We start from the raw sequence: 112,795 nt of genomic DNA on the forward strand, positions 1-112,795 counted from the left end.
GCCGTGCGCGCTCAGCGCCGTGAGCAGGGCGTCCGGCCGCTGCGCCGTCGGCAGCGGGTCGACCAGCGCGAACTCGCAGCCGAGCGCGCGGGCCCCGCCGTCGGCCTCCTCGCTGTCGCCGACCATCAGGGTCTCGGTGGCCGGGACGCCGAGCGCCTGCACGGCCCGGCGGAAGATCTCCAGCTCCGGCTTGATCGCCCCGACCTCGAAGGACAGGACGAACTCGTCGACGTAGGCGTCCCAGCCGCGGGCGGTGAAGGCGGGCCGGATGTCGAAGGCGATGTTGCTCAGGACACCGACCTTGAGCCCCTGCTCGGACGCCGCCTTCAGCGCGGCCTCGGTGTCCGGGTACGGCGTCCACTGGCTGGGATCGATGAGCCGGTCGTACAGCGCGACGGCCTGCTCCGGGCGCGGGACGCCGGACTTCTTGAGGACCTCCAGGTACACCTTCCGGTGCAGCACGGGGTCGCGGTCGCGGTGGTGCCAGGCGTGCTGGTGGTCGGCGTCCAGCTCGACGACCTGGCCCACCGGCGCCGTCATCCGGCGCATCAGCTCGGCCTGGGCCTCGACGTCGAGCGGCGTGCCCACGTGGTCGGTCAGTTCGGTGAGCCAGGTTTCGTCCTGCTCGAGCCGGAAAAGCGTGCCGGAGTAGTCGAACAACACCGCCCTGATCGTCATGGGATTCAGCCTAACGGGAGCATCAGGCCGAATGCCCTGTGATGTGTTCGGGAACAACGCGGACGAGCACGCGCACGACGTCGGCCGGCTCGGGCGGGAAGTCCGCGCCGATGTACTTGCGGGCCAGCTCGTCGTTCAGCTCGCGGCCACCCTCGGCGGTGACCTCGGCCCGCCCGCGGATTTCGACGTAGTTCTCCGGATCGGCCAGGTCGAAGACGGAGAGCGAGACCCGGGGGTCGCGACGGATGTTGCGTTCCTTGCGCCGGCCCCGGACGGTCACGAAGACCACGGTGTCGCCGTCGCGGCGCGCCCAGACGACCGAGCTCTGCGGCGAGCCGTCGGCGTTGGTGGTGGCGACGACGGGGTAGTTCTTCCCGTCGAGCAGCGCCTTGGTCGCGTCGTTGAATGTCACACCCATGGTCTGGACCCTATTTGACGGTGCCCGCGATCTTCTCGACGCGCAGGCGGACGATCACCCGTTCGACGTCACTGCCCTCCGGGGGCGGGTCCTCGCCGAGGTACTTGTGGCTCGGCGTCTTGCTCGGGTCGCGGCAGACGGTGCTGGTCGGGATTCCCGGCGTCGGAGACCGACACGCTGACGCGAGGGCCGGGTCGCAGGTCACGGCCCTTCCCATGGTCGAGGGCCTGGCCGCCGGAAAGCAGCCCCCGCCCTCTCCGGGGGACCGGCCCCGCTTCCAGCGTATCGGGACCCTCCGACGAAAAGCGGGAAACGTCACAGGCGGGGCCTCGTTGTCCACATCTCGGCCCGGCTGTGGACAACCCGGTCGGCGAGGCTAGTCCGCCGTCAGCAGCAGGGCGGTGGCGAACGCCGCGATGCCTTCGCCGCGGCCGGTGAGGCCCAGGCCGTCCGATGTGGTGCCGGACACGCTCACCGGGCCGCCGACGGCCTCCGAGAGCACCTTCTGGGCTTCCTCGCGCCGCTTGCCCACGCGGGGGGCGTTGCCGACGATCTGGACCGTCGCGTTCGCGACCCGCCAGCCCTCGGCCTCGATCAGGCCGCGGACCTCGGTGAGCATGGCGGCGCCGTGCGCGCCGTCCATCCGGGGGTCGCCGGTGCCGAACACCGCGCCGAGATCGCCCAGGCCGGCCGCGGACAGGAGCGCGTCGCACAGGGCGTGCGCCGCGACGTCGCCGTCCGAGTGACCCGCGCAGCCGTCGACGCCCGGCCAGCTCAGCCCGGCGATCCAGCACTCGCGGCCCGCCTCGATCGGGTGGACGTCCACCCCGTTGCCGATCCTCACAGCGTCTCCTCCGTGCTCGGTGCCGCCGCGATCGCCTCGGCCAGGGAAAGTTCGAAGTCGGTGGTGACGCGCATCGCGTCCGGGTGCCCCGGCACGGTCGCCGCGCCCTCGTGGACGCCGGCCGACAGGTCGGCCGCGCGGAACGCTTCGAGGGTGAAGCCGACCGGGGTCTGGGCGGTGCGCAGCCGGGTCCGGTCCTCGGTGCCGACGATCAACTCGGCCGCGTCGGTCACCTTCACGGTGTCGGCCATCGGGAGCACCGGGACGACGATCGGGTGCGCGTCACCGACCGCGGTGATCACGTCGCGCACCGTTTGCGCAGGAATGAAGGCCCGCAGCGCGTCGTGGAGGAGTAGAACGGAGTCACGGGAAAGTTCGGGCTCGACGACGGCGAAGGCCTGCCGGAGCGAACCGGGGACGACCCGGCACGAGAGATCCTCGAGGACCTCTGCATAGACTTGCGCACACCGCTGGGGGGCCGCCACGAGAACCAGATCGATCTCCGGTACTGCCAGCAGCCCCCGCACGGTGTGCGTGAGTAGCGCTTCACCACGGACCGGCGTGAGAGCGAGCTCTCCGTCGGAGGCGTGGTGTGCGACGGTCACGATCACGACGACGTTCATCGGTTCGCGATCGTAGAGGCACCTGCTCGCCCGTCGAGCAGGAAGGCCTGGGGTGTCAGACCGCCGCGGTTTCCAGAACTTCGTCGAGGAGGACTTCAGCCTTGTCCTCGTCGGTGCCCTCCGCGAGCGCGAGCTCGCTGACCAGAATTTGCCGAGCCTTCGCCAGCATGCGCTTCTCGCCGGCCGAAAGGCCTCGGTCCTTCTCTCGTCGCCAGAGGTCGCGCACCACTTCGGCCACCTTGTTCACGTCGCCGGAGGCGAGCTTCTCGAGGTTGGCCTTGTACCGACGAGACCAGTTCGTGGGCTCTTCGGTGTGCGGAGCACGCAGTACGTCGAAAACCTTGTCCAGTCCTTCTTGCCCGACGACATCACGCACACCGACGATCTCGGCGTTGTCAGCGGGCACGCGAACCGTAAGATCCCCTTGCGCGACTTTGAGGACGAGGTACTTCTTCTCCTCGCCCTTGATCACGCGGGTCTCGATGGCTTCGATGAGTGCGGCACCGTGGTGCGGGTAGACGACGGTCTCTCCGACCTTGAAAACCATGTGTCCTCTGCCCCTTTCGCTGACCCCATCCTATCACGGTCCGCCAGTGCCCACCTAGCGGGCGGACTCGTCCTCGCAGGTCAGCGGCCTGGGCGGGGGTTGACAAACGTCGGACCCCCGTGCTCACGCAGGTTACGGCGAAGGGTCCGTGCGGCCATTGCGAATTCCTTTGTGGACGGTTGATCTTGAGCGCAACGCGGACCGGTTCCGCGCTGGAGATCGCCCCGGGCTAGTCTTCGCGGGGACGAGGCTCGTGAAAAGGGAAGGGACTGCGACGTGAGGCTGCAGAATCGTCGCGTGCTCGGCGCGGGCGTGCTGGCGCTCGGTGCCGCGCTCGCGCTCGCCGGGTGCGGGGCAGGCCAGATCACCCAGACCGACACGCAGCAGCCCGCCGTCAACGGCACGCACGCCCAGGTCAAGACCATCGTCCTGCGTGACGCCGCGGTCCAGTACCCGACGTCCGGCGCGGGCTACGCGAGCGGCGCGACCCCGGCGCTGACCCTGACGATCGTCAACCAGGGCACCCAGGACGACTCGCTCGTCTCGGTGACGACCGAGGACGGCGCGCAGGCGACCGTCGGCGGCTCGAAGGACATCGTCGCCGGGCACTCCCTGGTGATCGGCCCGGACGACGCGGTCGAGTCCACCAACCAGGCACAGCCCACCTCCTCGGGCGCGCCGACCTCTTCTTCGGAAGCGCCGACGGCGACCGGGACCAGCTCCACGGGCACCTCTTCCACATCTTCCACGTCCTCGTCGTCTTCGGCGGCTCCGGCCACCAGCGAGACCCCGACCGCGGCCCCCGCGACCGTCGGCAAGGGCACTGTGACGCTCGCCGCGTTGAAGCAGCCGCTCTGGCCCGGCCAGACCCTGAAGGTCACGTTCGTCTTCAAGAACGCCGGCCCGGTCACCGTCGAGCTGCCCGTGGCGGCGCCGGCGCACGACAAGGGGTAGGTCCCCGTTTTTGTCGGTGGGCGCCGATAGCCTCGCGGGGTGAAGAAAGGCGTCAACTACCGCTGCGCGAGCTGCGGGTACGAAGCAGCGAAGTGGCTCGGCCGGTGTCCGGAGTGCCAGGAGTGGGGCTCGTTCGCGGAACGCGGAGCCGCCGGCAAACCGGCGATCCAGCGTGTCGCGGCCGGTGCGCCGAGCGCGCCCGCGCGGCCGATCGGCGAAGTCGACGTCGAAACCGCCCGCGCGCGCCGCACCGGGGTGTCCGAGCTGGACCGCGTCCTCGGTGGCGGCCTGGTGCCGGGCGCGGTGGTGCTGCTCGCGGGTGAACCCGGTGTCGGCAAGTCGACCTTGCTGCTCGAGGTCGCCTACCAATGGGCGAAAACGGTCGACCGGTCCCTGTACGTCACAGGCGAAGAGTCCGCGGGCCAGGTCCGGTTGCGCGCGGAGCGGACCGGCAACGTCCACGACCGGATGTTCCTCGCCGCGGAAAGCGATCTCTCGGCCATCCTCGGGCACGTCGACGACGTGAAGCCGGGCGTGCTGATCGTCGACTCGGTGCAGACGATGGCGTCCCCGCTGGTGGACGGTTCACCCGGCGGAGTGACCCAGGTGAAGGCGGTGACGTCCGGGCTGGTCGCGCTGGCCAAGGAACGCGGGCTGCCGGTGGTGCTGGTGGGGCACGTCACGAAGGACGGCACGGTGGCCGGCCCGCGCGTGCTGGAGCACCTGGTGGACGTGGTGCTGCAGTTCGAGGGCGACAAGCACTCGACGCTGCGCATGGTCCGCGGCATCAAGAACCGGTTCGGCGCGGCCGACGAGATCGGCTGCTTCGAGCTGGTCGAAGAGGGCATCGTCGGGGTGCCGGACCCGTCGGGGCTGTTCATCAGCCAGACGGCGGAGCCGGTCCCGGGCACGGCGATCACGGTCGCGATGGAGGGCAAGAGGCCGCTGCTGGGCGAGGTCCAGGCGCTGGTGTCGTCGACATCGGCCCCCCAGCCGAGGCGCGCGGTCAGCGGCCTCGACTCGGCGCGGGTGGCGATGGTCCTGGCGGTGCTGGAGAAACGCGGCGGGTTGAAGCTCGGCGACAAGGACGTCTACGTGGCGACGGTCGGCGGCATGAAGATCACCGAACCGGGCATCGACCTGGCGCTGGTACTGGCTTTGACGTCGTCGTTCGGCGACGTGGCGTTGTCGCCCAGGTTGGTCTCGGTGGGCGAGGTCGGGCTGGCGGGTGAGATCCGCCGGGTCCCGAGTGTCGGTCGCCGGCTGGCCGAGGCGGCGCGGCTGGGGTTCACGCACGCGTTGGTGCCGCCGGATTCGGGCAAGCCGCCGGCGGGGATCCGGGTGCTGGAGGTGGCGAACGTCGCGGACGCGCTGAACGCGGCGAGCCACGCCCGCTGACGTCATCGGCCGGCGGATGGGCGGCGTGCTGATGCCGCTCGCTCGGGCGGCTGGCCGGGCTGTTGTTGCGGGCTCGGCGCGAGGTCGGGTCGTTGGTGCCGTGGGTGCCCGGTGGATGGCGGGTTTGGTGATGCCGCTGGCTCGGGGCTGGGTCGGCCGATGGTCGGCGCGCTGATGCCGTCGACCTGATGGGTGGCCGGGCGGTTGCTGTCGGCCCGGCGGGTGGTCGGGTCGTTGGTGCCGTGGGTGCCCGGCGGATGGCGGGTTTGGTGATGCCGCTGGCTGCGGCTGCTGTGGGCTGGGCGAGAGGTCGGCTGCGGTGCCGTGGGCGCCCGGCGGATAGCGGGTTTGGTGGTGCTCCGGCCACGGCCCCGGTCCGGGGATGGGCTGGCGGATGGTCGGCGCGTTGATGCCGTCGACCTGATGGGCGGCCGAGCGGATGCCGCTGGATCGGCGGCTGGCCGGGCTGCGGCTGCTGTGGGCTCGGCGGGTGGCTGGGCTGCGGCCGTCGGCCCGGCGGATGGCGGGTTCGCTGATGCCGTCGCCCCGAGGGCCCGCCTGCCCGGGGGTCGCCGCTCCTGAGAGGCCGATGGGGATGGGCTGAGCCGGGTCGGTCCCGGCTTGGTGTGATGGCCGGGCGCCCCCAGGACGCCCGGCCACCACGGGTCAGCGGTCGGTCTTCGTGATCGAGTACGTGTAGCTCTCCGCCATCGAGTTCCGCTCCTCCGGCGGGTGGGACGAGTGTGGCGGGAGATTCGGGGTCATGATCGCCGTCCCGTTCGGGGCCCTCGGCACGTTCGGCGTCGACGAGACCGGCGGGAGCACCTTCGAACTTGGGATGCCCGTTCCGCCGATCGACTCCTTGCGCGGCAGCGTGTAGCCGATGAGCTGGGCCGTCGCCTGGTCGGCGATCAGCGTGCCGCCGTCCTTCGCTGTGAAGCCGATGCCGATCCGGCCGTCCGGGGACGGCATGCCCGGGGTGGTCACGATGCCGTCGATGCCGGCCAGCGCCCGCCAGAGCGCCACCCGCACGTCCCCGCGGGCCAGGCCCAGCTCCAGCGTCTTGCGCACCATCTGGACGGCCGCCCCGGGGCTGTTCTCCTCGCCCCGGCGCACCGGGGTCCCCAAGCCGCGCTGGGCGTCGATCAGCTGGGCGCGCAGCACCTGGACGTCCGCGGGCAGGTTCGTGACGAACAGCGCCGTCGGTGCGTCCCAGGAACCCAGGAAGTCGGGTCCGCCGTACATCCCGGGGAAGATCCCGCCGGCGCCGGTCGTGTCGGTGATGTGCACCGGTACCGGTTCCATCCGCGGTGTGGGGACCTGCAGGCCGGTCGGGGTGTTCGTGAGCGTGGAGTGCAGGTGCCAGTCCCCGGCCGGGTCGGCGGGGATCCAGAGCTCGGTCTGCGTCCCCACGTAGGTCGTCGGGATCGAGCCTTTGTCGGCCTCCATCCACGACGATGACGTCGTGAGCCGGAACTCGCCGGGGCCGATCGGGAGGTCCACGCCGCGCAGGTCGTCGAGCCCGGGCAAGGTGGCGGCCGGCGCGATCGGGGCGGGGGCGGGGGCGCGGTTGGCGAACTGCGTGGCGACGACCAGGCCGCCGGTGAGCGTGGCGACGGCGGCCGCCACCGCGATCCACCGCCACGCGCCGCGGGACTTCGCCGGCTCGGGCGGTGCCTCGGGTTCGGCGCCGGCGGCCGTCAGGAGAGAGGTGCGGGCGAACGTCAGATCGACGTCGTCGCCCACGTCGTCGTGGAGGTGGGCCAGGGCCGCGTCCAGTTCGGCGTCGGACCAGATCTGCCGGATGTTGTCGTCGGTCATGGGCACTACGCCTCCTTCGCGGTGGGGGTGGCGGTGGTCGTCGGTGCCGCGGTTCTCAGCCAGCGGCGGATCCGGTGCAGCCGCGAGCGGACCGTGCCCGGCGGGATGCCCAGGGCTTCGGCGACTTCGCCCGGATCGAGCCCGGCCCACGAGACCAGCAGCAACGTGTCGCGGTCGGCCGGGCTGAGCTTCGCCAGCGCGCCGGCCAGCTGGGCCGCGCGGGTCTGGGCGTCGACCTGTTCGGCGACCCGGCCGTCGTGCCCGGCGTGGCTGAGCTCGCCGGTGCGCGCCAGCCGCGCGGCCGCCTGCAGGCCGCGCAGCTCGGACCGCACGTGGTGCCGCAACAGGTTGGTCGCGATGCCGTAGAGCCACGAGCGGGCCGTGCCGAGCTCCGGGCGGTAACTTTCGCGGCGCCGGAGCGCGACGAGGAACGTCTCGGCGACGAGGTCGTTGGCCGCGTCGGCGCCGGCCCGGCGGGCGAGGTAGCGCCGCAGCGGCCCGGCGTGGGCGTCGAAGAGCCGGGCGAACACCGGCGCCGGATCGACCCCGCCCAGGTCGGGACGGTCGTGCCCCCAGACGTCGGCACCTTCTTGGATCACCTGCATTCCCCCTGTTGCCCGCAGGCCCCGCCGGTGTTCACGGGCGAACCTACCTTCGTCGTGATCCGTTCAGGTGCGGTACGAGACAACCGGCGGCTCTTGTCGCGATCATCCCTTTGTTCGACGCTGGCCAACCGGCGTCAAAACTGGGGAAGGATCGTCATGCGCAGATTCCGTCTGGGGTTCGTCACGCTCATGGCCGTTTCCGGGCTCCTCACCGCGCCCGCGGTGGCCGGGGCCCAGAAGTACGTCGTGCCGGCGCCCGGGTTCGTCAACGCCATGGCCGCGCCCGCGCACGTCGACGGCGTCGAGCGGGCCGAGGCCGTGCTGAACGTCCAGTACCAGGTCCAGAACACCGGCTACTGGTGCGGCCCGGCCGCCACCCGGATCGCCATCTCGGCCCGGACGTCGAACGTGCCGAGCCAGGCCACGCTCGCCTCGCAGCTCGGCACCACCACCAACGGCACCGATTGGATCGGCCAGGTCACCGGCGTCCTCAACCAGGATCTCGGCACCTCCTGGTACGAGACCAAGGAGATGCCGAACGACCCGCCGACGCAGGCGCAACGCGACCTGCTGTGGCGCGACATCGTCCTGGACGTCAACAACGGGTACGCGATCGTCGCGAACATCGTCGCCCCGGCGAACAACCACCCGCCGGGCTACCCGAACTACACGATCTACCACTACTTCACGGTGATCGGCTACGACAGCTCCGACATGACGGTCAAGATCGCCGACCCGGCCAGCTTCGGCGGCAACCAGATCTACTGGCTGACCTTCAACCAGCTCGCGACGCTCATCCCGCCGAAGGGCTACGCGGCCTGAGCCGTCCACTGTGGACTGAAATGCTCACCAGATCGGGTGATCGCTGAAGCGTCGCAAGGTCTGCATCGACGGCCGGACGCAGAACATTCCCACCAGGAAACCGATGGTGGCGAAGGCGAGCGTCACGGCCGTCGTGAGCAGGTCCGTGGCTCGCGCCGTGCGGGCTTCGTGCCAGACGCGGAACACGATGGGGACGGCGCACGCGCCGAGGATGAGGATCAGCGTCAGGACGTAGGTGAAGACGAACGCGTTGCGCGCCGACTGGGCGCTCGCGATCACGAGGTAGTCGCCGCGCAGGCAGCGGCGGCACGTCAGCACCAGCACCGCCATCGCCAGCACCGCCAGCGGGGGCAGCACCGCGGCCGCCTTTCCCAGCAGTGAATCCGGGAAGGCGTGGCCGTGGACGATGCCCTGCAGGAACGTCGTGAGCCCGAACAGCAGCACCATGCCGGCGATCATCGAGCAGCCGACGACCACCGATCCCCAGCGCACGCGCTCGGCGAAGCGGGGCGGGAGCGGTACGTACTCGACCTGCCCGAACGTTCCTTGCACCGCATCACCTCCGAACGCCCTCAAGGCCACCTTACGGGCGTCTGACGCCCGCAAGGTGGCCTTGACGGCAGTTCGGACCGAAAGGGCTAACTGGCGGCCAGCAAGTTGGCGCACCGGATGAGCCCGATGTGCGAATACGCCTGCGGGTGGTTGCCCAGGGACCGTTCGGCGATCGGGTCGTACTGCTCCGGCAGCAGGCCCGTGGGGCCGGCCGCCGCGACGATCTGGTCGAACAGCTCCTGGGCCTCGGTGCGCCGCCCGGTGAGCAGGTACGCCTCGATCAGCCACGCCGCGCAGATGTGGAAACCGCCCTCCCCGCCGGGGAGGCCGTCGTCGCGGCGGTAACGGTACACAGTGGACCCACTGCGCAGCTCCGCCTCGATCGCGGTGACCGTCTGCTGGAAGCGCTCGTCGGCCGGGTCGATCAGGCCGGTGAGCCCGACGAACAGCGACGCCGCGTCCAGGTCCGTGCCGTCGTAGGCCGTGGTGAACGCCTGGACCTCGTCGTTCCAGCCGTGCTCCAGCACGTCGGCGGCGATCGCGTCACGCAGCGGGGGCCACGCGCCCGGCACGCCCCGGCCGTACTGCTCGCCGAGCTTGATCGCCCGGTCGATGGTCACCCAGCACATCACGCGCGAGTAGACCCGGTGGCGCGGCACGTGCCGCTCCTCCCAGATCCCGTGGTCCGGCTCGTTCCAGCGCCGCGTGACGGCTTCCGCCATCGCGCGCACCATCTGCCAGTCCTCGTCACGCAGGTTGCCGCGCGCCGCGGCGAGCGTGCCGACCAGCTCGACGACCGGGCCGAAGACGTCCAGCTGCACCTGGTGGTTCGCCAGGTTGCCGACGCGCACCGGCCGCGAACCCGCGTACCCGGGCAGGGATTCGATGACGGCTTCGGCGCCGATGACACTGCCTGAAAGCGTGTACAGCGGGTGGAGCCGCTCGGGGCCGGCCAGCGTCGCGAGCACGCCGTGCAGCCACTTGAGGTAGCCCTCGGCCTCCTCGATCGAGCCCAGGTGCACGAGCTCCCGGACGGTCATCGCCGCGTCGCGGATCCAGCAGTAGCGGTAGTCCCAGTTGCGGACGCCGCCGATCTCCTCCGGCAGCGACGACGTCGCCGCGGCCAGCACGCCACCGGTGTCGGTGTTGACCAGGCCGCGCAGGGTCAGCGCCGAGCGCAGCACCAGGTCGGTCTGGACCGTCGGCAGCTGCAGCTTCGACGTCCACTCGCTCCAGTAGCGGCCCGCGCGGTCGCGTCGCTCCACTTCGGACAGTTCGTGCGGGCCGAGGTCCGGCGTGCCGCAGCGCAGCTCCAGCACCACCGGCTGGGTCGGCGTCGGCTGCACCAGCGCGGTCGCCGAGTCGTGCAGGCCGTCCGAGGTGATCGTCCACTCGACGCCCGGCGAGTAGAGCACGAACGGCTCCGACGTGCCGAGCACCTTGACACCACCCTCGGTGATCTCCAGGTTCACCGGCACGCCGCCGAACTCGGGCCGCGGCGCGAAGGTCACGGCCGCGGCCGCCTCCCCGGAGATGACGCGGACCAGGTCCGTCCGGTGCGGTGCGCTTTCCGGCTCGAGGTAGTCGGTGACGAGCAGGCGCGACCAGCGCGTCTCGACCGTCATCGTGTTCGGCAGGTAGCGCTGGCCGAGCGGGAGGCCGTTGCGGTGCGGCTTGATGGAGAAGTGGCCCGCGCCCTCGCCGCCGAGCAGGTCGGCGAACACCGCGGGCGCGTCCGGGCCCGGGTGGCACAGCCAGGTCAGCTTCGCGTCCGGCGTGAGGAGCGCGACCGAGCGCTCGTTGGCCAGCATCGACAGCCGCTCGATCGGCGGGGCCGACTCGCCGTACAGCCAGTTGCGGCGCTCCTCCAGCAGGAAGCCGAGCACCAGCGCGACGTCGACGGTGTCCGGCACCCGGTAGCCCGCCAGCGTCTCGCCGTCGCCGACCTTGATGCCCAGGTCGGGGCCGGAGAGCCGGGCGAAGGCCTTCTCGTCGGTGACGTCGTCGCCGAGGAAGATCGCCGCCGTCGCGCCCACCTGGTGGCGCAGGATGTCGAGCGCGCGGCCCTTGTCCGTCTGGACGACCGCGAGCTCCACCACCTCCTTGCCGTCGGTGGTCGAGACGCCGTCCCACTTCGACGGTCCGCTGTGGACGGCCGCGAGCACGCGGCGGCCGGCCTCGTGCTCGGCGCGGCGCACGTGCACCGCGATGCTGGCCGGCTTGACCTCCAGCGACACGCCCGGGACGTCGAGGACGAGCTGTTCGAGCTCGGATTCGAGCCGTCGGTGCAGCTCACGCGCCTTTTCGTCGAGCGCGTGGATGAAGCCGATGTCGAACTCCGAGCCGTGGCTGCCGACGAGGTTCACCTCGGACGGCAGCCGCGACAGCGTGGCCAGATCGCGCAGGGCCCGGCCCGAGATGACCGCGGTGGTCGTCTCGTGCAGACCGGCGAGCGATCTGAGGGCGCCGACGGACTCCGGCAACGGCCGGGCCTCGTCCGGGTTGAGGGTGATGGGAGCCAGCGTGCCGTCGTAGTCGCAGGCGACCAGCAGTCGCGGAGTACGGGCGATCTGGACGATCGCGCGCCGTAGCTCGGCGGGCAAGGCCTCGGCAGTCAACACTCCTCCTCAGGAGCTCGTGCGTGGTCGTGTGGTCAATCCACCGCTTCGGCACCCAACGCCTGGAGAAACGAGCGCGCCCAACGGTCGACGTCATGAGTGAGAACCTGGCGACGCATGGCGCGCATCCGGCGACGGCCCTCAGCCGGGTCGAGCGTAATGGCAGCCACCAGAGCATCCTTCACCCCGTCCAGGTCGTGGGGGTTCACGAGGAATGCGCTAGAGAGCTCCGAGGCCGCGCCGGCGAACTCGCTGAGCACCAGCGCGCCGCCCAGGTCGTGCCGCGTGGCGACGTACTCCTTGCAGACGAGGTTCATGCCGTCACGCAGCGGCGTCACGACCATGACGTCCGCGGCCGAGAAGAAGGCGGCCAGCTCAGTGCGATCGACCGATTGGTGCAGGTAGTGCACGACCGGGTGACCGACGCGGGAGAACTCGCCGTTGATCCGCCCGACCATCTGCTCGATCTCGCCGCGCATCCGCTGGTAGTGCTCGACGCGTTCGCGGCTCGGGGTGGCCAGCTGCACGAACGTGACGTCGTCCGGCTGGAGGCGGCCTTCGTGCAGCAGCTCGTGCAGCGCCTGCAGCCGCAGGTCGATGCCCTTGGTGTAGTCGAGGCGGTCGACGCCGAGCAGCACGGTCTTCGGGTTGCCGAGGTCGCGCCGCAGCTGCGCGGCCCGCTCCTGGACGCCCTTCGTGCGGGACAGCTGGTCGAGCCCGGCGGCGTCGATGGAGATCGGGAAGGCGCCGACGCGGACGGTCCGGTCGCCGACCTGCATGGTGCCCGGGCGCGACCGGACGCCGACCGCGCCGCGCGTCGACTCGAGGCCGATCAGCTGGCGGCACAGCCAGAGGAAGTTCTGCGCCCCGCCGGGGCGGTGGAAGCCGACGAGGTCCGCGCCGGTGAGGCCGCGGATGATCGCGGCCCGCCACGGCATCTGCATGAACAGCTCGACAGGCGGGAACGGGATGTGCAGGAAGAAGCCGATCCGCAGGTCCGGTCTCAGCTCGCGCAGCATCGCCGGCACCAGCTGCAGCTGGTAGTCCTGGATCCACACGGTCGCGCCCGGCGCGGCGACCTCGGCGCTGGCCTGCGCGAACCGCTGGTTGACCTTCACATAGCTGTTCCACCACGCCCGGTCGAACACCGGGCGCTCGACGACGTCGTGGTAGAGCGGCCAGAGCGTCGCGTTGGAGAAGCCCTCGTAGTAGTCGCGGACCTCGTCGGCGCTCAGCGAGACGGGGTGCAGCACGAGACCGTCGTCGTCGAACTCGTCCACGTCGACGTCGGGCACCCCCGGCCAGCCGACCCACGCGCCCTTGCGCGAGCGCAGGAACGGTTCGAGCGCCGAGACCAGCCCACCCGGGCTGGCCGTCCAGCGGCGCTGGCCGTCGGTCGTGCGTTCGAGGTCCACCGGTAGCCGGTTCGCCACCACGACGAAATCGGCCTGGTTCGAGTTCTCCCTAGTCGGCGCATCAGTCACGTGCTCGCTCCTCGCGTCCTGGGTCGCGGCCCCAGAGTGAAACCCTATCGCGTGAGCGATGAACAGCCGGTGACCGTCGGGTTACTCCAAGCGCCGATCGGCCGGTTCGAGCGGACCGGCCATGCGTGGTCCGGCGAACCGGCGTTCGAGCCTGCCCAGTCCGGTGCGGACCGGCTGGGCGAGCCATTCGCCGAGTACCACGCCCGCGGCCAGGGCAAGCCCGATGGCGACCGCCGTCACGAGCGTCGAGATGTCGGCTCCCGGCTCGACCCCAATTTGGTATAGACCACGATAGGTGGACAGGCCCGGGAGCAGGGGAGTGATCCCGGACACGGCGACGACGAGCGGGGTGACGCCCAGTCGTCGCGCGAGCACGCCGCCGCAGAAACCGACCAGGGTCGCGGCGATCGCGGACGCGCTGACGCCGTCGAGCTCGGTCAGCATGAGGCCGCCGTAGACGGCCGCGCCGATCGCGCCGGCGGCCATCGCGACCAGCGTGGCGCGCATCTTGGAGTAGGACGCGAGCGCGAAGCAGGCGGAGGCGCCCGCGCCGCCGATGACGACCAGCGGCAGGTCCCGCGGCGTCGAGCCGCTGACCTCGGGCAAGGGCGTGAGCGGCAGTTTCAGCAGGACGGCGATCCGCAGGGCGAGCACGACGCCGGAGATCAAACCGGCCGACATCAGCACCACTTCCATGGTGCGCCCGGCGGCGGTGACGTTGTAGCCGGTGATGGCGTCCTGCACCGCCGAGACCGTCGACAGCCCGGACAGCAGCACCGTGACGGCGGCCGCGACGACGAGCGTCGGCCGGTCGGTGGTGAGCAGGCCGCTGCTCACGATGGCCATCGCGGACAGCGTCGCGACCAGCCCGCCGATCACCTGCTGGAAGAAGAACGGCAGCGAGTACCGGTTCACGAACCGGCCGATCCGGTCGATCACGCCGCTGATGACGAACGCGACGAGCGCGATGTCCGGACCGCCGCCGAGCAGGATCGTGATGAACGCGGCGACCCCGCCCCAGGCCAGTGTCGCGACCCAGCGCGGGTACGGGTGCGGCGCCTCGGTGATCCGCTCCAGCTCGGTCTGCGCCTGCTCGGCGCCGAGGTGCCCGCGGACGATCTTGCGGATGAGCTTCTCGGTCTCGGTCAGCCGCGTGTAGTCGAGGCTGCGGCTGCGCACGACCCGCAGCGCGGTCACCGGCGCGAGGTCGGTGCCGCGGTGGCAGGTCACGGTGATCGACGTGAAGATGACGTCGACCTCGCAGTGCGGCAGCCCGAGCGCGGCGGTGATGGCGATGATCGTCGCGCTGACGTCCGAGGCGCCGGCGCCGCTGGCCATCTGCACCTCGCCGAGGCGCAGGGAGAGGTCGAGCACGAAGTTGACGGTGGCGTCATCGGGCAGCTGCGGCCCCATCGCCTCCTCGGCGTCGACCGCCGGGAACTCCCCGGTGGGCGCTTCGAGAACGTGCCAAGGACGGCGTCGGAGCAGGTTCGGCCGGTGGGTGCGCGGTCTTTGCGCGGGCGGTTCCAGCAGGGGCCATCTGGTGGCCTTGCCCCCGTTGGTGCGCTCGCTGATCTTCATGATCCATCCACCTCCTCGCTCGTTCCCGAGGACCATCGACACCCGCGGCCCGACCGTTGCACGGATCATGGAGTGGCGTCCACCACGTTCTGATCATCTTGTCGTGACCAGGGGATTCGCGCAGTTCGAGGCGTGTCCGGCGCGCGGGTGGGCGGCGTCGCCGTCCCGATCTTCGAGACGAGCGCGGCCGGGTGGCCGGAGCCGGTCGCCGGGGCGGGCCCGGTAGACTGCGGGCGGCGCCTTCGGCGTCAGGCCGCTATAGCTCAGTTGGTAGAGCATCTGTCTTGTAAACAGAAGGTCAGGGGTTCGAGCCCCCTTGGCGGCTCCGAAGAACGATCGTCGACGCGCCATTCGGCCGAGGTAGTGGTGGCGGGCCGCGATTTGTGCGGGCCCGGACCGGCCGTGGCTCCGGCCGGTCCGAGCCCGTGGATCACGTCCTCAGCGAATCTGGTGCGAGGCGTTGTTCAAGTCGAGCGGGCCCAGCCCGCCGTCTCGCGCGTCGTCGGGTGCGAAGTCGATGTAGGTGCCTTTGTAGTTGCTGTTGAAGTAGAGCCTGACCACGTGGCTGGTCCTGTTGTACCCCGACAGCGCCCGGTTCTTGACGCACGCGTGCTGGCCGGTGCCCGGGCCCTTGAACTCGTAGCAGTCCGGCTGGGAACTCCCGTAGTTGGGAATCGACGTGGTGAAATCCGATACCGATCCTTGCAGGTCGTACTCGTAGTAGAGGCAGAACTCGCCCGCTTCGCACTTCCCGTTGCGCACCGGGGCCGCGCTCGCGGCGGGGGCTACCGCGGCGTGCACGGTGATCGCACTCCCGATCGCCAGCGCGGCCGTGCCGACGCGTCTTCCCAGGGGTCCCAACGTGTTCCTCCCGAATCGATGGTGGCACCCGGCGGTGCCGTGCTCCTGCGGATCGAGTGCTAACCGCAGTGCTGGTTGTAAAGGATCTTGTCGACCTGGATGCCCGCGTAGCCGGCGATGTCGACGCAACGATGGGACATGTCGACGCCTGCCGGGGTGTAGACCGGGCCCGCGTAGTAGGCGTAATTGCCGTAGTCGCAGCCGGTGCTGTTGCACGAGGGCCAGGCGGCACCGGACGGGCGAATCCGGGCATGGGTCTCGCGGACCTCGCCGTAGGCGTCCCCCGCGTGCCGGGAAATCAGGCAGTTCCTCTTCGCGGAGGCGGAGTAGTACACCTCCATGTGCAGGTCGATCTTGTCCGTGTGCTGGTTCCCGACCTTGTGCAGCCCCACCAGCGAGTACCCCGCGCCGCACTCACCGCCCAGGACTCCGGCCGTCGCGGCCGGCGCCGCCGCCGCGGTCATGCCCGCGGCGGCAACCGCCGAGGCCGCCAGCACACTGGCGATTCGCGCTTTCATACTCGAATTCCTCCCCTGGTCCGCCTCCGCGCCGTGCGGCGCGGAGGTGTTGCTCGTCCGAGCCCACACACCCGAGCGGCAGCGTCGGTTGTCGTTCATGCCCGGGTATCGCCCGTTCGGCGTAACGCGCACGGGGCCGACGGCGTGATCCGGGGCTTAAGGTCGCGTATGGCCACGACCCACATCCTCGAGACGCCCGAGGCGGACCTCGCCTACGACGTGCACGGGCCCGCTCCCGCCGAGAGTGAGCAGCCGCCGCTGGTGATGGTCGGGCAGCCCATGGCCGCCGAGGGGTTCGCGACCCTTGCCTCCTTCTTTCCCGAGCGGACCGTCGTCACCTATGACCCCCGGGGGATCGGGCGCAGTGTGCGGAAGGACGGGCGGGTCGCGCACGAGCCCGGGGTTCAGGCCCGGGACGTGCACGCCGTCATCGAGGCGGTCGGGGGCGGGGCCGTCGATCTCTTCGGGAGCAGCGGGGGTGCCGTGACCGCGCTCGCGCTTGTCGCCGCCTATCCGGATGACGTGCGAACCCTCGTCGCGCACGAGCCGCCGTTGCTTTCCGTGGTTCCCGATGCCGCTGCTGCCGAGCGGGCCCGGAACGCCGTGACCGAGGCCTATCTCGCCGGCGGTTCCGGGGCCGGGATGGCCGCCTTCATCGGTATGACGTCGTGGCCGGGCGAGTACACCGACGAGTACTTCGCGCAGCCGCCGGCGGACCCGGTGCGGTTCGGGATGAGCGCCGAGGACGACGGGCGGCGGGACGATCCGCTGTTGTCCGATCGGTCCTGGGCCGTCAGTGGCTACCGGCCCGATGCCGACGCGCTCGCCGCGGCGGCGACGCGGGTCGTGATCGCCGTCGGTGAGGAATCCTTGACCGTGTTCACCGGGCGGACGGCGGTGGCGACGGCGGAGCTGCTCGGGCAGCGGGCCACCGTTTTCCCGAGCCACCACGGCGGGTTCATGGGCGGCGAATTCGGCTACGCCGGACAGCCCGAAGCCTTCGCCGCGCGGCTGCGCGAGGTGCTCGGCCGAGAAGGCCGGGGGAATCCGGGAAAGCGACCTAATCCGCCGTTCGACTGATCGGAAGTGCTCGCCGTAGTTCTTATGGCGCCCCCGGGGGTGATCATGAATTCCCGGGGACATGATCGTCCGGCCGGCAGTGCCCCGAACGGCGCAAGGACGCGCCCCGTTCTTGTCGGAATGTGAGCGCTCACGCCAGGTGAACCAGGCATATCAGGCGTATTGCCGACTCGTGAATCCGCTCTTGACGACATCCGTTCGAGGCTTTCGACGGCGTGTCGGTTCGCGTACGCTGCGCAGCGTACGCGGGTTGACCTCGGGCAACGACGGCGGGTAACCTGCTTTCGGCACAAGTCGATCTACGAATGTGTCGCCTGGGGTGGTGGTCGATGCGGAATTCGAGTGTCCGGGTGCTGCTCCGGATGCGGAAAACTTACCTGCGATAAACAACGATGTGCGGTGCGGCGGCCGTGGGGGAGTGCCGATTCCGTGCTGGCTTTCGTGGGTGATCGCAACACATTTCCGGAAGCCCGGGAAACCGGGTGGACGGAATCGTCATCTGGGGGATGTTCGGCGTGTTGCTGCAATTCAAACTGCTGGGTCCGTTGTGCGTGCTGTCCGATGACCGGGACATCACGCCGAGCGCGCCCAAGCTCCGGGAAATCCTCGCGCTGCTGATCGTGCGGGCGAACCAGTTCGTGTCGACGACCGACCTCGTCGACGAGGTGTGGGGTGCCGACCCGCCCCGCAGCGCCCACGTGACCGTGCAGACCTACATCCACCGGCTGCGGAAGTCGTTGTTCCCCAAGGAATCCGGGCACGAACCCGCCGGGTTGCACACGGGGTGGCACGGCTACCGGCTCGAGATCGCCGCCGAGGCCGTCGACAAGATCCAGTTCGAGCACATGGCCCAGCAGGGCAGTGCCGCGCTGGAAAGCGGCGAGCCCGGGGAGGCCACCGAACTGCTGCGGCACGCGCTGCGGCTGTGGCGCGGTCCCGCGATGAGCGACGTCGAGACCGGCGAGCTGCTCAGCGCCTACGCCGTGCGGCTCGAAGAGAGCCGGCTGCGGGCGCTGGAGGGCCGGATCGAGGCGGACCTGCAGCTGGGCCGGCACCGCGGCCTGGTCAGCGAGCTCAAGGAACTGACCATGACCCAGCCCCTCCACGAGGGGTTCCACAGCCAGCTGATGCTCGCCCTGCAGCGCTGCCAGCGCCGTGACGAGGCCCTCGACGTCTACCGGCGCTTCCGCGGCCGGCTCGTCGAGGAGCTCGCCCTCGAACCGTCGCCCGACCTGCAGCGGCTGCACCGCTCGATGCTGACCGAGACCGCCGAATCCCGTCCGGCGCCGGAGGTCCCGGCCGAGCGGGTGCAGCTGGTCGCGCCCGCGCAGCTGCCCAACGACATCGCCGACTTCACCGGACGCGCCGAGCTGATCGGCTCGGCCGTGCGGTGGCTTTCGCCGGCCGAGCGGTCGGACGACGGGCTGCGGATCGTGTCCGTGATGGGCATGCCCGGCGTCGGCAAGTCGACGTTCGCGGTCCGCGTCGCGCACCGGCTGCGGCCGGCGTTCGGCGACGGGCAGTTCTACGCGAACCTCGGCGCCGCCGCCGGGGCGAAGGAGGTGCTCGGCCAGTTCCTGCGGTCGATCGGCTTCCCCGGCGAGCGGCTGCCCGACAGCGTCGAGGAGCGCGCGACCATGTTCCGGACCTGGAGCGTCGACCGGAACGTGCTGGTCGTGCTGGACGACGTCACCTCGGACGCCGACGTCCAGCCGCTGCTGCCGGCGGGGCCGCGGTGCGCCGCCGTGGCCACCGCGTGTTCCGGCCTGCAGGGCCTGGCCGGCACGCACACCATCGACCTCGAACCGCTGACCGGCGAGGAGAGCCTCGAGATGCTCGCCGTGATCGTCGGGCGGGACCGGATCGCCGCCGAACGCGACGAGGCGCGCAGCCTGGTCGCGTTGTGCGGCTACCTGCCCCTGGCGGTGCGGTGCATCGGCGCGCGGCTGCGGTCGGTGCCCGGGTGGCCGGTGCGGAACATGCGCCAGCACCTGGAAACCAGCAACCGGCCGCTGGACCTGTTGCAGTTCAACCAGCTCGACGTCCGGGCGCGGCTGGCCGGCAGCTACCGGTCGGTGCCGTCGCACGCGCAGACGGCGTTCCGGCTGCTGCCGACGCTCGGCGCGAGCTCGTTCACCGCGGCCGAGGTCGCGGTGCGGCTCGACTGCCCGGCGAAACGGGCCGAGGCGCTGCTGGCCCGGCTCGTCGGGCACGGGCTGCTGCGCATCCAGAAGGACGTGGTGGACGAAGGCCCGGTCCGGTTCGAATTCCACCCGATCGCGCGGTGCTACGCCGAGGAGCTGCTCGGCGGCGAGACCGACGCGACGCCGTACCTCTGGCCGATCTACATGCGCACGGTGCTCGGCTTCCGCAACCACGCCTGAGCGGAGGGCATCCGGTCCACCTCGGAAGTCGTTCCGAGGTGCTGTCGAGGCGGGTTCGAGCCGTGGTCGACAGGCTCGGCCACAGCCGAACGACCAGATGGAGGCCAGCATGTGTGGTATCGCCGGTTGGGTGGACTTCGGGCGTGACCTGTCCGGGGAACGCGCCACGATCGAAGCGATGAACGAGGCCCAGAAGCACCGCGGCACCAACGCCCGCGGGGTCTGGTGCTCCCGGAACGTTGCGATCGGGCACACCAGGACGTCGGTGATCGACCTGGCCGGCGGCGTTCAGCCGATGTTCGCGGAAGAGGACGGCCGTACCATCGCCGTGCTGACGTACTCCGGGGAGGTCTTCAACTTCAAGGAGCTGCGCAGCGAGCTCGAACGGCGGGGGCACCACTTCCGCACCCGCAGCGACACCGAGGTCGTGCTGCGGTCCTACCTCGAATGGGGCGCCGACTGCGGCAAGCACCTCGAAGGGATGTACGCCTTCGGGGTCTGGGACCTGCGCACCGAGACGATGCTGCTCGTCCGCGACCGGTTCGGCATCAAGCCCCTGTTCTACAGCCTGCAGCCCGAAGGCGTGATCTTCTCGTCCGAGCCGAAGGCGCTGCTGACGCACCCGCTGACCAAGGCGGTCGTCGACATCGACGGCCTGCGCGAGGTCTTCTCGACGGCGAAGCTGCCGGGCGAGGCCGTGTTCCGGGACCAGGACCAGCTGCGGCCCGGGCACACGCTCGCGATCGGCCGCAACGGCGTCGTCGACCGGACGTACTGGGAGCTCGAAGCCAAGCCGCACACCGACGACCTGGACAACACCATCTCGCACACCCGGCAGCTGCTGGAGGACATCGTCCTCGGCCAGCTGACCGCCGACGTCCCGCTGTGCACGCTGCTCTCCGGCGGCCTCGACTCCAGCGCCGTCACCGGGATCGCGGCCGGCTGGCTGAAGAAGAACGGCGAACGCGTCCGCAGCGTCACGACCACCTACGTCGGCTACAGCGAGAACTTCCGGCCGGACGACACCCGCGACACCGCGGACGGCCCGTTCGCCGACGAGCTCGCCCAGTACCACGGGGCCGAGCACATCCACCTCGTGCTCGACACCCGCGACCTGATGGACCCCGAGGTCCGGCTCGCCGCGCTCGTCGCGCAGGACATGCCGACCACGGCCGGCGACATGGACGCGTCGCACCTGCTGATGATGCGCGCGACCCGGGAACACTCGGTCGTCGCGCTGACCGGCGAGGTCGGCGACGAGGTGTTCGGCGGGTTCCGCTGGATGCACGACGAGGAGCTCGTGCGCTCGGGCACGTTCCCCTGGATCGCCAACGAGAAGCGGGTGCCGGGCTGCGTCAAGGGCCAGGGGCGTGGCCTGTTCAACGACGGCTTCCTGAAGAAGCTCGACATGGACAGCTACTACCGCGACAACTACGCCCAGGCGCTGCGCGAAACCCCGCACCAGGAGGGCGAAAGCGAGTTCGAGAGCATCATGCGGAACGTCCGCTACGTCAAGCTGATGCGCTGGCTGCCGATGCTGCTCGAACGCGGTGACCGGCTGGCCGCGGCGTGCGGGCTCGAGGCGCGGCTGCCGTTCCTGGACCACCGGCTCGTCGAGTACATGTACAACGCGCCGTGGGCGTTCCAGTCGTTCGACGGCCGCGAGAAGAGCATCCTGCGCGCCGCCGTCAAGGACCTGCTCCCGGAGTCGGTGTTCGAGCGGCGCAAGGCGCCCTACCCCGTCACGCAGGACCCGGCCTACACCGAGGCGCTGCACGGGCTGCTCGCCGAGACGCTGGCCGACCCCAACGCACCGATCCGGCCGCTGCTGGACCAGGCGTCCGTCGACGAGGTCTTCCGGCACCCCAAGGGGGTTTCGCAGGACTGGCCGAGCCGGATGAACGTCGAGATGGCGCTGCAGTTCAACACCTGGCTCACGCACTACGGCATCACCCTCGACATCTGACTCGCGATCCGCGGAAAGGAGCAAGTGCGATGACCCAGACCCAGCCCAAGCCCGTGCCGATGACCCGGCGGTGCCCGCTGGCCCCGCCCGACGAGTACGCGCAGCTGCGCGAGGAGACCCCGGTCAGCGAGGTGGCCCTGCCGGACGGGAACACCGGCTGGCTGGTCACCCGCTTCGACGACGTCACCAGCGTGCTGGTGCACCCCGACGTGAGCGCCCAGCGGAAGTTCCAGACCTCGGTCACGTCGGTCACCCTCAGCCCCGATGAGTACCTGGCGTCCGGGTTCGGCGTGTCGTTCATCGGGATGGACCCGCCGGACCACACGCACTACCGCAAGCTGATGACCGGGATGTTCACGGTCAAGCGGCTCAAGTCGCTGGTGCCGCGGATCGAGAAGATCGTCGACGACCAGCTGGACGTGCTGGTCGCCGGGGGCTCGCCCGCCGACCTCATCCCGGACTTCGCGACGCCGGTGCCGTCGCTGGTGATCTGCGAGCTGCTCGGGATGCCCTACGAGGACAGCAAGCTGTTCCAGGAGCGCACGCACGTCATCATGAGCCTCGAGCGGACCAAGGAAGGTCTGCTCGACGCCATGACCGGGATGTCCGACGACATGCGCGCGCTGGTCCACGAGAAGCGCGCGCACCCGGACGGCCGGCTGATGAGCAACCTCATCGAAGCCGTGCCCGACGACGGCGTCCCGCTCACCGACGACGAGCTGGTGGCCATCGGGAACCTGATGATGATCGCGGGCTACGAGACCACCGCGAACATGATCGGCCTCGGCGCGCTGACCCTGCTGCACTACCGCGAACAGTGGGAAACCCTGTGCCGGCAACCGGATCTGGCCGAGCGCGCGGTCGAGGAGATCCTGCGCTACCTCACGGTCGGGCCGTTCTGCCTGCCGCGCACGGCGAAGACGGACCTCGAGCTGGGTGGCCGGCACATTCGCGCCGGCGACCCGATCCTGCTCTCGACCGAGTCGGCGAACTGGGACCCGGCGCAGTTCGAGAACCCCGAGGCGTTCGACATCACCCGCAAGCCCAAGCGGCACGTCGGGTTCGCCTTCGGCGCGCACCAGTGCCTCGGGCAGGAGCTGGCCCGGATGGAGATGCGGATCGCGTTCGCCAAACTGGCGCAGCGGCTGCCGGGCCTGCGGCTGGCCGTGCCGCTGGAGGAGATCCCGATGCGCACCGACATGCAGATCTACGGCGCGCACGAGGTCCCCGTCGTCTGGTGATCCGCTGGTAGGTCCCGCGACGGAGCAGTCGCCTCCGGCCCTTGTCGCTCGCACCGGCCGCCGGCCGGTGCGAGCGGCTTTTTTTGTGTCCGGGCGGGGATTCGTGCAGTGGTCACGCGCCCGTCGCACTCTGCCGCGCCGACGTCACTGATTGTAGTTTCGGATGAGTCGGACAACCTCTTGATCGACTTAATCAAACAAGTAGTTGACAGTGTGAGTCGCCTCGTTGATTATGAGTGCAGACGAGAGTTCACTGTGGGAAAAGGAGTACGTCGTGGAGAAGCACCCGCTCAGGTGGTGGGCACTGGCGGTCGCGGTTCTGGCCGTCCTGGTGGACATGATCGACAACCAGATCGTGGCGGTGGCGCTGCCCACCATCCAGCGGGAGCTGGGCACGGGGGATTCCGCGCTGCAGTGGATTTCGGCCGGGTACGCGCTGGGGTTCGCGCTCACCCTGATCACCGGTGGCCGGCTGGGTGACCGGTACGGCACCAAGAAGCTGTTCCTCGCCGGCATGGTCGTGTTCACCGGCGCGTCGCTGGCCGCCGGGCTCGCCGGGCACGTCGAGGTGCTGATCGCCGCGCGCGTGATCCAGGGTGTCGGGTCCGGGCTGATGGTGCCGCAGGTCCTGTCGTTCATCCACGCGGAGTTCGACGAGAAGGAACGCCCCAAGGCGATGACCTACTACGCGGGCGCGTTCCCGATCGGCGGGCTCGCCGGGCCGCTGCTGGGCGGCGTGCTGACCCAGGCCGACCTGTTCGGCATCGGCTGGCGCGCGATCTTCCTGATCAACCTGCCCATCGGCGTGCTCGCGCTGATCGGCGCGCTGGTCACGATGCCGAGCCGGCCCGGGTTCTTCCGGCACCGCATGGACTTCAGCGGCCTGCTGCTGCTGACGGCGGGGCTGTTCGCGATCTTCTACCCGCTGGTGCAGGGCCGTGAGCTGGGCTGGCCGAAGTGGTCGATCTACCTGATGGTGGCCGCGATCCCGCTGCTCGCGATCTTCGCGCTGCACCAGCGGATCAAGGCCAAGCGCGGCGGCGAACCGCTGGTCCCGCCGGCCCTGCTGAAGTACCGCAGCCTGTCCGGCGGCCAGGCCGTCATGCTCTGCATCAACACCGCGGTCGGCGTCTTCTTCATCCTGACGCTGCACCTGCAGCTCGGGCTCGGGTTCTCGCCGCTGGAGGCCGCGCTGACGTTCGCGCCGTCGACGATCGGCATCGTCGTGGGCAACGTCCTGGGCATGCAGCTGGCCCCGAAGCTCGGGCGGGCGTTCACCGCCGGGGCGATCGTGGTGCTGCTGGCCAGCCTGGTCGCGATCGCGGTCCTGGTGCAGCAGCTGGGCCACGACCTGAACGTGTGGGCGCTGCTGGCCCCGGTCATCGGCTTCGGGCTCGGCATGGGCGCGGTGCTGAACTCGCTGTTCGGCGTCTCGATGTCGGAGATCCAGATGCAGCAGGCCGGCGCCGCTTCCGGTCTGGTGAACACGACCGTCCAGCTCGGCACCGCGACCGGGATCGCGCTGTTCGGCACGGTGTTCTTCTCGCGGCTGGGCAGCGGGTTCGAGTCCGCCACGGTCAGCGCGATCGCCGTCAGCGTCGGGGTCCTGGTGCTGGCTCTGCTGTTCACGACCCTGCTGCCGGGCAAGAAGCAGGGTGCCGGCCAGGCGGCCGCGGCCGCCGACGAGCACAAGGCCGGGGCATCGGCGCGATGACCGAGCCGGGCAACCACGAGACAGCGGTGCTCATCGTGGGCGGGGGCATCACCGGCCTGTCCACGGCGCTCTTCCTCGCAAGGCTCGGGGTTCGCCCGATCCTGGTCGAACGGCATCCCTCCACGGCCCTGCTGCCCCAGGCGCGCGCGTTCAACCCGCGCTCCATGGAGATCTACCGCGCCCTGGGGCTCGCGGAGGCCATCCGGGACCGGACGTCGATCCTCACCGACATGCCCGACATGATCGGCGCGGACACCCTGGCCGGGCAGGAGCACTTCCGGTTCGACGTGCTCGCCCAGGCCCGGCCGCCGGCGTCCCTCAGCCCGGCGGACTGGGAGATGATCGACCAGGACGAACTGGAACGGATCGTGCGCGCCCGCGCCGAAGAAAGCGGTGCGGACGTGCGGTTCGGTACCGAACTGATCGCGCTGACCGACAACGGCGACGGCGTCACGGCGGTCGTGCGCAACCTGGAAACCGGGGTCCACCACCGGCTCCACGCCGATTACGTCGTCGCCGCCGACGGCCACCGCGCGGGTCTGCGCGACCGGCTCGGCGTCGGCGCCGACGGGCCGGGAGTGCTCCTCGAGGTGGCGAACTTCGTGTTCGACGCCGACCTCGGGGCCGCGCTGCAGGGCCGCCGGTTCCTGCTCGCCTACCTGGACCGGCCGACGAAGGGCTCGACCCTGATCCCGCTGCGGGAGTTCGGGCGGTGGGCGCTCTCCGTGCCGTACCGGCCCGAACTGGGCGAGAGCGTCGCCGACTTCACGCGGCAGCACTGCGTGGCGCTGGCCCGGCAGGCGATCGGGCTCCCGGACGTCGACATCCGGCTCGTCCCGTCGATGCCGGGGTCCGACCGGATCGTCACGACCACCACGATCGGCGGCTGGGTCGCCCGGCGCTACCGGGCCGGGCGGGTGTTCTTCGCCGGTGACGCGGCGCACGTCGTGCCGCCGTCGGGCAGCTACGGCGCGAACACCGGCATCGCCGACGCGCACAACCTGGCGTGGAAACTCGCCGCCGTGCTCGACGACGGCGCCGGTGACGAGCTGCTCGACACCTACGAGGACGAACGGCGGCCGGTCGCCCGGCTGACGCTCGAAAGCGCGATGCAGCTGCTCCACGACCGCCACGAAGGGGCCGGGGACAACACGAAGACCGACGACCTGGCCATGATCTTCGGGTATCGGTACCGCTCGTCGGCGGTCCTCGCCGGGACGGCCGGCGCGGGCCGGCCCGTCGAGGACCCGCGCACGCCCAGCGGCGAGCCCGGGCTGCGGGCGCCGCACGTGCGGCTGGAACAGGGCGGCGCCGGACTGTCCACACTGGACCTGTTCACCGGGTCCTTCACGGTGCTGGCCGGGCCGGCCGGCGTCGGCTGGGTCGCGGCGGCCAAGGCGGCCGCGGCGGCGCTCGGCCTCGAGGTGGACGTCCACCGCGTGGGTTTCGAGTTCGACGACCCGGACGACCGGTGGGCCGCGGCCTACGGCGTCACCGCCAGTGGCGCGGTCCTCGTCCGGCCGGACGGGTTCGTCGCCTGGCGGGCCGGGGAGCTGCCCCGCCACCCCGAGCACGAGTTGCGGGCCGCGCTGGCCCGGGTGCTCGCGTTGCGCGAAGAAGGCAGCCGGCGCGCAGGCTGATCAGTTCGGAACGTGCCGTCCGGGCAGCGGGGGACCACCCCGCTGCCCGGACGGTTCGTCGGCTCAGGTCCGGTTCGGCAAGCACGTCTTGGGAGCACGAGTTGTGCGCAACGCGCGAAGGGGAACCCGCCGGGCCGTCGTACCCGGCCGGCCGGGACGAGGTGCGGTGGCTGCCGGTCACGGACGAGCGCTGCGGCGACGACGGGTTCGCGGGCCCCGCGATCGGGGCCCTGCACCGGGTCGGTGACCTGGTCCCGGTGCCGGAGACGATCGTCCTGACCGCGCCCGTCCGGCACTGGCGGGACCTGGTGCGGCAACGGCCCGCCGACCCGTTCGCGGAGTACGCGGGGCTGGTCGAAGAGCCGGTTTCGGTGCGGGCGTGGCAGATCCGGCCGCGGCGCTCGGATCTGCCGATCGGGCCGGTCTTCAACAACCTCGGCCCCGGCACGGTGGCCGAGGCGATGCTGGAGCTGCTCGCTCTCGCCGAAGACGGCGCTCGTGAGTTCCCGCGGCTGGCGTTCGCGCTGCAGCGGTTCACCGCGGCGGAGGCGAGCGCGCACGTCCGCGCGGCGCCCGACGGCGAGCGCGTCCGGGTGCAGGCGTTCCTGGGCCTCGCCGAGCAGCTGGCCGAGCCGCTGCACCCGGACCTGGTCGTGCTGGCGGGCCCGGAGCTCGCCGTCCGCGAGTACCGGGTGGCGGACAAGCCGACGGCCACGGTCGCCGCGGCCGGGGGCACCCGGACGTCGACGGTCCCCGAGCTGCGCCGGCGCGCGCCGGCGCTGCGCGTGAAGACGGTGCAGCGCCTGGGTTCGCTCACCATCGCGGCCGCGCGGCGGCTGGCCGTCCCGGTGGCCGCGGAGTTCGCCGTCACCGACGGCGAGGTGGCGTTGCTGCGGTGCCGTCCGGTGCCGGCGTGACCGGCGATCTGGGTGCGGTGTTGCGGGTGGGTTCGGCCGCGCGCCGGCTGGATGTGCCGGTGGCTGCGGAGTTCGCGGTGTCCAGGGCGAGGGGCGTTGCCGTCCGGTGCCGTCGTGAGCGGGGAGTTGGGTGCGGTGTTGCGGGTGGGCCGGTCAGAGGTGCGTGAATGGCTGCTGTGTCCGGTGAAGGTGTTGCGGCGTTGGGGTTCGGTAGCGGCCGCGCGGCGGCTGGCCGTCCCGGTGGCCGCGGAGTTCGCCGTCACCGACGGCGAGGCGGTGCTGCTGCGGTGCCGTCCGGTGCCGGCGTGACCGGGGAGCTCGACGCCGTGTTCCGGCCGGTGCGGGCGGGCCGGGCGGTCGAGGAGACGATCGAACGGCTGCGGCAGCTGGTGCGGCTCGGCGTCGTCGCCGCGGGCTCGCGGCTGCCGGCCGAACGGGAGCTGGCCGAACGGCTCGCTGTCAGCCGCGTGACCCTGCGGGAAGCGTTGCGGGCGCTCGCTTCCGAGGGGTACGTCGAATCCCGGCGGGGCCGCTACGGCGGCACGTTCGTCGTCGAACGGCTGCCCGCGCCGCAGCGGACCGGGCGGCTCGACGCGGCCGAGCTGGACGACGTCCTGCGCCTGCGGCACGTGGTGGAGACGGGCGCGGCCGAGCTGGCGGCGGGACGGCGGCTGAGTTCGGCGGACCGGCGGCACCTGGTCACGACGTTCGCCGCGGCCGACGTCGTGGCCGGCCCGGCCGATCACCGGCGCCGGGACGCGCGGCTGCACCTGGCGATCGCGGAGGTCACCGGGTCCGGCTCGCTGACGACCGTGGTCGCCGACGTCCGGATGCGGCTCGCCGGGTGGCTCGACGGGATCCCGCCGGACCCGGAGCGTTCGCAGGCCCAGCACGCGAAGATCCTCGACGCGATCCTGGCGGGTGACCCGCCCGCGGCCCGCGCGGCGATGGCGGCCCACGTCGAGGCGACGGCGGCCCGGCTGCGCGCGTCCCGGTCGTGAGTGTTTAGGGCGGTTAGAACCGCCCTAAACACTCACGACGGGTGGGTGAGACGGGTGCCGGGGCGGTGGTGGACACGCCCCGGCACCCGGGGTCCTAACCGGCGAGAGCCGCGGCCAGCAGCGGGAACTCGTCGTCCGTCGGAGCGGTGATGCGCAGGCCCGGGACGCGGCCCGCCTGGTCGTCGCCGAAGACGCGGACCACCACGCCCGCCCGGACCAGCTCGTCGTAGTCGCGTTGCGGGTCTTCGGAGGCGACGAACCGGTAGTGCACCGGCGCGCCCTTGACCACGCCCGGATAACGCCGGACCAGCAGGGCCTCCATCGCCGCCGCGTTGACGAGCAGCCGCTCGCGGGTGCGCTCGGCCCAGGCCGTCTCCCGCAACGCCGCGATCGCCACCACCGAGTCCACATAGGACAACGGCCAGTTGAGCCGCTGGGCGGCGACGGCCGCCCGCAGGTCCTCGTTGACCGTCCACATGGCACCGGTGCGGGCGCCGGCGATGCCGAAGAGCTTGTTCGGCGACGACAGGACGACCACATTGGACAGTCCGGACCACGCCATCGACCGCCGGGTGCCGCCGCCGAGGAAGTCGACGTACGCCTCGTCGACGATCAGCGTCGAGGCCGGGTTCTCACGGCACACCTCGGCCAGGTCCCCGGGCGGGATGTGCAGGCCCAGCGGGTTGTTCGGGTTCGACAGCACGACGTAGTCGTAGCGCGCCATGCCCTCGGCGACCCGCGCGAGCCGCGTCGCGACAGTGTCGATCCCGCCGTTCGCGGGCGGCAGGTGGTTGGTGAACCAGCGGATGCTGTCGGTGTAGTCCGGGGTGACCACGGCGATCCGGTCCGCCGGCAGCAACCGCGCCAGCACCCGGATGAACTCGGTGATCCCGCGGCCGGAGACCAGCAGTTCGGGGTCGACCGTGAGGTAGTTCGCGTAGGTGGCCCGGAACAGTGAGTCGGCTTCGTAGGGGTGGGCGCGCAGCCGCTGGACGTCCAGCTCCCGCAGCGCGACGCGGACCGCGGACGGCGGCCCGTACCGGTTCACGCAGGTGCCCAGGTCCAGGTACGTGTCGCCGGCCAGGCCCCGGAGATCTCCGCCCTGCCTGTGGATGGCGTCGTCGGAAAGACTCTTCATCACTTCCTGCCTTCTGGTGGCGGACGTCCGGTGCCGCCTCGTCAGGGTCCGCTGACCGTGCCAGGGAGCGGTCCAACCTGGCTCGAACCGGGCTGACGCGGACGGAATCCAGGTCGTCGCGAGTTGCGCACGAGTGCGCGTGGTGACCATCCGGGGGTTCGCAGAACCCCCGCCGAAACCAGGAAGGACCCACGATGACCGCTGCGTGGATTCGCAGACTCGCCCTCGTCTCCGGGGTGCTGACCGTCGTCGGGCTCAGCACCCCGGCCGCACTCGCCGACACTTCGCACGCGCGGGGGACCCAGTACTACGTCGACTGCGCCGGCGGCCACGACTCGGCGTCCGGGCTCGGCGCCGGGCAGGCGTGGAAGACGCTGGCCAAGGTGAACTCCGTCGTGTTCACGCCCGGCAGCCGGATCACGTTCAAGCGCGGGACGACGTGCGACGGCACGTTCGCGCCGAAGGGCTCGGGCACCGCCGGCCGGCCGATCACCACCGGCACCTACGGCTGGGGCGCCAAGCCGAAGATCGACGCGCACGGCGCGCTCGCCGCGGTGCTGCTGCACAACGTCGAAGGCTGGGAGGTGCGCGACCTCGACCTCAGCAACCAGGGCCCGCCGCCGGGCGAGACCGAGCTGCGCATCGGCGTCTACGTCCAGCTCGAGGACTTCGGCGTCGCGCACCACATCGTCGTCTCGGGCGTCGACGTCCACGACGTCAACGGCTGTGACTGCCGCAACCCGCACACCCCGACCGTCAGCGGTGCGATCGTCTTCAAGGCGGGCGGCACGACCAAGCCGAGCGGCTTCGACGACGTCGTCATCGAGGGCAACACGCTGCGGCACGTCGACCGGCAGGGCATCGCGACGTCGTCCGACTGGGAGAAGCGCGCGCAGTACCCCGACGGCCGCGGCACGACGTACGTCCCGATCACCCGGCTGCGCATCGCCCACAACTACGGCGAGGACATCGGCGGGGACGCGGTCGGCGTCTACAACGCGACGAACGCCGTGGTGGAGTACAACACCTTCCGCGGCTGGGCCGAGCGCGCGCCGTCCTACACCGCCGCGCTCAGCGCGTTCAACGCCGACGGCACGGTGTTCCGCTACAACGAGGTCTCCTACGGTCACGGCTCCGGCCCGCTGCCCTCGGCCGCGTACATGACCGAGCACGCGAACCTCGACACGGTGTTCGAGCACAACCTCAGCCGCGAGAACCAGGGCGGCATGCTGGTGGTCTGCGCCGACGCCGGCCGGCCGACGGACCGCACCACGGTCCGCTACAACATCAGCCAGAACGACTTCTCCAACGGCTACTACCCGGACTTCAACGGTGGCACCGACCCGGTCGGCGTCATCACGGTGATCTGCCTGGAGACCGGGCGCCTGCAGGTGTACGGCAACACGGTCTACGCGCCGAACGCCGAGCGCCTGCTGATGAACTACACCACCGACCCGCTGGAGTTCAGCGACAACATCTTCGTCGGGCGCGCGGGCGGGTCGCAGTTCAGTGACGCGTACGGGACCTACGACCACAACCTGTACCAGAACGTCACGACGGTCCCGGCCGGTGACGCGCACGCCGTCGTCGCCGACCCGAAGTTCACCGCGCCGGGCCTGGCGGCGGATCGCCAGGACGCCACCGGCTACCGGCTGCGCGCCGGTTCGCCCGCGTTGTCGGCCGGCGCCGCGAACCAGGGCGTGCGGGACTACTTCGGTTACCCGGTCCCGCCGGTGCGCCCGAACATCGGGGCGTACGCCGGACCCGCGGTCCGATGAGCCGGCGGGTCCTCGTCGTCGGGGCCGGGCTCGGCGGGCTCTGCCTGGCGCACGGGCTGCGGCAGGCCGGCGTCGACGTCGTGGTGCACGAACGCGACGAGACGCCGGCCCCGCGGCACCGGCTGCGGATCACGCCCGACGGCGAGCGGGCGTTCCGGGAGTGCCTGCCGCCGGCCGTGCGCGAGGGGTTCGTCGCGACGTCCATGCGTTACACGAAGGGCATGGCGGCCTACGACGAACACCTGGTGCAGCAGTGGGAACACCACGACGAGGACGACGGGAACCTCGACCGCGTCGACGCCGTCGACCACCGGACGCTGCGTGAGGTGCTGCGCACCGGCCTCGGCGACGTCGTCCGGTTCGGCTCGTCGTTCAGCCACCACGAGCTGACGGTCGAGGGCGGGGTTCGCGCGTACTTCCGCGACGGCACGTCCGACGCCGGTGACGTCCTGGTCGCCGCGGACGGGACGGACTCGGCGGTGCGCGCCGCGTGGCGTCCCGGCGACGAGCCCCGCGACCTCGGCGTCCGCGCGATCGTCTCGCGGATCCCGATGGCGAAGGCGATCAAGGGCGGGCTGCCGGAGTTCATGCACGACCGGTTCACCTCCGTCGTCAGCTCCGGCGGTGTCAGTTTCGGGTTGCTGCCCATGGTGTTCCGGCCGGGCACCGACGCCGAGGACTACTACACGGCGGTGTTCAACACGCACCGGTCGCACCTCGGGATCACCGACGACGTCCTGTTCGGGCTGTCCGGGGCCGCCCTGCGGGAGGTGCTGCTGAACCGGACCGCGGACTGGCACCCGGACCTGCACGGGGTGTTCGCGCACGCGGAGCCGGCGGAGACGCACGTGCTGGCCCTGCGGGCGACGGCGCCGGGCCCGGCGTGGGGCCAGGGCCCGGTGGTCCCGCTCGGCGACGCGGCGCACACGATGCCGCTGTCGGGCGGGGCCGGGGCGAACGTCGCGGCCCAGGACGCGGCGGCGTTGTGCCGCGTCCTGACGATGCCGGGCTCGCTGGCCGAAGGACTGGCGGGCTACCAGGCGGACGTCACCCGCCGCGGCGCCGCGGCGATCGCGGAGTCGGTCCGGATGGCCCAGGCCTCGATGCGCCTGGACTGGGAGTACTGAAGAAAGGTCCGTGAAGGCCTCCTTGAGGGACTCTATGTCCCTCAAGGGGGCCTTCACGGCTTTGCGGCGCGCGGGGATGGTGAGGCGTGCCGCGAGAACGGGTCGCGCACCGCACCGGGGGGTAGCGGTGCGGTGCGCGATCCTCTTTCACCGGGGAGGCTGGGGGTCAACCCCGGTTCGGCGCGACGGCCACCCGCCCGGCCTCGCGGCACAGGGGCTGGTAGGCGTCGCCGGTCGTGACGGCCAAGGCCGGCTGCGGCTCGGTGCGGGCCGCTCCCAGCAGCTCCGCCTCCAGGTGCAGCCGGCGGCCGATGTCGCGGAAGGTCGGCAGCATGCGGTAGTGGTGTTCCTCCGTGTGGTCGGCCGCGTGCTCGAACTCCAGGAGGTGCAGGTTCACCAGGTCGTCCAGCAGGGTTTCCGCCAGGCAGCCGTCGAGGTCGAGCACGGCCGACGCGGCCGCCAGGGACAGGCTCCCGGCGCCGGAGGTGCTCAGCGCGCGGAACGCCCAGCGCACCTCCGGCGTCGCGACGCGGTAGGTGAGCGACACGCTCGAGCGCAGGTCGAACGGGTCGTCCGCACCCGTGTCGGCCCAGTCCGCGGCCCGCCGCACCGGCCAGTGCGGGCGGTGCCGCAGCCGGGTCGCCGCCGCGTGCAGGGCCAGCGGCAGGCCGTCGCAGCGGGCGACCAGCGCGCGGGTGCCGTCCGGGTCCTGAGCGAGCCGCTCCGGGCCGATCAGGCCGCTCAACATCCGGACGCCGTCGGTGCCGCCCAGCGGGCTCAGGCTCACCACCGTCGTCACCGCGGGATCCGACAGCTGAATCCGGCTCGCGACGACGACCGCGCACTCGCGGCCCGCGGGCAGCAACGGCGCGAGCTGGTGGTCGTCCAGCACGTCGTCGAGCACCACCAGCACCCGCCGGTCGGCCGTCCAGGTGCGGAACTGGGTGCTGCGTTCCGCGACCGAGCCGGCGATCCGGTCGCCCGGGACGCCGATCGCGCGCAGGAACCCGGCCAGCACCGTGCCCGGGTCGACCGGCTGCCCGGCGGCGTCGGCCAGGCTCGCGTGGAACTGGCCGTCGGGGAACTTCTCCCGCACGTCGTGGCCCGCGTGCACGCACAGCGCCGTCTTGCCCGATCCCGGCGGGCCGTCGACGGTGACGACCGCCGGGCCCCGCCGCTCGGGTGCCGTGACGGCGGTGACGATCGTGTGCAGCTCGGTGTCCCGGCCGACCAGGCCCGGCCCGGCGGGTGGCAGCTGACGCGGCGGCTCCGGCCGCGCCACCTGCCGCCGGACCTGGGCCGGGACGGCGTCGAGGCTGCCGTTCGCGGCCAGCACCGCGCGGTGGACGCGCTGCAGCTCCGCGCCCGGGTCGAGGCCCAGCTCGTCGGCCAGGGCCGACCGGGTCCGTTGGTAGACACCCAGCGCCTCGGAGCGCCGGCCGGAGCGGTAGAGCGCCAGCATCAGCTTGGCCTGGAAACCTTCGTGCGTCGGCTGCTGCGCCGCCAGCCGGGTGAGCTCGCCCAGCACCTCCTGGTGCCGGCCGAGCTGCAGCGCGGCGTCGATGCGGTGCTCCAGGGCGTTCTTGCGCATCTCGTCGAGCCGCAGGACCTCGGCCTGCAGCACCGGGCCCGGGTTGAGGTCGACGAGCGCGGAGCCGCGCCAGAGCCGCAGCGCGCCGTCCAGGGTGTGGAACGCCGCCTCGGCGTCCCCGGAGTCGAGCTCGGTCCAGCCCTGCGTCGCCTGGCGCTCGAAGTGGCTCGAGTCCAGGGCGTCGCGGTCCACCGCGAGCATGTAACCGCCGGAGAGGGTGAGCAGCACGGGCTGCCCGTCGTCCCGGCGGACGCGCGCCGACGGCCGCTGCGCCGCGTCCAGCTCCAGCAGCTTCCGCAGCTGGTAGACGTAGGTCTGCAGGGTCGTCTTGACGCTGGTCGGCGGGTTCTCCTCCCAGAGTTCTTCGATGAGCTGTTCGGTCCGGACGATGTGGTTAGCGGACACGGCGAGCAGGCTGAACACGCGCTGGAGCTTCGGCGCGGACGGCGTGATCGGCACCCCGTCGCGTACGACCTCCAGCGGGCCGAGAACCTTGACGCACAACATCTGCATCCTCCAAGTATCGATGCGGCGTGGTCCGCTCCCCGTCGGATTACGCCGCTCCCCAGTCCCCAGGTTTGCCCGCACCCATAACCGGGTAAGAACCAGTCGGGTGCGGGCTTCTGCCCACCATGGCCGGGTCCGCTGGACGAGCATTAGCAGAGCGCTGACGCCGCCTTGGGAATGTCAGCCTATCGTGCAAGGTTTTCGTAGCTCCAGGTGCATTCTAGTGACCGGCGGTCACTTTCTGGTCGAAGAGCGCACGACAGAAGGGGTGATCAGGATGCAATACCTTCGGCGAAATTCACCTGATCGGCCCGCGCCGTTCTGACCTGCGGTGACGTGGGTCTTGAGCGAGGTGTACGACTTCGCCGTGCGAGCAGCCGCGGATTCCACCCAGCCTGCCGAGAAGATTTTCCCACGACGACGGCGGCGCACGCGCGCGTATTGAAGAAGGGGTCGTAAAAGATTCGAGGACGCGATTGTCGCTCGACGCGGAATGGTCGCGGAGCGGTCGCTCGACTCGTTTCCGGGGATTGCGGCGGCGCAATTCCGGAGCCGTTCACCGGCGTCCTCGTACGGTTCACGAGGACGTGAGAAAGCGCTGTCTTCCGTGGTCCACGGCCGGCCGTGAGCGGTTGCTCCCGTGCCGGGTGGGCGGTGTGGCGGTGTGTCCCTCACCATAGTCAGGGACTTGCCTCACTGTGTCAACCGTCTGTTTCATTAAGTCGATCAGCCGGTTGAGGTGGTTGGGCGCATGTATAGTCGCCGGTGTGACCGCGTCGTCGAAGCCCCGCCGTTCGCCGAAGCCGCAGGAGCGGCAGCGGGATCCCGACCGCACGCGCCGGTTGATCCTGGAAGCGGCCGTCGCGGAGTTCGCGGCGCACGGCTACGCGGGCGCGCGGATCGCCGCGATCGCGTCGCGCGCCGGCGTGAACCAGCAGCTCATCTCCTACTACTTCGACGGCAAGGAAGGCCTGTACCAGGCGATGTCGGAGGGCTGGGGCCAGCGTGAGAGCGAGCTGGTGGCGCCCGGCACCCCGCTGTCCGAGCAGCTGCGCCGCTACGTCCTGGAGGTCCTGACGTCCCGGGACGGGATGCGCCTGCTGGCGTGGTCGGGCCTGGAGTACGGCGGCCCGGACACCGACCCGGACCACGCGCCGCGCTCGGCCCGGCTGGGCGGCACGGTGGACCAGGTGGCCGAGCTGCAGAAGGCCGGGCAGCTGCCCGAATGGGTCGACCCCGCCTGCCTGACGGTGATGCTGATGGCCGCGGCGATGGCGCCGGTGACCCTCCCGCACGTCATCGAGGGCGTGGCGCAGCAGAACCCGGAGTCGCCGGAGTTCGTCAAGCAGTACGCCGACCAGCTCGCGCGCTTGATCGAATACCTGAATCCGGAAAAATCGTGACGTCGTAACCGGAAAAGGCGGCTTTCCTTCACAGCTGCACCCGGGCACGGGAAAGAGCGGTGGCGCCGCGAGCCCGCACCACCGCTCCTTTCCTCCCTCAGGCGCCGGCCGCTCCCGGGCGGGCCAGGACCATCGCGCTCTGGAAGCCGCCGAAGCCGCTGCCGACCGTCAGGACGACGTCCATCTCGTGTTCCCGGGCCGTCAGCGGGACGTAGTCCAGGTCGCACTCCGGGTCCGCCTCGTGCAGGTTCGCCGTCGGCGGGACCACCTGGCGGTCGAGCGCCAGGGCGCACGCCGCCACCTCCAGCGAGCCGATCGCGCCGAGCGAGTGCCCGATCATCGACTTGATGGAGCTGACCGGGACCTCGTACGCCCGCTGCCCGAGGCTGCGCTTGAACGCCGCCGTCTCGTGGCGGTCGTTCTGCTTGGTCCCCGAGCCGTGGGCGTTGATGTAGTCGACGTCCGCGGGCGCCAGCCGGGCGTGGTCGAGCGCGACCCGGATCGCCTCCGCCATCTCGCGCCCGTCCGGCTTGAGCCCGGTCATGTGGAAGGCGTTGCTGCGCCCCGCGAACCCGACGATCCGCGCGTACTCGCGAGCCCCGCGCCGCAGCGCGGCCGACGTCTCCTCGAGCACCAGCACCGCGGACCCCTCACCCAGCACGAACCCGTCGCGCCGCGCGTCGAACGGCCTCGACGCGTGCTCGGCGTCGTCGTTGTTCGCCGACGTCGCGCGGATCGCGTCGAAGCATGCCGAGGTGATCGGCGACAGCGGCGCGTCCGTGGCGCCGGCGAGCACGACGTCCGCCGAGCCCTCCTCGATCAGCGCCACGCCGTGGCCGACCGCGTCGAGCCCGGACGTGCAGCCCGTCGACACCAGCGCCGTCGGGCCCTCGGCCGCGACCTCCCACGCGACCTCGACGGCCAGCGTGCTCGGCACCATGTAGCCGTAGAGGTGCGGGACGCCGTAGGTGTGGTCGACCAGCCAGTGCTTGCCCTCGTCGGCGAGCACGGCGTACTCCTCCTCCAGGCCCATCGTGCAGCCGACGGCGCTGCCGATGCTGACCGCGATCCGGCCCGGGTCCAGCCCGGTGAGGTCGAGGCCGCTGTCGGCCACCGCCTCCCGGGTGCATACGGTGGCGAACTGCGCGGCCCGGTCCATCCGCCGGATCTGCTGGAGGGACAGCCCCGCGGCCTTCGGGTCGAAGTCGACCTCGGCCGCGATCTTCGAGCGGAAACCGGTGGCGTCGAACAGGCTGATCCGGCGGGTCGCGGTGCGCCCGGCGCTCAGCAGTGCCCAGAACGGTTCCCGGCCGACCCCGCCGGGCGCCACCACACCGATGCCGGTGATGGAGACGCTCCGGGTCACGAAGCACCCCCGACCGCCGGGTTCGGGGCGTCCGGGCGCTGCGGTTGTTCGGTGTCGACGTGGCCCAGTTCCGGCCGCGGTGCCAGCGGCGACAGGTGGAACACACCCCGCGCCTCGACGTCGCCGACGTTGACCAGCCGGTGCCGCACGCCGATCGGGACCATCAGCGAGTCACCCGGGCCGAGCCGCACCGGGACGCCGTCGAGCGTCATCTCCAGCTCGCCCTCGACGACGTGCAGGAACTCCTCGGAGTACGGGTGGTAGTGCTCGGTGACGTGCTCGCCGGCGCCGAGGATGAGGAACCCGCCGAAGCCGGACGTCGAGCCGACCGTCTTCGGGCTGAGCGTCACCCGGATATCACCGCCGCGGCGCTGGTTCGGGGCCGCTTCGGAGACGTTGACCTTCACCTTGTTCCCCGAGTCCACTGTGGTCATCGAACGCGGCCTTCCTCGGGAGTCCAGACGTAGAACGGGGACGCCATCGCGTCCTTCGGTTCCTTCCAGCCGGGGTCGTACGGCGAGACGAGCTCGGCGAGCTTGGTGTTGATGTCGCTGTACAGCTCGGTGCCGCGCGCCTTGTACAGGCTGGAGTTGATGTCCTGGTCCGCCTCGACGAGGTGGAAGTACAGGTCGTGGAAGTTGAAGAGCGTCCGCCGCGAGACGCCGACCATGCGGGGCAGGTCGGTGGCGTCGGACTCGGCGAAGACGTCCGCGATCCGTTCGGGTGAGTCGGTCTTGAGCTTCGCGACGATCAGGGTGCGGTGCACGTTCTCGCCTCCTGGCAACGTTGGGGCACTGGATGAATCCATGCTCCGGGGCACCGGTGTAGCCCGGCTCGAATTCACCACGGAATCCGGTTGCCCGAGCGCAGGAACGCGCCCGTCGGGCCGTCGTCCGGCAAGGTCGCGACGTCGGCGATGTCGACGGCGGCGTCTTCGGGACTCCGCTGCGCGGCCGGCACCATGCGCGTGCGGACCTGGCCGGGGTTGACGGCGTTGACCAGCACGCCGGTGCCCTCGACCTGCCGCGCCAGCATGGTGGTCAGGCCGTTCACCGCCGTCTTCGACAGCGAGTACGCCGGCGCGCCCAGCCACAGGCCCAGCTCGAACGACCCGGTGGCGCTGGAGAGGAACACGACGCGGCCCCAGCCGCGGCGCACCATCGCGGGCACGAACGCCTGCGCGGTGCGCCAGCCGCCGAGGACGTTCACCGAAAGCGTTTGCTCGACGAGGTCGAGCGGCACGGTCAGCGGGTCGTGGCCGCCGTCGAGCAGGACGCCGGCGTTGCACACCAGGACGTCCACCTCGGTCAGCTCGGCGGCGGCCCGCGCGACGCTCGCGGGATCGGTGACGTCGAGTGCGTACGGCCGCGCGGCCGTGCCGATCTCGGCGGCGGCTTTCGCGGCGGCGTCGAAGTCCCGCGCGGTCATGATGACGTCGAGCCCCCGGCCGGCCAGTTCGGCGGCGACGGCCTGGCCGAGCCCCCGGTTGGCGCCGGTGATCAGGGCGGTGCGTTGTGCGGCCACGGGTTCCTCCGCTGGTTGTGGTCCGGTCGCCGCGATGGTCGCGGCCGCTGCTCGATCCGCGCTGGGGTGCCGGTCGTTCGAGTCAGGCTTCAGAACGCGGTGCCACGGTCGTCGGCGAGACAGCCGAGGAGGTTCGGACATGCGGGTGGTGTTCACGACGTGGGCCTGGCCGACGCACCTGTACGCACTGGCGCCGCTGGCCTGGGCGTGCCGGGCGGCCGGCCACGAGGTGCTGTTCGCCAGCCAGCCGGGGCTGGCCGGGGAGATCCGGCGGACCGGGCTGAGCGCCGCGCGGGTCGGTGCCGACGTCGACACCGCGGGGATCGTGCGGGAGTACCTGCTGCCGACCGTGCCCGGGGCCGCGTCGCCGGCGAAGGGCGGCAAACCCCGTGCGGTGCGGTTGTTGCTCGACCACGCCGAGTCCATGGTGGACGATCTGGCCGAGCTGGTCCGGGACTGGCGCGCCGACCTCGTCGTCTACGACCCGACGGCGCTGGCCGGCCCGCTCGCCGCCGCGGCCGCCGGGGTTCCCGCCGTGCGTCATCTCTACGGCGCCGACCTGCTTTCGCGGGTGAGCGGCGTGCTCGCCGAGGCGTTCGCGCCGCTGGCCGCCCGGTTCGGCGGCCTGCCCTTCGACGCCGCGGGCGCCGCGACGATCGACCCGGTCCCGGCGAGCATGCAGGTGCCGGGTGAGCAGCGGCGGCTGCCCGTGCGGTACGTCCCGGTCAACGGCCCCGCCAAGGCGCCGCGCGGGTTCCGCGTCGGCCGCGACCGGCCGCGGGTCTGCGTCAGCTGGGGCCACACGATCGCGAAGGTCGACCCGCGCCGGTTCCTCGTCGACCGCGTGGTCGCCGCGACCGCCGGTCTCGACGTCGACGTCGTGCTCGCGGTGTCGTCGGCGCAGCGTCCGCTGCTCGGGCCGTTGCCGGACCACGTCCGCGTGCTCGTCGACCAGCCCCTGCAACCGATCCTGGCCGGCTGCGACCTGCTGGTCGGCCACGGCGGCGCGAGCAGCCTGCTGACGTCGCTGCACGAAGGGGTGCCGGTGCTGCTGGTGCCGCAGCTGCCCGACCACGCCGGGCATTCGGCGCGGGCCGGGGCGCGCGGCGCCGGTGTCGTGGTGAGCGTCGCCGACGCGACGGCCGAGGTCCTGCACGGCCACATCGCGCGGCTGGTCGCCGCCGACGCTCCCCAACGGACGGCGGCCCGGGAGGTCGCGGCGGAGATGCGCGAGCAGCCGTCACCGTCGAACGTCGCCACCGCGCTGGAAACCCTGACCGGCCCGGTCCTCAACCGTCCGTAGTGGACTGTCCATAGGAGACGCCGATGACCCAAGAAGCCGTCGACACACTGCGGTTTCCCTTCACCAGCAGGCACCCGCTGCTGCCGCCCGAGGAGTACGCGCGATTGCGTGCCGAGGAGCCGGTCGCGAAGGCGACGCTGCCCAACGGCCACGCCGTCTGGCTCGTCACCAAGCACGCGGACGTCCGCAAGGTGCTGGCCGACGCGCGGTTCAGCCGCGAGGCGATCACACGCCCGGACGCGCCCCGGCTGCTGCCGGTCGCGGCCGGGTCCAAGTCGATCTTCGTGATGGACCCGCCCGAGCACACCCGGCTGCGCAAGCTCGTCGGCCGCGTCTTCACCACGCGGCAGGTCGAGAACCTGCGCCCGCGCGTCGAGGAGCTGGCCGAGGAGATGGTGGCCGGGATGGTCGAGGCCGGCCCCGGTGCCGACCTCATCGAGCACCTCGCGCAGCCGCTGCCGATCACCGTCATCTGCGAGATGCTCGGCGTCCCGCAGGACGACCACGACCTGTTCCGCGGCTGGACCGACGTGATGCTGAGCGTCGGGCACCGGTCGTCCGGGCAGGTCGGCGAGGCCGCCGGGAAGCTGCGGCAGTACCTCAACGACCTCATCGAGGCCAAGCAGAAGAACCCGGCCGACGACCTGCTCGCCGTGTTGATCACCGCACGCGACGAGGACGACTCGCTCAGCACCGAGGAGCTGCTCGCGTTCGCCGAGACGATGCTGATGGCCGGCTACCACGCGACGACGTCCGAGATCGCGCACGGCGTGCTCACGCTGACCGAGCAGCCGGGCGCGGTGCGGCGGCTCGTCGAGCACCGCGACGAGCTGCCCGCCGCCGTCGACGAACTCCTGCGGTACTCGCAGGCCGGCGGTGGCGTCGGGCCGATCCGGATCGCCTTGGAGGACATGGAGATCGGCGGCGTCACGGTCAAGGCGGGCGACGCGGTGCTGCCGTGCATCAACTCCGCGAACCGCGACGAAAGCGTTTTCCCCGGTGCCGAAGAGGTCGACCTCACCCGCACGCACAACCCGCACCTCGCCTTCGGCCACGGCATCCACCACTGCCTCGGCGCCCACCTGGGCCGGGTCGAGCTGACGGTCGCGTTGGACCGGCTGCTCGAGCACTTCGGCGAGTTCCGCATCGCCGTCCCCCCAGCCGAACTCGAGTGGAGCGCGAACCGCGCGTTCACCCGACCGGACACCCTGCCGCTGCAGTGGTGACCCCCGTTGAGCACACCACGCAAGGGAAGGACCACCATTCATGACCACGACCGCTGACCAGGGCACGGTCTCCGCGATCAACGCCCGGCCGCTGATCGAGCTCGGGACGTCGTTCTGGGCCGCCAAGACGCTGCTGACCGCCGTCGAGATCGGGCTGTTCACCGAACTGGGCGCCGGGTCGGCGACCGAGGAGCAGCTGCGGGGGAAGCTGGACCTGCACCCGCGCTCGTCGCGGGACTTCCTCGACGCGCTCGTCTCGCTCGACCTGCTGGAGCGCGAGGACGGGCTCTACCGCAACACCGCCACGACCGGGTATTTCCTCGACGAGCACAAGGAAACCTTCCTCGGTGGCTGGATGCGGCAGGCCAGCAAGCACCTGTTCCGCGCCTGGGGCGGACTGACCGAGAGTCTCCGTTCGGGCAAGCCGTTCATCGGCTGGGACACCGCGGACTACTTCGAGCGGCTGTACGAAGACATGGAAGAGCGGCGCTCGTTCATCGCCGCGATGGACGCGTGGACCACGCACATCGCGACCGAGCTGGCCGACGGCATCAACTGGGCCGAGCACAAGACGTTCGTCGACGTCGGCGGCGCGCGTGGCAACCTGTCCGCGTCGCTGGTGAAGGCCCAGCCGCACCTCGACGGCGTCGTGTTCGACCGGCCGGAGATCGCCGAGCTGTTCCACGAGCACATGGCGGCCAAGGGCACCACGGGCCGCGTCGGGTTCGTCGTCGGCGACTTCTTCACCGAGCCGATCGCGCCGGCGGACGTGCTGATCTTCGGGCACATCCTGCACGACTGGAACGACGAAGAGCGCGCGACGCTGGTGCGCAAGGCGTACGAGGCCGTCAACCCCGGCGGCATCGTGGTGATCTACGACCGGATGATCGACGACGACCGCCGCGTCAACAAGACCGGCCTGCTGGGCTGCCTGAACCTGCTGGTCGTCACCCCGGGCGGCTCGGAGTACACGATCGCGGACTGCCGCAAGTACGCCTCGGACGCCGGTTTCGAGTCGACGACGACGGTCCCGCTGTTCGACGGCCTCGAGACGGCCGTCGTCTGCCGGAAGGCCCGCTGATGCCGTACGTGGCGATCACCTACGACATCAAGAGCGGCTGCGAGGACGACGTCGCGTCGGTGTTCGCGGACTTCCAGCGCCCGAGGTCGAGCGTCCTGCCGGACGGTGCCCGGATCCTGGCGACGGCGGTCTTCATCCGCGACGCGACCTTGGTGCGGTTCATCGAGTACGAAGGCGACCTGGACGCCGTGGCCCGCTTCATGGCGAACCAGCCAGGGGTGCGGGAGGTGGAGCGCAAGCTGGCGCCGTACCTGAACAACCCGCGCGACACCGGCACGGTGGAAGGGTTCGTCCGGACGTTCCGGAGCAGCATGCTGCGGTGCGTCACGCAGTTCGCGGTACCCCGGAGCCCGGTACCCGCCTGACCTGCCGCACCAGCCGACACGAGAACGGGCCGGGATCTTCGGATCCCGGCCCGTTCTCCGTGTCGACCCTCTGATCACGCGAGTCGACCCCTTCGATCACGGACCCTGCCCGGCCCCGGAGGGTCGGCTCGCGCGCTTGGAGGGTCGGCTCGCGTACCTGGGGAGTCGGCTCGCGTACCTGGAGGGTCGGCTCACCCCGCGGCCGGCCTCCTCCGGGGGTAGCGAAAAGCCGTGAAGGCCTCCTTACCGGCTCTTATGGCCGGTAAGGAGGCCTTCACGGACCTTGGGGGTGGGTCAGGCGGGGCGGCGGAGGACGACCAGGGTGTCGTAGTCGCCCAGGGGCTTCGCCGAGAAGTCCGTGAAGCCGACCTCCGCCGCGTGCTCGCGGATCTCCGACGCCGGGTACTCCGAGCCGCCGTCGCTGACCAGGAGCATGTCGATGCTGATCACCAGGTTCTCGACGTGCCGCGGGTCCTCGTCCAGCATGCGGTCGTACACCAGCAGCGTGCCGCCGGGGTTGACCGACGCGGCGGCCTTCTGCAGGATGCGCTTGCGGTGGTCGCGGTCGAAGTCGTGCAGGATGTGGCCCAGCACCACCAGGTCGGCCGACGGCAGGTCGTCGTGGAAGACGTTGCCGCCGTGGAACTCCAGCCGGTCGGTCAGGCCGAGGGTCGCCATGTGCTCGGTGAAGAACGGCTTCATCGGGGGCAGGTCGAAGACGTGCCCGTAGAGGTCCGGGTTCGCCTTGACGATCTGGCTCGCCATGTTGCCGCGGCAGCCGCCGATGTCGAGCATGGTCTTGAACTCCGACCACTCGAACGCCTCGACCAGCTGCGGGCCGAGCACCTGCGTGAGCGCGTCCATCATGCGGATGAACTGGCCCAGCACCTTCGGGTTCGCGATGACCTGCTCGAAGTCGCCCTCGGCCTGCGGCTTCCCGGTCTTGAGCGCCTCGGTGAGCAGGCCCCACGCCGGGTACAGGTTGTTGTTGGCGCGGTGCATGAAACCGCCGACGTACGTCGGGAGGTGCGTCACCAGGTAGCGGTCGGCGCCGGCGGCGTTGCGGTACCGGTCGCCGTCCTTCTCCAGCAGGCCCAGGGCCACCAGCAGGTTCAGGAAGTCGCCGAGGCCGCGGCCGTGCAGCGCCAGGCTCTTCCGGAGCTGCTCTTCGGTCGCCGAACCCGAGTGCAGCTTGGTGAACAGGTCGAGTTCCACCGCGGTGAGCAACGCCTTCGCGTCACAGAAAGCGTTGCAGAGCCTGATGATTCCCGCCGGGGTGCTGACATCCGGTGCGGTACTCGTCATGTGCCGACTTCCCTTCTCGACAGTTCGCACGGCCACTGACCGGGCCGGATCTGTCGTCACCGTTCCACCGGCGGGTGGAGCGCAACTCGAACCGGCTTGGAAGCGGCGGGCTCCACCCGGGTTCGAGTTCCGGTTCAGCGCCCCTTGCCAGGCTCACCGCCAAGTCAACACGGAAAGGGTGGCGTCCGGTGGAGCAAGGACTGCGTGGCAAACGGGTACTGGTGACCGGTGGCACCAAGGGGATCGGACGGGCTACGGCGCTCGCCTTCGCCCGGGCCGGGGCCTGGGTGGTCGCCGGCCACCGGACCGGTGACGAGGCGGCGGAAAGCCTGGCGCGGGAGCTGAAGGCGCTCGGCGAGCACCACCGCCTGGTGCAGGCGGACGTGACGAGCCGCGCGGACGTCGCGGCGCTGGCGGAGTCCGTGCGCGCCGACTGGGGCGGGCTCGACGTCGTCGTCAACAACGTCGGTGTCGACGGCGGCGTCCCCTTCGGGGAGATCGACGACGCCGAGTGGGACCGGCTCATCGACCACAACGTGACGTCGGCCTACCTGGTCACGCAGGCCGTGCTGGACCTGCTGACCGACGGCGCTTCGGTGATCAACGTCGGGTCGTCGGTGGCGCTGCGCGGCCGGGTCAACGGCGTGCACTACACGGCGTCGAAGGCGGCCCTGATCGGTTTCACCCGCGGTCTGTGCAAGGAGCTCGGCCCGCGCGGCATCCGCGTCAACACCGTCGCCCCCGGTCTCACCGAGACCGAGCCGGGCGCGGGCCTGCCGCCGCACGCTGTCGAACGGATCGTCGGGATGACGGCGCTGGGCCGGATCTGCCAGCCCGAGGACGTCGCCGGCGCCGTGCTGTTCCTCGCCGGGGACACGGCGAGCTACATCAGCGGCGTCACCCTCAACGTCGACGGCGGGGTCTGATGGCGACCGCGCGCCGTGGGCTGCGGGTGGTCGTCGTCGGCGGCGGGGTCGGCGGGCTGTGCCTGGCCCAGGGCCTGCGCAAGGCCGGCATCGACGTCTCCGTGCACGAACGCGATGACTCGATCCGCGGCCGCAACCAGGGCTACCGGCTGCACATCAGCCCGGACGGCGAACGCGCACTGCGGGAGTGCCTGCCCGAGCGCGTCCAGGCGCTGCTGACCGCGACCGCGAACAGCCGCTACGGCTTCGGCATGGCGAACTACGACGAGCACCTCGTTCCACAGTGGACTCCCGAGATGAGCGACCCGCGCGCCGATCAGGTGGACAAGGTCGACGCCGTCGACCGCGTGACGCTGCGGAAGGTGCTGCTGGCCGGGCTCACCGGCGCCGTCCACTTCGGAAAGCGCTACACCCACCACGAGGTCCAGCCCGACGGCACGGTCGCCGTGCAGTTCGCGGACGGCAGCGTCGACACCGGGGACGTGCTCGTCGCCGCGGACGGCGCGAACTCGGTGATCCGGCGAGCACAGGGCTTTCCCGAGCCGCGCGACCTCGGCGTCCGGACGATCTTCGGCCGGATCCCGATGACCGCACGGCTGCGCGCGGAGCTGCCGGAGATCCTGCAGGACCGGTTCACCTGGGTGATCGGCTCGGACGAGCACAAGCTCGGCCTGATGCCGATGGTCTTCCGGACCGAGCCGGCGACGGCGTCCGCGCGGCTGTGGCCGGAGCTCGCCTTCGAACCGTGCGACGACTACTTCATGTCGGTGTTCTCCATGCACCGCACCGCGACCGGGATGCCGGACGAGCAGTTCCTCGCGATGAGCGGCGCGCAGCTGTGGGAGTTCGCGAAGGCCCGCACCACCGGCTGGCACCCGCACCTGCGGGCGATCATGGAGTTCGCCGACGTCGAGGAGACGTTCCCGGTGGCCGTCCGCGCGACCGCGCCGATCGAGCTGTGGGAACCCGGCCCGCTCATCCCGCTCGGCGACGCGGTCCACGCGATGCCGCCGTCCGGTGGTGTCGGCGCGAACACGGCGCTGCGCGACGCCGCGACGCTCACCCGCGAACTGCTCGCCGCCGACCGCGGCGAGCAGCCGGTGGCGCTGGCTTCCGAGCGGTACCAGACGGAAATGCTCGGCTACGCCACGGACGCCGTCGCGATGTCGCTGCAGGTCGCGAAGTGGTCGCTCAAGCGGATCGACTTCGACGAGTCGGTGCTCCCGGCGCGCGTGGCCGGCTGACTCGGCCGGCCGAAAAGACAGGAGGAGTTATGGACATCGGAGTGGGCCTGCCCAACACCGTCCCCGGTACGGACGGCCGGCAGCTGATCGAGTTCGCCGCTCGCGCGGACGAGCTCGGGTTCAGCACGCTGGCCGTGCTCGACCGGCTGGTGTACGACAGCTACGACGCCACGGTGGCGCTGGCCGCGGCGGCCGCCGCCACCAGCCGGATCACCCTGGCCCCGACCATCCTGCTGGCCGGTTACTGGCCGAGCGCGGCGCTGCTGGCCAAGCAGCTGGCGAGCATCGACCGGCTCTCCGGCGGGCGGCTGGTGGTCGGTGTCGCCGCCGGCGGGCGCGAGGACGACTTCCTCGCCACCGGCGTCGACTTCCACACCCGCGGCAAGTGGCTGGACCAGCTGCTCGACGAGCTGAAGGAGGTCTGGGCAGGCCGCGGGCCGGTGCCCGGCATCGGCCCCAAGCCGTCGAACGGCGCGGCCGTCCCGATCTGGGCCGGCGGCAACGGGCCCGCGTTCGTGCGCCGCGCCGCCGAGCACGGCATCGGCTGGGTGTCCGGCGGTGGCCCGGTTTCGCGCTACCCGCAGCAGGCCGACCAGGTCCGCACCGCGTTCGTCGCGGCGGGTCGCGCCGACACGCCGAAGATGGGCGCGCTGACCTACGTCGCCCTCGGCGAGGAGCGCAAGGCGGCCGGCGGCCGCTACCTGCTCGACTACTACTCCTACATGGGCGAGAAGGCGCAGTTCCTGGCGAACGGCGTCATCTCCGACGAGACCCGGCTGCGCGAGACGATCGACGCCTACGCCGCCGCCGGGTGCGACGAACTCCTGCTCTTCCCCTGCACGGCCGACGTCGACCAGCTCGACGAGCTGGCCAAGGTCTGCCTGTAACCCCGGCCGCGAGCAAAGGAAAACGCATGACTGACATCCGAGTGCCGGTGCTCGTCGTGGGCGCCGGCCCGGTCGGCATCTCGACCGCGCTGTTCCTGGCCCGCCACGGGGTCGCGCCGCTGCTGGTGGAGCAGCGGGACGGCACGTCCACGCTGCCGCGGGCGCCCGGGCTGCAGGCCCGGACCATGGAACTCTTCCGCGCCGCCGGGGTGAACCAGGAGATCCGGGCCCTCGAGGTCGGCGACTCCCACCCGTACTTCGAGGGCGGCATCATCCAGGTCCGCACGTTCGCCGAGATCGACGACGCCGAGGTGCTGGAGTCGCCGTCGCTGGACGGCCCGACCGTCAGCCCGGAGCGCGTGATGGGCTGCGGCCAGGACCGCTACGAGCGGGTGCTGGCCGACCTGGCCCGCGGCGCGGGTGCGGACATCCGGTTCGGCACGCGGCTGACGTCGTTCACCCAGGACGACGACGGCGTCACCGCGAACATCAAGGACCTCGCGACCGGCGAGGAGAGCACCGTCCGGGCCGACTACCTGGTCGCCGGGGACGGCGCGAACAGCAAGATCCGCGCCGCGCTCGGCGTCGAGCGCAGCGGCATCGGGACCGTGTTCAACGCGCTGAGCGTGTACTTCCGCGCGCCGCAGCTGACGTCGGTGCTCAAGGACCGCAAGTTCATCCTGTGTTACGCCACCGCGGCGCCCGGCACGCTGATGGGCCTGTCGCGGCTGCACGGCGCCGACCCGTGGCTGGCCGCGCCGCTCTACTACCCGGAGAAGGGCGAGACGCCCGCCGATTACCCGGACGAACGGTGCGTCGAAATCGTGCGCACGGCCGCCGGCGTGCCGGACATGGACGTCGAGATCGTCGCGAAGGTGCCCTGGCAGGGTGCGCAGCTGGTGGCCGACACGTTCCGCCGCGGCCGCGTCTTCCTCGCCGGTGACGCGGCGCACGTGCACCCGCCGGCCGGCGGGTTCGGGGCCAACACCGGCATCCACGACGCGCACAACCTGGCGTGGAAGATCGCCGCCGTGCTGGCCGGGACGGCCGGCGACCCGCTGCTCGACAGCTACGACGCCGAGCGCCGCGGCGTCGGCGGCGCGATGGCCCGCCAGGCCATGGTGCGCAACCGGATCCGCCACGGCTACGCCGACGAAGAGACCCGGGCGTCCCTTGTGGACGACGTCATCATCACCCTCGGGTACCGCTACCACTCCGAGGCGATCACCGGCGGTCAGGCGGACGCGCCGACGCTCAGCCCGGGCCTGGAGCTGGCCGGCGAGCCCGGCACGCGGGCCCCGCACGTCTGGCTGGAGCGGGGCGGGCAGCGACTGTCCACAATAGACCTGTTCTGGGACAAGTTCGTGCTGCTCACCGGCTCCCGCGGCAACGGCTGGGCCGAGGCCGCCGAGCGGGTCGCCAAGCAGACGGGCCTGCCGCTGGAGGTCCAGGTGATCGACGGTGGCGAGATCACCGCCGTCGACCGCGACTGGGCGAAGGCGTACGGCGTCTCGGCGGACGGCGCGGTGCTCGTGCGGCCGGACGCGTTCGTCGCGTGGCGGTCGGCCGGCAAGGTCGCCGACCAGGACACCGTGCTCGCCGACGTGCTCACCCGCGCCAGCGGCCTGCCGCCCGAGGGCGTGGCGTGAGCGCGCCGGAGATCGACCGGGTCGCGCTCGACGGCACTGTCTCGTTGAGACGGATGCCGCGCTGGTACACCACGCTGTTCGTCACGGACACGTTGGAGCGCTTCGGGTTCTACGGCATGCAGGCGATCCTCGTGCTGTACGCCGCCGCGCCGGTGGAGCGGGGCGGCCTCGGCCTGCGCACGGCCGACGCGGCGGCGTTGTTCGGCGCCTGGATCAGCGTGATGTTCCTGCTTTCGCTGCCCGGCGGCTGGATCGGCGACCGGCTGCTCGGGCAGTGGCGCGGGCTGCTGTGCGGCTGCGTGCTCAGCGGCGCCGGGTACCTGGCGCTGGCCGCGCCGACCGGCTGGGCCACCACGGCCGGCCTGATCCTGCTCGCCGCGGGTGGCGGGCTGTTCAAGCCGAACCACCAGGCGCTGATCAACCTGATGTTCGACGGCCGCCGCGGCCGCGAGTCCGGCATCTCGCTGATGTACGTCGGGGTCCAGGTCTCGGCGCTCGCCGCGCCGCTGATCACCGGCTACCTCGGCGAGAAGATCAGCTGGCACCTCGGGTTCTCGGTCGCTTCGGCGGCCGTCCTGGTGACGGCGGTGCTGCTGGCCTTCTCGGCCGGGCAGTTCGGCGGCACCGGGATGCGCGCGCGCCGGCCGGCCACACCGGCCGAGCGGCGCCGGGCCCTGCGCGGGGCGGGCCTGGTGCTCGGGCTCGCCGTGGTGCTCGTCGCGCTGCTGGCCGTGACCGGCCGGCTGTCCGCGACCACGGCGATCATGATCGCGAGTGTGCTCAGCATCGCGCTCCCGGTCGTGGGGTACGTGACGCTGTACCGGAACCCGGCGCTCACCGCGGGACGCCGGCGCCGGCTGCGCGGTTACCTCGCGGTGTGCCTCGGGGCCACGTTGTTCTGGATCATCATCGCGCACTCGGCGTCGCTGCTGACGCTGTTCGCGCGGGACCACACCGACCTGACGGTGTTCGGCCTGGGCATCCCGGCCAGCTGGCTGCAGGCGGCGACGCCGGCGTTCATCCTGGTGCTCGCCCCGGTGGTCGCCAAGGTGCTGCCCGCGGTCGACGGCGTCGGCGTCAAGCTCGGCTTCGGCCTGGTGATGGTGGGCACCGGGTTCCTCGTGATGTGCGTCGGCTCGTCGCTCGCCGAAGACGGTCAGCAGGTGTCACTGCTCTGGCTCGCGCTGGTCTACCTGCTGCACGCGGCCGGTGAGGTGATCATCGCGGCGGTCGCGATCTCGTCGGCCGCCGACGTGCTCGGGCCGGAGTTCATCGGCCGTGTCATCGGGATGCTGTGGCTGTTCGCCGCCCTCGGCGGCGGGCTCGGCAGTTTGCTGGTGCGGCTCAGCACGGCCATGAGCGAGCCCGTCTACTACGCCTCCCTCGGCGGGGTGGCCGCCCTCATCGGCGTCGTCTTCCTGCTGTCCCGCCGCACGCTCGGCAACGCGCTCGCGAGCGACGTCGCCGAAGTCGCCGAAGTCGCCGGAGTCCAGAAAGGACACGTGTAATGCCCTACGCGGCCATCACCTACCGGGTCAAGCCCGGTTTCGAGGACGAGATCGCCGACGTCTTCGCGCGGTTCAAGCGGGTCGACACCCCGGACTTCCGCGGTGCCGACGGCGACGCGGCCGGCCGGCTGCTCGGCACGGCCGTGTTCGTCAAGGACGACATCGTCGTGCGGTTCATCCACTTCGAAGGCGACTTCGCGGCCGTCGGCAAGCACATGGCGGCCCAGAGCGGGGTGCACACGGTCGAGCACGAGCTCGCGCCGTACCTCGCCGAGCAGCGCGAGACCGACAGCGCGGCCGGGTTCGCCGAGTACTTCCGGAACGCCACCATGCGCTGCGTCTCCCAGCTGTCCGTGGCGACCCACCCGGCGGGGAGCTGAGCCATGACACTGGCACGCATCGGCGTGATCGGCCTCGGGATGATGGGCGGGGGCATGGCCCGGGCCCTGCTCGCCGCCGGGTTCGAGGTCACCGCCTACAACCGGACCGCGGCCAAGGCCGCCCCGCTCGCGGAGGCGGGGGCGCGGATCGCCGCGTCCCCGGCGGAGACCGCGGCGGACACGGACGTGGTGCTGCTCAGCCTGGCCGACGAAGCCGCCGTCACGCAGGTCGTGTTCGACGACCTCGCAACACAGCTGCGGCCCGGACTGACCATTGTGGACACGTCGACCGTCTCGCCCGCCTTCGCGCGGGAGACGACGGACCGGCTCGCCGCGCTCGGCGTGCGGCGGGTCGAGGCGTGCGTGATCGGGAACCCGAAGATGGCCGCGACTGGCGAGCTGCGGGTGTTCGTGGCCGGGGAACGCGCGTGGGCGGACGACGTGTCCGGCGTGCTGTCCGCGCTCGGCCAGGACGTCCGCTACCTCGGCGGGCCGGGCAGCGCCGGTGTGCTGAAGCTGGCGTTCAACCTGCTGCTCGGCGTGCAGACGGCCGGCCTGGCCGAGGCGGTCGCGCTCGCCGAGTCGATGGGCATGGAACGCGACCTGCTGCTGGACGCGTTCGACAACAGCGGCTGGCGTTCGCCGGTGCTGGCGTTCCGCGCGGACTTCATGCGGCGCCGCTCCTACCACCCGGCCGCGTTCCGGACGACGTTGATGCACAAGGACCTCCGGCTCGCGACGGCCGAGGCGGAACGGCACGGCACGGCACTGCCGCTGACGTCCCGCGCGGCCGAGCGGTTCGAGGAGCTGCTCGACGCGGGCCGTGGGGACGACGACGCGGCCGCGGTCGTCGAGCTGTCCCGGGCGGCTGTCCGGCCATGATCACGTGGCTGCTGTCCGTCGCGGTGCTGGCCGGCAGCGGGGTCGTGGCCGGGGTGCTGTTCGCGGTGGCGCTGAGCGTGCTGCCCGCCCTGATCACGATGCCGGCCGACCGGTACGTCTACGCGCACCAGCTGATCGGCAAGCGGTGGGACCCGACGATGCCGATCATCGTGCTCTCCTCCACGGTGATCGACGTCGTGCTGGTGTTCACGGCCGATTCCGGGAACGGGTTGTTCGCGGTGGCCGCGGTGCTGTTGCTGGCGGTTTCGATCGTCTCGCACTTCTGCAACGTGCCGATCAACCGCGTCGTGAAATCTCTCGACCCGGAAAGCATTCCGGCCGATTGGCGCGACCCGCGTCCGCTCTGGCGGCGCTTCCACCTGCTGCGGACGGCGCTGGCGCTGGTCGCGGTCGTGGTGAACGCCGTCGCGCTGGTGCCGGCCTGACGCTCGGTGCAAGTTGTCGTGAGTGTTTAGGGCGGTTAGAACCGCCCTAAACACTCACGACAAGCTGCGGCAGGCCGCGGAGCTTCGAGTGCCGTCCTAGGTGGGTTGTAGGGGTGGTCCGCATTCTGGATCACGTGAGCAGGAAACCGTTTGCCGTTATCCGTCTCGGATTCTTTTCGCGTGGAGGGCATCGATGAGCACGGTCGTCACCGGGATCGGCGTGGTCGCGCCGACCGGGATCGGCGCCACGGCGCACTGGGAGGCGGTCCTGGCGGGCAAGTCGGGCATCGCCCGCATCGACCGCTTCGACGCCTCCGGCTACCCGGTCCGGCACGCCGGCCAGGTGCCCGGGTTCTCGGCGAGAGAGCGGATCCCCGGCCGGCTGATCCCGCAGACCGACCACTGGACGCACCTCGGCCTCGCCGCCGCGGCCGACGCGCTGGCCGACGCCGCGCTCGACCCGGCCGGCGTGCCGGAGTTCGAGATGGCCGTCGTCACCTCGAGCTCGTCCGGCGGCACCGAGTTCGGGCAGCACGAGATGGAGCGGCTGTACCAGAACGGGCCGTCGTGGGTCGGCGCGTACCAGTCCATCGCCTGGTTCTACGCCGCGACCACCGGCCAGATCTCGATCCGGCACGGCATGCGCGGCCCGTGCGGTGTGCTCGCCTGCGAACAAGCGGGCGGCCTCGACGTCCTCGGCCAGGCGCGACGCCTGATCCGCGGCGGCTCGCGGGTCGTCGTCAGCGGCGGGACCGACGCGTCGCTGTGCCCCTACGGCCTCGTGGCCCAGCTGTCCGCCGGTGGCTTGTCCACAGTGGACGACCCGGCTCGCGCGTACCTCCCCTTCGACGTCGAGGCGTCCGGGCACCTGCCCGGCGAGGGCGGCGCGATCCTGATCGCGGAGAGCGCCGAAAGCGCCCGCGAGCGGGGCGTCGAGGCATACGGCGTCATCGCGGGGTACGCGGCCGGGTTCGACCCGCCGCCCGATTCGGACCGGCCTCCGGTGCTCAAGCGCACCATCGACCGGGCCCTCGCCGACGCCGGTGTCGCACCGTCCGAAGTGGACGTCGTGTTCGCCGATGCCTCCGGCGTGCCCGCCGCCGACCTGATCGAGGCTCGAGCCCTCGTCGAGACGTTCGGACCAGGGTCGGTACCGGTCACCGCGCCGAAGACGCTGACCGGCCGGCTCTACGGCGGCGGCGCCGCGCTCGACGTCGCGACCGCGCTGCTCGCGATGCGGGCGGGGGTCGTCCCGCACACCGTCGGCCCGGAGCGGCTCGCCCCGGGCTGCGACCTCGATCTGGTGACCCGGCCGCGGGACGCCGACCTGCGCACCGCGCTCGTCCTGGCCCGCGGTCACGGCGGCTTCACCGCCGCACTCGTCTTGCGCCGCCCGTAGCACCGAAGAACGGAGAAACCCATGAGCGAGTTCACCCTGCTGGAGCTCAAGGAGATCATGACGACCAGCGCCGGCGTCGACGAGGGCGTCGAGCTGGACGGCGACATCGCCGGCGTCGAGTTCGCGGACCTCGGTTACGACTCCCTGGCCATGCTCGAGCTGCGCAGCCAGGTCGAGCGCCGCTACGGCGTGAGCCTGCCGGACGACGCCGTCTCGGAGACGACCACGCCCGGCGACGCCGTCGCGTTCGTCAACGACCTGCTCTCGAAGGCGGCCGTCTGACATGGCCGGGCACACCGACAACGAGATCGTCATCGACGCGCCGCTCGAGCTCGTCTGGGCGATGACCAACGACATCCCGACGTGGACGACGTTGTTCAGCGAGTACTCCGAGGCGACCGTACTGTCCGAAAAGGATGGCACGATCCGGTTCCGCCTCGCGCTGCACCCGGACGAGAACGGCAAAGTCTGGAGCTGGGTGTCCGCGCGGACGCCGGACGAGGCCACGCACACCGTGCGCTCGCAGCGCGTCGAGACCGGCCCGTTCAAGTACATGTGGATCTACTGGGAGTACTTCGCGGTCCCCGGAGGCACCCGGATGCGCTGGGTGCAGGACTTCGAGATGAAGCCGCAGGCGCCGGTCGGCGACCGGGCGATGCAGGACCGGCTCAACACCAACACCCCGGTCCAGATGCTGCTGATCAAGGACAAGGTCGAGGCCGCCGCGCGCGCCGCGGTCTGAAGCGAGTAACGAAGGAGGTGCGCGGTGCTGCAGGTGCTCGTCCCGCTCGTGATCCTGGCCAACGGCCTCGCCGCGGGAGTCCTGATGGGAACCCAGCTCGGGGGCTGGCCACTGCTCCAGAGCCTGCCGGCGGATCGATACGTGCACGCGCACGCCTTCTTCGCCACGCGCTACGACCCGTTCATGCCGGCCTGCCTGATCGTGACGGTGCTCGGCGACGTCACGCTCGCGCTGGTCGCGGACGCGGCCGGCACGCGGCCGCTGTTCCTGGCCGCGACCGTGCTCGCGCTGGCCACGATCACCATCTCCCTGCTCAAGAACGTCCCGGTCAACAAGTGGGTGCGGGCCCTCGACCCGGACGACCTGCCCGCCGACTTCGCCGGTCGCGACCCGCGGCCGGGGTGGGGCCGGTGGAACCGGACGCGCACCGTGCTGTCGGTGCTCGCCCTGCTCGCCAACTGCCTCGCGCTCGGCCTGTCGCTGTGAGCCGCGACGCCCACGTCACCAGAACACGGAGGACCTGATGAATCTCGGTTTGGCAGGCAAGAAGGCACTCGTGACCGGCGGGACGCGCGGGGTCGGCCGCGGCGTCGTGCTCGCGCTGGCACGCCAGGGCGTCGACGTCGTCACGTGCTACCGGCAGGAGGGCGAAGCCGCCCTTTCGCTGGAGCGCGAACTGAAGGAGATCGGCGGCAGCCACCACGTCGTGCGCGCCGACCTGGCCGACCCGGCACAGATCACCGAGTTGCTCGGTGAATGCCGGACGCGGTTCGGGCAGCTCGACGTCATCGTCAACAACGCCGCGATCATCAACCACGTGCCGTACGAGAAGCTGTCGCTCGAGGACTGGCAGCGGACGCTCGACACCAACGTCACGGCCGTGCACCTGGTCATCCAGGGCGCGCTTCCCTTGCTGCACGAGGGAAGTTCGGTGATGAGCATGAGTTCGAAGTCGATCGAGGTCGGCATCCCGCTGCGGGCGCACTACACCACCACCAAAGCGGCGTTGCACGGACTCCACAGGTCGGTTGCCCGTGAACTGGGTTCACGAGGTATCCGCTTCAACATCCTGTCCCTCGGCATGATCCACACCGAGGCCATCGACGCGATGCCGGAAGAGCAGCGCGCGCTGATGATCCAGCGCTACAGCGACAAGACGGCGCTCGGCCGCCTCGGCACGCCCGACGAGGTCGCCGGCGCGGTGTCCTGGCTCAGCAGTGACTACGCGCGGTACGTGACCGGCTCGGTCGTCTCCGTCGACGGCGGGATCGCGTGATGGCCGCCTTCCGCGTCATGCTGCGCATGGAGATCAAGCCCGGCCTGGGCGGCGAGTTCGAGCGCGTCTGGGCGGAGATCGGCGACTCGGTGACGTCGCACCCGGCGAACCTCGGACAGTGGCTGTCGCGGTCCGACGAGGACGGCGTCTACTACATCGTCAGTGACTGGGTCGACGAGCCGCGCTTCCGCGAGTTCGAGACCAGCGACCGGCACCTGGAGCACCGGCAGAAGCTGCACCCGTACCGGTCGGGCGGCTCGATGACGACCATGCACGTCGTCGCCCACCTGCCCGGGAGCGCCGACGCGGGCCGCGCGCACGCCGAATGGGCGGTGACCCGGTGACCGACGGCGGCGTGCGCGTCCTGCTCTACCACGTGACCGACGACGCCGCCGGCATCGAAGCGGCCTACCACGAAGCCAGCGAACGGCTGGCCGGCACACCCGGCCTGCTGGGCAACGAGCTGCTGCGCTCGGTCCACGCCGAGAACGGCTTCGTGGTGGTCAGCTCCTGGGCCGACCAGGCCGCGTTCGACGCCTGGGAGCAGGGCGCCGGGCACAAGGACCAGACGGCGCCGCTGCGGCCCTACCGCGATCTGTCGCTGGCGCGGCCGTTCGCCGTCTACCGGGTCGCCGCGACCCACGTCGCGCCGTGACCGCCGACTTCACGACGGAACCGCGGTGGCGCTCGGCGGGCCGGGCCGTGCTCGGCGTGCTGATCGAGTGCGGCGGCGCGCTGGCCGGGCAGCCGCCGTTCAGCCCGGCCCCGGAATCCGCCGGGGAAACCGACGAACACCTTTTCGACACGCATGAGGGAGACGGTGCGTCATGACGACTTCGGTGACGAACCGCCCGCCGGACACGGCCGGGCCGGTGGAGGAGGAGTGGCTGTCCTGTCCGGACTGCCGTTCGCTGCTCTACCGCAAGCGCCTCGAGCGCGGCGCCAAGGTCTGCTACGAGTGCGGCCGGTACTTCCGGCTGACCGCGGCCGAACGGCTGGACCTGCTGCTCGACCCGGGTTCGGCCGAGCTGGTCGAGCCCGCCGCGACCGTGCACGACCCGCTGGAGTTCACCGACCTGCAGCCCTACGAGGGACGGCTGGCCAAGGCGCGGGAAGCCACCGGGACGTCGGACGCGGTGCTCGTCGCGCGGGGTGCCATCCGGGGCGCGCCCGTGGTGGTCGCGGTGATGGACTTCGGGTTCCTGGGCGGCAGCCTCGGCGCGGCCGCGGGCGAAGCGATCACGACGGCCGCCGAGACGGCGCTCGCCGACCGCGTCCCGCTGCTGGTCGTCACCGCGTCCGGCGGCGCCCGGATGCAGGAAGGCGTGCTGTCGCTGGTGCAGATGGCCAAGACCAGCAACGCGATGGCCGCGCTGGACGAGGCCGGCCTGCTGACCGTCACCCTCGTCACCGACCCGACGTTCGGCGGGGTCGCCGCGTCGTTCGCGACGCTCGCCGACGTGATCGTCGCGGAACCGGGCGCCCGCATGGGGTTCGCCGGCCCGCGCGTCATCGAGCAGACGATCCGGCAGCGGCTGCCGGAAGGCTTCCAGTCGTCGGAGTTCCTGCTGGAGCACGGGCTCGTCGACGACGTCCGCGCCCGCGCCGAACTGCCGTTCGTGCTGGCGGCGCTGTTCACCGCGACCCGGCCGGTCGACCCGGACTGGGGCGAGAGCGACACCGACCCGGTGATCCGCGACGTCGTCGCGCTGGACCGGCGCGACATCCGGCAGACCGTCGAGCTGGCCCGGCACCCCGACCGGCCGACGACGCTCGACCACGCCGGCGCCTGGCTCGACGGGTTCGTCGAGCTGCACGGCGACCGCGCGGGTGAGGACTGCCCGGCCATCGTCGGCGGCCTCGCCGCCATCGACGGGCTGCCGGTGATGCTGATCGGCCACCAGAAGGGCCACGCGACCGACGAACTGGTGCGCCGCAACTTCGGTATGCCGTCGCCGGCGGGCTACCGCAAGGCCGCGCGGCTGATGCGGCTGGCGGGCAAGCTCGGCGTGCCGGTGGTGACCCTGATCGACACCCCGGGCGCGCACCCCGGCCTCGACGCCGAACGCGCCGGGCAGGCCGGCGCGATCGCGGAGTGCCTGCGGGTGCTCGGCGGGCTGCGGGTGCCGGTGGTCAGCGTCGTCACCGGGGAGGGCGGCAGCGGCGGCGCGCTCGCGCTGGCCGTCGGCGATCAGGTGCTGCTCTGCGAAAACGCGACTTACTCGGTGATCAGCCCCGAAGGCTGCGCCGCGATCCTGTGGCGCGACCCGGCGGCGGCCGGCGTCGCCGCGGAAGCGCTGCGGGTGGACGCGAGGTCGTTGCTGGACCTGGGCGTCATCGACGGGGTGGTGCCCGAGCCACCCGGTGGGGCGCACCGCGACCCGGCCCGCGCGGGACTGCTCGTGCGTGACGCCGTCGTGTGCGCGTTGCGCGAGCTGCGCGGCCGGGACGGCGCCGGCCTGGCCGCGGCCCGGCGGGCCAAGTTCCGCCGGTTCGGGACCCTTGAAGCGGCGCGGGAACGGAGCTGAGTCATGACCAGGACTTATCCCGAGATGACGACCGACGAGGACTCGGTGCTGCCGGCCTCGACGTTCGGCGGGCTCGACGCGGAGGACGCCATGGCGATCCTCGGGCGCAGCCTCGCCGACGCCGTCCGCGCGGCGCCGGAGCCGCCGAGCCGGGCCGTGGTGCGGTTCGGCTGCGCCAGCATCGAGGTCGAGTGGCCGGTCGGGGTGCGCGTCACCGAGGGGGTCGCCGTCGCGGCCCGGCCCGAGGTGAGCGACCCGGCCGAGGACCTGGTGGCGGTGGCGGCCCCGGTGGTCGGCACCTTCTACCGGTGCCCCGAGCCGGGGGCGCGGCCGTTCGTCGAGGTCGGCGACGAGATCGAGGTCGGCACGCAGGTGGGCATCGTCGAGGCGATGAAGCTGATGAACCCGATCCTCGCCGAGGAGGCCGGCGTCGTCGCGGAGATCGTCGCGGGTGACGCCGAGTCCGTCGAGTACGGCCAGCCGCTGCTGCTGCTCCGGCCGCGAACCGAAGGGTGACGCGCGTGACTTCCCAGTCTGACCCGCCGTTCCGCAAGATCCTCGTCGCCAACCGCGGCGAGATCGCGCTGCGCGTCGTGCGGACCTGCCGCGAGATGGGGATCCGCACGGTCGTCGTGCACTCGACGGCCGACCGCGACTCGGCCGCCGTCCGGCTGGCCGACGAGGCGGTGCAGATCGGGCCGGGGGCACCGCGCAAGAGCTACCTGTACCCGGCGATGATCATCGAGGCCGCGCTGCGCACCGGCGCGGAGGCGATCCACCCCGGGTACGGGTTCCTGTCGGAGGACCCGGACTTCGCCGAGATCTGCGACAAGAACGGCATCGTGTTCATCGGCCCGCACCCGGACGTCATGGCGCGCCTCGGCGACAAGGCGACCGCGCGCGAGCTGATGGCCGCGGCCGGCCTGCCGGTGGTGCCCGGTTCGGCCGAGGCCATCGCCTCACCGGCCGAGCTGGTCGAGACCACCAAGCGCGTCGGCCTGCCGGTGATCATCAAGGCGTCCGCGGGTGGCGGTGGTCGCGGCATGTCGGTGGTCCGGGAGTGGGACGAGCTGCTCCCGACGTTCCGCACGACCCGCGCGACGGCCCGCGGCGTGTTCGGCGACGACCGCGTCTACCTCGAGCGGTACTGGGAGAACGCGCGGCACATCGAGGTCCAGGTGCTGGCCGACAACCACGGCACGGTGCTGCACCTCGGCGAGCGTGACTGCTCGGTGCAGCGGCGGCACCAGAAGCTGATCGAGGAGAGCCCGGCCCCGCTGCTCCCGCCGGCCTTGCGCGAGCGGCTCACCCAGGCGGCCGTCCGCGGCGCGGCGGCGGTCGGTTACACCGGCGCCGGTACGTTCGAGTTCCTGGTGGACGGTGACGAAGCGGCGTTCATCGAGGTGAACTGCCGGATCCAGGTGGAGCACCCGGTGACGGAGGCGGTCACCGGGATCGACCTGGTCCGCGAGCAGATCCGCGTCGCGGCGGGCCTGCCGCTGTCGGTGACGCAGGAGGAGGTGCGCCCCAACGGCGTCGCGATCGAGTGCCGGGTGAACGCCGAGGATCCGCGCCGCGACTTCGCGCCGTGCCCGGGCCTGCTGAGCGAGTTCGTCCCGCCGGGCGGCCAGTTCGTCCGGGTGGACACGCACGCGTACGCGGGCTGGCACGTCCCGCCGTACTACGACTCGTTGCTGGCCAAGGTGATCGTCTGGGCCCCCGACCGCGACCAGGCGATCGCCCGCATGCGGCGCGCGCTCGCCGAGTTCCGGATCGCGGGGCCGGGCATCAGCACGACGAGCGAGCTGCTGCAGGAAGTCCTGGCCGACCCGGTGTTCCGGGCGGGCCAGCACAGCACCTCGTTGCTGCGGAAGTGAGGCGGCGATGCGCACGGCCCCGGACCCGGGCCGCATCGCCGACCTGGGCGGCCGCCTCGGAACGGCGTTGCGCGAGCGCCTCGACGCGGTGACCCGCGGCCTGGGCCTGACGTTCCGCGAGTACCAGTGCCTGGAAACGCTCCGCGGCGCCGACGGCCCGGTGACCGCGGGGCGCCTCGCCCTGGAAACGCAGCTCTCGACGGGCGCGGTGACGGGAATGCTGGACCGCCTGGAACGAGCGGGCCACCTCCACCGCCGAAAAGACCGCCTGGACCGCCGTCGCATCCTGGTGGAGTGCACCCCCTCGGGAGCGGCCCGGGTGGCGACGGCGAGGGAGGCGCTGTCCCGCCTGCCGGAGGCGGTGCTGTCGAACTGCACGGTGGCGGAGCTGCTGGCGGTGGAGCGCTGCTTGACCCTCTGGCTGGCGGCGCTACCGGACGAGCCGGCTTGAAACGGCTGTCGAGGGTCACGTCGGTCAGTGCTCGACCGGCTCGGACGTGGTGGGTGAGGTGGGCGCCGGGCCCGGGTCCGAGGCGGCCGGTCCGGCCAGGGCCAGTCCGGCCACCAAGGCGAGTGCGACGAGCAGCAGCGCGGCCCGGACCAGCGACGAAAAAGAACAGACGACCATCATGGCAGACTCCTCGAATTTCCCGGCTCAGCCGGACTTCGACGATTTCGACGTGGACGCGAAATCGGGGGACTGCATTGATGGTGCGCGTGCGACGGCGACGCCGACAAGGTGTTTCCCGTTGCCCGGCAGGAGCTTCCGAGGTATCCGGCCGCGGGGTCCGGGCGGCCGTCTCGGCTCGGAGTTCAGTGCGTGGTCATGGCGGTTTCCTCACGACTGGATCGAAGTTTCCTGTCGATTGATCGGTATCGGCTCCGGTTTCGCTACCTCGAGGTGCCGATTCATCGGCAAGTGTCCTGTTTTTGGCTGGTTCCCTCGCGGGTCCGGGCCGGTTCCACCCCGGGAGGGAGTTCCGGCGCCGGTCGCGCGTCGACGATCGGGTGCATGACTACAACGCCTCCTCGCTGGGCCGTCGTCGCCGCGCATCTGGTGCCCTTGGTGACCTTGCCGTCCGGGTTGTGGCGGATCGCCTTGGTCGCCGGGTTGCCGCTCGGGCTTCGGATCGAAGACGCCGATGTCGGCGGGGACGCGGCCTACATCGTCGGGCTCAGTGTGGTTTCCGAGGCGCTCGCGCTGCTGACCCTCGGGCTCGTGCGGCCGTGGGGTGAGCGGGTGCCGCGGTGGGTGCCGCTGCTGGGCAGGCGTCGCGTGGCGCCGTGGGCCGCTATCGGACCCGCGGCGGCCGGGGCGGTCGCGCTCGCGGTGATCTGGGGCTTCGCCTTCCGGGACTTTCCGGACTTCGGGCTCGTCGCGTTCTCCCACCCGGCCGGGCACGTCCTGCTCGTGGCGTGTTACCTGCCGGTACTGCTGTGGGCGCCGCTGCTGGGCGCGGTGACGTGGAGCTACTACCGGCGGCGCTGCTGACCGGCTCGGGAGCGCCGTCCGTGCCATCATCGGGCATGGCCACCCTTCGCGAAGCCCGCGAGCCGGAGCTCAACAGCGGGATTCTGCCCGGGAACGTGCGCGCCGACGACTGGATCATGCTCATCCTGGCCGCCGGTTCGGTGGGGTTGCTGGGGTTCACGCTCCTCAGCCCGCCCGCGCGGGACGTCGGCCTGGTGCTCTTCTACATCGACTGCGGGATCTGCGCGATCTTCCTCGGCGAGTTCCTGTGGCGGTGGCGCAAGCGCAAGTGGGCCAAGAAGTTCCTCGTGCGCAACTGGTACGAGCTGTTCGCCATGATCCCCGTCGCGCACCCGTTCATCGCCGGGCACAAGTTCATCGGTGTCGTGCTGCTGCTGATCCGGATCGGGCGGGCCGCGGACCGGGCCGTCGGGGAGCAGTTCACTTATCGGCTTGTCGACAAACTGTCCGAGCCGATCGTGAAGGCCATCAAGAAGCCGGTGACCATCGCCGTGCTCGACGAGGTCGTCAAGGTCCTCGAGACCGGCAACTACCCCGAGAACCTGGCGAAGTCGCTCGGCGCCAACAAGGACGAGCTGCGCACGATCATCGCCGAGAAGATCGCCGCCGACCCGCAGCTCGGCAAGCTCAAGCGGCTGCCGTTCCACGACGAGATCGTCCGGACGGTCGTCGACACTTCCTTCCGCGTGCTGCTGGAGGTCCTGCTCGACCCGCGGATCGACGACTTCTTCTCCACGGTCGTGCGCGACAACCGCGAGCAGATCCGCCAAGCCGTCCAGCTCGGCCTCAACGACCTCGACGCCGAAGACGAGCAACACAAGCTGCCGACGCGAACCCAGCGCGAAGCGGCTCACGAATACGACACGCTGCACCGCAAGCCCTGACGACGAAGGCCTCCTCGCCGGGGTCGGGTCCGGCAAGGAGGCCTTCATTGTGTTACCCGGTTACGGGTAGCTCACCACGTTGACCGGCACGGTGCCCGTAGGCGTGACCCCGCCCGTGTCGTTGATGACGTGGGTGATCGTGCCGCGGTAGTTGAGCGACACCGTCAGCAGGCTGTGGAACTTCACGCCGCTGTTGTTCGGCACCTCGAACGCGTGGTAGCTGGACACCGCCGGGTTCGTGTCGAAGAAGCAGTAACTCCCGAGACCCCAGGCCTCATGGGACGTCACGTTCGCTCCGACCTTGTACGCGGCGTACCCCGCGACCCCCGATGGCGCGTTCCACGACGCCTGGTTCGGCACGTCGTAGGGCATCTCGTTCTGGAAGAAGATCGTCTTCCCGCCCTGGCCGTTCCAGATCACCTGGTACTTCTGGTAGTGCTCGACGAACAGGCCGGTCGCCAGCACGTTCGCGCCGTTGACCACCAAGCCCGTCTCGGCCGTGTTCGTGTTCCAGCCGACCGTGCCCGCGTTGCCGTGGTCGGCGCGCCAGGCCCAGATGTGGTCGATGATCGTGTTGGCGCTGTTGACGATCAGGCTGTTGGTCGCCTTGCCGGCGATCGCGCCGCCGATCCGGAAGAACACGTCCTGGACCGTTGTCGGGTTCGCCGCGTGGGACGCCGTCGAGCCGGACTGGCCGACCGTCAGCAACGCCTGCGAGTTCGTGGTGCCGGCGTCGAACAGCAGCCCCTTGAGCCGCACGCCGTCCACATCGGACACCTGCATCGCGTTGACGCCGTTGTCCGGCACCAGCGTCGGGTAGCCGATGCCGAGGATCGTCGTGTTGGCGCGGGTCACGTTGAGCGTCTGGTTGAGGTGGTAGATGCCCGGCGTGAAGAACAGGTTGCAGCCCGCCGCGAGCGCGTTGTTGATCGACGAGGCCGTGTCACCGGCCTTGACGACGTAGAACTGGCTCATCGGCGCCGACGTGCCCGGGGTGCTGCCGTTCGCCCAGCTCGGGCCGGACGCGTTGGTGCGCAGCGAAGGCAGGAACACGCGGTACTTGCCGGTGCCGTCGACGTACAGGTACGGCACGTCGCGGGAGACCGGCGTGGTCGCCAGTGTCGTCTCCGGCGGGTTCGGGAACGTGGTCGCCGGCGCACCGCTGGTGCCGGAGAAGACCATGTTCCAGACGCCGCCGTTCCAGCTGCCGAGCTGCGAGTCGCGGGTGTACCACTGCTGCTGCGAGATCGACGCGGCCTGGCCGGCCACCTTCGTGTCGGCGATGTAGCCGCCGCTCGCGTAGCCGTAGCTCGCCGGGTAGAGCTGCAGCCCGCCGCGGACGTCCATCCGGCGGAACGGCGCGGCCTGCGCGACCGCCCAGCGCTCCTGGCCACCGGAGGGGTTGACCGCCAGGTTCTCCGCCGAGCGCCAGAAGTTCTGCAGCGCGACGCCGTTGTCGGAGGCGTTGAACGCGTCCACCGTGACGTCGCCGTTGATCAGGACGTCGCCCGGGTTCTGGCCGAGGCCGGCCACCGAGGTGTAGAAGCCGACGTTGTCGTGCACGTTGTTGTACGTGCCCGGCTTGAACAGGTGGGCGACGCGCCGGTCCGCGAACTGCGCGGTGAGCGTGTCCTTCTGGTTGTTGAAGTCGGTGTCCAGCTGCGCCTGGATCGTCGCCGCGGACATGCTCGGGTCGAAGATCCGCACGTTGGACCCGAAGTTCGGGGTGTCCGACTGCGTCGGGCAGCCGGCCTGGGTGCCGATCGTGTAGGTCGCGCTCGACACCGCCGAGGTCGTCGAACCGGACTTCAGCGCGATCGCGTTGACCGTCCGCGAAGCCGGGACGCTGATCGGCGCGGTGTACTGCGGCGACGACGCGGTGGGCGTCGAACCGTCCACTGTGTACCGGATGGTCGCGCCGGAGGTGGCGCTGCTGATCGTCACCGTCTGGGTCGTCGAGTACGTCCCGCCGGGCGGGCTGAACGTCGGCGCCGCGACCGTCGTCGTGCCGCCGCCACCCACGGTGAAGGTGAAGTGCGGGGTGTCGTACTGCGGCCCGCTCTTCTCGTAGGTGAACCAGTAGTCGAGCGTGTTTCCGCTGCTCAGGCCGTTGACGGTGGAGTGCCACGTGCCGGAGGCGTTGGTCATCCGGACGTTCTGCTGCCCGACGCCCGGCACGCCGGTGTAGTGGACGTCCACGTACACCGCGGGGGTCGTCGGGGTGAAGTTGAGCTGCAGCTGCGTCGAGCTGAGCTGCGTGACGCTCTGTGTGTAGTCGTCCGCGGCCAGGGCGGCCGGGGCGTTGAGCCCGGCGCCTAGCAAGAGGGCTGCTGCGGTGAGGGCGACGGCGCCGCGCCGGCGTCGTCGAAGCTTTTCAAAGGTCCGGGCCACGCCGTGACACCTCCGCCGTTGGGGATCCACGAGCATTTGTTGCGAGTCACAACAAAGTAGCTCCCGCTCAGCGGTGCTTCGATCACGAATCGGTAACACTTGTCTGGACCAATCAGCCGTCAGGGTGAGGCGTTCTGTGATCGATGACCCGATTTGCCCGGCGGTGGGCGAATGACTGAACCGAGAAACCCACTTCGGTCGGGTGACCCCGATCGTGTGACATGCGACGATCCCGTGCCACACCGTGGTCCCCTACCGAGGAGTAGGAATGACTGTTTCGCGTGGCAGAACCTTCGTCCGGGCCCTTGTGGCCTTCACCCTCGTCGCGGCCCCGGTGGCCGCCGCCGTCCCCGCCGACGCCGCGCCGTCGCAGAGCGGCGGCGTGATCAGCTTCGGCTGTGCCACGTCCGGGAAAATGCCCGGGAAGATGCACTGTCTCGGCAAGGCCATCCGGTCGCCGAAGGGGTCCGGCCCGCTGCTGACGTCGACTCCGGTGGGTTACGGCCCGGCCGAGATCCAGGCCGCTTACAACCTCGGCGGCCTGCACGCGAACGGCCGCACCGTGGCCGTCGTGGACGCCCTGGACGCGCCGACCGCCGAGGCCGACCTGGCGAAGTTCCGTGCCGCGCGCGGACTTCCGGCCTGCACGACGGCCAACGGCTGCTTCAAGAAGGTCAACCAGAACGGCGCCGCGAGCCCGCTGCCGGCGGGTGACTACGGCTGGGCCGAGGAGATCAGTCTCGACCTCGACGCCGTGTCGGCGACCTGCCCGGACTGCCACATCCTGTTGGTGGAGGCCGACTCCCCGGACACCGACCCGTTGATGACGGCGGTCGATACGGCCGCGGCGACGCCGGGAGTGGTAGCCATCTCCAACAGTTACGGCGGCACCGAGGATCCGACGATCCTGGCCGCGGACGCGCACCTGAACCACCCGGGCATCGCGGTGACGGCGTCGTCGGGTGACTCGGGTTACGGCGTGAGCTGGCCGGCGTCCTCGCCGTACGTCACGGCGGTCGGCGGCACGACGCTGAAGAAGTCCACGAGCGTCCCGCGCGGCTGGACGGAAACAACGTGGAACGGCAGTGGCAGCGGGTGTTCCACACTGGAGGCCAAGCCGTCGTGGCAGCACGACACGGGCTGCGCGAAGCGGACCGTCGCCGACGTCTCGGCGGTCGCCGACCCGGCCACCGGACTCGGCGTCTACGACACGTACAACAGTTGCGGCAACTCGGCTTTCTGCGACCTGCTGCTGGCGCTGGGCCTAGCCCAGGGGGCCGACGGCTGGGTCCAGGTCGGCGGCACGAGCCTGTCGTCGCCGGTGATCGCGAGCGTGTACGCGCTGGCCGGCAACGCGGTGACGTCGGGTTCGTACCCGTACGCCCACACGGGCAGCCTGAACGACGTGACGTCGGGTAACAACGGCAGCTGCGGCGGCACGTACCTCTGCACGGCGGGCGCCGGCTACGACGGCCCGACCGGCCTGGGCACGCCGAACGGCACCGGCGGCTTCTGACTCACGCACCACCGAAAAGTCCGCTGTGGACGATCACCGTGATCGTCCACAGCGGACTTGTGGCGGCCGGCGGTCAAACCCTCCACGGACGGGTGACGTTTGCGCCGCGCGTTTTCGCGGATCCCGGGGCGGGGTAAAGATCACTGCATGCTGGACACCGACGTGCTGTCGACGACACGGCCGCGGGCGCTGGGCATCACCACGCCGCTCGGCGCCGTGCGGTTCGCCGTGCGCGTCGGCGGCTGGGACGTGCCGGCGCGGCCGGAGCTGACCTGGGGCCTGGACTCCGGTGGGTGGCTGTGCCGGTGGCGGCACCGGTCCGTGCGGCTCGACGTGCTGTCCGGGTCGAGCACGCCGCACTCGCCCGACGGCTGTCCCGCCGTCACCCGGCAGACCACCATCTTCCGCGTGCTGGCGCGGGAACCGCTCAGCGAGTTCGCCGTCCAGGCCGAGCTGCTCGGGCCGCAGGAGGTGAGCCCGCACGACGCCGGCTTCACGGCCGAGAGCGCCGACGCGGTCGTCACCGTCGGCGGGCCCGGCGTCGACGCGCTGCGCGGCTGCGCGCGGGCCGGGCAGCACGTGCCGCCGTACTGGTCTGCGGCGCTGGCCGACGACGCCGTCGAGCAGGACGGCTCGCGGCTCACCTGGCAGCTCCCGGCCGTCGACCGCGGGGACTACGCCGAGCTGTGGGTGTCGGCCGCGTGGGGCGAGCCGGGCGAGCACCCGGGCACGCACCTCGCGGTGGACGTCGATCCGGCGCGGGTGCTGCGCGAGCTCACGCACTGAGCTGTCACATCCCGCTCGCGGGATCCGTCAAGGTGGGGAGGGCACCTGAACGAAGGACGGAAAACCCGTGAACGACGCCGACTGGCTGGCGCACCGCTTCGAGACCCACCGCGAGCACCTGCGGGCCGTCGCCTACCGGATGCTGGGCTCGTTGAGCGAAGCCGACGACGCCGTGCAGGAGTCGTGGCTGCGGCTCAGCCGGAGTGACACTTCCGACGTCGGGAACCTGGCCGGCTGGCTCACCACGGTCGTCGGGCGCGTCTGCCTCGACATGCTGCGCTCGCGCAAGGCCCGGCGCGAGGAGTTCGTGCCGGACCCGATCGTCAGCCGGGAGGACGACAGCCCCGAAGAGTCGGCGCTGCTGGCCGATTCGGTCGGCCTCGCGCTGCTGGTCGTGCTCGACACGCTCACCCCGGGCGAGCGGCTGGCGTTCGTGCTGCGCGACATGTTCGCCCTGCCGTTCGACGAGATCGCGCCGATCGTCGGCCGCTCCGAAGCCGCGACCCGTCAGCTCGCGAGCCGCGCCCGGCGCCGGGTGCGGGGCGCGCCGGTCGCGCCCGACCCGGACCTCGCCCGGCAGCGTGCGGTCGTCGACGCGTTCCTCGCGGCCGCGCATGGCGGCGACTTCGAAGCGCTCGTCGCGGTCCTCGACCCGGACGTCGTCCTGCGCGCGGACCGCGGCGCGGACCGGGGCGGCTCGATCGAGGTCACCGGCGCGGCGGCGGTCGCCGGCCAGGCCCTGACGTTCTCCCGCCTCGGCGCGCGCGGCGGCACGGTCCGCCACGCCCTGGTCAACGGCGCGGCCGGCGTGGTGGCCACGCGCGACGGGCACCCCTTCTCGGTGCTCGGGTTCACGGTCGCGGGCGGCCGGATCGTGGAGATCGACATCCTCGCCGACCCGGTGCGGCTCGCCCGGCTCGACCTGACGGTGCTCGACTGAGCGCGCACACGCTGTGGAGTTGATCCACTACCTGGTGCTACCGTGAGGAGTATCGGCGCAAGGGGAGGGGTCGACGTGGGGAAGCACGAGAAGAAGGACGACGACGCGGACGTCCAGAAGGGCACCGAGAGCTCGGAGAGCGGCAAGCACCGCAAGTGAGCCTCACAGCTCGACGACCGCGCCGGTCTCGTCCGTGACCAGCGCGATCCGGTCCAGGGCGTCGAAGTGCAGGTAGCGCCGCGTCGCGTCCGCGTACAGGCGGATCGCCTCGGCCACCACGATCACCAGTTCGCCGTCCTCGAGCGAGTACAGGTCGTCCGGTGACAGGACTTCGTGCACCCCGGCGCCGTCGGTGACGAGCGTGCGGACCCGGCGCCCCGTGTGGTCGTAGCCGTAGAGCTGGTTGACGCCGTCGTCGCCGTGGATCCCGCGCAGCCGGCCGAAGACGTCCCGGATCTCGATGCCCGGCAGCGGTTTCGGGAGCCCGGAGACCGCGGGCGGCTCGATCTCGCGCAGCAGCCCCCGCGGGCCGCGGACCACGTGCCGTCCCGGCCCGAAGTGCTCGCTGACGCCGTTCGCGTAGTGCACCGCGGTGCGGCGGCCGCGCACGTCGTACTGGACGGCGTCGACGAACCCCGGCACGCTCACCAGCCGGCTCACGTCGTCGTACTGGTGCCGCACGGTCAGCCGGCCGTCCCCGGCGTCGGGGTAGGTCACCTGCGAGAGCCGCCCGTCGGCGCGGCGGACGACGTCGAGCCGGTACTCGATCGCCACGTGCGCCGGGCGCCAGCGCTTCGTCACCGGGTGGCCGAGCGCGTCGTAACCGATGAGCGTGACGCCCGATTCGTCGGTGACGCGCACCAGCCGCCCGCAGCTGTGCGGGCCCGCTTCGAGCGGCACCGGGAGCCCGCCGTCGTGGTAGGTGAACGTCGTGACCGGCGGCCCGGCCGGGTCGTCGACCAGCACCGCGGCCACCCGGCCGGCCACGTCGTGGACGCGGTACACCGTGCGCCCGCCCGGGGTCCACGCCTGGGCCGAGTTCCCGGCCGCGTCCCGCACGTGGACGACGCCGTCCGCGCCGCGCAGCACCCGGCCGAGCAGGTCGCGCACCGGTTCGTCGGCGGGCGGCGCCACCACGCCGGGCTCGAACGTCCGGACCGAGCCGTCCGGGGTGGTCACCCGCACCGGCCGGGCCAGCGCGTCGTACCGGTACTCGGTCGCCGGGGCCCGCCGGCCGCCGATCCGGAACGCCCGCGACGTCCGGCAGACCAGGCCCCGCGCGCAGTACTCGTGGTGCTCGTCGACGACGTCGCCGAGGAGCTCGGCGTGCCGTCGCTGCAGCAGCCGCCCGGCGCCGTCGCGCACCTCCGCCGTCGTGAGCACCTCCGCCTCGCCGGACACCGCGCGCTGCTCGGTGGTGACCCGCACCGGCCCGTGGTGGTCGTAGCGGTGGCGCAGCGTCGGCAGGTCCGCCGTGTCGCCCGGGCGCACGACGGTTTCCGGGCGGCCCAGGGGATCGTGCGTCACGGTGGTGACCGCGCCCGCCGGGTCGGTCACCTCGCAGACCCGCGCCGACCGGACGTCGTACCGCGTCGCCGTGACGTTCCCGACCGGATCGGTGGCCACCTCGGGGAAGCAGCGGTCTTCCGAATACCGCACTTCGTGGTGGTCGCCGCGCGGGCCGGTGGTCGTGGTCCGCAGCCCGGTGACGTTGTCGAGCCGCCGGTGGAACGTCGTGACCCACCAGCCGCCCTCGTTGTCACGGCGGTGGTAGCCGTGGCGGCCGAGGTCCGGCGGGACCGGACCGTAGACGTCGGCGACGAGCGCGTCGGTGAGCACCAGCTCCTCCCGCGCGGTGAGCAGTCCCTGCGAACCGGCGGTCCCGTCCGGACCCTCGTCGTAGCGGAACAGCTTGTCCGACAGCACTTTCCCGGCGCCGTCCAGCTCGCGGACCCGCGCGGGCAGCGCGGTGAACCGGTGGTCGGGGTCGGTCGCGTAGGTCGTGCGCGTCTCGCGCACGGACGGCTCCTGACCGGGCCGTTCGGTCGTCTCGACCACCCGGACCGGGTTCCCGGCGGCGTCCAGGTCCGACTCCGTCGTGGTGACCGAGACGGGTTTCTCCTGGCGCTCGAACACGGTCGTCACCGATTCGGTCCACTGTGGACGGCTGCGGTGCTCGACCCGGCGGTACGGCCGGGCGGCGTCCGGCGAGTCGTCGAGGCCGAAGGTCTCCTCCTGCCGCAGCCGCCCGTCGTCGCCGAACCAGCGCACGGTCCGCAGGGTGGGCGCGTGCTCGTCACCGAGCTCGTCCTGGACGACCCGGCCGAACCCCGTGAAGGCGTCGCCGATCCGGCTCTCGTGGTACTCGAACTCGGTGGTGCCGGCGTGCCCGGTCGCCGCCTCGCGCAGCGTGACGCGCCGGACCACCGGGATCGTCTCGACCGTCGTGTACTCGATCGCGGTGCGCAGGCCGATGCCGTTGTCGATTTCACTGAGCCGCCCGGCGTTCGGGAGGTCGCCGGGTTCGAGGGAGTAGTACGGCACCGGCTCTTCGTCGGCGTCGAGGAGCAGCACGCCGGTGTCACCCCGCGAGCGGGTGCGCGCCGGGAGCCGGACCCGCGGCGCGGCCGGCGGTTCCGAACGGGCGTAGGCGAGGCGCAGCACCGGCGCGGCCGCCTCGGCGCCCCGCGCGTCGAACCCGGTCAGCGCGACGGACGCCAGCACGGACGCTCCGGTGCTGTCGTCGGCGTCGTAACCGAGGGTCCAGCGCCGGACGAGCGGGTGCGCGGCGTCCGGCACCCGCAGGTCGATCCGGGAGCAGCGCAGCGCCGTCGTCACGCGGCCCTCGACCAGGACGTCCGGCCGCGGCTCGTACGCGAAGTCCACTTCGTACGGTCCGTAGGAGACGCGCGCCAGGTACGCCTGCCCGCTGTGGTGCGCCCAGCTGAACGCCGTGGTGTTGCCCAGCGCGTCCTCGGTCCGCTCGAGGTGCCACGCGTGGCTGCCGGAGCGGCCGCCGTCGGAGGTGCCGAGGAAGTGCCGGGCGCCCGAGCGCGCGGTGAGCACAAAACCTTCGCCGCGGCGGGCGAGCCGGCCGCTGGTCCGGCTCCGCGCGCGGCCGTCGTCCAGCCGGACGTTCGGCAACGGCACCGCGAACCCCGCGCCGAACGGCCCGTTCGGCGCGCCGGTGACGTACCGCAGCACCAGCGACGGCGCGATGCCGCCCGGGCCTGCCGGCAGGTCGAGCGGTACCGCGAAGCTCCCGCCACCGGTGGCGGGTTCCGGCGTGAAGGCGCGGCCCAGCCCGCGGACCCGTGCGGGCTGGGCCGCGTCCTGGACGCTCGACCGGAGCAGAGCCATGGCGATCTCCCCGAATGCCGGGTGGCACTGGCGCGCCACCGGTGACTTCCGGGGTCCAAGTGGGTGAGTCGCCGGTGTCAGATACGTCTTCACCCGTTTGCCGTCGCAGTTATGCATTCGTGACGTCCGTGCCGTATCCCGGGGGCGGCTGCCCGGTCTTTCCCGAGTAACCAGTCGTGATCAATGGCGGGGGCGAACGAGAGGGTGGACCCGATGGTGGTCAGGTTCGTGAGGGACGAGGGCTCCAGAGCGGCGAAGGAGGACGCCGGCACGCTGAACGAGCTGCCGGCCCCACCGAGGCAGCTGCTCGACCGGCACGGCGCGCGGGTGCTCGACCCGGCGACGTCGACGGCGGTGCCGGGCCGGCCCGTGCCGCGCACGACCGTGTACCGGCCGGGGGTGTTCCTCATGCCGAACCGCTACCTGCGCGACGAGCGGACCCTGGCCGCGATCAACGGTGTGCTGGCCCGCATCGGCATCTACGCCGAGCCGGCCGACCGCGGCGGCGACACCAAGGCGACCGCCCGGGCCCAGCAGCTCGAAGACCTGCCGGCGCGGGCCCTGCTCCACGTGCGCGAGGACTCCGACCCGGTCGTCGTCGACTGCTGGAAGGCCGTCCAGCTGCTGCGCGGCGCGTCCGCGGGCGAGAACCCGGAAATCGACCCCAGAATTGCTGCCGCGGTCTCCGTGGAGCACCTGCTGTTCACCACGCCGGTGTTCGGTGGGGTGCCGTGGGAGACCAGCGGTCTCGGCGGAACTCCCTGGGAGACCAGCGGTTTCGGCGCGGGCAGCTCGTACGGGCGCACGCGCGGCGCCAACCGGATCCCGGTCACGCTGTCCGCCGCACCGCCCTACCGCGGCACCAAGCCCGCACACCGGCGGCCGGTGATCGCGGTGCTCGACACCGGCATCGGCCCGCACCCGTGGTTCGGGCTGCCCGACCGCAGCGGCCCGCCGCCCGCCGGCGTCGGGCTCACCGTCGCGCCGGACATCCAGGCGGCGATCCTGCAGGCGGAGACCGACTCCGGCGTCACCGTGCCGACGCAGCTGCTCAGCGACTACTGGGACGCGCCGACGACCGGCCAGCCGCTGATCGGCGACGTCGACACCGACACCGGCCACGGCCTGTTCATCGCCGGCATCATCCGGCAGGCCTGCCCCGAAGCCGACACCCTCGCGATCCGCGTGGTGCACAGCGACGGCGTCGCGTACGAAGGCGACGTGCTGCTCGCGCTGCACCTGCTGGCCGACCGGGTGCGCGACGCGCAGGCGAACAACCGGCCCGAGAACATGGTCGACCTCGTCTCGCTGTCGCTGGGCTACTACGAGGAAAACCCGGTCGACGTCGCCTACACCGGCCAGTTCGCCGCGGCGATCGCCGGCCTGACCGACCTCGGCGTGCTCATCGTCGCGGCCGCGGGCAACGACGCCACCACCCGCCGCTTCTACCCGGCGGCCTTCGCCGACCAGCCGCCCGGCCCGAACGGCGGCCCGCAGGTGATCAGCGTCGGCGCGCTCAACCCCGACCGCACCGCCAGCAAGGCGCTGTTCTCCAACGAAGGCCCGTGGGTCCGCTGCTGGGCGACCGGCGCGGGCGTCGTCAGCACCTACCCGGACGACGTCCGCGGCAGCGCGTCGGCCGACCACGAAGTGCCGGAGCAGGGCCGGAACTCGTTCGACCCGGACGACTACAGCGCCGGCTTCGCGGTCTGGGACGGCACGTCGTTCGCCGCGCCGCTCGCCGCCGCGGAGATCGGCAAGACGCTGCTCAAGACGGCCGGCGCCGACCTCGCCACGGTCGACCGCGACACCGTCGTCAAGCGGGCTTGGACCGCGCTGGGCGCACTGTGACCGTGGCCAAAACGGACCACGGGCGGGTCGCCGCCTTGTTCGGCGCCGCGCGGGACGGGGACCGCGCGGCGCTGGACGAACTCGTCGTCCTGCTCACGCCGCTGCTCTGGCAGGTGGCGCGGGACCAGGGCCTGGACGTCGACCAGGCGTCGGACGTCGTGCAGACGGCGTGGCTGCGCCTGCTCGGCTCGTTCGCGGAGATCCGCTCGCCGGTGGCGCTCACCGGCTGGCTGATCACCGTCACCAAGAGGGAAGCCTGGCGGACAGGGGAAAAACGCCAGATCGAACGGCCGCTGCCGGAACTGCCGGAGCGGCTCGCCGAAGCGTCACCGGCACCCGAGGAGGGGGTGCTGCGCGACGACGAGCGCGCGCGGTTGTGGCGCGCGGTCGACAAACTGCCCGAACGCTGCCGCAGCCTGCTGCGGATCGTGGCGTTCGTGCACCGGCCGGACTACGCCGAAGTCGGCGCCCGGCTGGGAATGCCGAGGGGGAGTATCGGCCCGACCAGGGGACGTTGCCTCGCGCGCCTGCGTGAGCAGCTACTCGCCAACGGCGAAGGAGATTGGCTGTGACCACCGTCGAACCACCAGGTGCCAACGAGCCCTTGGACGAGCTCGATCTCCGGCTGCTGGCCGGGGTACGCGAGCTGTGGGAAGACGCCGACCCGATGCCCGGCACGCTGGTGGACCAGATCCGGTTCGCGATCCAGCTGGCGGACGTCGACCTGGAAGTGATGCGGATCCGCGAAGAGGAGGGACTCGTCGGCGCGAGGAGCGCGGCCGAGCAGGGCAGGCTCATCACGTTCGACAGCGAAAGCCTGACGATCATGGTGAACGTGAGCCCCGAGCCGGCGGGCACGATCCGCCTGGACGGCTGGCTCACCCCACCGGACGAGCACCCGATCGAGGTCCGCACCAGCGGCGGCCCGCTGACCACGACGTCCGACCCCGAAGGCCGGTTCGCGGTCTGCGGTGTACCGCACGGAATGGTGCAGGTCGTGGTCCGCACAGTCGGCCGCGCGAGGACGGTGAGCACGCCGGCCATCGAGTTGTGACCCGCGCTTTCCGGGCGTGCCGGTCGGTCCGGGGCGTATCTGCCTCCAGGGAATGCCTACCCCCCGGACCGGCCGGTAGGGAGGCTCCCGGTGGTCATGAACTCCCACGCCGAACTTCGGGCCTCGGCCATCCCGACCTCGTACCGGGCCGGAATCTCCTGAGTATGGGCCATGAAGTCGTAGAGCACGGTATTCGTCAAAGAGGTGTCGCCTTCGGTGTGCGCCGTCTCGGGAGCCAAGAACATGACAAACCCTTTGTGCTGCCCGATACCGAGATAGAACGTTCCTCGGCTCGGGTCGCCGGAGACAGAGCATTCGACCATCGAAGGCACGGGCACATCTTTGGTGTCGTCCTGTACCTGGGCGATGAGTGAGTCCAGTTCGTCCGCTGTCCGCACCACGATGGCCGGTTCACCTCCGGCGTAATCGTTCTCCGGTTCCTGGTTGTACCAGACTTCTAGCGTGACCACGGGTTCAATCCTCCGGTGAACGTCTTGCGATAGTTCGGTGCGTGGATCGTCACCGAGTAACCTGACGGCAGCATAATGGGCAAGAGCGTGTCGCAGCCGAAGGCGTTGCGGCACGGCCGGTTGTTGAGTACGAGGTCGACGTGGTTTCGCCCCTCGGCCACCATCCGGGCGGCGAGTTTTTGCTCGACATGGCTGACCGTCACCGGTGCGGCTTTCAGGGGAATGCCCCGCTCCTGCAGCAAAGTCCAAGCGGCGTCCGAGCCGGCGTCGTTGCCGCTGACGAGTTCGTGCGCCTGACCGTGCTCGTCCACCCAGCGGCCGTGCGTCTTTTGACCGGTACTCCGGGTGACCGGCGGCGGTAGTACGGCCGCCAAAGCAGCGGCCTGTTCGTGTGAGAGCCGTCGGCCATCCGCGGTGCGGGTCGGTTTCCGGGCCGGTTCCGGTGGGCTGGGAATAGTCCCCGCCGCGGGAGACGACTGCGGCGCCGAAGGTGGCTTCACCCCCAGGGTTCCCAGGTAGGCCGTCAAACCGGAAGCGGTGCGGCTCACGAGGTCCTGCACGACGGCTGTCAGTCGCCGCGCTTCGGCCAGACCGGCCACCGCGTTCCGCAGATCCTGGGAGCCGCTGCTTCGGGAGGCATCTTCCAAGGTCTGCTGGGCTTCCTCCAGCAGATCAGCCGTTCGGGTGAGAGCGTCGACCGGCAGGGCGGCCAACGAGGTCCGCACCGCCGCTGCCACTCGGTCCACGCCCATGCAGCCGCCCCTTGATCATCTCGTGTAACGAGGTTGATCCGTGAGGTCGAGTGTCGTCAAGCAAGCTGATCGGAGAGACCCGGACGAGTACGATCCGTCGGGAACGGTTCCCGGCCGAAAGGGCTGCCTGTGCGCACCGAGGTCGCCTCGCCGAAGGTCGAGGACCGGGTGCGCGACCTGCACCGGCGTGCGGTCGCGGCGACCAACGACGGCCAGCCGGTGGTCGGCGGGCGGCTGATCCGCGCCGCCGCGCGGCTGCTCGGCCTGCCCGCGAAGGCCGAGCCCGAAGGCTGGCCCGGGTGGCCCGATCTCGCGACGCGCGTCCTCGGCACCTACGCGGCCGTCGAAACGGCGCTGGGCAACAGCACTCGCGGACTGGCGCTGCTCGACGAAGCCGACCTCCTCGTCTCGGACGCCGGGCGCGGGATCCTGCGCCAGCAACGGGGTCTGGTGCTCATCCTGATCGGCCGGATGGACGAGGCCCTCAACTGTTTCGACGAGGCGATCCCGCAGCTGCGGCAGGCGGGCGAGTTCGTCGTGCTGGCCCGGACGTTGCTCAACCGCGCGATGCTGCACCAGTACGCCGGGCGCGTCCGGCTCGCGCTCGCCGACCTCGACCAGTGCGAGCAGATCGGCGCCGGGCAAGCCGAAGAAGAAGGCCTGGCAAGGATCTTCGCGAAGGCGGCGCACGGCCGTGGCCAGGCACGCGTGCTGACCGGCGACATCCCGGGCGCGCTGCGCGACTTCGACGCGGCCAGCGGGTTCTACGCCGAGCAGAGCGTCGGGATGCTGCCGGTGCTGGCCGTCGACAAGGCCCGCGCGCTGCTGGCCGCCGGGCTGCCCAACGAAGCCGCGGCCGAGCTGGGCGCGGCGCTGGAACAGTTCCCGCGGCTGCGGATGAACCAGGAGCACGCCGAAGCCGAGCTGACCCGCGCGCTGGCGGCGCTGGCGAGCGGGGAGACGTCGACCGCGCGCAGCTGGGCCGTGCGCGCCGAGCGTCGATTTCGTCGAAGGGGCAACGAAACCTGGGCGGCGGTCGCCCAGCTGACGGTGCTGCGCGCGGACTTCGCGGCCGGGCGGCGGATCTCCCGCGTCGCCGCCGACGCGACGTCGCTGGCCGATCGGCTGACCGCGCTGGGCCTGCGCAACGACGCGGAGATCGCCGCGCTGCTGGGCGCCCGGGCCCGGATCGCGCTGGGCGATCTCGACGGCGCCCGCGCCGGCATCGCCGCGCGCGACCGCCGGACCGCACCGCTGGAGAACCGCCTGTTCCGCCGCCTGGCGCTGGCCGAACTCGGGGCGGCGACGGGAAACCGGCGCGTGACGTTCGCGAACGCGCGGGCCGGGCTGACACAGCTGCAGCGCCACCGCAGCCGGTTCGGCAGCGTCGACCTGAAGACCGGGACGACGTCGCTGGGCAAGGAACTCGCCGACGCCGGCCTCGCCGCCGCGCTCGCCCAGCGCTCGCCGGGGGTGGTGTTCCGGTGGCTCGACCGGTCGCGCGCGCAGGCGTTCCGCTTCCGGCCGGTGCGCCCGCCCGCGCACCCGCAGACCGTCGACGCCGTCGCCGAGCTGCGGTACCTCTCGATGCAGATCCGCGCCGGCGAGCTGTCCGGCAAGCCGGACGCCCAGGCCGTGAAGCGGTGTGCGGCGCTGGAACGGGAGATCCGCGCGAAGGGCTGGCAGGCCGAGGGCACCGACGAGGACCACGCCGAGGCGAACCTGCGCGAGATCGGGGACGAGCTCGCGGCGAGCGGCAGCGCGATGGTGTGCTTCCTGGCCGACCACGGCGCGTTGTGCGCGCAGGTGATCGCCGACCACCGCGTCGCGCTGATCGAGCTGGGCCCGGCGTCGGCGGTCGCGGAGCCGGTCGCGCGGCTGCACAGCGACCTCGACGCCTTGTGCGGCCGCCAGTTGCCGCCGCAGCTGGACCAGGTCATCCGCCGGTCGGTGCGGACCCAGGTCACCGCCCTCGACGCGATCCTCCTGAAGCCGCTGGGCGCGCGGCTCGGCGACCTCGACGTCGTCGTCGTGCCGACCGGCGCGCTGTCCGCGATCCCGTGGGGGCTGCTGCCGACGTTGCGCGGCCGCCCGGTGACGGTGACGCCGTCGTCGTCGGCCTGGCTCGCCGCGGGACACCGGCCGCGCCGCGCGACCGGGGCGCCGCTGCTGGTCGCGGGCTCGGACCTGATCCACGCCGACGCCGAGGTGTCCCGGCTGGCCGCGCTCTACCCGGAGGCCGCGGTGCTGACCGGCCCGGAGGCGACGGTCGCGGCGACGCTCAAGGCGTTCGACGGCTGCCGCCTGGCGCACTTCGCCGCGCACGGCCACCACGAGCGGGAGAACGTGTTGTTCTCCCGCCTCAACCTCGCCGACGGGCCGCTGATGGCCTACGACGTCCAGCAACTGTCGACGGCCCCGGAGCAGGTGGTGCTCTCTTCGTGCGACGTCGGCCAGACAGTGGTCCGCGCGGGCGACGAGGTCCTGGGCTTCACGGCGGCGCTGCTCTACGGCGGCAGCCGGACGGTGGTCTCGAGCGTCGCCCGCGTCGACGACCGGACGGCGGGCGGCGTGATGCTGGCCTACCACCGGGCCCTGTCGTCGGGCACGCCCCCGGCCCGCGCGCTGGCCGACGCCGCCCAGGCCGAACCGCTGATGCCGTTCGTGTGCTTCGGCCGCGGCTGAGCCTTCTTTTCTTCCGACGTCTCACCCGGTCCGGGGTTGCTTTCGGGTGATCGACCCCATCGGGACGCATCCTCGGTGATCACTTGGGCATCTTCCTCATGAGTCCGAAAGTTGTTGACGGAACGAGGGAGAGCACCATGAAGCGCACTGTTACCGCGATCGCCGTCGGTGGCCTGGTGGCCGGGGGCCTGTTCCTGGCGGCCGGGGCCGCGAACGCGATGCCGAGCGACACCCCGTGCGGGGCGTCCGACGTGCACGTGACCGTCGCGCCGGACCCGTCGAACGCGGCGGGCCACGAGGCCTACGTCCTGACCTACACCGCGGCCTCGCCGACCACGAACTGCAAGCTCCAGGGCGCGCCGACGGCGTTGACCTTCATCGCCGACGGGCAGCGGCTGCCGATCGCCACCACGGTCGACGGCGCCGAGCAGCTCCCGGTCAACCTGCGCGACGGTCACCCGGCCGTGTCGCGGATCGTGCAGCGCTCGGCCGCACCGGCCTCGCCGGTCGCGCCGACGACCGTCACCTTCGACCTGCCGACCGGCCCGTACGGCCAGCCGGTGAGCGTCGACTGGCCCGCCGGAGCGCCGGTCAAGGGTGACTCCGTGCAGGTCACGCCCGTCAGCTGAAATTCGTTTCCGGCGCAGGGAGGAATGTCATGAAGCGCATCTTGATGGGGATCGGGGCCGCGGCGGGGATGGTCGCGTTGACGGCTTGTGGCGCGGCGGGGGCCGCGACGCAGGCGTCCGCCGGTTCGGCCGGCACCGCGGGGACGGCCGGGGGAGCCGGGGCCGCGGCGGCTCGGGTTCCAGCCACCGCGACACCGCGCTGCACCACAGCGGACCTGGCGGTCTCGCTGGGCAAGCCGGCCGGGAAGAGCGACGCGCCGGGCCAGTTCGACGTGCCGCTGACCTACCGGAACACCTCGGACCACACGTGCGGCCTGTACGGCGTCCCGGGTGTCGACCTGGCCGGCCCGGACGACGCGACGTTCGGCCCGGTGTACCACCTGCCGCGCGAGAACAACGGCGTGAAGTACAACGAGGTCCCGGCGGGCACCACGGCGTCGGCGACGATCACGGTCCTGACGCCGTCCGAGGGCGGCGCGTCCTGGACGCCGACGCAGCTGAAGACCATCCCGCCGGGCCAGACCCAGGCGCTGACGGCGGACTGGCCGGCCGACCTCCCGGTCCTGCGCCAGGACGCGGCGACCCACCCCGGCACCTACGTGAACGGCATCCTCGCCGACCCGGCCTGACGCTGGGCCGAATGCCACGGCCTCACTCGATCGGGTGAAGCACAAGAGCGCGCGTCATACCTGACGCGAGGTGCCCTCTTCCTCCATGCGGCGGTAACCGGCCGGCACGCCCCCCGACTGGCCGGTTACCGCTGCGGTCTTTCCTACTCACGGTGGACCGGGCGCGCGGCGCCTTCCCCGGAGGTCCGCAGCTTCGGAGATCCGCGACGGCGCCCTCGCCCCTTACCGTCGGAACATGACGATCGAACCTGCGCAGTGGCACGCGGTCCGTGAGGCTTTCGCCGGGGTCGGCGGCCGGTTCGCGGACGTCGTCGAGAACGCGCCGGACCCGCACGCGAAGGCCGTCGGCGAGTGGTCGATCGCCGAGACCGCGGCGCACGTCGGCTGGATCGCGCTCGTCTACACGGCCATGGTCAAGGGGGACGGCGGCCCGCTGCCGCTGCCGGAGCTGGAAGAGCCGATGGCCTCGGCGAACATCGAGACGGTGTCGGCGATGAACGACGTCGCGATGACGGCCTACCCCGAGCGCGACCCGCGCCGGCTGGCCGAACGGCTGCGCGCCGACATCGCCGAAGTGCTGCAGGTGAGCCGCGACTACGACCCGGAGAAGCCGATCTGGTGGCTGGGCGGCAGCCGGATCCCGGTGGCCGGCCTGCTCGCGCACCTGGTCAACGAACTGTCCATCCACGGCCACGACATCGCCCGCGCGAGCGGGCAGCCGTGGCGGATCGAGGCGGCGCACGAGGGCATGTTCCTGGAGCTGTTCTTCGTCGGCATGGTCCGCAACGACGTCGGCCGGCTGCTCGACTACGCCAAGCCGTCGCCGCGCCGGATCGCCGTCGAGTTCCGCTCGGACCACACGGCGCCGGTGGTGATGGTGCTGCGGCACGGCGGCCTGCGGGTGGAGGAACCCGACGGTACGGCGGACGTCCGGCTGACCTTCGACCCCGCGGTGCTGGTGCCGATGATGTTCGGCCGGATCTCCCCGCTGCGCGCGGTGTTCAGCGGCAAGGTCCGCGTCGGCGGCCGCCGGCCGTGGCTGCTGCCGGTGTTCCTCCGCACGGTCCACATGCCCTAACTCAGCACGCGGAACGTCAGGTGCGTCGCGTTCGGCGTCTCCGACACGGCCGTGCGCTCCAGGCGGACGTGCGCGCCGACCGGGCCGTCGAACAGCCGCACCCCGGCGCCGAACAGCAGCGGGACCACGTGCAGCCGCAGCTCGTCGACCAGCCCGGCCCGCAGGAACTGCCGCATGGTCGTGCCGCCGCCCATCACGACGACGTTCCCGTCGCCCGCCGCGGCTTTCGCCCGCGTGAGCGCGGCTTCCGGGCCGTCGGTGACAAAAGTGAACGTCGTCGGGCCTTTCACGACCGGCTCCGACGGCCGGTGCGTGACGACGAAACACGGCTTCCGGAAGGTGCCGTCGTCGCCCCAGGGGTCGATTCCGACGTCGAACATCGACCGGCCGAGAACAAAAGCGCCGGTGCCGTCGAACAGCTTCGCGGCGGCCGCGGCGTCGGCGTCGGTGCTCTCGAACATCCACTGGTGCAGCAGGTCACCGTCCCGGCCGAGCCGGTGTTCGATGCTGGTGTCCGGGCCGGCGACGATCCCGTCGGCCGACATGCTGATCTCCGCGATCACGGTTCCCATGCGGCGACCGTGCCACGCCCGGGTCAGTTCGTCGACCAGCCGTCGCCCCACTCGACGTCGCGGGCGGCGCGGTAACGCGGGCCCTGCTTCTTCGAGACGGCGACGCCGCTCTTGAGGCCGTCGGCGGCGGTGCAGAGGTCGAGCGCGACCCAGCCCTTGTGCTTCTTCGGGTGCCGGATGATCCGCGCGTCCGGCCGCGCCGGGGTGAACCGCCCGGCGACGACGTAGGCGAACTTCTCGTCCTCGAACCCGAGAGTGGCGGTCTTCATCCGGCGGTGCAGGTTCGAGCGCGGCAGCCGCGCGGCGAAGTGGCACCAGTCCTGGCCGGGCGTGATCGGGCAGCCGCCGTCGTGCGGGCACGGCGCGACGACGTGCAGGCCGAGCTCGATCAGCTGGGCCCGCGCGGCCCGGATCCGCTCGTAGCCGGCGGGCGTCCCGGGCTCGACCAGCGCGACGGCTCCGGCCTTCGCGGCGAGCCACCGCACGACGTCTTCGCGGCTCGCTTCGGGCAGTTCGCCGAGGACGTAGGAGAGGGTCACGAGGTCCGCGTCGGGCGCGGGCGCGGCCGGATCGACGAGCCCGCGGCGCCATTCGACGTCCCGGACGACAGGCTTCTTCGCCCCGGCGGCGAGCCGTTTCCCGAGCCCGATCGCCCCGGCGACCTGCTCCACGACGGCGCATTTCGCGAGCGACGGCCAAACGTCCGCCGCAGCCCACACCGCGGCGCCGGTACCGCCGCCGACGTCGATCTGCGTACGCGGCTCGAAGCCCGGAGCGCGCGAAGCGGCTTCGGCGAGCACAGCGTGTACGGCGGCGTAGGTCGCGGGCATGCGGTAGCCGGCGTAGGCCGCGACGTCGACGTCGGAGGCGAGGATCGGCGACGTGGCCGCGTCACCTTGGCGGTAGCGCGTGCTGAGCTTGTCGACGGCCTGCGTGAGCCGGTGGAGGGGATGCCGGGCCAGCTCGTCGTCGAGCGCGGCGGAGAGATCGTCGGGAAGTACGGCCACGACCGCTGATTCTCCCCTGACGGCGGCACCGGCCGGTCACCAGGGCTTGGCGTCCCGGTTCTCCGTCCAGCGCCAGGCCCGCCCGGCGGCCCGCCCGAGCCGGAGTGGCCACCACGCCGCCCGGAGTGGTCAACACGGCACGCAGCGCCCGCCGGCGAACCCATCCGCCGGTGTGTTGGCCGTTCCGGTCGCCATGGTTGCCGGTCTGGTCGCCGCCCAGGAGCGCTGTCCGGATTGTCCCGCCCGGCGCGTCCTGAGCTGCTACTTTTCCCGCGCGAAAAGTTTTCCGGCGAACCTCGTCGATCCGGCGTCCCGCCGTTCGACGCGTAAGCAGAAGCGAGCGAGAGGAGACCGCGATGCGGTTCATGGTGATCGTCAAGGCGTCGGAAGAGTTCGAAGGCGGGCAGGGTCCCAGCGCCGAGCTGCTGGAAGAGATGGCGAAGTTCAACGAGGAGATGCTGAAGGCCGGCATCCTGCTCGCCGGCGAGGGGCTCACGCCGAGCTCGCAGGGCGCGCGCGTCGTGTTCTCCGGTCACGAGGAGCCCAAGGTCGTCGACGGGCCGTTCGCCGAGACCAAGGAGCTCGTCGGCGGGTTCTGGATCCTGCAGGTCCGCAACCGCGAAGAGGCGGTGGAGTGGATCAAGCGGATGCCGAACACCGACGGCGGGCGGCACGAGGTCGAGATCCGGCGGGTCGCCGAGGCGTCCGACTTCGAGAACCTGACGCCCGAGGTCGCCGAGATCGAGGCGCAGCTGCGCGCGAAGACCTCCGGGGAGGCGTGATGCGCTTCCTGGTGATGGTCAAGTCGACCCCGGAGTCCGAAACCGGCGCGCCGCCGAGCGCGGTCCTGTTCGAGGAAATGGCGAAGTTCAACGAGCAGCTGGTGGCCGACGACCGGATCGTGCTGGCCGAAGGGCTCACCGCCAGCTCGGAAGGCGTGCGCGTCGTGTTCGACGGCGACGCGGAACCGAAGCTCATCGACGGGCCCTTCGCGGAGTCGAAGGAGCTCGTCGCCGGGATCTGGGTGCTCAACGGCGAATCGCTCGAGGACGTCGTCGCGCTGATGAAGCGGGCGCCGAACCCGGAGGAGCAGGGCGGCGTGCTGGAGATCCGCCCCATCGCCGAGTAGTGGGTTGCACCGAGCAGGCGCACCCTGTCTGATGGCCGGGTGACGGTTGCGGACACCCGGAGCACGGTAGAAGCGGTTTGGCGGATCGAGTCGCCGCGGCTCATCGCGGGCTTGGCCCGGATGGCCCGCGGCGACGTGGGACTGGCCGAGGAGCTGGCGCAGGACGCGCTCGTCGCGGCGCTGGAGCAGTGGCCGGAGTCCGGCGTGCCGCGCAACCCCGGCGCGTGGCTGATGACGATCGCCAAGCGCCGCGCCGTCGACCAGTTCCGCCGCAACGAGCGGTACGCGGAGAAGCTCGAAGAGGTCGGCCGCGACCAGCGGCTCGGTGAGGGCGTCCTGCCGGACTTCGACGCCGCGCTGGACGACTACATCGAGGACGACCTGCTCCGGCTGTTGTTCGTCGCGTGCCACCCGGTGCTGAACACGCAGGCGCGCGTCGCGCTGACGCTGCGGATGCTCGGCGGCCTGACGACCGACGAGATCGCGCGCGCGTTCCTCGTCCGCGAATCGACGATCGCGCAGCGGATCGTCCGCGCGAAGAAGGCCCTCACCGCGGCGAAAGTCCCGTTCGAGGTGCCCGAAGGCGACGAGCGGATCGCGCGGCTCTCGTCCGTGCTCGAGGTCATCTACCTGGTGTTCAACGAGGGCTATTCGGCCACCCGCGGCGACGACTGGATGCGGCCGTCCCTGTGCGAGGAGGCGATGCGGCTCGGGCGGGTGCTCGCCGGCCTGATGCCGGGCGAGTCCGAGATCCACGGCCTGGTCGCGCTGATGGAGCTGCAGGCGTCCCGTTCGAAGGCCCGCACCCGGCCGAACGGCGAGCCGGTGCTGCTGCTGGAACAGGACCGCTCCCGCTGGGACCGCCTGCTGATCCAGCACGGCCTCGCCGCGCTGACGCTGTCCGAGCAGATCGCCGAAGGCGCGTACGGCCCGTACTCGGCCCAGGCGGCGATCGCGGCTTGCCACGCGCGCGCCCACAAGCCCGACGAGACGGACTGGGCCCGCATCGCGGCGCTCTACGAAGGACTCGGCAAACTCCAGCCGTCCCCGGTGGTCGAGCTGAACCGCGGAGTCGCGGTGGCGATGGCGTACGGCCCCGAGGCGGGCTTGGCGGTGGTGGACGCGGTGGCCGACGAGCCGGCGTTGAAGGACTACCACCTCCTGCCGAGCGTCCGCGGCGACCTGCTGCAGAAACTGGGCCGGCTCGAGGAAGCGGAGCAGGAGTTCCGCCGCGCGGCGGAGATGACGGAGAACGCCCGGGAGCGAGCCCTGCTCCTGGACCGCGCGACGGCGGTGGGTCGCTGATCGCGGCCCTGCTCCCCGGCTTCCGCGACGTCCGCAGCGCCCTGATCGCGGGTTACATGTGGTTCTGTGCCGGGTGGCTGCTGATCGGCCACTACGCGCCGCCGCCGGGTGGTCTGCTGGGAAAACCGGCGCTGGAGCCGCTGGATCTCTTCGGCACCGGCGGACAGCTGGCGGCGATCAGCGTGCTTTGCCTGCTAGGTGCTGCACCTGTCGCCGCGACTCATCGTCGCGAAGCTCGGCCGCCATGGGCGACAGAACGCCCGGGAGCGAGCCCTGCTCCTGGACCGCGCGACGGCGGTGGGTCGCTGGTCAGGCCTCGATGAAGACGATCTGTTCCGGCGGCACCGTCAGTTTCACGCTCTGCCGTTTCACCTCCACCAGCGTCGACAGTTCCGTCGCGTGACCGCCGGGGACCGTGAACAGGCGGTCGTCGCGGGTGTCGAGGAAATGCGCGAACCCCGAGAGTGACGCGCCGCCCGTTTCGTCCAGGACCAGGTAGTCGGCCAGGCGGCGGAACAGTTTCGGCAGCAGGACCAGGTCGTCGCTGAGCTGGGCGCGCTTGCTCAGCTTGAACCCCGACGTCGTGACGTCCGAAGCCCACACGCCGCTCCCGGCCTTGCGGGCCGCGACCGCCGCGTCCGACAGCGCTTGGCGGAGATCGGGGTACAGCAGCGAATAGAACGTCGGGTACGCCAGGCCTTCGGTGATCATCCGGAAGTTGACGGAGTTCTTGAGCTGCTTGACGTCCAGGTGCACGAGGCTGCCGTCGACCGAACGGCCCGGCCGTTGGCCCGGGAACGCGAACGCGACCGCGCGGCCGTATTTGTCGGCGAAGCGGGTGAGAATGTGCCCGGTCACCTTGTCCGGCGTCGCCGACGTCACGATGCCGTCGTCCTTGCGGGTCACGTCGGTGAACCCGAGCACCGCGACCAGCCGGTCGGCGGCCGCCGTGCCCAGGGCGACCGGCTGGTGCAGCATCGGGCCGCCGTGCGGGCGGTAGTGCGTCTCCAGCGCGTCGATCGCGTCGAGCCGCAGCTGCATGCCGCCGCGGGAATTGAGCCGGACCTTAAGCCCGGCCTTCTTCGTCGCTTCGGGATCGTCCGGGTAGAACCGCACGGAATCGCCGTCCGGGGAAGCTCCGACGAGCTGGAACGTACCTTTGATCAGCGTCATGGGCATACGACAACGGTAGGACGCCCGGCTGGTGATCCGTTCGCTTTTCCACCCGGACAGACCAGTGACCACAGTGGAAACAACCGCGATACCGCCGGACGACGTTAACGGATTTCCCGCCACGAAAGCGGGGAAAGCGCCACCGCGGCCGCGGCGATCCTGCGGGCGGTCTCCGTGGTGAGACCGGTGCGCGCGGATTCGATCCATTCGCCGACCGGCCGGACGCCGATGTCCTGGTACTCGAGCGCCTGCAGCAGCATCTCCAGCTTGTCCGCGTCCTTGGCGCAAAGCGCTTCGGACGTTTCCCGTGACTCGTATTCGTCGACGGCCGCGCGCACGACGTCTCGCGAAGACACCGGCAGCCCCGCCGTCTGGTCCGCGGTGATCTCCCGCGGTTCCGGTTTGCGCAGGTACGCCACGGCGGTGTGCGGGAGGTCGCCCGTGCGGGTTTCCTGCGTGTCGTGCCACAGCGCCAAGAACGCGGCCCGTTCCGGGGACGCGCCTTCCTCGGCCGCGAGCAACGCGGCCAGCTGCGCCGCCCGGAGGCTGTGCTCGCCGACCGACTCCGGGTCGCGGACGCCCGCCTGCCACCACCCCGACCGCCGGATGCGTTTCAGCACCCCGAGTTCGTAACCGAAAGCGGCCAAGGCGTCAGCAGTCATGGAGCCCAGCCTAGGGCGACGGGATCATCGCCGTCAGGATCGTCGCCTGCAAGAGGGAAATCACGCCCACCACCGCGGTCAGCGCGAACGACCAGAGGAACGTCTGCCGCAGCAGTGAGCCCTCCTTGCCGGTCTGCCCGATCGCCGTCGCGCCGATCGAGAGGTTCTGCGGCGAGATCATCTTGCCCATCACGCCGCCCGACGTGTTCGTCGCGCCGGCCAGGATCGGGTCGATGTGCAGCTGCTGCGCCGAAATCACCTGCATCGGCCCGAACAGGCTGTTCGTCGACGCGTCCGAGCCGGTCAGGAACACGCCCAGCCAGCCGATGTACGCCGAGAACAGCGGGAACACCGCGCCCGTCGTGGCCAGGGCGAGGCCGAGGGTCTGCGTCGCGCCCGAATAGTTCATCACGAACGCGATCGCCAGGATCGTGAAGATCGTCGCGAGCGCCCAGCGCATCTGGTGCAGGGTCTTCCGGTACGTCGAAAGCAGCACGCCCGGCCGTGCGCCCATCGCGAACCCGGCGATCACCGCCGCGATCAGCGCGACCGTGCCCGGCGAGTACAGGAAGTCCACGGTGAACGTGGCCGCGTACGGCGCGTTCTTCGCGGTGATCGGCGGGTGCTGGATCACCTGGTTGTGCAGCCCCGGCCAGGCGAAGATCCAGTCGGCCTTGTGCAGCAGCTTCGTCAGGTCCAGCCACACCGGCAGGTTCTTGAAGATCGTGCCGATCCGGGACAGGAAGATCGCCGCGATCAGGATGATGTACGGCATCCACGCGTAGAGCGCACCCCGCGAAGCCTTGGCCGCACCCAAGCTCGACGACGCAGGAACCGGCGCCTCGCCGTCGAAGCGCCACACCGACGCGGGCTGCCAGAAGCGGGTCAGGATCCACAGCGCGGCCATCGCGGTGAGCGCGGCGAGGACGTCGACCAGGCTGGCGCTGATGTAGTTCGACGCCACGAACTGCATGGCCGCGAACGCGAGACCCGCCGTCAGCACCGCCGGCCACACCTCGACCATGCGCTTGAAGCCCGCCAGCACGACGACCAGGAACGCCGGGATGATCAGCGCCAGCACCGGGACCTGACGCCCGACCATCGCCGAGAACGCGTCCGTCGCCTGGTCCGGCTTGAGGTGCATGATCGGCGCGGTCAGCCGGCCCAGCACGATCAGCGGGTTGCCGAGACCGCCGAACGCCACCGGCGCGGTGTTCGCCAGCAGCGCCAGCACGACGGCCTTCACCGGCGGGAAACCGAGTGCGGCCATCATCGCCGCGGTGATGGCGATCGGTGACCCGCCGCCCGCGACGCCTTCCAGGAGTGCGCCGAAGCCGAACGCGATCAGCAGCGCCTGCAGCCGCCGGTCCTCGCTGAACCCGGCCAGCACCCGCTTGATCGAGTCGAACCGGCCGGTCGCGACCGTGACGTTGTGGAAGTAGACCGCGTGGAACGCGATCCAGGCCACCGACCAGACGCCGAACACCACACCCATCGCCGCCGAGTCGAACGCCAGGCCGGCCGGCATCCCGTACAGCAGCAGGGCGACGCCCAGCGCGGTGACCAGGGCGAGCGCCGCCGACAGGTGCGCCGACAAGCGGACCACGCCAAGCGCCACCAGCAGCACGATGATCGGGAGCGCGGCCAGCAGGGCCGACACCCACAGCCCGCCCGCCGGCTGGTAGTCCTGGATCCAGGTCACGTCAGCTCCTTTGCCCTCGCACGTAACCGAGCCTCAGCGACAGGGCGGCGGCGGTCCCGGCCACGGAGGCACCCAGTTCGTCCAGCCGGCGCAGCACCCGCGGGGCCGGTCCGGCGACGCTGATGGCGGCGATCGGCCGTCCCGAGTGGTCGCGGACGGCGGCGGCGACGCAGCCGACGTCCGGCTCGTTCTCGACCTCGTCGACGGCCCAGCCGCGGCGGCAGGTCCGGGCGAGCTCGTCGAGCAGCCGGTGCGGGTCGATGATCGTCTTGAGCGTGAGGGGGTCCAGCTTCATCCGCCGGACGCGCTCGGCGCGGTCGGGCTCCGGCAGCGCGGCGAGCCAGGCCTTGCCCAGCGACGTCGCGTGCTGCGGGCGGCGTGTGCCGAGGCGGCAGGCCAGGGTGACGGCGCTGGCGCTGCGTTCGGTGGCGACGTAGACCATGGTGTCGTTGTCCGGCACGGCCAGGTAGGTCGTCTCGCCGGAGCGTTCCGCGAGCGACGCGAGGTAGCGCGGCGCGCACCGGTGCAGATCGGTCGCGGCCATCGCGCGGGCGCCGAGCTCGACCAGCCGCGTCCCCAGCCGCACCCGGCCGGTGACCTGGTCGGCTTCGAGGTACTCGAGGTTCTTCAGGGTCCCGACGATGCGGTACGCGGCACTGCGGGAAAGCCCCAGTTGCCGCGCGATCGCGTTGGTGGAAATCTCCTGGTGACGACCCACGTGCTCCAGCACCGCGAGCCCGCGCTCGAGAGTTCCGCTCTGTTCCAGCCCGCGCTCCGGTCCCACGTTGCCCTCCGTTGGACGTTCCGTTCCCGCTCAGCGGTACGTATTTCCGCTGGGCGGGTTTGGACGGTAACACCTCCGATGTATGTGGGGAAGATCTTGGAATAACTCGCATTAGTGCGGAATACGGGGTCGGCTAATTGGTACAACCTCCGATCGTTAGGTTTCCTACCTAAGGCGGTTGTGGCGGCGGTCACGTCACGCTAGGCGGTGGCCCACGTTCATATCCGTGAACATCGACCTGACAATTGGGCCTCGGGAAGTGACCACTGGTCACGCGCTCAGGAAACTCACAGCGCCTTCCGGGCACCGTCTGCGGCATGACCGTCCGAAGCCCCCTGCGCACCCGCGCGTCCGTGGCCGCCGGCCGGCTGACCGCGTGGCTGTCCCGCAGTTCCGGGCTCGGCCGCGGCGGCATGATCGGCGGCCGCGTCACCCTCGCGCTCGACCCGCGAGCCCTGCGGCAGCTCGGCCGGGAGCGCACCGTCGTGCTCGTCACCGGCACCAACGGCAAGACGACGACGTCGCTGATGCTCACCCGTGCGCTCGAAGCGCTGGCCGAAGTCGCCTCCAACAGCGACGGCGCCAACATGCCCGACGGCGTCCTCGCCGCGCTCACCGCCCACCCGGACGCGCCGTACGCCGTCCTCGAGGTCGACGAGACCTACGTTCCCCAGGTCGCGGACCAGGTCCAGCCCGCCGTGCTGGTGCTGCTCAACCTCAGCCGCGACCAGCTCGACCGGGTCGGCGAGGTCCGCGCGATGGAGCGTGACCTGCGCGCGGCGATCGCCAGGCTGCCCGAGACGCTCGTGGTCGCCAACTGCGACGACGTCCTCGTGACGTCCGCCGCGAGCGCGGCTGCGAAGCCCGTGTGGGTCAGCACGGGCCGCCGCTGGAGCGGCGACGCGACGGCGTGCCCGCGCTGCGAAGGCCGGATCGCCGAAACCGACCGGCACTGGAGCTGCGGTTGCGGGCTGGCCCGGCCGGAACCCAGCTGGATCCTCGAAGGTGACCTCGTCCGCACGCCGGGCGGTCGCCAGATCGACCTGGACCTGCGGCTGCCCGGCGACGCGAACCGCGGGAACGCCGCGCTCGCGCTGGCCGCGGCGCACCGGCTCGGCGTGCCGCCGCACACCGCGGCGGCCCGGCTGCGCACCATCACCGACATCGGCGGCCGCTACCGCACGGTCCGCCGCACCCGCCATTCCGTGCGGCTGATGCTGGCGAAGAACCCGGCCGGCTGGGTGGAAACCCTGCGCGTGCTGGACGAAGACACCCCGGTGGTCGTCGCGGTCAACGCCCAGGAAGCCGACGGGCGCGACCTGTCCTGGCTCTGGGACGTCCACTTCGAACGGCTGCGCGGGCGCCAGGTCGTCGTCACCGGCGAGCGCTGCGCCGACCTGGCCGTCCGGCTCTGTTACGCCGAGGTGGCGCACTGGGCCGAGCCGGACCCGGTCGCCGCGATCGACACGCTGCCGCCCGGCGCGGTCGAACTGGTCGCCAACTACACCGCGTTCCGCGACCTGGTGGGCAGGCTGCCCGGTGGCTGAGTCGATCGTCCACATCGGACTTCTGCTGCCCGAGGTGCTCGGCACCTACGGCGATTCCGGCAACGCGCAGGTGCTGTGCAAACGACTGCAGTGGCGCGGGTTCGACGCCGAGGTCGTGCCGGTCGGGCTCGGCGAACCGGTACCGTCCACTTTGGACCTCTACCTGCTCGGCGGTGGTGAGGACGGCGCGCAGGTGCTGGCCGCCGCGCACCTGCGGAAGTACCCCGGACTGCGGCGCGCGGTCGCGAACGGCGCCGTGGTGTTCGGCGTCTGCGCCGGGCTGCAGGTGCTCGGTACCCGCTTCCGCGGCCTTGACGGCGTCGACCACGACGGCCTCGGCCTGCTCGACGTCACCACCGAACCCGGCGAGCGACGGTCGGTCGCCGAGCTGGTCGCGACGTCGTCTTCGCTCCTGGGAAACGCGCCGCTGACGGGCTTCGAGAACCACCTCGGCGTCAGCAAGCTCGGCGCCGACAGCGCCCCGCTGGGGCAGGTCGTGCGCGGCACCGGCAACGGTGATGGCACCGAGGGCGCGGTGACCGACCGGGTGATCGGCACGTACCTGCACGGCCCGGCGCTCGCCCGCAACCCGGAGCTGGCGGACCTGCTGCTCGCCTGGACGGCCGGGCACCCGCTGCCGGAGTTGCCGGTGCCCGAGGTCGACCGCCTCCGCGTCGAGCGGCTCACCACCACGCGCCGTCGCCGAACGTCGTGACGGCGGCGCTCACCGTCCCGCGAGCCGTTCGTGGTTACGCTGCGCTGGTGAAACTGGGCAGGGTGATCGCCGCGACCGGCGTCCGGATGCGGACCACCGCGGTGGCGGTGTTCGCGCTCGCGCTGGCCATCGCGGCGGCGCTGGCGATCGTCGTCGTGCTGCTGGAGGAGTCGCTCGACCGCAGCGTCACCGAGAGTGCTCGCAGCACCGGCCGCCAGGTCGCGATCCAGCTCGTCCGCGAGGGCGCGCGGGACCTGAGCGCGAGCGACGTCGCGAGCACCGGCGACACCGAAGCCGTCACGCAGGTGCTGAACGCGCAGGGCCGGCCGATCGCGAGCGACCCGGCGATCGTCGGGCACCCGCCGCTGACGTCGTCCCGGCCGACGATCGGGCACGAAACCGTCGAGACCCTCCCGCTCGGCCTCAACGGCGACGGCGACGACTACCGCGTCGTCTCGCAGGAGGTGAACGGGCCCGGCGGGCCGTTCACGGTGATCTCCGCGCGCTCGCTGGAGCCGGTGACGGAGGCGTCGACGCGGCTGACGCTGCTGCTCGGCCTGATCGCCGTGCCGCTGCTGGCCATCTCCGGCCTCGCCGTCTACCGCGCGGTCGGCTCCGCGCTGCGGCCGGTCGAGCGGATGCGCCGGACCGTCGCCGAGATCTCGACGCGCGACCTCGAAGCCCGCGTCCCGCTGCCGCCGGGTGGTGACGAAGTGCACCGGCTCGCCGTGACGCTCAACGAAATGCTCGGCCGGCTCGCCTCCGCGCAGGCCGCGCAACGCCGGTTCGTCGCGGACGCCAGCCACGAGCTCCGGTCGCCGCTCTCGACGATCAGCACCGCGCTCGACGTCTCCGGGCGGCACCCCGAAAGCACCGAGGAGCTGGTGCCGGTGATCGCCCGCGAGACCGCGCGGCTGCGGGAACTCGTCGACGACCTGCTGATGCTCGCCCGCACCGACGACGCCACCGACCGGCCGTCGCGCACCGAGGTCGACCTCGACGACATCGTGCGCGCCGAAGCCGAACGCGTGCGGGGCGAATGCGCCCTCGACGTCGAGGTCCGGGCGGGCCCGGCGAAGGTCTACGGCAGCGAGGCCCAGCTGCGCCGCGCCGTGCGCAACCTCGTCGACAACGCGCGCGGCCACGCGCGGGACCGGATCCGCGTCGCCAGTTCGGTGCACGGCGACCTCGCGGTCGTCGAGGTGGGCGACGACGGCCCCGGTGTCGGCGAGGCCGACCGCGACCGGATCTTCGAGCGGTTCGTCCGGCTCGACGCGTCCCGCCAGCGCGGCCACGGCGGCACCGGGCTGGGCCTGCCGATCGTCGCCGGCATCGCGGCGCGCCACGGCGGCCGGGCGCGCTACGCCGCGTCCGAGGAACCGGGGGCGCCGGGCGCGCGGTTCGTGATCGAGCTGCCGGCGATCGCCGTGCCGGACGAGGAGGACTGACGTGCGCCTGCTGATCGTGGAGGACGGGCGCGAGTTCGCGGAGACGCTGCGGCGCGGCCTGGTCGCCGAGGGCTTCACCGTGGACGTCGCGCACACCGGCAAGGACGGCCTGTGGTCGGCGACCGAGCACGAGTACGACGTCGTCGTGCTCGACATCATGCTGCCCGAGCTATCCGGCTACGAGGTGCTCAAACGCCTGCGGGCGGCCGAAAACTGGACGCCGGTGCTGATGCTGACGGCGAAGGACGGCGAGTACGACGAGGCCGACGCGTTCGACCTCGGCGCCGACGACTACCTGTCGAAACCGTTCTCGTTCGTCGTGCTCATCGCCCGGCTGCGGGCCCTGCTCCGGCGCGGTGCCCCGGCCCGCCCGGCCGTGCTGGAGGCCGGTGACCTGCGGCTCGACCCGTCGGCGCGGACCGTCCACAGGGGACAGAAGCGGATAGAGCTGACCGCGCGCGAGTTCGGGCTGCTGGAGTTCCTGCTGCGCCGGGCCGGCACCGCGCTGACGAAGAACGAGATCCTCGGCCACGTCTGGGACGCGCACTACGACGGCGACGAGAACGTCGTCGAGGTCTACATCGGTTACCTCCGCCGCAAGATCGACGTGCCGTTCGGCACCCACACCATCGAGACGGTCCGGGGCGTCGGTTATCGGCTGACCGGTGGAAATTAACCGGAATCACCTTTTCGGCGCAGTAACCGCCAACCGGGTGATCGAATCCGTCGAATAGCGGCAAAACCACAGGCTGAACGGTGTTAGTGCCGCGGCCAAGACATTGCTACGGTGAAGGTACGGCCGGCGAAGGAGCCCCGATTTCCCGCAATTTCGCCGCGGTATCGAGAGCAATTGTCGAACGAGGGCGGAGAACCGTGGCGCTGCAGTTGTTCGGGGTGGTCCGGGCCGGTCACCCACGGTTGCCGCGGGCGGTGCGGTGGGCGGACCTGGCGATGGTCGTCGGCGAAGCGCCCGCCGAGCCGGACCCGGCCGCGCACCTGGCCGTGGTGTCCTCGCTGGTCGAAGGCGGCCCGGTGCTGCCCGCGCGGTTCGGCGCGGTGGCCGAGGACGAAGAGGCCGTCCGCCGCGAGGTGCTCGCTCCGGCCGCCGACGAGTACCGCGCCGATCTCGCACGGCTCGACGGCCTCGCCGAGGTGCACGTCTGCCTGCGGTTCAGCAAGTCCGGAGCCGCGAACGGCCTGCTCGCGGAGGTCGCCGGCCGGGCGCGTGATTCGCGGGCCCTGCCCGCCGGGGAACACGCCGACGAACGCTGGGCGTTCCTGGTCGGCCTGGGCGACCTGCTCGTGGTCCGGGAAGCCGTCGCGTGCGCCGGCGCCGACTGGGTCGGGCCGCTGCCGCCGTACAGCTTCGTCGACCGGCGGTGAGCGCCGGCGGAACACCTGCTGAACACTCTTTTCCCCGCTGGCCATGACAGCTCTCCGCCGGTGATCCTGACACCGTGGCCCCCCGCACCGATCAGCAGGCTCCGCCGCCGGAGTTCCGCACCGCGTTCGGCCGCGGCGGCCCCGGGCCCGGGCAGTTCACGAGCCCGGCCGGGATCACGGTCGACGCGCGCGGGCAGCTGTGGGTGGCCGACACCGGCAACGACCGCGTCCAGGCGTTCACCCGCGACGGCAAGCTCGTGCGGGTGCTGGCCGGCCGGCTCAAGGCGCCGGAAGCCGTCGCGGTCGACGCGGCGGGCAACGTCTACGTCGCCGACACCGGCAACCACCGCGTCGCGCAGTACGCGTGGTGGGGCGGGTTCGTCCGGGAGTTCGGCGCCGGCGAGCTCGACAACCCGCGTGGCATCGCGCTCGACTCGGCCGGCCGGATGCTCGTCGCCGACACCGGGCACCGGCGCGTCGCGCGCTTCGACACCCGCACCGGCGCGGCCCTCAGCGACATCACCGAGAAGCTCAGCGCACCGCAGGGCATCGCCGGCGACGGCGCCGGCGGCGCGTGGATCGTCCACAACGGACACCCGGCGGACGGCGACGTCGCGGTCGTGCGGTACAACGCCGACGGCCGGGTGATCGGGTCCCTCGAGTGCGGCGGGAGCCTCCTGGCCGGCGTCGCCGTGACCGGGTCCGGCGACGTGTACGTCACCGCGCCGGACCACGGCCGGGTCACGCGGTTCCGGACCACCGGTCCGTGCCGCGCGGAGTTCGGCTCGGACGCGCTCGGCGCTCCGCTCGGCGTCGCCGTCGACGCGGCCGGCGGGATCTGGATCGCGGACGCCGGTCACCACCGCGTCGTCTGCTTCGGCGGCTAGCTCTTCGAGATCGACGCCGTCGCGCGGACCACGGCGGTGCAGCGGTTCTGCACGAACCCGAGCCCGCCGTCCTCGGCGATGCGGCGCGCTTCGGCGGACGTGATGCCCTGCTGCAGCCACAGCGCCTTGGCGCCGATCTCGACGGCGTCGCGCGCGATGCCCGGCGCCTCGGGGGACGGCCGGAAGACGTCGACCAGGTCGACCGGCTCCGGGATGTCCTTCAAGGACCGGTAGACCTTCTCGCCGAGCAGTTCGGTGGCGCTGGGGTGGACCGGGATGATGCGGAAACCGTGCGCCTGCAGCACCGCCGGGACGCCGTGCGCGGCCTTGGCCGGGTCGCGGCTCAGGCCGACGACCGCGATCGTCTTCGCGTTCGCCAGGATCTCTTCTGGGCTCATGCGGGTGGAACGTCCTGCCGGCGTCAAAGCTTCCAGAGCCGCAGGCCGCGGACGCGGTAGACGGGCCAGAGGACGTGCCACGGCTTGCGGTGCGCGAACGTCGCGGCGCAGGTCAGGATGTTGCGCGCGGACGTCGTCGACACCTCGTGGCGGTCCGGCCAGGTCTGGCCCTTGGCGCCGACGGCGATCCGGAACACGGTCAGCAGGCCGCGGCCCTGCAGGTCGTACTTGGCGCCGGTGTCACCGGAGTCGGGCGCCAGTTCGAGGATCTCGGCCCCGAAGGCGCGCGCGATCCCGGACGCCCCGCTCGGAACGGCACCGACACTGCGCGTGATCGCCTTGCCGTGCAGGCGCCGGGCGTACCGGGCGAGCAACAGGCGTTCCCAGAGCGGCAGGACGCGGCGGTGCGCCAGCAGCGCGGCGCACTCGCCGTGGCCGATCGCGAAGATGCTCTCGACGTCGTCGTAGCTGCCGTACTCCGCGGGCTCGTTCAGGTGCAGCCGCACCTCGAACCGGGTGCGCGCGGTGAGCTCGTCCAGGTGCTCACGGCGATCGAGCCGGGCCTTCGCGCGGGAAAGCGACCAATCGGCCATCGGACCTCCAGACGTCGCGGACAGGGTAGATCGCCCGCGACGTCCAGACCACGCTTTCAGCCGATCTTCTCGCCGTACATCTCGCCCAGCGGGTCGGAGATCAGCTCGACGCGGGCGCCGTCCGGGTCGGACAGGTAGATGGACGTCTTGCTCTCGAGCAGGTACTGCACGCCGGCCTCGTCGAGCTTGTCCTTGATGACGCTCCACCGGTCCGGCGTGACCGACAGCGCGAGGTGGTGCAGTCCACCGAGGACCTCGGCGTACGGGCCGAGGTCCAGGCCGGGCAGGTCGAAGAAAGCGACGGCGTTGCCGTTGCCGACGTCGAAGAAGAAGTGGCTGGAGCCGGGGTAGTCGCGGTTCTCGATCAGCTCGGTCAACGGGAAGCCGAGGATGTCCTGGTAGAACCCGATGGTCCGCTCGACGTCGCTGGAGATCAGCGCGGTGTGGTGGATGCCGCGGCCGTTCGTCGCGGGCCGCTCGGCGGCCGGGCGCAGGTGGCGCTCGCGCAGTGCGTCGCGGACCTCGGCGAGCTTGGTGACCTCGGCCTGGGTCGGTGCCATGTCCCTCACGTCCCTTCCTGGTGGTACTGCCCAAGCTACGCCCAATTTATCTCGCGCGCAAGAGGTTGTCTGGCGAGAGTTCCGCTGGGCGGAACATCCGGGCTTGTGTGCCGGTGTCGCCACGGGCAGAGTTCCCGAGCGTGGACGCCAGCAGAGTGCAGGAGGCCGCCGCCGTTCTGGCCGGGGCCTACGCGACGCGCGAGCCGATCGAGCCGCTGATCAAGACCTTCCCGGAGGCGACCGTCGAGGACGCCTACCGGATCCAGCAGGAGCAGGTGCGGCACTGGACGGCCGCGGGTGACGCCGTCCGCGGGCACAAGGTCGGCCTGGCGTCGGCGGCGATGCAGCGGCAGATGGGCGTCGACCAGCCCGACTACGGTCACCTCACCGGCAGCATGTTCCACCTCGAGCACCAGCCGATCCCGACGTCGGCGTTCCTGCAGCCGCGGATCGAGCCGGAGATCGCGTTCGTGCTCGGGTCGGCGTTGCGCGGCCCCGGCGTCACCGTCGCCGACGCGGTGGGGGCTGTTTCATTCGTGCTGCCGTCGCTGGAGATCGTCGACTCGCGGATCCAGGACTGGAAGATCACGCTGTTCGACACGATCGCCGACAACGCATCGTCCGGCGGCGTGGTCCTGGGCAGCAGCCCGGCCGCGTTGGGTTCCGTGGATCTGCGGCTGGCCGGCTGTGTGCTGTACCAAAACGGCTCGGTCGCGGCGACGGGCGCGGGCGGCGCGGTGCTCGGGTCGCCGGTGAACTCATTGGTGTGGCTGGCGAACACGGTGGGGCCGCTGGGCGTCACGCTGGAACCCGGGCACGTCGTGCTGCCGGGCTCGATGACCCGGGCGATCCCGGTCTCGCCGGGTGACACGGTCGTCGCCACCATCGCCGGCATCGGCAGCGTCACCGCGGTGTTCGCCCCTTCGGAGGAGTCATGAACGTGCGTGAAGCGGCGGCCGCCCTGCTGGCCACGGAGTCGGAGCGGCCGCCGCTCTCGGAGGACTGGCCGGACCTCGACGTCGACACGGCGTACGCGATCCAGGACGAGGCCCTGCGCCAGCGCCGGGCCCGCGGCGAGACGCTGATCGGCGTCAAGCTGGGTCTGACGTCCCGGGCGAAGCAGCAGCGCATGGGCATCGACGCGCCGTTGCTGGCCTGGCTGACCGACGCGATGGTGCTGCCCACGGGCGTGCCCGTGCCGTCGTTGATCCACCCGCGAGCCGAGCCGGAGCTGGTCTTCGTACTGGGCCGACGTCTTTCCGGCCCCGGCGTCACCGCAGCGACGGCGCTGGCCGCCGTCGACCGGGTGTACGGCGGGATGGAGATCATCGACAGCCGCTACACGGACTACCGCTTCACGCTCCCGGACGCGGTCGCGGACAACGGCTCGTCGGCCTACTTCGCCCTGGGCCCGGTAGGCGTCCCTCCGGCTTCTTTGGACCTTTCCCTGGAGGCCGCCCTCTTGGAGGTCGACGGCCAGATCGTCGACACGGCCACCGGCGCGGCCGTCCAAGGCCACCCGGCGGAGGCCCTGGCCCTGGCGGCGAACACCCTGGCGACCCGCGGCCTGGCCCTGGAGCCAGGCTGGCTGGTCCTGACAGGTGGCATGACGGACGCGGTCCCGCTCCACCCGGGTTCCCGGGTAGCGGCCCACTTCTCCCACCTGGGCTCGGTAACCCTCTCCGCCTGACCCCGTGTCGACCCCCCAATCACACGTCATGCCTCCCCAATCACGCGAGACACGCGCCTGATCACGCGAGTTCCGCGAACCGGACCGGCGAACTCGCGTGCCTGGAGGGTCGGCCGGCGTACCTGGAGGGTCGGCTCACGAACCGACCGTCCAGGTACGCGAGCCGACTCCCTGGGTACGTGAGCCGACCCTTCCGGTACGCGTCAGGTGGTGACTTGGGCTCGGTCGGCGACTCGGGTGATGCCGGCGACCACCCGAGGCCAGACCGCGCGGGGCAGGTCGTGGCCCATGCCCGGGACGATGTCGAGGTCCGCGCCCGGGATCGCGCGGGCCGTCGCGCGGCCGCCGGAGACGTGGACCAGCGGATCCTGTGCGCCGTGCACCACCAGCGCCGGCACCCGCACCTTGCGCAGCCGGGCCGATCGGTCGCGGTCGGCCATGATCGCCGCGAGCTGGCGGACCGTACCGCCCGGGTGGACGCCGCGGTCGAATGTCCGCTCGGCCCGCTCGCGCATCCGGGCCTCGTCGAACGGGTAGCCCGGCGAGCCGATCACGCGGAACGTCCGGACCGCCAGCTCGACGTACTCGGCGCGGTCGCGCGGCCGGGCGCCGAGCAGCATCGACATCGCCGTCGGGCTCGGGCGCCCGACCAGCCGGCTCCCGGTGGTCGACATGATCGACGTCAGCGAGAGCACCCGCGACGGGTACCGGATCGCCAGCGTCTGCGTGATCATCCCGCCCATCGACGCGCCGACGACGTGCGCCGCCGGAACGCCCAGCGCGTCCAGCAGCCCGACGGCGTCGGCGGCCATGTCGGCGAGCGAGTACGGCGCGCTGCGCAGCAGGTACGCCTGCGCGAGGTTGGCCCGGCCGCGCATCCGGCTCGACCGGCCGGCGTCCCGGTTGTCGAACCGGATCACGTAGAAGCCTTGCGCGGCAAGGGATTCGCAGAACTCCTCGTCCCACCAGATCATCGGGGCGCCGAGGCCCATCACGAGCAGCAGCGGCCGCCCGCCGGTGTCGCCGAACGTCTCGTGGCACAGGGTGATGCCGTTGACCTCCGTGACGCGCTCCGCCATCAGGCCTCCCGGGTGTGCTCCGCGGCGAGCTTGGTGAGCTCGGCCAGCGCGTCGTGCAGGTGGTCGATCAGGTCCCAGACGTCCGGGATCAGTTCGCGGCAGGCGATGAACCCGAAGTCGAGCTTGCCGTCGTAGGACATCACGGTGATGTTCAGCCCGCCACTCGCGTCGGTGATCGCGGACACCGGGTAGTTCGCGAGCAGTCGGGCGCCGGCCAGGTAGAGCGGCACCTGCGCGCCCGGGACGTTCGACACGACGAGGTTGACGACCGGCGTGGTGGCGCCGAGGTACTTCATGGTCGCGCGGGCGGCGAGCCCGCCGAGCGCGGCGGGCAGCATGCCGCTGAAGTCGACCAGCCACGACGCCGGCAGCGGCTGGTACCGCTGCTTCGCGGCGACCATCGCGCTGGTGACCTCGGCCAGCCGCGCGCCGGGGTCGGCGAGGTGCGTCGGCAGCGGCGCGAGCATGACCGACACCTGGTTCCCGGCGTCCTTCGCCTGCTCGGGCGTGCGCACCGACAGCGGGACCAGCGTCACGAGCGGCTGGTCGGGCAGCGCGTCGTGATCGACGAGCCACCGGCGCATGACTGTCGCGCACAGCGCCATGACGACGTCGTTCACCGTGACGCCGAAGATGTTCTTGACCCGCTTGACCTCGTCGAGCGGCAGCGAGCCGTAGGCGAACCGGCGGTGCGCGCTGATCGGCCCGTTGAACGGGGTGTCCGGCGCGACCAGCCGCGGCCGGTCGGCTTCGTGGCGTCCGGAGCCCTGGCGCGTGACGCGGTTGAGCACGCTGCCGGCCTTCGCGAGCAGCCCGATGCCGGGGTAACGGGCGAGGCCGGGCACCTCGTCGATGTGCTGGAGCAGCTTCGGCACCTGCAGCGCGGCCTTGACCGGGTGCAGCGCGAGCCGTTTCACGCCGTTGAGCGCGAGTTCGACGGGTGTCGGGATCTCGTCTTTTTGCGGCTCCTCGGGCGGCGCGACCGGGCGCGGCTCGGCGGTGACGTCCATGAGTACGCCGATGAGCTCGGCCCCGGAGACGCCGTCGATCGCGCTGTGGTGCACCTTCGTGTAGACCGCGACGTTGCCGTCACGCAGGCCCTGCACCAGGTAGGCCTCCCAGAGCGGGCGCCGCCGGTCGAGCGGCCGCGCGGTCAGCCGCGAGATCTGTTCGGCGAGCTGCCGCTCGTCGCCCGGCGCGGGCAGGGCGATCTCCCGGACGTGGTACTCGAGGTCGAACTCGGGATCGTCGATCCAGTACGGGTGATCCAGCCCAAGCGGTACCGGCAGCAGCCGCCACCGCAGGGGTTTGGCAAGGTGCAGTCGCGAGCCGATGAGCTCCCGCAGGTCGTCGACGGTCACGGTGCCGCCGGGCGCGGTCGCCGGATCGAGGATCGACAGGCCGCCGACGTGCCCGGTGGTGGTGGTCGACTCGGCGTTGAGGAACTGCACGTCGAGTGCGGTGAGCTGGCGCATCGGGCCTCCTCGGGGACTCGGCAGGCCAGTCTGCCCGGCGGGGTCGCGGGCGTAAATCCGCTAGGAGGGTGCGGGCTGTCGCTGCTCTTCGCCTGAGCCGTTGCGGTACGCGCGGGCCTGGATCTCGTAGAGCTCGTGGTAGACCCCGCCCGCGTGGATCAGCTGTTCGTGGGTGCCTTCCTCGATGAGCCTGCCCTTCTCCAGGACCAGGATGCGGTCCGCGGACTTGATGTTGGCCAGCCGGTGGGTCACCAGGACCGTGGTGCGCCTGCCGCGCGTCGAGGTGCTTGCGTGCTGCAGGCCCGCGAACACCCTCGCCTCGGCGCGGGCGTCGAGGGCCGCCGTGGGTTCGTCGGCCACCAGGACCGATGCGTCGCGGTAGATGCCGCGGGCGATGCCCATGCGCTGCCACTGGCCGCCGGACAGGTCGTGGCCTTCGTCGAACTTCTTGGACAGCACCGTGTTCTCCTGCCTGGGCAACGACTCGATCACCTCGCCGGCGCCGGAGTAGTCCACCGCCTCGCGCCACGCCAGCCGGTCCGGGTCGGGCCGGCCGAGGCGCCCGACGGTGATGTTGTTCGCCGCGGTCATCGGCCACTCCGCCGGTTCCTGCGCGATCACCGCGATGTTCGTGTGCACCGACTCCGGGTCGGCCCGGGCGAGGTCGACGTCGTCCCAGTGCACGGTGCCTTCGTCCGGTGGGTAGAGGCCGGTCAGGAGCTTGCCGAGGGTGGTCTTGCCCGAGCCGTTCTCGCCGACGAGTGCGATCACCTCGCCGCGCCGGATCGTCAGCGAGATGTCCCGCAGCGCCGGCTTCTTCTGGCCCGGGTAGGTGAACGTGACGCCCTCGAGCCGGATCTCGGCCGGGTCGGCGGGCGCGGTCAGCGCGGCCGGCGGTGGCCGCAGCTTCGCCGACTCCAGCAGCAGCTGGTTGTAGAACCCGATGTAGAACGAGTCCTCGTACAGCGAGTTGACCGCGCGCATGGTGTTGGACAGCGCCGTCGACGCCGTGCGCATCGCCAGCACCGCCGTGCCGGCCAGCGCCAGCTCCATCCCGCCGGTGTAGAGCAGCCAGCCGAGCACCAGGTAGGCGACCGCGGTGCCGAGGCCGGCCGCGGCGCGTCCGGTGGTGCGGACCAGGTTGCTGCGGTGCGCGAGCCGGATTTCCTCGCGCGTCAGGCTGCGCGAGATGCGCCGGTACTCGCCGAGCAGCGGCTCCTGGAGGGTGAGCGCGTGGCGTTCGAGGGCCATCGACCGCCAGGTGGCGACCTCCTCGACGATCGACTTGCGGATGTTGCGCCCGACCGTGTCGAGGAAGTGCCGGTAGTTCAGCTTGGCCACGCGCGCGGCGGACCAGCCGTCGGCGGCCGCCGCGAGCAGCAGGACCGGCGCCAGCCACGGGTCGAGCAGCCCGGCCGTGAGCATTGCCGCCGCGAGCGAGATCGCCGACGAAGTCAGGTCCGCCACCCGGCGCAGGCTGGTCTCGATCGCCCGGACGCCGTACCGCGCGCCCTGCCGGGCCAGCTCCCGGAAGTCCGCGTCCTCGAACGCGATCAGCCCGACGCGTACGACCGACGCCGTCACCGCGTCGTCCGCCGCCGCGGTGACCCGGGGCCGCAGCGCGCCCTCGACGGCGGCGACGGCCGCGTCGAGCAACGCGCGCGCCGCGTACGAACCGGTGACGATGGCGATCGCGGGCAACGACTGCAGGACCCGCTCCGGGGTCGGGCCCTGTTCGAGGAGCGCGGTGAAGACGTTCGCGGTGGCGAGCAGCCCGAACGCGGTGACGCCGCCCGAGGCGACGTGCACCACCCCGGCCAGCACGGTCAGCCGCGGCGAGGTCCGCCAAGCCAGCCGCAGCACGACGGCGATCGCGGCGGGCAGCGCGCGCACGGCCCGCCCGAACCCGGCGTCGGCCACGCGTTCGTCGACCCGCGCCCATTCGGGCATCTTCATGTTCTCGACCCCGATCAGCGGGGGCGAGTCCGGGGTTTCCTGGGGTGGTCCGGCGGATCTGCGCACGCGTTCAGGTGTACTCCGGGGGTACGACAATTCCGGCGGGCCGAGTCCCGTCGGAGGGCCACGGTCCGGGGTCGGTGTTCCGCCATCCGGGTGAAAGTAATCGTTTTCTCTGGGCTGATCGCGGCCTCGAGGACACACTCGCTGCATAGCCTGAAAGCGCACGACTGAATAACTAATAATTGTTGTGGAATTGACCCGCCGCCGGGTCGCCCGCATCGGGCGGACCCGCGGATGTGGTGGCAGAGACCGGAAACGGGTGACGTCCTCGTGCGAGGGGGGAGGGGCGTCGCCCGTTTCCTCTACCTGTTTTCGCGGGTGTACCGGGCGCGCAGGAATGGGCTGAATTCGCCGTCTTCGCCCATCGTCACGTCGATTTCGTGGGTGAGGGTGTCGCCGTCCGGCGTGAGCCGGTGCCGGGCCACCCCGCGGGCGGTCTTCTTGTCCAGGACGAGCGTCGCGCCGTCCCAGCCGCCGCGGGCAGGCGACTCGGGCGGGAAGCCGTAGCTGTCGAAGCCGTACCAGAGGGTCTCGCCGGTCTGCGGGTCCGCGGTGAAGACGTTGTGGCCCAGGAACTCCGAACCGTCTTCGCGGCGCTGGCGGTACTGCTGGATCAGCGCGAAACCGTTGATTCGCAGGCGATATTCGCAGTCGGCGCGCGCGGTCGAGGCCGGCGCCCACGGGGACGCGGCGAGTTCTTCGGTGCCGGTCCAGTCGCCGACGAACGCCTTCAGGGCGTCGTGCGCGGGGCCGAGGGTGGGCATGTCCATGGTCGTCTCCATTCGACAGGTGCCTGTCAATATGGGAGGCTAGCACGCATGCGATCCACCAGAGCCGAGACGTTCACCCGGGTGATCGACGCGGTCTTCGCGTGCAACGGCGGCTTCCTGGCCGCGGGCGACGCGCTGACGGCACCGGTCGGCCTGACGGCGGCGCAGTGGCAGGTGCTGGGCTTCCTGGAGGACGGCGCGGCGACAGCCGCGGAGGTCGCGCGACGCCGGGGGCTGCGACGGCAGAGCGTGCAGGAGACAGTGAACCGCCTGCTGCGCAACGGAATGCTGGAGAAGACGCCGAACCCGGCGGACGCACGGGCGCCGCTGCTGTCGTTGACGGCGCGGGCTCGGGAGGCGATGGGTGCGCTGGGGACGGCGCAGGTCGAGTGGGCCGAGAGGCTGGCGGCGGAGGTGCCGGAGGAGGACTTGGAGGTGACGCTGCGGACTTTGCGGCGGTTGCGGGGGTTGGTGACGCAGCCGCGGTCGTGAGGGGTCCGGCTGGGTGAGTTGCGCCGGGGGAGGAATTGAGGGCCACGCTGCGGACTTTGCGGGAGTTGGCGGTGGGGCCGCGGTTGTGAGGGCTCGGGTGGGCGGGCTGCGCTGGGGGTGCGGCTCACCTGGCCGGGCGGGATGTGCCGCGGCGGGCGAGGGTGGCGAACGGCTGCTCCGGTGGAGTACGGCTCACCGGCTCAGCCAAGGTGTTCGCCGCCGGCGCCGGCATTGAGGAGATGGCGCCGCCGCGCTGTTGGCTGGAGGACGGCGCCCCAACGTGGCGTTGGACGCACCGAACGCCGCGTTGGGGCGTTAGGGCCCAGGCCCAGGTGCGGGTCAGTCCGGTTTGATGCCCAGCAGGGTCAAGAATGTGCGGAAGCCCGCCGACATGTCGACTTGCTCCGGATCCAGCAGCCACTGCAGCTGCAGGCCGTCCAGGACCGCGATCGCCAGTGGGGCCAGCTGTTCCGGGCTCGAGCCTGGGGGTAGTTCGTCGCGGTGGCGCTCCAGCATCTCCGTCATGCCGGCTCGGACCCGGGCGTAGCGGTCGTGGAAGTACGACCTGGCCGGGTGGTCGTCGGTGACGCTGTCCGCGGCCAGGACCGTGTACGTCTGGACTATCCCCTTGCGGGTCGCGTTGTAGTCGACCAGGTCCGCCAGCTGGTTCACCGTCATGGCCGACGAGTCGCGGCCGAAGTGCAGGAGGTCCCACTCGTCGCGGGTCTCCAGGACCGCCGTGAGCAGGTCTTCCTTCGTCGGGAAGTAGTGCATCAGGCCCTGCTGGGTCAGGCCTACCCGGTCGGCCACCGCGGCCAGGGACGTGCCTCGGTAGCCGCGCTCGGCTATCACGTCGAACGCGGCACGGACGATGCTCGTGCGGCGGTCGGCGCCCCTGGCCCGGGTCATGATCCCGAGCCTACGGGACAAGCTGTCACGGAAGCATAACTTTCACTGCTCGGTGCCAGGTAGGCTGACAGCAGGACCTCCGGAAGGGGCGGCATGAGCTTCGACGTCGACGCGCTGCTGGGCAAACTCGACCTGGACGCCAAGGCGAGCTTGCTCGCCGGCCAGGACGTCTGGAGCCTGCCTCCGCGGCCGGAGATCGGGCTCGCGTCGCTCGTCCTCTCCGACGGCCCGGTCGGCGTCCGCGGGGTGCGGTGGAGCCCGGACGACCCGTCCGTCACCCTGCCCAGCCCGACGGCGCTCGCCGCCGCCTGGGATCCGCGGCTGGCCGTGCGCGCCGGGCGGCTGCTCGCGCAGGAGGCCCGGCGCAAGGGCGTGCACGTGCTCCTCGCGCCCACCGTCAACCTCCAGCGCTCACCGCTGGGCGGCCGGCACTTCGAGTGCTACTCCGAAGATCCCCTCCTCACCGGGATGGTCGGCGCCGGTTACGTCACCGGCGTGCAGGATGGCGGGGTCGCTGTCACGGTCAAGCACTTCGTCGCCAACGACTTCGAGACCGAACGCTTCACCGCCGACGTCCGTGTCGGCGAACGCGCGCTGCGCGAGCTCTACCTCGCGCCGTTCGAACTCATCGTCCGGCGGGCCAGGCCGTGGGGGATCATGGCCGCCTACAACAGCGTCAACGGCATCACGATGACCCAGCACGCCGAACTGCTCAACGGCGTGCTGCGCGACGAATGGGGCTTCGACGGCTTCGTCGTCTCCGACTGGCTGGCCGCGCGCGACACCGTCGCGTCGGCGAACGGCGGCCTCGACGTCGCGATGCCCGGGCCGCGCACCGTGTTCGGCGAACGGCTCGCCGAAGCCGTGCGCGACGGCGAGGTCGACTCCGACGTCGTCGACGAGATGGTCCGCCGCGTGCTCCTGCTCGCCCACCGGACCGGCGCGCTGGACGGAGCCACGCCGACCCCGGAGTCCGATGTGGACGGTGACGCGGTCGCGCGCGAGATCGCGCACCGGTCGTTCGTGCTGCTCAGCAACGAAACCGGCGTACTGCCCCTCAAACAACCGAAAACCATCGCCCTGATCGGCGCGCTGGCCGCGGACCCGAAGATCCTCGGCGGCGGCAGCGCCACCGTGTTTCCCGACCACGTCGTCTCCCCTCTCGACGGCCTCCGCAAGGCCGTTCCCGCAGGCACCGAACTCAGTTACGCCATCGGTGCCGATCCGCGGACGACGCTACCGCCGGCCACCGACAATTTCCGGCTCCGCGCCACCGCCAAAGCCGCCGATGGCACCCGATTGGCTGAATTTCCGTTGCGAGAGGCGAGAATCGACTGGATCGGCGAACTGCCGGCCGGCCTCGACCTGGCCACGCTGGCGAGCGTCGAGATCGACGGCACGTTCCTCCCGGAGACCACCGGCACGCACACCTTCGGCCTCACCGGTCCCGGCGACCTCCGCCTGGTCGTCGGCGGGCAGACCCTCTTCGACGGCGTCAACCTGCCCGAAGGCGGTGACGTCTTCACGTCGATCATGCAGGTCATCGAGCAGCGGCGGGACGTCGAACTGACCGCGGGCGAGCCGGTCGACGTCAGCCTGACCTACTGGATCCCGTCGGAGATGGCGGAGTTCGCGCGCGGCACCTTCGCCTGGGTCACCTTCGCGCTCGGGCACCGCGGCCCGGTGCCCGACCCGGACGCCGCGCTCGACGAAGCCGTTGCGCTGGCCGGGAAATCCGACGTCGCCGTCGTCGTGGTCGGCACCACCGCCGAGGTCGAGAGCGAGGGGTTCGACCGGACTTCCCTGGCCCTGCCGGGAAGGCAGGACGAACTCGTCCGGCGGGTCGCGGAGGTCAACCCGAACACCGTGGTGGTCGTCAACGCCGGTTCGCCGGTCGAGCTGCCGTGGCGCGACGACGTCGCCGCGGTGCTGCTCACCTGGTTCCCCGGCCAGGCCGGTGGCGACGCGCTCGCCGACGTCCTCTTCGGCCGCGAAGAGCCCGGCGGACGGCTGCCGACGACCTGGCCGGCCAAGCTCGAAGACGCCCCCGTCACCTGCGTGACGCCCGAGGAAAGCGTGCTGCCGTACGAAGAGGGCGTCTACATCGGCTACAGCGCGTGGGCCCGCACCGAGAAGCAACCCGCCTACTGGTTCGGCCACGGCCGGGGCTACACGACCTGGTCCTACGACGAGCTCGACGTCTTCCCCGACGACGAGGGCGGCGCGAAGGTGCGCGTTCGCCTGCGCAACACCGGGACGCGCAAGGGCCGCGAAGTCGTCCAGCTCTACCTGGCCCCGACCGAACGCGGCGACCGGCCGCACCGCTGGCTCGCCGGCTTCGCGAGCGTCGAAGCGGGCCCGGGTGAGGCGGTGGACGCCGAGATCGCGATCGCGCCGCGCTCGGTTTCGACCTGGCGCGACGGCTGGCAGCACATCGCCGGCGAATACGTCCTAGAGGCTTCGCACTCCTACGCCGAGCCTCGGCTGAGCACGCGGACCGTGCTGCAGAAAATCCGTTGACGCCCACCGCGGGCGGCCCGTAGGTTCTGCCCCGCACCCTTGACCGGCGAAAGGAGGTGGGTCCGATGATCACGCAACCGATCACGCGCTCCCACCTCGCAGCGAGGGTGCCCAGTCCGTAGACCGGGAGCGCGCGTACTCCCGGAAGGATTTCCATGACCGATCTGGTCGTGCGCCCGCTCGAAGCGGGCGAAGAAACACTGTTCACGTCCCTGCCCGACCCCGGTCTCGTCGGCCGCAAGCTGCTCGGCAAGGACTACGCCGAGATGGCGCGCCGGGGTGAGTACCGGCCCGGCTGGTCGTGGGTCGCGCTGCGCGACGGCGTCGTCGTGGCGCGGGCCGCCTGGTGGGCCGGGCCGGACGACGAAGAGCCGATCGCGCTCGACTGGTTCGACTTCACCGACCTCGACGCCGCGGTGCAGCTGCTGACCACGGCGCCGTTCCGGGCGGAGTACTCGCTGACCACGCCGCCCGCGTGGCAGGACGACCCGGACGTCGCCCACGAGGTGACGATCCGCGTCGAAGCGGCGGAGAAGGCGGGCTACCGCAAGCTCGTCGAGCGCTACCGGTACTGCTGGACGCCGGAAAACGGCCTGCCCGGGAAGCCGGGCCGGCTCGAGTTCCGGCCCGAGCCGGACGACGACGCCATCCTGGACGTCTTCCGCAAGGTCAACGCCGACAGCCTCGACGCGCACGTCCGCCGCGTGGTGGCCGAGCAGGGCATCGAGGCCGCCGCGCAGGAGGACCTCGACATCATGCGGTGGATGCCGGCGCCGCGGGAGTGGTGGCGGCTCGCGTACACACGCGAAGGCGACTTGGTCGGCTTCGCGTTGCCGAGCCGCAACTACTACGACCCGGTGATCGGTTACATCGCCGTGGTGCCGGAGCAGCGGGGGCACGGTTACGCGTACGACCTGCTGGTCGAGGCCACGCACGACCTGGTCGCGCAGGGCGCCGACCGGATCGTCGCGGCCACCGACGTCCCGAACATCCCGATGGCGAAGGCCTTCGCGAAGGCGGGCTACCCGGTGACGCAGCACCGCATCGACCTGGTCTGAGCCTCTTGTGAGGGCCCGCGGCGGCCGTGTCTTGCCTGGCACGGCCGCCGCGCGGTACCTTCGCTAGAGCGATCTATCTAGTAAACCTTGGGGGGCCTGTGATGGACGTTCTTCGGGAGAAGGGGCTGACGCCGCTTCGCGTGATCCTCGCGTTCTCGCTGCTCAGCACGACGCTGCACTACACGCACAACACGATCCGCGTCGCGGACTACCCGCAGCTGCCCGGCGTCCCGGCTGTGGTGGCGGGCGTGGTCGTCGCGTTCGGCTGGGTGCTCTTCACGACGTTCGGCTACCTCGGCTACCGCGCCTACACGCAGGGGCGCTACCCGCGGGCGCTGGCGTTCTTGCTCGTCTACTCGCTGGCCGGGATGATCACCCTGGGCCACTTCCTGACCGGCGTGCCGCGGATCCCGGCGTTCTGGTTCGCGACGATCTTCACCGACTTCGCGGCCGGCCTGGCGCTCTGGGTTTTCCTCATCTGGGCCTGGGCGACGCTCAACCGGGTGACCTCGCGAGATCAAGTTTCTACACAACATTGACGTTCGCAGAATTCGTGTAGACAATCGGAGAGGTGACCACCACCACACCGGTTGACTTCGGCCGCCGTCCGGACGAGTACCGCCACTGGCGGCTCAGCCTCGACGGGGAGGTGGCCTGGCTCGAGCTGGACGTCGACGAGCAAGGCGGACTGGTCCCGGGTTACGAGCTCAAGCTCAACTCCTACGACCTGGGCGTCGACATCGAGCTGTACGACGCCACCCAGCGGCTGCGGTTCGAGCACCCCGAGGTCCGCGTGGTGGTCGTGACCAGCGCGAAGGACAAGGTGTTCTGCGCCGGTGCGAACATCCGGATGCTCGCCGCGTCCGAGCACCACTGGAAGGTGAACTTCTGCAAGTTCACCAACGAGACCCGCAACGGCATGGAGGACGCGACCGCGCACTCCGGCCAGACCTACGTCGCCGCGGTGAACGGGACGTGTGCCGGCGGCGGTTACGAAATCGCCCTGGCCTGCGAAAAGATCCTGCTGATCGACGACAACTCCTCGACCGTCGCGTTGCCGGAGGTGCCGCTGCTGGGCGTGCTGCCCGGTACCGGCGGGCTGACCCGGGTGGTGGACAAGCGGCGCGTCCGGCGCGACCTCGCCGACGTCTTCGCGACACGCTCGGACGGCGTCAAGGGGAAGACGGCCGTCGACTGGCGGCTGGTCGACGAGCTGGTGCCCCGTCAGGGGTTCCGCGAGACCGTGCTGCAGCGGGCCCGGGAGATCGCGCGCGAGTCCGACCGGACCGGCGAGGGCGGCATCGAGCTGACGCCGCTCGAACACCGCCACGTCGATGTCACGGTCGAAAAAGACCAGGCCACCATCACCATCAAGGGGCCTGAGAACGACCCCGGTGACCTGCACGAAGAGGGCGCGGGCGGCTGGTTCCTCGCCATGACGCGCGAGCTGGACGACGCCATCCTGCGGCTGCGCACCAACGAGGTCGAAGCCGGCACGTGGATCCTGCGGACCCAGGGCGACCCGGCGAAGGTGGTCGCGCACGAGCAGGCCGTCCTCAGCGGGAAGGACTGGCTGGCCAACGAGATCACGCACTACTTCAAGCGCACGCTCAAACGCCTCGACGTCACCAGCCGCAGCCTGATCGCGCTCATCGAGCCCGGCAGCTGCTTCGTCGGCGCGCTGCTGGAGGTCGCGCTGGCCGCGGACCGGCAGTACATCCTCGACGGGCCGCCGATCGACAATGAACACAGTGAGCAACGCGCGTCCATCCGGCTGACCGACGCCAATTTCGGCGCGTTCCCGATGGGCAACGGCCTGACCCGGCTGCAGGCGCGGTTCTACGGCGACGACGACCACCTCGCCTGGCTCGCGCGGGAAAAGGACCGTGACCTCAGCGCCGCCGAAACCGTCGAACTCGGCCTGGTCACCGACGCCCCGGACGACCTCGACTGGGAGGACGAGATCCGGATCGCGCTGGAGGGCCGGGCGTCGCTCAGCCCGGACGCGCTGACCGGCATGGAGGCCAACCACCGGTTCGTCGGCCCGGAGACCATCGAGACCAAGATCTTCGGCCGCTTGGCGGCTTGGCAGAACTGGATTTTCACCCGGCCGAACGCATCCGGACCGGAAGGCGCGCTGCGCCGATACGGTACTGGTCAGAAGGCCGTCTTCGACAGGAAGCGGGTCTAGCGCTCATGCCCGAGAAGATCGACTACGACGCCAAGATCCCCAACAACGTCAGCCTCGCCGACGACCGCCGGCTGCAGCGCGCGCTGGAGGGCTGGCAGCCGAAGTTCATGCACTGGTGGGGCGAGATGGGCCCGACGCTGGAAACCCAGGGCGTCTACCTGCGGACCGCGATCAGCGTGGGCCGCGAGGGCTGGGCGCACTTCGACCACGTCAACGTGCCGGACTACCGCTGGGGCATCTTCCTCGCCGAGCGCGACCCCGACCGGCGGATCTCCTTCGGCGAGCACAAGGGCGAGCCCGTGTGGCAGCAGGTGCCCGGCGAGTACCGCGCCGACCTGCAGCGGCTGATCGTCATCCAGGGCGACACCGAACCGGCGTCCGTCGAGCAGCAGAAGCTCCTCGGGCTCACCGCGCCGAGCCTCTACGACCTGCGGAACCTGTTCCAGGTCAACGTCGAAGAGGGCCGCCACCTGTGGGCGATGGTCTACCTGCTGCACGCCTACTTCGGCCGCGAAGGCCGGGACGAGGCCGAGGGGCTGCTGCTGCGCAACTCCGGCAGCCCGGACGCGCCGCGCATCCTCGGCGCGTTCAACGAGGAAACCGCCGACTGGCTGGCGTTCTACATGTTCACCTACTTCACCGACCGCGACGGGAAGTACCAGCTCGGCACGCTCAAGGAGTCCTCCTTCGACCCGCTCTCGCGCACCTGCGAGTTCATGCTGAAGGAGGAAGCGCACCACATGTTCGTCGGCACCACCGGCGTCGACCGCGTGGTCATGCGCAGCGCCGAGCTGATCCGCGAGCACGACACGCGCGACATCGGCCCGCACGGCGGCATCCCGCTGGAGCTGATCCAGCGCTACATCAACTTCCACTACACCGTCTCGCTCGACCTGTTCGGCAGCGAGACGTCGACGAACGCGGCGAACTACTACACCGCCGGGCTCAAGGGCCGCTGGCAGGAGACCCGCCGCAAGGACGACCACAAGCTCACCGGCGACGCCCGCACGCTGGACAAACCGGCCGGCGACGGCACCTGGACGTCCGAGGAGCTGCAGGCGATCCTGCTGCTGAACCTCGACCTGCGCGGCGAGTACACGGCCGACTGCGAGACCGGCGTCAAGCGCTGGAACAAGATCCTCACCGAGGCCGGGATCGACTTCACGTTCCGGTTGCCGCACCCTGGTTTCAACCGGGATGTGGGCATAAACTCCGGCCACCACGTCACTCCCGACGGGACGATCGTCGACGAGACGACGTGGCTGGCCGGCAAGAACAAGTGGCTGCCCACGACCGAGGACCTCGCGTTCGTCCGCTCGCTCATGCACCCGGTGTACGAGCGGGGGAAGATCGCGAGCTGGGTGGCGCCGCCGCGGCAAGGCATCAACGGCAAGCCGTTCGACTACGAGTACGTGTACCTCACGTAGGAGGCCTGGGTGGCGACAGGGTTCAACGCGGCCGAGTACCTGCTCTCGGCCGGGCAGCCGGACGCGATCGCGGTCGTCTCGCCCCGCCGTTCGCTGACCTACGCCGAGCTGACGGCGGAGTCCCGGCGGGTCGCCGCCGGGCTCGCCGGGCTGGGCGTGCGGCCCGAAGAGCGGGTCATGTTCTGCATGGTCGACGACGTCGAGCTGCTCACCGGCATCCTCGGCGCGATGCTCGCGGGCGCCGTCGCGGTCCCGGTGTCGACCATGGTCACCGGGCTGGAGCTGGGCAAGATGCTCGCCGACTCGCGGGCGCGGCTGCTGTGCGTGTCGGGTGAGTTCGCCGAGCAGGCCGTGACCGCGCTCGGCCTCGCCCCCGAGGTCACCGACGTCCTGCTCGACCGCGCCGAGGCGACCGGGTTCGGCGTCCGGACGCACCAGTGGTCTTCGCTGGGCGGCGAATTCCGGAGTGGACGGACGTGGGAGGACTCGCCCGCGTTGTGGCTGTACACGTCGGGGACGACGGGGCAGCCGAAGGGCGCGATGCACCGGCACGCGAGCATCCGGGCGGTCTGCGAGACGTACGGCCGCGAAGTGCTGGGAACCGTCGCGACCGACCGGGTCCTGTCCGTGCCGAAGCTCTTTTTCGCCTACGGGCTGGGAAATTCGGCGTTCTTCCCGCTCGCGGCGGGCGGGACGACGCTGCTGGAGCCTTCGCGTCCGACACCCGCGTTGTTCGCCCGACGCCTGCGAGAAGAAAAGCCGACGTTGTTCTTCGCCGTGCCGACGTTCTACGCGGCATTGCTCGCCAGCGACGTCCCGGACGACTCGTTCGCGTCGGTGCGGTACGCCGTTTCGGCCGGCGAGCCGCTGCCCGCGTCGCTGTTCGAACGGTTCCGCGCGCGCTTCGGCCTGGAGATCCTCGACGGCATCGGATCGACCGAGGCGCTGCACATCTTCCTGTCGAACCTGCCGGGTTCGGTGCGGCCGGGCAGCACCGGCGTCCCGGTTCCCGGGTACGCCGTGCAGATCCGTGACGAGGCCGGCGCGGTGATCGACGC

General features: G+C 71.4%; 109 protein-coding genes and 1 tRNA gene (2 of these 110 cut by a window edge). 70 read left to right on the forward strand and 40 right to left on the reverse strand.

Features of this window, described 5'->3' with window-relative positions:
* The 6 genes from OG494_RS40550 to OG494_RS40575 all read right to left on the reverse strand — a co-directional run.
* Positions 1-678, reverse strand: the 5' portion of a protein-coding gene (locus OG494_RS40550; protein ID WP_328447887.1) for an HAD family hydrolase. The gene continues 21 nt to the left of window position 1, outside the view; only the first 678 of its 699 coding nucleotides appear in the window; the start codon lies at positions 676-678; its stop codon lies off the left edge, out of view.
* A gap of 22 nt (positions 679-700) precedes the next feature.
* Positions 701-1,096, reverse strand: coding sequence for a PPOX class F420-dependent oxidoreductase (locus OG494_RS40555; protein WP_328447889.1), 396 nt, complete (start codon positions 1,094-1,096; stop codon positions 701-703).
* A gap of 10 nt (positions 1,097-1,106) precedes the next feature.
* Positions 1,107-1,313: a hypothetical protein gene (locus OG494_RS40560; protein WP_328447891.1), complete on the reverse strand. Its 207-nt coding sequence runs from the start codon at positions 1,311-1,313 to the stop codon at positions 1,107-1,109.
* 159 nt (positions 1,314-1,472) lie between these two features.
* A complete protein-coding gene (ispF, locus tag OG494_RS40565; protein ID WP_328447893.1) occupies positions 1,473-1,940 on the reverse strand; it encodes a 2-C-methyl-D-erythritol 2,4-cyclodiphosphate synthase in 468 nt (155 codons plus the stop codon).
* Entirely contained in the window at positions 1,937-2,563 is a 627-nt protein-coding gene (locus OG494_RS40570) for an IspD/TarI family cytidylyltransferase (protein WP_328447895.1), read from the reverse strand. The genes ispF and OG494_RS40570 overlap by 4 nt, the downstream gene beginning before the upstream one ends.
* Positions 2,564-2,618: 55 nt before the next feature.
* Positions 2,619-3,110 carry a CarD family transcriptional regulator gene (locus OG494_RS40575; RefSeq protein ID WP_005165253.1) on the reverse strand — a complete coding sequence of 164 codons (492 nt, stop codon included), beginning with the start codon at positions 3,108-3,110 and terminating at the stop codon, positions 2,619-2,621.
* Between the two features lie 276 nt (positions 3,111-3,386).
* Here OG494_RS40575 and OG494_RS40580 point away from each other — a divergent pair, with 276 nt between their 5' ends.
* Entirely contained in the window at positions 3,387-4,064 is a 678-nt protein-coding gene (locus OG494_RS40580) for a hypothetical protein (RefSeq protein WP_328447897.1), read from the forward strand.
* A 39-nt stretch (positions 4,065-4,103) separates the two neighbouring features.
* Positions 4,104-5,462: a DNA repair protein RadA gene (gene radA / locus OG494_RS40585; protein ID WP_328447899.1), complete on the forward strand. Its 1,359-nt coding sequence runs from the start codon at positions 4,104-4,106 to the stop codon at positions 5,460-5,462.
* Positions 5,463-6,128: 666 nt separating this feature from the next.
* On the opposite strand, the gene OG494_RS40590 is transcribed toward radA, so the two are convergent.
* Both OG494_RS40590 and OG494_RS40595 read right to left on the reverse strand, forming a co-directional pair.
* The gene (locus OG494_RS40590) at positions 6,129-7,283 is read right to left on the reverse strand and encodes a hypothetical protein (protein ID WP_328447901.1); all 1,155 of its coding nucleotides are present in this window, start codon (positions 7,281-7,283) and stop codon (positions 6,129-6,131) included.
* A gap of 5 nt (positions 7,284-7,288) precedes the next feature.
* The gene (locus OG494_RS40595) at positions 7,289-7,888 is read right to left on the reverse strand and encodes an RNA polymerase sigma factor (RefSeq protein ID WP_328447903.1); all 600 of its coding nucleotides are present in this window, start codon (positions 7,886-7,888) and stop codon (positions 7,289-7,291) included.
* A gap of 156 nt (positions 7,889-8,044) precedes the next feature.
* Between OG494_RS40595 and OG494_RS40600 the strand changes: the two genes are divergently transcribed.
* Positions 8,045-8,710, forward strand: a complete 666-nt coding sequence (locus tag OG494_RS40600; protein ID WP_328447905.1) for a C39 family peptidase — start codon at positions 8,045-8,047, stop codon at positions 8,708-8,710.
* A 24-nt stretch (positions 8,711-8,734) separates the two neighbouring features.
* On the opposite strand, the gene OG494_RS40605 is transcribed toward OG494_RS40600, so the two are convergent.
* The 4 genes from OG494_RS40605 to OG494_RS40620 form a co-directional block, all read right to left on the reverse strand.
* A complete protein-coding gene (locus OG494_RS40605) occupies positions 8,735-9,262 on the reverse strand; it encodes a hypothetical protein (protein WP_328447907.1) in 528 nt (175 codons plus the stop codon).
* Between the two features lie 86 nt (positions 9,263-9,348).
* On the reverse strand, positions 9,349-11,880 hold the full coding sequence (gene otsB / locus OG494_RS40610) for a trehalose-phosphatase (protein ID WP_328447909.1): 2,532 nt from the start codon (positions 11,878-11,880) through the stop codon (positions 9,349-9,351).
* Between the two features lie 35 nt (positions 11,881-11,915).
* Entirely contained in the window at positions 11,916-13,364 is a 1,449-nt protein-coding gene (locus OG494_RS40615) for an alpha,alpha-trehalose-phosphate synthase (UDP-forming) (RefSeq protein WP_328447911.1), read from the reverse strand.
* 81 nt (positions 13,365-13,445) lie between these two features.
* Complete coding sequence (locus OG494_RS40620; RefSeq protein ID WP_328447913.1) at positions 13,446-14,945, reverse strand: threonine/serine ThrE exporter family protein; 1,500 nt, start codon at positions 14,943-14,945, stop codon at positions 13,446-13,448.
* A gap of 252 nt (positions 14,946-15,197) precedes the next feature.
* Here OG494_RS40620 and OG494_RS40625 point away from each other — a divergent pair.
* A tRNA-Thr gene (locus tag OG494_RS40625) sits at positions 15,198-15,270 on the forward strand.
* Between the two features lie 113 nt (positions 15,271-15,383).
* Here OG494_RS40625 and OG494_RS40630 read toward each other — a convergent pair.
* The gene (locus tag OG494_RS40630; RefSeq protein ID WP_328447915.1) at positions 15,384-15,806 is read right to left on the reverse strand and encodes a peptidase inhibitor family I36 protein; all 423 of its coding nucleotides are present in this window, start codon (positions 15,804-15,806) and stop codon (positions 15,384-15,386) included.
* Positions 15,807-15,865: 59 nt separating this feature from the next.
* On the reverse strand, positions 15,866-16,324 hold the full coding sequence (locus OG494_RS40635) for a hypothetical protein (protein WP_328447917.1): 459 nt from the start codon (positions 16,322-16,324) through the stop codon (positions 15,866-15,868).
* A 168-nt stretch (positions 16,325-16,492) separates the two neighbouring features.
* Between OG494_RS40635 and OG494_RS40640 the strand changes: the two genes are divergently transcribed.
* From OG494_RS40640 to OG494_RS40680, 9 genes are all read left to right on the forward strand, one after another.
* The gene (locus OG494_RS40640; RefSeq protein WP_328447919.1) at positions 16,493-17,404 is read left to right on the forward strand and encodes an alpha/beta fold hydrolase; all 912 of its coding nucleotides are present in this window, start codon (positions 16,493-16,495) and stop codon (positions 17,402-17,404) included.
* Positions 17,405-17,886: 482 nt separating this feature from the next.
* The gene (locus OG494_RS40645) at positions 17,887-19,788 is read left to right on the forward strand and encodes an AfsR/SARP family transcriptional regulator (protein ID WP_328447921.1); all 1,902 of its coding nucleotides are present in this window, start codon (positions 17,887-17,889) and stop codon (positions 19,786-19,788) included.
* Positions 19,789-19,897: 109 nt separating this feature from the next.
* Positions 19,898-21,754, forward strand: coding sequence for an asparagine synthase (glutamine-hydrolyzing) (gene asnB / locus OG494_RS40650; RefSeq protein ID WP_328447923.1), 1,857 nt, complete (start codon positions 19,898-19,900; stop codon positions 21,752-21,754).
* A 29-nt stretch (positions 21,755-21,783) separates the two neighbouring features.
* Positions 21,784-22,995, forward strand: coding sequence for a cytochrome P450 (locus OG494_RS40655; protein WP_328447925.1), 1,212 nt, complete (start codon positions 21,784-21,786; stop codon positions 22,993-22,995).
* A 232-nt stretch (positions 22,996-23,227) separates the two neighbouring features.
* Positions 23,228-24,709: an MFS transporter gene (locus OG494_RS40660; RefSeq protein WP_328447926.1), complete on the forward strand. Its 1,482-nt coding sequence runs from the start codon at positions 23,228-23,230 to the stop codon at positions 24,707-24,709.
* A complete protein-coding gene (locus OG494_RS40665; RefSeq protein WP_328447927.1) occupies positions 24,706-26,349 on the forward strand; it encodes an FAD-dependent oxidoreductase in 1,644 nt (547 codons plus the stop codon). Before OG494_RS40660 ends, OG494_RS40665 begins: the two co-directional genes overlap by 4 nt.
* 101 nt (positions 26,350-26,450) lie before the next feature.
* A complete protein-coding gene (locus OG494_RS40670; RefSeq protein ID WP_328447929.1) occupies positions 26,451-27,266 on the forward strand; it encodes a PEP/pyruvate-binding domain-containing protein in 816 nt (271 codons plus the stop codon).
* Between the two features lie 114 nt (positions 27,267-27,380).
* Complete coding sequence (locus OG494_RS40675) at positions 27,381-27,575, forward strand: hypothetical protein (protein ID WP_328447931.1); 195 nt, start codon at positions 27,381-27,383, stop codon at positions 27,573-27,575.
* A complete protein-coding gene (locus tag OG494_RS40680; RefSeq protein ID WP_328447932.1) occupies positions 27,572-28,267 on the forward strand; it encodes a FadR/GntR family transcriptional regulator in 696 nt (231 codons plus the stop codon). The genes OG494_RS40675 and OG494_RS40680 overlap by 4 nt, the downstream gene beginning before the upstream one ends.
* A 94-nt stretch (positions 28,268-28,361) precedes the next feature.
* Here OG494_RS40680 and OG494_RS40685 read toward each other — a convergent pair whose 3' ends face one another.
* A complete protein-coding gene (locus tag OG494_RS40685) occupies positions 28,362-29,405 on the reverse strand; it encodes an aminotransferase class I/II-fold pyridoxal phosphate-dependent enzyme (RefSeq protein ID WP_328447934.1) in 1,044 nt (347 codons plus the stop codon).
* A 194-nt stretch (positions 29,406-29,599) separates the two neighbouring features.
* Between OG494_RS40685 and OG494_RS40690 the strand changes: the two genes are divergently transcribed.
* Together OG494_RS40690 and OG494_RS40695 are read left to right on the forward strand one after the other, a co-directional pair.
* Positions 29,600-31,183 carry a hypothetical protein gene (locus OG494_RS40690; RefSeq protein ID WP_328447936.1) on the forward strand — a complete coding sequence of 528 codons (1,584 nt, stop codon included), beginning with the start codon at positions 29,600-29,602 and terminating at the stop codon, positions 31,181-31,183.
* A complete protein-coding gene (locus tag OG494_RS40695) occupies positions 31,180-32,310 on the forward strand; it encodes an FAD-dependent oxidoreductase (protein ID WP_328447938.1) in 1,131 nt (376 codons plus the stop codon). The genes OG494_RS40690 and OG494_RS40695 overlap by 4 nt, the downstream gene beginning before the upstream one ends.
* Before the next feature lie 166 nt (positions 32,311-32,476).
* On the opposite strand, the gene OG494_RS40700 is transcribed toward OG494_RS40695, so the two are convergent.
* Positions 32,477-34,414, reverse strand: a complete 1,938-nt coding sequence (locus tag OG494_RS40700) for an AfsR/SARP family transcriptional regulator (protein ID WP_328447940.1) — start codon at positions 34,412-34,414, stop codon at positions 32,477-32,479.
* A 761-nt stretch (positions 34,415-35,175) separates the two neighbouring features.
* Here OG494_RS40700 and OG494_RS40705 point away from each other — a divergent pair.
* A complete protein-coding gene (locus OG494_RS40705; protein WP_328447942.1) occupies positions 35,176-35,811 on the forward strand; it encodes a TetR/AcrR family transcriptional regulator in 636 nt (211 codons plus the stop codon).
* 97 nt (positions 35,812-35,908) lie between these two features.
* Here the strand turns inward: OG494_RS40705 and OG494_RS40710 are convergent, their stop codons facing one another.
* From OG494_RS40710 to OG494_RS40725, 4 genes are all read right to left on the reverse strand, one after another.
* The gene (locus tag OG494_RS40710; protein ID WP_328447944.1) at positions 35,909-37,177 is read right to left on the reverse strand and encodes a beta-ketoacyl-[acyl-carrier-protein] synthase family protein; all 1,269 of its coding nucleotides are present in this window, start codon (positions 37,175-37,177) and stop codon (positions 35,909-35,911) included.
* Positions 37,174-37,611 carry a cupin domain-containing protein gene (locus tag OG494_RS40715; RefSeq protein WP_328447946.1) on the reverse strand — a complete coding sequence of 146 codons (438 nt, stop codon included), beginning with the start codon at positions 37,609-37,611 and terminating at the stop codon, positions 37,174-37,176. Before OG494_RS40715 ends, OG494_RS40710 begins: the two co-directional genes overlap by 4 nt.
* On the reverse strand, positions 37,608-37,943 hold the full coding sequence (locus tag OG494_RS40720) for a TcmI family type II polyketide cyclase (RefSeq protein WP_328447948.1): 336 nt from the start codon (positions 37,941-37,943) through the stop codon (positions 37,608-37,610). Before OG494_RS40720 ends, OG494_RS40715 begins: the two co-directional genes overlap by 4 nt.
* A 74-nt stretch (positions 37,944-38,017) precedes the next feature.
* Positions 38,018-38,701: an SDR family NAD(P)-dependent oxidoreductase gene (locus OG494_RS40725; protein WP_328447950.1), complete on the reverse strand. Its 684-nt coding sequence runs from the start codon at positions 38,699-38,701 to the stop codon at positions 38,018-38,020.
* Positions 38,702-38,840: 139 nt separating this feature from the next.
* Here OG494_RS40725 and OG494_RS40730 point away from each other — a divergent pair, with 139 nt between their 5' ends.
* From OG494_RS40730 to OG494_RS40745, 4 genes are read left to right on the forward strand one after another with little or no spacing between them, the layout of a single operon-like run.
* Positions 38,841-40,004: a nucleotide disphospho-sugar-binding domain-containing protein gene (locus OG494_RS40730; protein ID WP_328447952.1), complete on the forward strand. Its 1,164-nt coding sequence runs from the start codon at positions 38,841-38,843 to the stop codon at positions 40,002-40,004.
* A 23-nt stretch (positions 40,005-40,027) separates the two neighbouring features.
* Entirely contained in the window at positions 40,028-41,230 is a 1,203-nt protein-coding gene (locus OG494_RS40735; protein WP_328447954.1) for a cytochrome P450, read from the forward strand.
* A gap of 40 nt (positions 41,231-41,270) precedes the next feature.
* Positions 41,271-42,311 (forward strand): methyltransferase, encoded by a 1,041-nt coding sequence (locus OG494_RS40740; RefSeq protein WP_328447956.1) that lies wholly within the window; start codon positions 41,271-41,273, stop codon positions 42,309-42,311.
* Complete coding sequence (locus OG494_RS40745; RefSeq protein ID WP_328447958.1) at positions 42,311-42,676, forward strand: SchA/CurD-like domain-containing protein; 366 nt, start codon at positions 42,311-42,313, stop codon at positions 42,674-42,676. Before OG494_RS40740 ends, OG494_RS40745 begins: the two co-directional genes overlap by 1 nt.
* Positions 42,677-42,970: 294 nt before the next feature.
* On the opposite strand, the gene OG494_RS40750 is transcribed toward OG494_RS40745, so the two are convergent.
* On the reverse strand, positions 42,971-43,981 hold the full coding sequence (locus OG494_RS40750) for a methyltransferase (protein WP_328447960.1): 1,011 nt from the start codon (positions 43,979-43,981) through the stop codon (positions 42,971-42,973).
* 188 nt (positions 43,982-44,169) lie between these two features.
* Between OG494_RS40750 and OG494_RS40755 the strand changes: the two genes are divergently transcribed.
* The 20 genes from OG494_RS40755 to OG494_RS40850 all read left to right on the forward strand — a co-directional run bounded on the left by OG494_RS40755 (position 44,170) and on the right by OG494_RS40850 (position 60,176).
* Positions 44,170-44,907, forward strand: a complete 738-nt coding sequence (locus OG494_RS40755) for an SDR family NAD(P)-dependent oxidoreductase (protein WP_328447961.1) — start codon at positions 44,170-44,172, stop codon at positions 44,905-44,907.
* Positions 44,907-46,151 carry an FAD-dependent oxidoreductase gene (locus OG494_RS40760; protein WP_328447962.1) on the forward strand — a complete coding sequence of 415 codons (1,245 nt, stop codon included), beginning with the start codon at positions 44,907-44,909 and terminating at the stop codon, positions 46,149-46,151. The genes OG494_RS40755 and OG494_RS40760 overlap by 1 nt, the downstream gene beginning before the upstream one ends.
* A gap of 29 nt (positions 46,152-46,180) precedes the next feature.
* A complete protein-coding gene (locus tag OG494_RS40765) occupies positions 46,181-47,038 on the forward strand; it encodes an LLM class flavin-dependent oxidoreductase (protein ID WP_328447964.1) in 858 nt (285 codons plus the stop codon).
* 26 nt (positions 47,039-47,064) lie between these two features.
* Entirely contained in the window at positions 47,065-48,687 is a 1,623-nt protein-coding gene (locus OG494_RS40770) for an FAD-dependent monooxygenase (protein WP_328447966.1), read from the forward strand.
* The gene (locus OG494_RS40775) at positions 48,684-50,195 is read left to right on the forward strand and encodes a peptide MFS transporter (protein ID WP_328447968.1); all 1,512 of its coding nucleotides are present in this window, start codon (positions 48,684-48,686) and stop codon (positions 50,193-50,195) included. Before OG494_RS40770 ends, OG494_RS40775 begins: the two co-directional genes overlap by 4 nt.
* Positions 50,195-50,575 carry a SchA/CurD-like domain-containing protein gene (locus OG494_RS40780; protein ID WP_328447970.1) on the forward strand — a complete coding sequence of 127 codons (381 nt, stop codon included), beginning with the start codon at positions 50,195-50,197 and terminating at the stop codon, positions 50,573-50,575. Before OG494_RS40775 ends, OG494_RS40780 begins: the two co-directional genes overlap by 1 nt.
* Before the next feature lie 3 nt (positions 50,576-50,578).
* Positions 50,579-51,457, forward strand: a complete 879-nt coding sequence (locus tag OG494_RS40785) for an NAD(P)-dependent oxidoreductase (RefSeq protein ID WP_328447972.1) — start codon at positions 50,579-50,581, stop codon at positions 51,455-51,457.
* Entirely contained in the window at positions 51,454-51,903 is a 450-nt protein-coding gene (locus tag OG494_RS40790; protein ID WP_328447974.1) for a DUF1772 domain-containing protein, read from the forward strand. Before OG494_RS40785 ends, OG494_RS40790 begins: the two co-directional genes overlap by 4 nt.
* A 193-nt stretch (positions 51,904-52,096) precedes the next feature.
* A complete protein-coding gene (locus OG494_RS40795; RefSeq protein WP_328447976.1) occupies positions 52,097-53,302 on the forward strand; it encodes a ketosynthase chain-length factor in 1,206 nt (401 codons plus the stop codon).
* A 21-nt stretch (positions 53,303-53,323) separates the two neighbouring features.
* Positions 53,324-53,584 carry an acyl carrier protein gene (locus tag OG494_RS40800; RefSeq protein WP_247058700.1) on the forward strand — a complete coding sequence of 87 codons (261 nt, stop codon included), beginning with the start codon at positions 53,324-53,326 and terminating at the stop codon, positions 53,582-53,584.
* 1 nt (position 53,585) lies between these two features.
* A complete protein-coding gene (locus OG494_RS40805; RefSeq protein ID WP_328447978.1) occupies positions 53,586-54,044 on the forward strand; it encodes an SRPBCC family protein in 459 nt (152 codons plus the stop codon).
* A gap of 24 nt (positions 54,045-54,068) precedes the next feature.
* Positions 54,069-54,530 (forward strand): DUF1772 domain-containing protein, encoded by a 462-nt coding sequence (locus OG494_RS40810; RefSeq protein ID WP_328447980.1) that lies wholly within the window; start codon positions 54,069-54,071, stop codon positions 54,528-54,530.
* A gap of 37 nt (positions 54,531-54,567) precedes the next feature.
* Positions 54,568-55,320 carry an SDR family NAD(P)-dependent oxidoreductase gene (locus OG494_RS40815; protein WP_328447982.1) on the forward strand — a complete coding sequence of 251 codons (753 nt, stop codon included), beginning with the start codon at positions 54,568-54,570 and terminating at the stop codon, positions 55,318-55,320.
* Positions 55,320-55,664 (forward strand): antibiotic biosynthesis monooxygenase family protein, encoded by a 345-nt coding sequence (locus tag OG494_RS40820; RefSeq protein WP_328447984.1) that lies wholly within the window; start codon positions 55,320-55,322, stop codon positions 55,662-55,664. Before OG494_RS40815 ends, OG494_RS40820 begins: the two co-directional genes overlap by 1 nt.
* Entirely contained in the window at positions 55,661-55,975 is a 315-nt protein-coding gene (locus OG494_RS40825; RefSeq protein WP_328447986.1) for an antibiotic biosynthesis monooxygenase family protein, read from the forward strand. The genes OG494_RS40820 and OG494_RS40825 overlap by 4 nt, the downstream gene beginning before the upstream one ends.
* The gene (locus OG494_RS40830) at positions 55,972-56,151 is read left to right on the forward strand and encodes a hypothetical protein (RefSeq protein ID WP_328447988.1); all 180 of its coding nucleotides are present in this window, start codon (positions 55,972-55,974) and stop codon (positions 56,149-56,151) included. The genes OG494_RS40825 and OG494_RS40830 overlap by 4 nt, the downstream gene beginning before the upstream one ends.
* On the forward strand, positions 56,148-57,848 hold the full coding sequence (gene accA, locus OG494_RS40835) for an acetyl-CoA carboxylase carboxyl transferase subunit alpha (protein ID WP_328447990.1): 1,701 nt from the start codon (positions 56,148-56,150) through the stop codon (positions 57,846-57,848). The genes OG494_RS40830 and accA overlap by 4 nt, the downstream gene beginning before the upstream one ends.
* A gap of 3 nt (positions 57,849-57,851) precedes the next feature.
* Positions 57,852-58,364: an acetyl-CoA carboxylase biotin carboxyl carrier protein gene (locus OG494_RS40840; RefSeq protein WP_328447992.1), complete on the forward strand. Its 513-nt coding sequence runs from the start codon at positions 57,852-57,854 to the stop codon at positions 58,362-58,364.
* A gap of 5 nt (positions 58,365-58,369) precedes the next feature.
* Positions 58,370-59,725 carry an acetyl-CoA carboxylase biotin carboxylase subunit gene (locus tag OG494_RS40845; protein WP_328447994.1) on the forward strand — a complete coding sequence of 452 codons (1,356 nt, stop codon included), beginning with the start codon at positions 58,370-58,372 and terminating at the stop codon, positions 59,723-59,725.
* Between the two features lie 7 nt (positions 59,726-59,732).
* Complete coding sequence (locus tag OG494_RS40850; protein WP_328447996.1) at positions 59,733-60,176, forward strand: MarR family winged helix-turn-helix transcriptional regulator; 444 nt, start codon at positions 59,733-59,735, stop codon at positions 60,174-60,176.
* Between the two features lie 24 nt (positions 60,177-60,200).
* Here OG494_RS40850 and OG494_RS40855 read toward each other — a convergent pair whose 3' ends face one another.
* Entirely contained in the window at positions 60,201-60,356 is a 156-nt protein-coding gene (locus tag OG494_RS40855) for a hypothetical protein (protein ID WP_328447998.1), read from the reverse strand.
* A gap of 381 nt (positions 60,357-60,737) precedes the next feature.
* On the opposite strand from OG494_RS40855, the gene OG494_RS40860 reads away from it, so the two are divergent.
* Positions 60,738-61,217 carry a hypothetical protein gene (locus OG494_RS40860; protein WP_328448000.1) on the forward strand — a complete coding sequence of 160 codons (480 nt, stop codon included), beginning with the start codon at positions 60,738-60,740 and terminating at the stop codon, positions 61,215-61,217.
* Positions 61,218-61,252: 35 nt separating this feature from the next.
* The gene (locus OG494_RS40865; protein WP_328448002.1) at positions 61,253-62,101 is read left to right on the forward strand and encodes an ion transporter; all 849 of its coding nucleotides are present in this window, start codon (positions 61,253-61,255) and stop codon (positions 62,099-62,101) included.
* A 60-nt stretch (positions 62,102-62,161) separates the two neighbouring features.
* Here the strand turns inward: OG494_RS40865 and OG494_RS40870 are convergent, their stop codons facing one another.
* Entirely contained in the window at positions 62,162-64,492 is a 2,331-nt protein-coding gene (locus tag OG494_RS40870; RefSeq protein ID WP_328448004.1) for a chitobiase/beta-hexosaminidase C-terminal domain-containing protein, read from the reverse strand.
* Positions 64,493-64,760: 268 nt separating this feature from the next.
* Here OG494_RS40870 and OG494_RS40875 point away from each other — a divergent pair, with 268 nt between their 5' ends.
* The 3 genes from OG494_RS40875 (at position 64,761) to OG494_RS40885 (ending at position 67,734) form a co-directional block, all read left to right on the forward strand.
* Complete coding sequence (locus tag OG494_RS40875) at positions 64,761-66,008, forward strand: S53 family peptidase (protein WP_328448006.1); 1,248 nt, start codon at positions 64,761-64,763, stop codon at positions 66,006-66,008.
* A gap of 147 nt (positions 66,009-66,155) precedes the next feature.
* On the forward strand, positions 66,156-66,794 hold the full coding sequence (locus OG494_RS40880; RefSeq protein ID WP_328448007.1) for a hypothetical protein: 639 nt from the start codon (positions 66,156-66,158) through the stop codon (positions 66,792-66,794).
* Between the two features lie 67 nt (positions 66,795-66,861).
* Positions 66,862-67,734 (forward strand): sigma-70 family RNA polymerase sigma factor, encoded by an 873-nt coding sequence (locus OG494_RS40885; RefSeq protein ID WP_328448009.1) that lies wholly within the window; start codon positions 66,862-66,864, stop codon positions 67,732-67,734.
* A gap of 162 nt (positions 67,735-67,896) precedes the next feature.
* On the opposite strand, the gene OG494_RS40890 is transcribed toward OG494_RS40885, so the two are convergent.
* Entirely contained in the window at positions 67,897-71,094 is a 3,198-nt protein-coding gene (locus OG494_RS40890; protein ID WP_328448011.1) for a SpvB/TcaC N-terminal domain-containing protein, read from the reverse strand.
* A 213-nt stretch (positions 71,095-71,307) separates the two neighbouring features.
* Here OG494_RS40890 and OG494_RS40895 point away from each other — a divergent pair, with 213 nt between their 5' ends.
* The 3 genes from OG494_RS40895 to OG494_RS40905 are packed head-to-tail and all read left to right on the forward strand — an operon-like array spanning position 71,308 to position 73,999.
* A complete protein-coding gene (locus OG494_RS40895; RefSeq protein WP_328448013.1) occupies positions 71,308-72,945 on the forward strand; it encodes a S8 family peptidase in 1,638 nt (545 codons plus the stop codon).
* On the forward strand, positions 72,942-73,517 hold the full coding sequence (locus OG494_RS40900; RefSeq protein ID WP_442874343.1) for an RNA polymerase sigma factor: 576 nt from the start codon (positions 72,942-72,944) through the stop codon (positions 73,515-73,517). Before OG494_RS40895 ends, OG494_RS40900 begins: the two co-directional genes overlap by 4 nt.
* Entirely contained in the window at positions 73,514-73,999 is a 486-nt protein-coding gene (locus tag OG494_RS40905; protein ID WP_328448017.1) for a hypothetical protein, read from the forward strand. The genes OG494_RS40900 and OG494_RS40905 overlap by 4 nt, the downstream gene beginning before the upstream one ends.
* 56 nt (positions 74,000-74,055) lie before the next feature.
* On the opposite strand, the gene OG494_RS40910 is transcribed toward OG494_RS40905, so the two are convergent.
* Complete coding sequence (locus tag OG494_RS40910) at positions 74,056-74,469, reverse strand: Imm1 family immunity protein (RefSeq protein ID WP_328448019.1); 414 nt, start codon at positions 74,467-74,469, stop codon at positions 74,056-74,058.
* Positions 74,457-75,221 (reverse strand): DddA-like double-stranded DNA deaminase toxin, encoded by a 765-nt coding sequence (locus OG494_RS40915; protein WP_328448021.1) that lies wholly within the window; start codon positions 75,219-75,221, stop codon positions 74,457-74,459. The genes OG494_RS40910 and OG494_RS40915 overlap by 13 nt, the downstream gene beginning before the upstream one ends.
* A gap of 129 nt (positions 75,222-75,350) precedes the next feature.
* Here OG494_RS40915 and OG494_RS40920 point away from each other — a divergent pair, with 129 nt between their 5' ends.
* The 4 genes from OG494_RS40920 to OG494_RS40935 all read left to right on the forward strand — a co-directional run bounded on the left by OG494_RS40920 (position 75,351) and on the right by OG494_RS40935 (position 80,242).
* Positions 75,351-77,906, forward strand: coding sequence for a CHAT domain-containing protein (locus tag OG494_RS40920; RefSeq protein ID WP_328448023.1), 2,556 nt, complete (start codon positions 75,351-75,353; stop codon positions 77,904-77,906).
* A 137-nt stretch (positions 77,907-78,043) separates the two neighbouring features.
* Positions 78,044-78,535: a DUF4232 domain-containing protein gene (locus tag OG494_RS40925; protein ID WP_328448025.1), complete on the forward strand. Its 492-nt coding sequence runs from the start codon at positions 78,044-78,046 to the stop codon at positions 78,533-78,535.
* 29 nt (positions 78,536-78,564) lie between these two features.
* Positions 78,565-79,164 carry a DUF4232 domain-containing protein gene (locus OG494_RS40930; protein WP_328448027.1) on the forward strand — a complete coding sequence of 200 codons (600 nt, stop codon included), beginning with the start codon at positions 78,565-78,567 and terminating at the stop codon, positions 79,162-79,164.
* Positions 79,165-79,399: 235 nt separating this feature from the next.
* On the forward strand, positions 79,400-80,242 hold the full coding sequence (locus OG494_RS40935; RefSeq protein ID WP_328448029.1) for a maleylpyruvate isomerase N-terminal domain-containing protein: 843 nt from the start codon (positions 79,400-79,402) through the stop codon (positions 80,240-80,242).
* On the opposite strand, the gene OG494_RS40940 is transcribed toward OG494_RS40935, so the two are convergent.
* Together OG494_RS40940 and OG494_RS40945 are read right to left on the reverse strand one after the other, a co-directional pair.
* Positions 80,239-80,814, reverse strand: a complete 576-nt coding sequence (locus OG494_RS40940; RefSeq protein WP_328448031.1) for a dihydrofolate reductase family protein — start codon at positions 80,812-80,814, stop codon at positions 80,239-80,241. The genes OG494_RS40935 and OG494_RS40940 overlap by 4 nt on opposite strands.
* A 23-nt stretch (positions 80,815-80,837) precedes the next feature.
* Positions 80,838-81,821: a small ribosomal subunit Rsm22 family protein gene (locus OG494_RS40945; RefSeq protein WP_328448033.1), complete on the reverse strand. Its 984-nt coding sequence runs from the start codon at positions 81,819-81,821 to the stop codon at positions 80,838-80,840.
* Positions 81,822-82,177: 356 nt separating this feature from the next.
* Here OG494_RS40945 and OG494_RS40950 point away from each other — a divergent pair, with 356 nt between their 5' ends.
* The 3 genes from OG494_RS40950 to OG494_RS40960 are packed head-to-tail and all read left to right on the forward strand — an operon-like array spanning position 82,178 to position 84,255.
* The gene (locus OG494_RS40950) at positions 82,178-82,603 is read left to right on the forward strand and encodes a YciI family protein (RefSeq protein WP_328448035.1); all 426 of its coding nucleotides are present in this window, start codon (positions 82,178-82,180) and stop codon (positions 82,601-82,603) included.
* Entirely contained in the window at positions 82,603-82,950 is a 348-nt protein-coding gene (locus tag OG494_RS40955) for a YciI family protein (protein WP_328448037.1), read from the forward strand. The genes OG494_RS40950 and OG494_RS40955 overlap by 1 nt, the downstream gene beginning before the upstream one ends.
* Positions 82,951-82,989: 39 nt before the next feature.
* On the forward strand, positions 82,990-84,255 hold the full coding sequence (locus OG494_RS40960; protein WP_328448039.1) for an RNA polymerase sigma factor: 1,266 nt from the start codon (positions 82,990-82,992) through the stop codon (positions 84,253-84,255).
* A gap of 309 nt (positions 84,256-84,564) precedes the next feature.
* Here the strand turns inward: OG494_RS40960 and OG494_RS40965 are convergent, their stop codons facing one another.
* From OG494_RS40965 to OG494_RS40980, 4 genes are all read right to left on the reverse strand, one after another.
* Positions 84,565-85,428 (reverse strand): thermonuclease family protein, encoded by an 864-nt coding sequence (locus tag OG494_RS40965; protein ID WP_328448041.1) that lies wholly within the window; start codon positions 85,426-85,428, stop codon positions 84,565-84,567.
* Between the two features lie 104 nt (positions 85,429-85,532).
* Positions 85,533-86,090, reverse strand: a complete 558-nt coding sequence (locus OG494_RS40970) for an HD domain-containing protein (RefSeq protein ID WP_328448043.1) — start codon at positions 86,088-86,090, stop codon at positions 85,533-85,535.
* Positions 86,091-86,100: 10 nt separating this feature from the next.
* Complete coding sequence (locus OG494_RS40975; protein WP_328448045.1) at positions 86,101-87,792, reverse strand: L-lactate permease; 1,692 nt, start codon at positions 87,790-87,792, stop codon at positions 86,101-86,103.
* A gap of 1 nt (position 87,793) precedes the next feature.
* On the reverse strand, positions 87,794-88,576 hold the full coding sequence (locus OG494_RS40980; protein WP_328448047.1) for an IclR family transcriptional regulator: 783 nt from the start codon (positions 88,574-88,576) through the stop codon (positions 87,794-87,796).
* A 317-nt stretch (positions 88,577-88,893) separates the two neighbouring features.
* Between OG494_RS40980 and OG494_RS40985 the strand changes: the two genes are divergently transcribed.
* The 6 genes from OG494_RS40985 to OG494_RS41010 all read left to right on the forward strand — a co-directional run bounded on the left by OG494_RS40985 (position 88,894) and on the right by OG494_RS41010 (position 94,556).
* Entirely contained in the window at positions 88,894-90,123 is a 1,230-nt protein-coding gene (locus OG494_RS40985) for a Mur ligase family protein (protein ID WP_328448049.1), read from the forward strand.
* The gene (locus tag OG494_RS40990) at positions 90,116-90,838 is read left to right on the forward strand and encodes a type 1 glutamine amidotransferase (RefSeq protein WP_328448051.1); all 723 of its coding nucleotides are present in this window, start codon (positions 90,116-90,118) and stop codon (positions 90,836-90,838) included. The genes OG494_RS40985 and OG494_RS40990 overlap by 8 nt, the downstream gene beginning before the upstream one ends.
* 47 nt (positions 90,839-90,885) lie before the next feature.
* Positions 90,886-92,286, forward strand: coding sequence for a sensor histidine kinase (locus tag OG494_RS40995; protein WP_328448053.1), 1,401 nt, complete (start codon positions 90,886-90,888; stop codon positions 92,284-92,286).
* A 1-nt stretch (position 92,287) separates the two neighbouring features.
* Complete coding sequence (locus OG494_RS41000; RefSeq protein WP_328448055.1) at positions 92,288-92,962, forward strand: response regulator transcription factor; 675 nt, start codon at positions 92,288-92,290, stop codon at positions 92,960-92,962.
* Between the two features lie 197 nt (positions 92,963-93,159).
* Positions 93,160-93,669 carry a GvpL/GvpF family gas vesicle protein gene (locus OG494_RS41005; RefSeq protein ID WP_328448057.1) on the forward strand — a complete coding sequence of 170 codons (510 nt, stop codon included), beginning with the start codon at positions 93,160-93,162 and terminating at the stop codon, positions 93,667-93,669.
* 74 nt (positions 93,670-93,743) lie between these two features.
* Positions 93,744-94,556, forward strand: a complete 813-nt coding sequence (locus OG494_RS41010) for an NHL repeat-containing protein (protein ID WP_328448058.1) — start codon at positions 93,744-93,746, stop codon at positions 94,554-94,556.
* Here the strand turns inward: OG494_RS41010 and OG494_RS41015 are convergent.
* The 3 genes from OG494_RS41015 to OG494_RS41025 are packed head-to-tail and all read right to left on the reverse strand — an operon-like array spanning position 94,553 to position 96,107.
* Complete coding sequence (locus tag OG494_RS41015; RefSeq protein ID WP_328448059.1) at positions 94,553-94,954, reverse strand: CoA-binding protein; 402 nt, start codon at positions 94,952-94,954, stop codon at positions 94,553-94,555. The genes OG494_RS41010 and OG494_RS41015 overlap by 4 nt on opposite strands.
* Positions 94,955-94,977: 23 nt before the next feature.
* A complete protein-coding gene (locus OG494_RS41020) occupies positions 94,978-95,547 on the reverse strand; it encodes a hypothetical protein (protein ID WP_328448060.1) in 570 nt (189 codons plus the stop codon).
* Positions 95,548-95,603: 56 nt separating this feature from the next.
* The gene (locus tag OG494_RS41025) at positions 95,604-96,107 is read right to left on the reverse strand and encodes a VOC family protein (RefSeq protein ID WP_328448061.1); all 504 of its coding nucleotides are present in this window, start codon (positions 96,105-96,107) and stop codon (positions 95,604-95,606) included.
* Positions 96,108-96,247: 140 nt separating this feature from the next.
* On the opposite strand from OG494_RS41025, the gene OG494_RS41030 reads away from it, so the two are divergent.
* Both OG494_RS41030 and OG494_RS41035 read left to right on the forward strand, forming a co-directional pair.
* Positions 96,248-97,045: a 2-keto-4-pentenoate hydratase gene (locus tag OG494_RS41030; protein ID WP_328448063.1), complete on the forward strand. Its 798-nt coding sequence runs from the start codon at positions 96,248-96,250 to the stop codon at positions 97,043-97,045.
* The gene (locus tag OG494_RS41035) at positions 97,042-97,797 is read left to right on the forward strand and encodes a 2-keto-4-pentenoate hydratase (protein WP_328448065.1); all 756 of its coding nucleotides are present in this window, start codon (positions 97,042-97,044) and stop codon (positions 97,795-97,797) included. The genes OG494_RS41030 and OG494_RS41035 overlap by 4 nt, the downstream gene beginning before the upstream one ends.
* Before the next feature lie 203 nt (positions 97,798-98,000).
* Here the strand turns inward: OG494_RS41035 and OG494_RS41040 are convergent, their stop codons facing one another.
* The 4 genes from OG494_RS41040 to OG494_RS41055 all read right to left on the reverse strand — a co-directional run bounded on the left by OG494_RS41040 (position 98,001) and on the right by OG494_RS41055 (position 103,140).
* Complete coding sequence (locus OG494_RS41040) at positions 98,001-98,876, reverse strand: alpha/beta fold hydrolase (protein WP_328448067.1); 876 nt, start codon at positions 98,874-98,876, stop codon at positions 98,001-98,003.
* A complete protein-coding gene (locus tag OG494_RS41045; protein ID WP_328448069.1) occupies positions 98,876-100,351 on the reverse strand; it encodes a WS/DGAT/MGAT family O-acyltransferase in 1,476 nt (491 codons plus the stop codon). Before OG494_RS41045 ends, OG494_RS41040 begins: the two co-directional genes overlap by 1 nt.
* Positions 100,352-100,411: 60 nt before the next feature.
* On the reverse strand, positions 100,412-102,307 hold the full coding sequence (locus OG494_RS41050) for an ABC transporter ATP-binding protein (protein WP_328459177.1): 1,896 nt from the start codon (positions 102,305-102,307) through the stop codon (positions 100,412-100,414).
* 365 nt (positions 102,308-102,672) lie between these two features.
* Positions 102,673-103,140, reverse strand: a complete 468-nt coding sequence (locus OG494_RS41055; protein WP_328448071.1) for a DUF1579 family protein — start codon at positions 103,138-103,140, stop codon at positions 102,673-102,675.
* Between the two features lie 48 nt (positions 103,141-103,188).
* Here OG494_RS41055 and OG494_RS41060 point away from each other — a divergent pair, with 48 nt between their 5' ends.
* Positions 103,189-103,632 carry a MarR family winged helix-turn-helix transcriptional regulator gene (locus OG494_RS41060; protein WP_328448073.1) on the forward strand — a complete coding sequence of 148 codons (444 nt, stop codon included), beginning with the start codon at positions 103,189-103,191 and terminating at the stop codon, positions 103,630-103,632.
* A gap of 339 nt (positions 103,633-103,971) precedes the next feature.
* Here the strand turns inward: OG494_RS41060 and OG494_RS41065 are convergent, their stop codons facing one another.
* Positions 103,972-104,541, reverse strand: a complete 570-nt coding sequence (locus OG494_RS41065; protein WP_328448075.1) for a TetR/AcrR family transcriptional regulator — start codon at positions 104,539-104,541, stop codon at positions 103,972-103,974.
* A gap of 93 nt (positions 104,542-104,634) precedes the next feature.
* On the opposite strand from OG494_RS41065, the gene OG494_RS41070 reads away from it, so the two are divergent.
* From OG494_RS41070 to OG494_RS41095, 6 genes are all read left to right on the forward strand, one after another.
* Positions 104,635-107,061: a beta-glucosidase H gene (locus tag OG494_RS41070; RefSeq protein WP_328448077.1), complete on the forward strand. Its 2,427-nt coding sequence runs from the start codon at positions 104,635-104,637 to the stop codon at positions 107,059-107,061.
* Between the two features lie 155 nt (positions 107,062-107,216).
* Entirely contained in the window at positions 107,217-108,119 is a 903-nt protein-coding gene (locus OG494_RS41075; protein WP_328448079.1) for a GNAT family N-acetyltransferase, read from the forward strand.
* A gap of 101 nt (positions 108,120-108,220) precedes the next feature.
* Positions 108,221-108,658, forward strand: a complete 438-nt coding sequence (locus tag OG494_RS41080; protein WP_328448081.1) for a hypothetical protein — start codon at positions 108,221-108,223, stop codon at positions 108,656-108,658.
* 32 nt (positions 108,659-108,690) lie between these two features.
* Positions 108,691-110,310, forward strand: coding sequence for a 2,3-epoxybenzoyl-CoA dihydrolase (gene boxC, locus OG494_RS41085; RefSeq protein ID WP_328448083.1), 1,620 nt, complete (start codon positions 108,691-108,693; stop codon positions 110,308-110,310).
* Positions 110,311-110,315: 5 nt separating this feature from the next.
* Complete coding sequence (boxB, locus tag OG494_RS41090) at positions 110,316-111,737, forward strand: benzoyl-CoA 2,3-epoxidase subunit BoxB (RefSeq protein ID WP_328448085.1); 1,422 nt, start codon at positions 110,316-110,318, stop codon at positions 111,735-111,737.
* A 9-nt stretch (positions 111,738-111,746) separates the two neighbouring features.
* Positions 111,747-112,795, forward strand: the 5' portion of a protein-coding gene (locus OG494_RS41095) for a benzoate-CoA ligase family protein (RefSeq protein WP_328448087.1). 496 nt of this gene lie beyond the right edge of the window; only the first 1,049 of its 1,545 coding nucleotides appear in the window; the start codon lies at positions 111,747-111,749; its stop codon lies off the right edge, out of view.

Source organism: Amycolatopsis sp. NBC_00438 (assembly GCF_036026695.1).
In the GTDB taxonomy this organism is placed as follows: Bacteria; Actinomycetota; Actinomycetes; order Mycobacteriales; family Pseudonocardiaceae; genus Amycolatopsis.

Excerpts from the sequence above, each read along its gene's own strand:
- OG494_RS40860 (WP_328448000.1), top strand. The coding sequence starts at position 60,738 with ATGACTACAACGCCTCCTCGCTGGGCCGTCGTCGCCGCGCATCTGGTG.
- OG494_RS41035 (WP_328448065.1), top strand. The coding sequence starts at position 97,042 with ATGAACGTGCGTGAAGCGGCGGCCGCCCTGCTGGCCACGGAGTCGGAG.
- OG494_RS40745 (WP_328447958.1), top strand. The coding sequence starts at position 42,311 with ATGCCGTACGTGGCGATCACCTACGACATCAAGAGCGGCTGCGAGGAC.
- OG494_RS40635 (WP_328447917.1), bottom strand. The coding sequence starts at position 16,324 with ATGAAAGCGCGAATCGCCAGTGTGCTGGCGGCCTCGGCGGTTGCCGCC.
- OG494_RS40665 (WP_328447927.1), top strand. The coding sequence starts at position 24,706 with ATGACCGAGCCGGGCAACCACGAGACAGCGGTGCTCATCGTGGGCGGG.
- OG494_RS40790 (WP_328447974.1), top strand. The coding sequence starts at position 51,454 with ATGATCACGTGGCTGCTGTCCGTCGCGGTGCTGGCCGGCAGCGGGGTC.
- OG494_RS40560 (WP_328447891.1), bottom strand. The coding sequence starts at position 1,313 with ATGGGAAGGGCCGTGACCTGCGACCCGGCCCTCGCGTCAGCGTGTCGG.
- OG494_RS41045 (WP_328448069.1), bottom strand. The coding sequence starts at position 100,351 with ATGCGCCAGCTCACCGCACTCGACGTGCAGTTCCTCAACGCCGAGTCG.
- OG494_RS40795 (WP_328447976.1), top strand. The coding sequence starts at position 52,097 with ATGAGCACGGTCGTCACCGGGATCGGCGTGGTCGCGCCGACCGGGATC.
- OG494_RS40570 (WP_328447895.1), bottom strand. The coding sequence starts at position 2,563 with ATGAACGTCGTCGTGATCGTGACCGTCGCACACCACGCCTCCGACGGA.
- OG494_RS40690 (WP_328447936.1), top strand. The coding sequence starts at position 29,600 with ATGACCGCTGCGTGGATTCGCAGACTCGCCCTCGTCTCCGGGGTGCTG.
- OG494_RS40590 (WP_328447901.1), bottom strand. The coding sequence starts at position 7,283 with ATGACCGACGACAACATCCGGCAGATCTGGTCCGACGCCGAACTGGAC.
- OG494_RS40895 (WP_328448013.1), top strand. The coding sequence starts at position 71,308 with ATGGTGGTCAGGTTCGTGAGGGACGAGGGCTCCAGAGCGGCGAAGGAG.
- OG494_RS40850 (WP_328447996.1), top strand. The coding sequence starts at position 59,733 with ATGCGCACGGCCCCGGACCCGGGCCGCATCGCCGACCTGGGCGGCCGC.
- OG494_RS40770 (WP_328447966.1), top strand. The coding sequence starts at position 47,065 with ATGACTGACATCCGAGTGCCGGTGCTCGTCGTGGGCGCCGGCCCGGTC.
- OG494_RS40620 (WP_328447913.1), bottom strand. The coding sequence starts at position 14,945 with ATGAAGATCAGCGAGCGCACCAACGGGGGCAAGGCCACCAGATGGCCC.
- OG494_RS40730 (WP_328447952.1), top strand. The coding sequence starts at position 38,841 with ATGCGGGTGGTGTTCACGACGTGGGCCTGGCCGACGCACCTGTACGCA.
- OG494_RS40575 (WP_005165253.1), bottom strand. The coding sequence starts at position 3,110 with ATGGTTTTCAAGGTCGGAGAGACCGTCGTCTACCCGCACCACGGTGCC.
- OG494_RS40970 (WP_328448043.1), bottom strand. The coding sequence starts at position 86,090 with ATGACTGCTGACGCCTTGGCCGCTTTCGGTTACGAACTCGGGGTGCTG.
- OG494_RS40855 (WP_328447998.1), bottom strand. The coding sequence starts at position 60,356 with ATGATGGTCGTCTGTTCTTTTTCGTCGCTGGTCCGGGCCGCGCTGCTG.
- OG494_RS40660 (WP_328447926.1), top strand. The coding sequence starts at position 23,228 with ATGAGTGCAGACGAGAGTTCACTGTGGGAAAAGGAGTACGTCGTGGAG.
- OG494_RS41070 (WP_328448077.1), top strand. The coding sequence starts at position 104,635 with ATGAGCTTCGACGTCGACGCGCTGCTGGGCAAACTCGACCTGGACGCC.
- OG494_RS41015 (WP_328448059.1), bottom strand. The coding sequence starts at position 94,954 with ATGAGCCCAGAAGAGATCCTGGCGAACGCGAAGACGATCGCGGTCGTC.
- OG494_RS40740 (WP_328447956.1), top strand. The coding sequence starts at position 41,271 with ATGACCACGACCGCTGACCAGGGCACGGTCTCCGCGATCAACGCCCGG.
- OG494_RS40640 (WP_328447919.1), top strand. The coding sequence starts at position 16,493 with ATGGCCACGACCCACATCCTCGAGACGCCCGAGGCGGACCTCGCCTAC.
- OG494_RS40595 (WP_328447903.1), bottom strand. The coding sequence starts at position 7,888 with ATGCAGGTGATCCAAGAAGGTGCCGACGTCTGGGGGCACGACCGTCCC.
- OG494_RS40750 (WP_328447960.1), bottom strand. The coding sequence starts at position 43,981 with ATGACGAGTACCGCACCGGATGTCAGCACCCCGGCGGGAATCATCAGG.
- OG494_RS41060 (WP_328448073.1), top strand. The coding sequence starts at position 103,189 with ATGCGATCCACCAGAGCCGAGACGTTCACCCGGGTGATCGACGCGGTC.
- OG494_RS40955 (WP_328448037.1), top strand. The coding sequence starts at position 82,603 with ATGCGCTTCCTGGTGATGGTCAAGTCGACCCCGGAGTCCGAAACCGGC.
- OG494_RS40930 (WP_328448027.1), top strand. The coding sequence starts at position 78,565 with ATGAAGCGCATCTTGATGGGGATCGGGGCCGCGGCGGGGATGGTCGCG.
- OG494_RS40805 (WP_328447978.1), top strand. The coding sequence starts at position 53,586 with ATGGCCGGGCACACCGACAACGAGATCGTCATCGACGCGCCGCTCGAG.
- OG494_RS40800 (WP_247058700.1), top strand. The coding sequence starts at position 53,324 with ATGAGCGAGTTCACCCTGCTGGAGCTCAAGGAGATCATGACGACCAGC.
- OG494_RS40760 (WP_328447962.1), top strand. The coding sequence starts at position 44,907 with ATGGCGACCGCGCGCCGTGGGCTGCGGGTGGTCGTCGTCGGCGGCGGG.
- OG494_RS41040 (WP_328448067.1), bottom strand. The coding sequence starts at position 98,876 with ATGGCGGAGCGCGTCACGGAGGTCAACGGCATCACCCTGTGCCACGAG.
- OG494_RS40875 (WP_328448006.1), top strand. The coding sequence starts at position 64,761 with ATGACTGTTTCGCGTGGCAGAACCTTCGTCCGGGCCCTTGTGGCCTTC.
- OG494_RS40890 (WP_328448011.1), bottom strand. The coding sequence starts at position 71,094 with ATGGCTCTGCTCCGGTCGAGCGTCCAGGACGCGGCCCAGCCCGCACGG.
- boxB (WP_328448085.1), top strand. The coding sequence starts at position 110,316 with ATGCCCGAGAAGATCGACTACGACGCCAAGATCCCCAACAACGTCAGC.
- OG494_RS40555 (WP_328447889.1), bottom strand. The coding sequence starts at position 1,096 with ATGGGTGTGACATTCAACGACGCGACCAAGGCGCTGCTCGACGGGAAG.
- OG494_RS40785 (WP_328447972.1), top strand. The coding sequence starts at position 50,579 with ATGACACTGGCACGCATCGGCGTGATCGGCCTCGGGATGATGGGCGGG.
- OG494_RS40685 (WP_328447934.1), bottom strand. The coding sequence starts at position 29,405 with ATGAAGAGTCTTTCCGACGACGCCATCCACAGGCAGGGCGGAGATCTC.
- OG494_RS40865 (WP_328448002.1), top strand. The coding sequence starts at position 61,253 with ATGGCCACCCTTCGCGAAGCCCGCGAGCCGGAGCTCAACAGCGGGATT.
- OG494_RS40780 (WP_328447970.1), top strand. The coding sequence starts at position 50,195 with ATGCCCTACGCGGCCATCACCTACCGGGTCAAGCCCGGTTTCGAGGAC.
- OG494_RS40840 (WP_328447992.1), top strand. The coding sequence starts at position 57,852 with ATGACCAGGACTTATCCCGAGATGACGACCGACGAGGACTCGGTGCTG.
- OG494_RS40715 (WP_328447946.1), bottom strand. The coding sequence starts at position 37,611 with ATGACCACAGTGGACTCGGGGAACAAGGTGAAGGTCAACGTCTCCGAA.
- OG494_RS41020 (WP_328448060.1), bottom strand. The coding sequence starts at position 95,547 with ATGGCCGATTGGTCGCTTTCCCGCGCGAAGGCCCGGCTCGATCGCCGT.
- OG494_RS41065 (WP_328448075.1), bottom strand. The coding sequence starts at position 104,541 with ATGACCCGGGCCAGGGGCGCCGACCGCCGCACGAGCATCGTCCGTGCC.
- OG494_RS41050 (WP_328459177.1), bottom strand. The coding sequence starts at position 102,307 with ATGAAGATGCCCGAATGGGCGCGGGTCGACGAACGCGTGGCCGACGCC.
- accA (WP_328447990.1), top strand. The coding sequence starts at position 56,148 with ATGACGACTTCGGTGACGAACCGCCCGCCGGACACGGCCGGGCCGGTG.
- OG494_RS41055 (WP_328448071.1), bottom strand. The coding sequence starts at position 103,140 with ATGGACATGCCCACCCTCGGCCCCGCGCACGACGCCCTGAAGGCGTTC.
- OG494_RS41075 (WP_328448079.1), top strand. The coding sequence starts at position 107,217 with ATGACCGATCTGGTCGTGCGCCCGCTCGAAGCGGGCGAAGAAACACTG.
- OG494_RS40880 (WP_328448007.1), top strand. The coding sequence starts at position 66,156 with ATGCTGGACACCGACGTGCTGTCGACGACACGGCCGCGGGCGCTGGGC.
- OG494_RS40735 (WP_328447954.1), top strand. The coding sequence starts at position 40,028 with ATGACCCAAGAAGCCGTCGACACACTGCGGTTTCCCTTCACCAGCAGG.
- OG494_RS40925 (WP_328448025.1), top strand. The coding sequence starts at position 78,044 with ATGAAGCGCACTGTTACCGCGATCGCCGTCGGTGGCCTGGTGGCCGGG.
- OG494_RS40935 (WP_328448029.1), top strand. The coding sequence starts at position 79,400 with ATGACGATCGAACCTGCGCAGTGGCACGCGGTCCGTGAGGCTTTCGCC.
- OG494_RS40965 (WP_328448041.1), bottom strand. The coding sequence starts at position 85,428 with ATGACGCTGATCAAAGGTACGTTCCAGCTCGTCGGAGCTTCCCCGGAC.
- OG494_RS40985 (WP_328448049.1), top strand. The coding sequence starts at position 88,894 with ATGACCGTCCGAAGCCCCCTGCGCACCCGCGCGTCCGTGGCCGCCGGC.
- OG494_RS40815 (WP_328447982.1), top strand. The coding sequence starts at position 54,568 with ATGAATCTCGGTTTGGCAGGCAAGAAGGCACTCGTGACCGGCGGGACG.
- OG494_RS40940 (WP_328448031.1), bottom strand. The coding sequence starts at position 80,814 with ATGGGAACCGTGATCGCGGAGATCAGCATGTCGGCCGACGGGATCGTC.
- OG494_RS40950 (WP_328448035.1), top strand. The coding sequence starts at position 82,178 with ATGCGGTTCATGGTGATCGTCAAGGCGTCGGAAGAGTTCGAAGGCGGG.
- OG494_RS40765 (WP_328447964.1), top strand. The coding sequence starts at position 46,181 with ATGGACATCGGAGTGGGCCTGCCCAACACCGTCCCCGGTACGGACGGC.
- asnB (WP_328447923.1), top strand. The coding sequence starts at position 19,898 with ATGTGTGGTATCGCCGGTTGGGTGGACTTCGGGCGTGACCTGTCCGGG.
- OG494_RS40700 (WP_328447940.1), bottom strand. The coding sequence starts at position 34,414 with ATGCAGATGTTGTGCGTCAAGGTTCTCGGCCCGCTGGAGGTCGTACGC.
- OG494_RS41025 (WP_328448061.1), bottom strand. The coding sequence starts at position 96,107 with ATGGCACCGACCCAGGCCGAGGTCACCAAGCTCGCCGAGGTCCGCGAC.
- OG494_RS41080 (WP_328448081.1), top strand. The coding sequence starts at position 108,221 with ATGGACGTTCTTCGGGAGAAGGGGCTGACGCCGCTTCGCGTGATCCTC.
- OG494_RS40600 (WP_328447905.1), top strand. The coding sequence starts at position 8,045 with ATGCGCAGATTCCGTCTGGGGTTCGTCACGCTCATGGCCGTTTCCGGG.
- OG494_RS40655 (WP_328447925.1), top strand. The coding sequence starts at position 21,784 with ATGACCCAGACCCAGCCCAAGCCCGTGCCGATGACCCGGCGGTGCCCG.
- OG494_RS40820 (WP_328447984.1), top strand. The coding sequence starts at position 55,320 with ATGGCCGCCTTCCGCGTCATGCTGCGCATGGAGATCAAGCCCGGCCTG.
- OG494_RS40915 (WP_328448021.1), bottom strand. The coding sequence starts at position 75,221 with ATGGGCGTGGACCGAGTGGCAGCGGCGGTGCGGACCTCGTTGGCCGCC.
- OG494_RS40695 (WP_328447938.1), top strand. The coding sequence starts at position 31,180 with ATGAGCCGGCGGGTCCTCGTCGTCGGGGCCGGGCTCGGCGGGCTCTGC.